Origin of the sequence: Synechococcus sp. CBW1006 (genome assembly GCF_015840525.1) — a bacterium.
GTDB lineage: Bacteria > Cyanobacteriota > Cyanobacteriia > PCC-6307 > Cyanobiaceae > CBW1002.
The window spans coordinates 1,858,588-1,973,930 of sequence record NZ_CP060396.1 but is presented as its reverse complement, the minus strand read 5'-3'; the positions used below and the strand labels follow the sequence as shown (position 1 = coordinate 1,973,930).

The 115,343-nt window shown below is 64.5% G+C and carries 93 protein-coding genes, 3 tRNA genes, 3 rRNA genes and 1 pseudogene (2 of these 100 only partly in view); 55 read left to right on the top strand and 45 right to left on the bottom strand.

All coding sequences use genetic code 11. The annotated features are described in order from the left end of the window. Positions 1 to 1,390, bottom strand: partial view of an AAA family ATPase gene (locus tag H8F26_RS09395; RefSeq protein ID WP_197153727.1) — the 5' portion only. The gene continues 812 nt to the left of window position 1, outside the view; the window shows 1,390 of its 2,202 coding nt (coding positions 1–1,390); the start codon lies at positions 1,388 to 1,390; its stop codon lies off the left edge, out of view. A gap of 188 nt (positions 1,391 to 1,578) precedes the next feature. Between H8F26_RS09395 and H8F26_RS09390 the strand changes: the two genes are divergently transcribed. Both H8F26_RS09390 and drmD read left to right on the top strand, forming a co-directional pair. Next, entirely contained in the window at positions 1,579 to 2,454 is an 876-nt protein-coding gene (locus H8F26_RS09390) for a hypothetical protein (RefSeq protein WP_197153726.1), read from the top strand. Between the two features lie 141 nt (positions 2,455 to 2,595). Then, entirely contained in the window at positions 2,596 to 5,862 is a 3,267-nt protein-coding gene (gene drmD, locus H8F26_RS09385; RefSeq protein ID WP_197153725.1) for a DISARM system SNF2-like helicase DrmD, read from the top strand. Here drmD and H8F26_RS09380 read toward each other — a convergent pair. Together H8F26_RS09380 and H8F26_RS09375 are read right to left on the bottom strand one after the other, a co-directional pair. Beyond that, on the bottom strand, positions 5,847 to 6,248 hold the full coding sequence (locus H8F26_RS09380) for a type II toxin-antitoxin system VapC family toxin (RefSeq protein ID WP_197153724.1): 402 nt from the start codon (positions 6,246 to 6,248) through the stop codon (positions 5,847 to 5,849). The two genes, drmD and H8F26_RS09380, sit on opposite strands and share 16 nt — an antisense overlap. After that, the gene (locus H8F26_RS09375; protein ID WP_197153723.1) at positions 6,245 to 6,490 is read right to left on the bottom strand and encodes a plasmid stability protein; all 246 of its coding nucleotides are present in this window, start codon (positions 6,488 to 6,490) and stop codon (positions 6,245 to 6,247) included. The genes H8F26_RS09380 and H8F26_RS09375 overlap by 4 nt, the downstream gene beginning before the upstream one ends. Positions 6,491 to 6,568: 78 nt before the next feature. On the opposite strand from H8F26_RS09375, the gene H8F26_RS09370 reads away from it, so the two are divergent. From H8F26_RS09370 to H8F26_RS09330, 9 genes are all read left to right on the top strand, one after another. Further along, positions 6,569 to 10,759 carry a DNA methyltransferase gene (locus tag H8F26_RS09370; RefSeq protein WP_197153722.1) on the top strand — a complete coding sequence of 1,397 codons (4,191 nt, stop codon included), beginning with the start codon at positions 6,569 to 6,571 and terminating at the stop codon, positions 10,757 to 10,759. After that, entirely contained in the window at positions 10,756 to 11,064 is a 309-nt protein-coding gene (locus H8F26_RS09365) for a nucleotidyltransferase family protein (protein WP_197153721.1), read from the top strand. The genes H8F26_RS09370 and H8F26_RS09365 overlap by 4 nt, the downstream gene beginning before the upstream one ends. Beyond that, the gene (locus H8F26_RS09360) at positions 11,061 to 11,291 is read left to right on the top strand and encodes a DUF86 domain-containing protein (RefSeq protein WP_197153720.1); all 231 of its coding nucleotides are present in this window, start codon (positions 11,061 to 11,063) and stop codon (positions 11,289 to 11,291) included. Before H8F26_RS09365 ends, H8F26_RS09360 begins: the two co-directional genes overlap by 4 nt. Before the next feature lie 112 nt (positions 11,292 to 11,403). Continuing rightward, complete coding sequence (locus H8F26_RS09355) at positions 11,404 to 12,063, top strand: hypothetical protein (RefSeq protein ID WP_197153719.1); 660 nt, start codon at positions 11,404 to 11,406, stop codon at positions 12,061 to 12,063. A gap of 6 nt (positions 12,064 to 12,069) precedes the next feature. Beyond that, positions 12,070 to 14,277: an Hsp70 family protein gene (locus tag H8F26_RS09350; RefSeq protein ID WP_197153718.1), complete on the top strand. Its 2,208-nt coding sequence runs from the start codon at positions 12,070 to 12,072 to the stop codon at positions 14,275 to 14,277. A 47-nt stretch (positions 14,278 to 14,324) separates the two neighbouring features. Next, positions 14,325 to 19,580 carry a DNA-directed RNA polymerase subunit alpha C-terminal domain-containing protein gene (locus H8F26_RS09345; RefSeq protein WP_197153717.1) on the top strand — a complete coding sequence of 1,752 codons (5,256 nt, stop codon included), beginning with the start codon at positions 14,325 to 14,327 and terminating at the stop codon, positions 19,578 to 19,580. Positions 19,581 to 19,717: 137 nt separating this feature from the next. Continuing rightward, positions 19,718 to 23,338 carry a DISARM system helicase DrmA gene (gene drmA / locus H8F26_RS09340; RefSeq protein WP_231597689.1) on the top strand — a complete coding sequence of 1,207 codons (3,621 nt, stop codon included), beginning with the start codon at positions 19,718 to 19,720 and terminating at the stop codon, positions 23,336 to 23,338. A 5-nt stretch (positions 23,339 to 23,343) separates the two neighbouring features. Further along, positions 23,344 to 25,296, top strand: a complete 1,953-nt coding sequence (drmB, locus tag H8F26_RS09335) for a DUF1998 domain-containing protein (protein ID WP_197153715.1) — start codon at positions 23,344 to 23,346, stop codon at positions 25,294 to 25,296. Then, on the top strand, positions 25,293 to 26,138 hold the full coding sequence (locus H8F26_RS09330) for a hypothetical protein (RefSeq protein WP_197153714.1): 846 nt from the start codon (positions 25,293 to 25,295) through the stop codon (positions 26,136 to 26,138). Before drmB ends, H8F26_RS09330 begins: the two co-directional genes overlap by 4 nt. A 15-nt stretch (positions 26,139 to 26,153) precedes the next feature. Here the strand turns inward: H8F26_RS09330 and H8F26_RS09325 are convergent, their stop codons facing one another. Beyond that, positions 26,154 to 27,494, bottom strand: coding sequence for a hypothetical protein (locus H8F26_RS09325; protein ID WP_197153713.1), 1,341 nt, complete (start codon positions 27,492 to 27,494; stop codon positions 26,154 to 26,156). 227 nt (positions 27,495 to 27,721) lie between these two features. Here H8F26_RS09325 and H8F26_RS09320 point away from each other — a divergent pair, with 227 nt between their 5' ends. The 4 genes from H8F26_RS09320 (at position 27,722) to H8F26_RS09305 (ending at position 30,459) form a co-directional block, all read left to right on the top strand. Further along, positions 27,722 to 27,934 carry a hypothetical protein gene (locus H8F26_RS09320; RefSeq protein ID WP_197153712.1) on the top strand — a complete coding sequence of 71 codons (213 nt, stop codon included), beginning with the start codon at positions 27,722 to 27,724 and terminating at the stop codon, positions 27,932 to 27,934. A gap of 199 nt (positions 27,935 to 28,133) precedes the next feature. Continuing rightward, positions 28,134 to 28,790, top strand: a complete 657-nt coding sequence (locus tag H8F26_RS09315; protein WP_197153711.1) for a sigma-70 family RNA polymerase sigma factor — start codon at positions 28,134 to 28,136, stop codon at positions 28,788 to 28,790. Between the two features lie 414 nt (positions 28,791 to 29,204). Next, a complete protein-coding gene (locus H8F26_RS09310; RefSeq protein WP_197153710.1) occupies positions 29,205 to 29,978 on the top strand; it encodes a hypothetical protein in 774 nt (257 codons plus the stop codon). A 130-nt stretch (positions 29,979 to 30,108) separates the two neighbouring features. Continuing rightward, complete coding sequence (locus tag H8F26_RS09305) at positions 30,109 to 30,459, top strand: hypothetical protein (RefSeq protein ID WP_197153709.1); 351 nt, start codon at positions 30,109 to 30,111, stop codon at positions 30,457 to 30,459. Positions 30,460 to 30,909: 450 nt separating this feature from the next. Here H8F26_RS09305 and H8F26_RS09300 read toward each other — a convergent pair whose 3' ends face one another. From H8F26_RS09300 to H8F26_RS09285, 4 genes are all read right to left on the bottom strand, one after another. Next, a complete protein-coding gene (locus H8F26_RS09300) occupies positions 30,910 to 31,137 on the bottom strand; it encodes a Nif11-like leader peptide family natural product precursor (RefSeq protein WP_197153708.1) in 228 nt (75 codons plus the stop codon). Between the two features lie 220 nt (positions 31,138 to 31,357). Then, positions 31,358 to 31,900, bottom strand: coding sequence for a hypothetical protein (locus H8F26_RS09295; RefSeq protein WP_197153707.1), 543 nt, complete (start codon positions 31,898 to 31,900; stop codon positions 31,358 to 31,360). 5 nt (positions 31,901 to 31,905) lie between these two features. After that, on the bottom strand, positions 31,906 to 32,355 hold the full coding sequence (locus H8F26_RS09290; protein WP_197153706.1) for a hypothetical protein: 450 nt from the start codon (positions 32,353 to 32,355) through the stop codon (positions 31,906 to 31,908). Between the two features lie 90 nt (positions 32,356 to 32,445). Then, positions 32,446 to 33,369, bottom strand: a complete 924-nt coding sequence (locus tag H8F26_RS09285; RefSeq protein WP_197153705.1) for a major capsid protein — start codon at positions 33,367 to 33,369, stop codon at positions 32,446 to 32,448. Positions 33,370 to 33,450: 81 nt separating this feature from the next. Between H8F26_RS09285 and H8F26_RS09280 the strand changes: the two genes are divergently transcribed. Next, positions 33,451 to 33,627 carry a hypothetical protein gene (locus H8F26_RS09280; RefSeq protein ID WP_197153704.1) on the top strand — a complete coding sequence of 59 codons (177 nt, stop codon included), beginning with the start codon at positions 33,451 to 33,453 and terminating at the stop codon, positions 33,625 to 33,627. 211 nt (positions 33,628 to 33,838) lie between these two features. Here the strand turns inward: H8F26_RS09280 and ltrA are convergent, their stop codons facing one another. Next, entirely contained in the window at positions 33,839 to 35,089 is a 1,251-nt protein-coding gene (ltrA, locus tag H8F26_RS09275; RefSeq protein WP_231597922.1) for a group II intron reverse transcriptase/maturase, read from the bottom strand. Between the two features lie 580 nt (positions 35,090 to 35,669). On the opposite strand from ltrA, the gene H8F26_RS09270 reads away from it, so the two are divergent. The 3 genes and pseudogenes from H8F26_RS09270 to H8F26_RS09260 all read left to right on the top strand — a co-directional run bounded on the left by H8F26_RS09270 (position 35,670) and on the right by H8F26_RS09260 (position 39,843). Continuing rightward, positions 35,670 to 36,881 carry an IS256 family transposase gene (locus H8F26_RS09270; protein ID WP_197158913.1) on the top strand — a complete coding sequence of 404 codons (1,212 nt, stop codon included), beginning with the start codon at positions 35,670 to 35,672 and terminating at the stop codon, positions 36,879 to 36,881. A 269-nt stretch (positions 36,882 to 37,150) separates the two neighbouring features. After that, positions 37,151 to 37,801 (top strand): annotated as a pseudogene (gene bchG, locus H8F26_RS09265) ((bacterio)chlorophyll synthase); the annotation flags it as partial. Further along, entirely contained in the window at positions 37,798 to 39,843 is a 2,046-nt protein-coding gene (locus tag H8F26_RS09260) for a transglycosylase domain-containing protein (RefSeq protein ID WP_197153703.1), read from the top strand. The pseudogene bchG and the gene H8F26_RS09260, both read left to right, overlap by 4 nt. On the opposite strand, the gene H8F26_RS09255 is transcribed toward H8F26_RS09260, so the two are convergent. Both H8F26_RS09255 and H8F26_RS09250 read right to left on the bottom strand, forming a co-directional pair. Continuing rightward, positions 39,821 to 41,209 (bottom strand): 16S rRNA (cytosine(967)-C(5))-methyltransferase, encoded by a 1,389-nt coding sequence (locus H8F26_RS09255; RefSeq protein WP_197153702.1) that lies wholly within the window; start codon positions 41,207 to 41,209, stop codon positions 39,821 to 39,823. The genes H8F26_RS09260 and H8F26_RS09255 overlap by 23 nt on opposite strands. Next, a complete protein-coding gene (locus tag H8F26_RS09250) occupies positions 41,202 to 41,591 on the bottom strand; it encodes an MGMT family protein (RefSeq protein WP_197153701.1) in 390 nt (129 codons plus the stop codon). Before H8F26_RS09250 ends, H8F26_RS09255 begins: the two co-directional genes overlap by 8 nt. 87 nt (positions 41,592 to 41,678) lie before the next feature. On the opposite strand from H8F26_RS09250, the gene H8F26_RS09245 reads away from it, so the two are divergent. From H8F26_RS09245 to H8F26_RS09230, 4 genes are all read left to right on the top strand, one after another. Further along, positions 41,679 to 42,740, top strand: a complete 1,062-nt coding sequence (locus H8F26_RS09245; RefSeq protein WP_197153700.1) for a hypothetical protein — start codon at positions 41,679 to 41,681, stop codon at positions 42,738 to 42,740. A gap of 99 nt (positions 42,741 to 42,839) precedes the next feature. Further along, positions 42,840 to 44,102, top strand: a complete 1,263-nt coding sequence (locus H8F26_RS20145; protein ID WP_370594686.1) for a TrmH family RNA methyltransferase — start codon at positions 42,840 to 42,842, stop codon at positions 44,100 to 44,102. A gap of 93 nt (positions 44,103 to 44,195) precedes the next feature. After that, the gene (locus H8F26_RS09235; protein ID WP_197158857.1) at positions 44,196 to 44,465 is read left to right on the top strand and encodes a helix-turn-helix domain-containing protein; all 270 of its coding nucleotides are present in this window, start codon (positions 44,196 to 44,198) and stop codon (positions 44,463 to 44,465) included. Beyond that, positions 44,465 to 45,808 (top strand): type II toxin-antitoxin system HipA family toxin, encoded by a 1,344-nt coding sequence (locus H8F26_RS09230; RefSeq protein ID WP_231597680.1) that lies wholly within the window; start codon positions 44,465 to 44,467, stop codon positions 45,806 to 45,808. The genes H8F26_RS09235 and H8F26_RS09230 overlap by 1 nt, the downstream gene beginning before the upstream one ends. 36 nt (positions 45,809 to 45,844) lie before the next feature. Here H8F26_RS09230 and H8F26_RS09225 read toward each other — a convergent pair whose 3' ends face one another. Then, positions 45,845 to 46,741, bottom strand: a complete 897-nt coding sequence (locus H8F26_RS09225; RefSeq protein ID WP_197158856.1) for a hypothetical protein — start codon at positions 46,739 to 46,741, stop codon at positions 45,845 to 45,847. 72 nt (positions 46,742 to 46,813) lie between these two features. Between H8F26_RS09225 and H8F26_RS09220 the strand changes: the two genes are divergently transcribed. Then, positions 46,814 to 48,328 carry an IS66 family transposase gene (locus H8F26_RS09220; protein ID WP_197154287.1) on the top strand — a complete coding sequence of 505 codons (1,515 nt, stop codon included), beginning with the start codon at positions 46,814 to 46,816 and terminating at the stop codon, positions 48,326 to 48,328. 48 nt (positions 48,329 to 48,376) lie between these two features. Here the strand turns inward: H8F26_RS09220 and H8F26_RS09215 are convergent, their stop codons facing one another. Further along, positions 48,377 to 48,802 (bottom strand): hypothetical protein, encoded by a 426-nt coding sequence (locus H8F26_RS09215; protein ID WP_197158855.1) that lies wholly within the window; start codon positions 48,800 to 48,802, stop codon positions 48,377 to 48,379. 429 nt (positions 48,803 to 49,231) lie between these two features. On the opposite strand from H8F26_RS09215, the gene H8F26_RS09210 reads away from it, so the two are divergent. Next, positions 49,232 to 49,711, top strand: a complete 480-nt coding sequence (locus H8F26_RS09210; protein ID WP_197158854.1) for a helix-turn-helix domain-containing protein — start codon at positions 49,232 to 49,234, stop codon at positions 49,709 to 49,711. Positions 49,712 to 49,844: 133 nt separating this feature from the next. On the opposite strand, the gene H8F26_RS09205 is transcribed toward H8F26_RS09210, so the two are convergent. Beyond that, positions 49,845 to 50,252, bottom strand: coding sequence for a type II toxin-antitoxin system VapC family toxin (locus tag H8F26_RS09205; protein WP_322757617.1), 408 nt, complete (start codon positions 50,250 to 50,252; stop codon positions 49,845 to 49,847). 10 nt (positions 50,253 to 50,262) lie between these two features. Next, positions 50,263 to 50,514 (bottom strand): type II toxin-antitoxin system Phd/YefM family antitoxin, encoded by a 252-nt coding sequence (locus H8F26_RS09200; RefSeq protein ID WP_231598032.1) that lies wholly within the window; start codon positions 50,512 to 50,514, stop codon positions 50,263 to 50,265. Positions 50,515 to 50,607: 93 nt separating this feature from the next. On the opposite strand from H8F26_RS09200, the gene H8F26_RS09195 reads away from it, so the two are divergent. Beyond that, positions 50,608 to 51,273 (top strand): hypothetical protein, encoded by a 666-nt coding sequence (locus H8F26_RS09195; RefSeq protein WP_197158853.1) that lies wholly within the window; start codon positions 50,608 to 50,610, stop codon positions 51,271 to 51,273. A 674-nt stretch (positions 51,274 to 51,947) separates the two neighbouring features. On the opposite strand, the gene H8F26_RS09190 is transcribed toward H8F26_RS09195, so the two are convergent. Beyond that, the gene (locus H8F26_RS09190; RefSeq protein ID WP_197154276.1) at positions 51,948 to 53,201 is read right to left on the bottom strand and encodes an IS256 family transposase; all 1,254 of its coding nucleotides are present in this window, start codon (positions 53,199 to 53,201) and stop codon (positions 51,948 to 51,950) included. 190 nt (positions 53,202 to 53,391) lie between these two features. On the opposite strand from H8F26_RS09190, the gene H8F26_RS09185 reads away from it, so the two are divergent. Further along, the gene (locus tag H8F26_RS09185) at positions 53,392 to 54,528 is read left to right on the top strand and encodes an IS5 family transposase (RefSeq protein ID WP_197153730.1); all 1,137 of its coding nucleotides are present in this window, start codon (positions 53,392 to 53,394) and stop codon (positions 54,526 to 54,528) included. Positions 54,529 to 55,593: 1,065 nt separating this feature from the next. Here H8F26_RS09185 and H8F26_RS09180 read toward each other — a convergent pair. Then, on the bottom strand, positions 55,594 to 56,259 hold the full coding sequence (locus H8F26_RS09180) for a GAP family protein (protein WP_197158852.1): 666 nt from the start codon (positions 56,257 to 56,259) through the stop codon (positions 55,594 to 55,596). Between the two features lie 59 nt (positions 56,260 to 56,318). On the opposite strand from H8F26_RS09180, the gene H8F26_RS09175 reads away from it, so the two are divergent. Continuing rightward, on the top strand, positions 56,319 to 57,308 hold the full coding sequence (locus tag H8F26_RS09175; RefSeq protein ID WP_197158851.1) for a formylglycine-generating enzyme family protein: 990 nt from the start codon (positions 56,319 to 56,321) through the stop codon (positions 57,306 to 57,308). Between the two features lie 91 nt (positions 57,309 to 57,399). On the opposite strand, the gene H8F26_RS09170 is transcribed toward H8F26_RS09175, so the two are convergent. Further along, positions 57,400 to 58,353 carry an IS1595 family transposase gene (locus H8F26_RS09170; protein WP_197158850.1) on the bottom strand — a complete coding sequence of 318 codons (954 nt, stop codon included), beginning with the start codon at positions 58,351 to 58,353 and terminating at the stop codon, positions 57,400 to 57,402. 72 nt (positions 58,354 to 58,425) lie between these two features. On the opposite strand from H8F26_RS09170, the gene H8F26_RS19390 reads away from it, so the two are divergent. The 5 genes from H8F26_RS19390 to H8F26_RS09155 all read left to right on the top strand — a co-directional run bounded on the left by H8F26_RS19390 (position 58,426) and on the right by H8F26_RS09155 (position 63,461). After that, positions 58,426 to 58,734 (top strand): HAD-IC family P-type ATPase, encoded by a 309-nt coding sequence (locus H8F26_RS19390; RefSeq protein WP_231605576.1) that lies wholly within the window; start codon positions 58,426 to 58,428, stop codon positions 58,732 to 58,734. A 20-nt stretch (positions 58,735 to 58,754) separates the two neighbouring features. Next, a complete protein-coding gene (locus H8F26_RS19385) occupies positions 58,755 to 59,111 on the top strand; it encodes a hypothetical protein (protein WP_231605574.1) in 357 nt (118 codons plus the stop codon). Then, positions 59,111 to 59,389, top strand: a complete 279-nt coding sequence (locus H8F26_RS19380) for a hypothetical protein (protein WP_231605572.1) — start codon at positions 59,111 to 59,113, stop codon at positions 59,387 to 59,389. Before H8F26_RS19385 ends, H8F26_RS19380 begins: the two co-directional genes overlap by 1 nt. Before the next feature lie 96 nt (positions 59,390 to 59,485). Next, positions 59,486 to 60,709: a DNA repair exonuclease gene (locus H8F26_RS09160; RefSeq protein WP_231605571.1), complete on the top strand. Its 1,224-nt coding sequence runs from the start codon at positions 59,486 to 59,488 to the stop codon at positions 60,707 to 60,709. A 31-nt stretch (positions 60,710 to 60,740) separates the two neighbouring features. Beyond that, complete coding sequence (locus tag H8F26_RS09155; protein ID WP_197158848.1) at positions 60,741 to 63,461, top strand: AAA family ATPase; 2,721 nt, start codon at positions 60,741 to 60,743, stop codon at positions 63,459 to 63,461. Here H8F26_RS09155 and H8F26_RS09150 read toward each other — a convergent pair. After that, entirely contained in the window at positions 63,442 to 64,770 is a 1,329-nt protein-coding gene (locus tag H8F26_RS09150; RefSeq protein ID WP_197158847.1) for a response regulator, read from the bottom strand. The genes H8F26_RS09155 and H8F26_RS09150 overlap by 20 nt on opposite strands. A gap of 619 nt (positions 64,771 to 65,389) precedes the next feature. Then, a complete protein-coding gene (locus tag H8F26_RS09145; RefSeq protein WP_197158846.1) occupies positions 65,390 to 65,839 on the bottom strand; it encodes a glycine zipper 2TM domain-containing protein in 450 nt (149 codons plus the stop codon). Between the two features lie 268 nt (positions 65,840 to 66,107). On the opposite strand from H8F26_RS09145, the gene H8F26_RS09140 reads away from it, so the two are divergent. Continuing rightward, positions 66,108 to 67,508 carry an aldehyde dehydrogenase family protein gene (locus tag H8F26_RS09140; RefSeq protein ID WP_370594700.1) on the top strand — a complete coding sequence of 467 codons (1,401 nt, stop codon included), beginning with the start codon at positions 66,108 to 66,110 and terminating at the stop codon, positions 67,506 to 67,508. 129 nt (positions 67,509 to 67,637) lie between these two features. Next, complete coding sequence (locus H8F26_RS09135) at positions 67,638 to 68,942, top strand: LysM peptidoglycan-binding domain-containing protein (RefSeq protein WP_197158845.1); 1,305 nt, start codon at positions 67,638 to 67,640, stop codon at positions 68,940 to 68,942. A 24-nt stretch (positions 68,943 to 68,966) separates the two neighbouring features. On the opposite strand, the gene H8F26_RS09130 is transcribed toward H8F26_RS09135, so the two are convergent. Continuing rightward, positions 68,967 to 70,550: an ATP-dependent DNA helicase RecQ gene (locus H8F26_RS09130; protein ID WP_197158844.1), complete on the bottom strand. Its 1,584-nt coding sequence runs from the start codon at positions 70,548 to 70,550 to the stop codon at positions 68,967 to 68,969. Between the two features lie 176 nt (positions 70,551 to 70,726). Between H8F26_RS09130 and glpK the strand changes: the two genes are divergently transcribed. Both glpK and H8F26_RS09120 read left to right on the top strand, forming a co-directional pair. Further along, on the top strand, positions 70,727 to 72,256 hold the full coding sequence (gene glpK / locus H8F26_RS09125) for a glycerol kinase GlpK (RefSeq protein WP_197158843.1): 1,530 nt from the start codon (positions 70,727 to 70,729) through the stop codon (positions 72,254 to 72,256). A 96-nt stretch (positions 72,257 to 72,352) separates the two neighbouring features. Further along, complete coding sequence (locus H8F26_RS09120; protein ID WP_197158842.1) at positions 72,353 to 73,948, top strand: glycerol-3-phosphate dehydrogenase/oxidase; 1,596 nt, start codon at positions 72,353 to 72,355, stop codon at positions 73,946 to 73,948. A gap of 22 nt (positions 73,949 to 73,970) precedes the next feature. Here H8F26_RS09120 and H8F26_RS09115 read toward each other — a convergent pair whose 3' ends face one another. The 7 genes from H8F26_RS09115 to H8F26_RS09085 all read right to left on the bottom strand — a co-directional run bounded on the left by H8F26_RS09115 (position 73,971) and on the right by H8F26_RS09085 (position 82,920). Beyond that, positions 73,971 to 75,590, bottom strand: a complete 1,620-nt coding sequence (locus tag H8F26_RS09115) for an alpha-amylase family protein (protein WP_231605608.1) — start codon at positions 75,588 to 75,590, stop codon at positions 73,971 to 73,973. Between the two features lie 138 nt (positions 75,591 to 75,728). After that, positions 75,729 to 76,712, bottom strand: coding sequence for an ABC transporter ATP-binding protein (locus H8F26_RS09110; RefSeq protein ID WP_197158840.1), 984 nt, complete (start codon positions 76,710 to 76,712; stop codon positions 75,729 to 75,731). Positions 76,713 to 76,774: 62 nt separating this feature from the next. After that, a complete protein-coding gene (locus H8F26_RS09105) occupies positions 76,775 to 77,536 on the bottom strand; it encodes a carbohydrate ABC transporter permease (RefSeq protein WP_370594699.1) in 762 nt (253 codons plus the stop codon). A 168-nt stretch (positions 77,537 to 77,704) separates the two neighbouring features. Next, on the bottom strand, positions 77,705 to 78,580 hold the full coding sequence (locus H8F26_RS09100) for a carbohydrate ABC transporter permease (protein ID WP_197158838.1): 876 nt from the start codon (positions 78,578 to 78,580) through the stop codon (positions 77,705 to 77,707). Beyond that, positions 78,577 to 79,836 (bottom strand): ABC transporter substrate-binding protein, encoded by a 1,260-nt coding sequence (locus tag H8F26_RS09095; protein ID WP_370594685.1) that lies wholly within the window; start codon positions 79,834 to 79,836, stop codon positions 78,577 to 78,579. Before H8F26_RS09095 ends, H8F26_RS09100 begins: the two co-directional genes overlap by 4 nt. Before the next feature lie 32 nt (positions 79,837 to 79,868). Beyond that, complete coding sequence (gene ggpS / locus H8F26_RS09090; RefSeq protein WP_197158837.1) at positions 79,869 to 81,434, bottom strand: glucosylglycerol-phosphate synthase; 1,566 nt, start codon at positions 81,432 to 81,434, stop codon at positions 79,869 to 79,871. 454 nt (positions 81,435 to 81,888) lie between these two features. Continuing rightward, positions 81,889 to 82,920 (bottom strand): hypothetical protein, encoded by a 1,032-nt coding sequence (locus tag H8F26_RS09085; protein WP_197158836.1) that lies wholly within the window; start codon positions 82,918 to 82,920, stop codon positions 81,889 to 81,891. 129 nt (positions 82,921 to 83,049) lie between these two features. On the opposite strand from H8F26_RS09085, the gene H8F26_RS09080 reads away from it, so the two are divergent. From H8F26_RS09080 to mtnC, 4 genes are all read left to right on the top strand, one after another. Next, entirely contained in the window at positions 83,050 to 83,259 is a 210-nt protein-coding gene (locus tag H8F26_RS09080) for a photosystem I reaction center subunit IV (RefSeq protein WP_197158835.1), read from the top strand. 324 nt (positions 83,260 to 83,583) lie between these two features. Next, positions 83,584 to 84,432, top strand: coding sequence for a DNA-formamidopyrimidine glycosylase (locus H8F26_RS09075; protein ID WP_197158834.1), 849 nt, complete (start codon positions 83,584 to 83,586; stop codon positions 84,430 to 84,432). Positions 84,433 to 84,516: 84 nt separating this feature from the next. Then, positions 84,517 to 85,197, top strand: coding sequence for a methylthioribulose 1-phosphate dehydratase (gene mtnB / locus H8F26_RS09070; RefSeq protein WP_231605570.1), 681 nt, complete (start codon positions 84,517 to 84,519; stop codon positions 85,195 to 85,197). Further along, positions 85,190 to 86,158 carry an acireductone synthase gene (gene mtnC / locus H8F26_RS09065; RefSeq protein WP_197158832.1) on the top strand — a complete coding sequence of 323 codons (969 nt, stop codon included), beginning with the start codon at positions 85,190 to 85,192 and terminating at the stop codon, positions 86,156 to 86,158. Before mtnB ends, mtnC begins: the two co-directional genes overlap by 8 nt. Positions 86,159 to 86,346: 188 nt before the next feature. Here the strand turns inward: mtnC and rrf are convergent. From rrf to H8F26_RS09040, 5 genes are all read right to left on the bottom strand, one after another. Continuing rightward, positions 86,347 to 86,463: ribosomal RNA gene (gene rrf, locus H8F26_RS09060) — 5S ribosomal RNA — on the bottom strand. 154 nt (positions 86,464 to 86,617) lie between these two features. Continuing rightward, positions 86,618 to 89,499, bottom strand: a 23S ribosomal RNA gene (locus H8F26_RS09055). Between the two features lie 467 nt (positions 89,500 to 89,966). Next, positions 89,967 to 90,039: transfer RNA gene (locus H8F26_RS09050), tRNA-Ala, on the bottom strand. A 9-nt stretch (positions 90,040 to 90,048) separates the two neighbouring features. Then, positions 90,049 to 90,122, bottom strand: a tRNA-Ile gene (locus tag H8F26_RS09045). Between the two features lie 262 nt (positions 90,123 to 90,384). Then, a 16S ribosomal RNA gene (locus tag H8F26_RS09040) occupies positions 90,385 to 91,870 on the bottom strand. The 16S, 23S and 5S rRNA genes sit together here with 2 tRNA genes alongside, the layout of an rRNA operon. A 1,344-nt stretch (positions 91,871 to 93,214) precedes the next feature. Between H8F26_RS09040 and H8F26_RS09035 the strand changes: the two genes are divergently transcribed. After that, on the top strand, positions 93,215 to 94,663 hold the full coding sequence (locus H8F26_RS09035; RefSeq protein ID WP_197158831.1) for a glycoside hydrolase 100 family protein: 1,449 nt from the start codon (positions 93,215 to 93,217) through the stop codon (positions 94,661 to 94,663). 134 nt (positions 94,664 to 94,797) lie between these two features. Here the strand turns inward: H8F26_RS09035 and petD are convergent, their stop codons facing one another. After that, complete coding sequence (gene petD / locus H8F26_RS09030) at positions 94,798 to 95,280, bottom strand: cytochrome b6-f complex subunit IV (protein ID WP_197158830.1); 483 nt, start codon at positions 95,278 to 95,280, stop codon at positions 94,798 to 94,800. A 162-nt stretch (positions 95,281 to 95,442) separates the two neighbouring features. Then, positions 95,443 to 96,117, bottom strand: coding sequence for a cytochrome b6 (gene petB / locus H8F26_RS09025; RefSeq protein WP_197158829.1), 675 nt, complete (start codon positions 96,115 to 96,117; stop codon positions 95,443 to 95,445). 50 nt (positions 96,118 to 96,167) lie between these two features. Here petB and ctpZ point away from each other — a divergent pair, with 50 nt between their 5' ends. Genes ctpZ through H8F26_RS09010 form a run of 3 tightly spaced genes read left to right on the top strand, consistent with a single transcriptional unit; the run spans position 96,168 to position 99,487 of the window. Further along, a complete protein-coding gene (gene ctpZ, locus H8F26_RS09020; RefSeq protein WP_370594684.1) occupies positions 96,168 to 97,463 on the top strand; it encodes a carboxyl-terminal processing protease CtpZ in 1,296 nt (431 codons plus the stop codon). Then, a complete protein-coding gene (locus H8F26_RS09015; protein ID WP_197159088.1) occupies positions 97,463 to 98,713 on the top strand; it encodes an HD domain-containing protein in 1,251 nt (416 codons plus the stop codon). The genes ctpZ and H8F26_RS09015 overlap by 1 nt, the downstream gene beginning before the upstream one ends. A gap of 27 nt (positions 98,714 to 98,740) precedes the next feature. Further along, on the top strand, positions 98,741 to 99,487 hold the full coding sequence (locus H8F26_RS09010) for a septum site-determining protein MinC (protein WP_197158827.1): 747 nt from the start codon (positions 98,741 to 98,743) through the stop codon (positions 99,485 to 99,487). On the opposite strand, the gene H8F26_RS09005 is transcribed toward H8F26_RS09010, so the two are convergent. The 3 genes from H8F26_RS09005 to H8F26_RS08995 are packed head-to-tail and all read right to left on the bottom strand — an operon-like array spanning position 99,477 to position 101,751. Continuing rightward, positions 99,477 to 100,106 (bottom strand): chromate transporter, encoded by a 630-nt coding sequence (locus tag H8F26_RS09005; RefSeq protein WP_197158826.1) that lies wholly within the window; start codon positions 100,104 to 100,106, stop codon positions 99,477 to 99,479. The genes H8F26_RS09010 and H8F26_RS09005 overlap by 11 nt on opposite strands. Continuing rightward, entirely contained in the window at positions 100,106 to 100,708 is a 603-nt protein-coding gene (locus tag H8F26_RS09000) for a chromate transporter (RefSeq protein ID WP_231598194.1), read from the bottom strand. The genes H8F26_RS09005 and H8F26_RS09000 overlap by 1 nt, the downstream gene beginning before the upstream one ends. A 20-nt stretch (positions 100,709 to 100,728) precedes the next feature. Beyond that, entirely contained in the window at positions 100,729 to 101,751 is a 1,023-nt protein-coding gene (locus H8F26_RS08995; RefSeq protein WP_231605569.1) for a phosphatidylserine/phosphatidylglycerophosphate/cardiolipin synthase family protein, read from the bottom strand. Positions 101,752 to 101,879: 128 nt separating this feature from the next. On the opposite strand from H8F26_RS08995, the gene minD reads away from it, so the two are divergent. From minD to H8F26_RS08975, 4 genes are all read left to right on the top strand, one after another. After that, on the top strand, positions 101,880 to 102,698 hold the full coding sequence (gene minD / locus H8F26_RS08990; RefSeq protein WP_197158825.1) for a septum site-determining protein MinD: 819 nt from the start codon (positions 101,880 to 101,882) through the stop codon (positions 102,696 to 102,698). Between the two features lie 4 nt (positions 102,699 to 102,702). Continuing rightward, on the top strand, positions 102,703 to 103,002 hold the full coding sequence (gene minE / locus H8F26_RS08985) for a cell division topological specificity factor MinE (protein WP_197158824.1): 300 nt from the start codon (positions 102,703 to 102,705) through the stop codon (positions 103,000 to 103,002). A 77-nt stretch (positions 103,003 to 103,079) separates the two neighbouring features. Beyond that, complete coding sequence (locus tag H8F26_RS08980) at positions 103,080 to 103,301, top strand: response regulator transcription factor (RefSeq protein ID WP_197158823.1); 222 nt, start codon at positions 103,080 to 103,082, stop codon at positions 103,299 to 103,301. Between the two features lie 30 nt (positions 103,302 to 103,331). Then, positions 103,332 to 103,403: transfer RNA gene (locus tag H8F26_RS08975), tRNA-Thr, on the top strand. A gap of 99 nt (positions 103,404 to 103,502) precedes the next feature. Here the strand turns inward: H8F26_RS08975 and H8F26_RS08970 are convergent. Then, positions 103,503 to 103,859: an STAS domain-containing protein gene (locus H8F26_RS08970; protein WP_197158822.1), complete on the bottom strand. Its 357-nt coding sequence runs from the start codon at positions 103,857 to 103,859 to the stop codon at positions 103,503 to 103,505. A gap of 191 nt (positions 103,860 to 104,050) precedes the next feature. Here H8F26_RS08970 and H8F26_RS08965 point away from each other — a divergent pair, with 191 nt between their 5' ends. The 4 genes from H8F26_RS08965 (at position 104,051) to H8F26_RS08950 (ending at position 108,187) form a co-directional block, all read left to right on the top strand. Then, positions 104,051 to 105,103: a CBS domain-containing protein gene (locus tag H8F26_RS08965; RefSeq protein WP_197158821.1), complete on the top strand. Its 1,053-nt coding sequence runs from the start codon at positions 104,051 to 104,053 to the stop codon at positions 105,101 to 105,103. Beyond that, a complete protein-coding gene (locus H8F26_RS08960) occupies positions 105,082 to 105,828 on the top strand; it encodes a bifunctional diguanylate cyclase/phosphodiesterase (protein ID WP_197159085.1) in 747 nt (248 codons plus the stop codon). Before H8F26_RS08965 ends, H8F26_RS08960 begins: the two co-directional genes overlap by 22 nt. Then, the gene (locus H8F26_RS08955) at positions 105,794 to 106,594 is read left to right on the top strand and encodes a hypothetical protein (protein ID WP_197158820.1); all 801 of its coding nucleotides are present in this window, start codon (positions 105,794 to 105,796) and stop codon (positions 106,592 to 106,594) included. The genes H8F26_RS08960 and H8F26_RS08955 overlap by 35 nt, the downstream gene beginning before the upstream one ends. 99 nt (positions 106,595 to 106,693) lie before the next feature. Further along, positions 106,694 to 108,187, top strand: a complete 1,494-nt coding sequence (locus H8F26_RS08950; protein WP_197158819.1) for an IS66 family transposase — start codon at positions 106,694 to 106,696, stop codon at positions 108,185 to 108,187. Here the strand turns inward: H8F26_RS08950 and H8F26_RS08945 are convergent. Then, positions 108,078 to 109,781: an IS5 family transposase gene (locus H8F26_RS08945; protein WP_197158818.1), complete on the bottom strand. Its 1,704-nt coding sequence runs from the start codon at positions 109,779 to 109,781 to the stop codon at positions 108,078 to 108,080. The two genes, H8F26_RS08950 and H8F26_RS08945, sit on opposite strands and share 110 nt — an antisense overlap. 208 nt (positions 109,782 to 109,989) lie before the next feature. On the opposite strand from H8F26_RS08945, the gene H8F26_RS08940 reads away from it, so the two are divergent. After that, complete coding sequence (locus H8F26_RS08940; protein WP_197158817.1) at positions 109,990 to 111,120, top strand: GGDEF domain-containing protein; 1,131 nt, start codon at positions 109,990 to 109,992, stop codon at positions 111,118 to 111,120. An 87-nt stretch (positions 111,121 to 111,207) separates the two neighbouring features. On the opposite strand, the gene H8F26_RS08935 is transcribed toward H8F26_RS08940, so the two are convergent. The 5 genes from H8F26_RS08935 to H8F26_RS08915 form a co-directional block, all read right to left on the bottom strand. Further along, positions 111,208 to 111,363: a hypothetical protein gene (locus H8F26_RS08935; protein ID WP_197158816.1), complete on the bottom strand. Its 156-nt coding sequence runs from the start codon at positions 111,361 to 111,363 to the stop codon at positions 111,208 to 111,210. A 4-nt stretch (positions 111,364 to 111,367) separates the two neighbouring features. Next, positions 111,368 to 111,955, bottom strand: coding sequence for an L-threonylcarbamoyladenylate synthase (locus H8F26_RS08930; RefSeq protein ID WP_197159084.1), 588 nt, complete (start codon positions 111,953 to 111,955; stop codon positions 111,368 to 111,370). Positions 111,956 to 111,992: 37 nt separating this feature from the next. Then, positions 111,993 to 112,898, bottom strand: coding sequence for a peptide chain release factor N(5)-glutamine methyltransferase (gene prmC, locus H8F26_RS08925; RefSeq protein ID WP_197158815.1), 906 nt, complete (start codon positions 112,896 to 112,898; stop codon positions 111,993 to 111,995). Positions 112,899 to 112,953: 55 nt separating this feature from the next. Next, positions 112,954 to 114,087, bottom strand: coding sequence for a DNA-processing protein DprA (locus H8F26_RS08920; protein ID WP_197158814.1), 1,134 nt, complete (start codon positions 114,085 to 114,087; stop codon positions 112,954 to 112,956). 224 nt (positions 114,088 to 114,311) lie between these two features. Continuing rightward, positions 114,312 to 114,803, bottom strand: coding sequence for an acyl-CoA thioesterase (locus H8F26_RS08915; RefSeq protein WP_197158813.1), 492 nt, complete (start codon positions 114,801 to 114,803; stop codon positions 114,312 to 114,314). 71 nt (positions 114,804 to 114,874) lie between these two features. Here H8F26_RS08915 and H8F26_RS08910 point away from each other — a divergent pair, with 71 nt between their 5' ends. Further along, positions 114,875 to 115,343: the 5' portion of a universal stress protein gene (locus H8F26_RS08910; RefSeq protein WP_197158812.1), read on the top strand. It continues 380 nt past the right edge of the window; 469 of the gene's 849 nt are visible here — the first part of the coding sequence; it begins with the start codon at positions 114,875 to 114,877; its stop codon lies off the right edge, out of view.

The window sequence follows — 115,343 nt, the reverse complement described above, 5'->3', positions numbered from 1 at the left end:
GCTCGGCCGCCAGGGAGTCGGGCCGCACCAGGGCGCTGCTCACGATCGAGCGGTTGGCGAACGCCCGCACCGGTGCCGTGCCGTCCACCGTGATTCCTCCCCAGGCGAGCCGCTGCTCCAGCTCCCGCAGCAGATCCTGGGCGGTGGGATCGGCAAGGCGCCCCGCGGCCTGGCTCACCACCCCATGGATCTCCCGCAGCCGGTGGGCCGACAGCAAGGCGGTGCCGATGGCATAGCCGTGGCGGACGTTGTCGTTGCGGGGCCGGAAGCCATAGGGGGTGAGCAGCTTCTCGAGGTCCTTGCGCAGGGTGGCCGCCTCGGAAGGGAGGTAGGCCCCGGGGATGGCCTCGGTGCGCTCGATCAGGTGCTCCGGCAACGCCACACCCTCGGCCTGATCAAAGGGCTGCTGCAGCAGATGGCGCAGCAGGGTGAACACCCGCACGAACACCGGCGCATCGCCAGTGGGTGGGTAGCCACCATGCACGCCACCCCGCCAGGGGGCTCCGGCGGGCGGCTGGGGTGGGGTTGGCGCCAGCTGGATCGGCGCCAGGGAGGGCTCGGCGCTGCAGAAGCCGTTGGCCTCCAGCCAGGCCAGATCGGAGCGGATGGCAGCTGGATCGCCGTAGCACTCGCCATGCAGCCGGCGCAGGTAGGCGGCGGCCTGATCCGCCAGGTCGCCCTCCGGCAGGGGCGACACGATCGCCTCCAGCTCGGCGCGGGTGGCGGGGTCCGCCGCGGAGAGTTCGGGGAAGGTGGTGAGCAGCCGCAGCAGATGCAGCAGCCGCTCCAGATCCAGGAGGCGCGAATAGCCGTGGAGCTGGAAGCGCTTCTCGCGGTTCCGGGCTGAGCGGATGCGGTGATCGAGGCGGGCCAGTTCTTCGCGCAGCAGGGCCTCCAGCTCGCGGCCGTGGGTGGGCACCACCGCCACCACTGCCGCGAAGCCCTCCGCCCGAGAGGGGCCAAAGGCCGGATCAGCCAGGGCGGCGGACATCTCGCGGATCACCGGCTCGGGCACGAGGCGCTTGCGGGTCTGGTTCCACTGCAGGCAGGTGGACAGCGGCGTGTAGAGCCACCAGCCAATCCACTCCACCGGAGCCGGCAGGCTCAGGGCCTGGGTGATCGCCAGGCGCCAGGGGCGGCGGGCATGGGTGGCATCGAGGATCACTGGGATGCCGGCGGCCACGGCATCCCGGAGGCGCTGGTGCAGCAGGGCCTCGATGTCGCGCCAGGGGCCTTGCACCGCGGCATCGCCAAAGAGCTCGTGGCGCACCACATCGGTGGAGAGCACCACGGCACCGGTGAGCTGGGCCAGCACGCCGGCCAGGGTGGTCTTGCCGCTGGCGGGCGGGCCGATCAGCAGGTGGCAGCGCAGGGGCGCTGTCGAGGGCATGGCAGAGAGTCAGGCATGGACCGCAGCCTGGCGGCAGCGGCATGCAACGGCAAGCCTCTCCATGCGAAAGAGCAGATAGAGATCGTTGCTATCACTGAGGTCTGCTGAGCGGCTTTGCTATTTCGCAGGGGAAAGCGCTCAAAAGTGGCCGGCGCTGCTGAGGCTGCTCCCAGCGCCGCATTCGCCCCATGGCTTCCCCGCGCCCCCCGTCGCTGGCCCAGGCCCCCCACTACCGCCTGCCGGAGTTGCTGCACGACATCCGCCTGCTCGATCTGTTGGAGCTCTGCGGCACCACCGTGCAGACCAGCCGGCTGCTGCAGCTCAGCCAGCCCACCATCAGCCGCCGCTACCGGATCCTCTCGGAGGACTTCGGCCTGGTGCGCGATCGCCGCCAGCTCTGGGGCTGCGGCTACGGCACTTCGGCCTCGATGCGACTGCTGCGGCTGGGCTGCCGCGCCCATCGCCTCGCCGCTGGCGTGGCTCGCATCGGCAGTGATCTTCTCCATCACCCGCTGCTGGCGGGCTGCCCCTGGCTGCTGCCCACCCCCCAGCGGTTCCGGGCGGCAGCCAACTGGCTGGAGCTGGTGCGTCAGGGCGTGCTCGATGGCGCCCTGCTCTCGGGTCTGGAGCTGGAGGAGGCACCAGGGATCAACCGCCAGGAGCTGGAGCTGCTGCCGCTGGGGGAGCTGCCCCTGGCCCTGGGGTTCTGCCCAGAGGCGCCAGTCCTGGTGGGTGCCGTGCCGGAGGTGCTGGTGCCAGATCGGGGCGTCGCGCCCGGCCTGCGGCGGCTTCTACGAGAGCTGGGGCTGACGCTGCGCAGCGGTGGCAACAGCCTTCAGACCCCAGACGACTGGATCTGCCGGATCCATGGCAGTGCCCTGGCGCTGGTGGTGGCGGATTGGGAGGCACACACCTGGGCTTCCTTGCGCCGCAGCCCCTTGACCACAAGGCCCCAGAGTCCGGTGTGGCTGGCGCTGCTGTCCGACTGGCAGGAGCACCCAGTGCTGCGCCACACCGCCCAGGAGCTGGGGCAGATGGGCAGGTTGCAACAGCTGGAGGGCTGAAAGTATGCGCCCCGTGCATAGATCCGAAACTCGCGGCTCCAACTGCTTCTGGTCTGCTGCCGCATTGCTTCCGCTAGCGGCAGACTGGCCGCAGCGTCCCCACACCCCCATGCCAGTCCCGCCGATGCAGGCGGTGAAACCATGAGATCGAGCTCCCCAAAAATTATCCCCAGTGAGGGCTGTGTGGTCCTCTGCCGCAGCCACCGCTGGCTGGTGGAGAAGGTGGAGCCGTCCGAGCACCCCGAGGGGGACACGGTGGTTGGTCTGGCCTGCCTGGATGACGACGCCAACGGCCAGCGGTTGGAGGTGTTCTGGGAGCGGGAAGTGGATGCCCTGGTGTTGGGTGAAACCACCTGGGACACGGTGGGGCAACGCGGCTTTGATCAGCCTCAGGTGTTCGGCAGCTACCTCAACACCCTGCGCTGGAACTGCGTCACCAGCACCGACCCCGGCCTGTTCCAGGCGCCGCTGCGGGCGGGGATCGACGTGAAGCCCTACCAGCTGGAGCCCTTGCGCAAGGCGCTGCGGATGCCGCGGGTGAGCCTGTTCATCGCTGATGACGTGGGTCTCGGCAAAACGATCGAGGCCGGGCTGATCATGCGCGAGCTGCTGCTGCGCCAGAAGGTGCACCGCGTGGTGGTGGTGGCGCCCCCTTCGGTGGTGCTGCAGTGGAAGGGGGAGATGGAGAGCCGCTTCGGCCTGGGCTTTGCGGTGATGGACCGCCAGTACATCGCCGAGATGCGCCGCCAGCGGGGCTGGGGCATCAACCCCTGGGCCACCCACACCCGGTTTGTGCTCAGCCAGGCGTTGGTGCGCGATGAGGCCTATGCCGGCCCGCTGCGCGACTGGCTCGGCGATGAAGGCAAACAGGCGCTGCTGATCCTCGATGAGGCCCACAACGCCGCACCGGCGAGTGGCTCCAAGTTCGCGATCGATTCCAAGCTCACCCGTGCCATGCGCGATCTGGCCGGGCGGTTCGAGCACAAGCTGTTTCTCTCCGCCACACCCCACAACGGCCACAGCAACAGCTTCTCCGCCCTGCTCGAGATCCTCGATCCCACCCGCTTCTGCCGCGGCGTGGCCGTGCGCAAGCAAGACCTGGAAGACGTGATGGTGCGCAGGCTCAAGGAAGACCTGCGGCAGATCGGTGTGGACCTGCCGCAGCGGCTGGTGACCCCCGAGGTGATCGATGGCCTGCCGAGCGACAACCCCGAACTTCAGCTGGCCGAGCTGCTCAGCCGCTACCGGGAGTTGCGCAACCAACGGCTCGCTGCCGCCGGCAAGCGCGAACGGGCGGCCGAAAATCTGGTGATCTCCAACCTGCAGAAACGCCTGCTCAGCTCGATTGCCGCCTTTGATCGCACCCTCAGCGTGCACATGCACACCTTGGAGAAACGCGCGGCCAAAGCGGAACAACGGCGCCAGGTGCGTCTGGATGCCCTCGATCTGCTGCAAGGCTCCATCGATGGCGACGACGAACGCGCCGACGGCAACGAAGAGGACCTGCTCAAGGAAGCCGACGCCCAGCACGAAGCCGCCCTGGCCTCGGCACTGGAGGCCAGCGAGGAGGAATGGGCCTTGCTGCGCCAGATGCAAGCGATCGCCCAGGAGGCGCGCTACGAGCCCGACAGCCGCGTGCACCGCCTCGAGCAGCTGATCCGCGACCACCTCTGCCCGCAGCTGGGGCAGCCGGGGGCCCCGTGGAGCAACGAACGCCTGCTGATCTTCACGGAATACGCCGACACCAAGGACTGGCTGGAGCGCCGGGTGCGCGAGCTGATCGCCGAAAGCGATCAGGCCGAAGCCCGCATCGCCACCTTCCATGGCGGCATCGGCGATGAACGGCGCGAAGCGATCAAGCGCAGCTTCAACAGCCCACCGGAAAGTGACCCCCTGCGGATCCTGATCGCCACCGATGCAGCGCGGGAGGGCGTGAACCTGCAGAACCACTGCAAACGGCTGGTGCATTTCGACGTGCCCTGGAACCCGGGGCGGATGGAGCAGCGCAACGGCCGGATTGATCGCACCCTGCAACGATCACCGCAGGTGTATTGCCACTACTTCGTGCTGCCCCAGCGCCCGGAAGACACAGTGCTCGACACGGTGGTGCGCAAGACCGATCAGATCCGCAGCGAACTGGGCTGCCTGCCGCCGGTGGTGATCCGCAAGCTCAACGACCTGCTGGCCAAGGGCATCAACCCCACCGCCCTGGCGCACACGATCGCCGAGATCAAGGGGCTGGATCAGGAGGATGACTTCCGGCTCACCCAGGTGCTCCTGGAGGAGGAACTGGAGGGCAGCCGCGAACGCAAGGAGGCCCTGGAGAAACAGGTGGGAACGCTGGAGCGCTACCTGGAGCGCTCTCGCAAGTGGCTGCATTTCTCTACAGAGCAGTTCCGCGACGCGCTCAACACCAGCCTGCAGATCACCGGTGAGCGCCACGGCCAGCAGACCCTGGCGCTGCAGCCGCGCGATCCCCAGCAGGCAGCGCAGGATCCCGAACGGGCCATCTGGGAGTTCCCCAGCGCCACCGAGCTTCCGGGCGGGGAAGCGGCCTGGGGCGATGTACTTGATGCCCTGCGACCGCCGCGCCAGCCGGGGCAGAAGCTCTGGCAATGGCGGCAGGACACCCAGCTGCAGCCGGTGGTGTTCCGCGATCCGCAGGAGGTGAATGCCGATCGCGTGCACCTGCATCTGGAGCATCCGCTGGTGATGCGCTTGCTCAACCGCTTCCTGATGCGCGGCTTCCAGAGCGATGCGCTCAGCCGCGCCGCAGTGGTGGGCACGGCCGATGACACCGCCAAGCTCGTGATCCTGGCTCGCCTGAGCCTCTACGGCCATGGCGCCTCCCGCCTGCACGATGAAGTGCTCGCGGTAGCGGCCGAGTGGGATCCCAGCGATCCCCAGCGCCGGCTGCGCAAACTCAGCAGCGAGAAAACCAGTCGCGCCCTGGAGGATCTGGAGACGTCGCTGCGGCAGCGCCTGGAGGCACCGGAAGGGATCAGCGCCGCTCTCCAGAACAACCTGAGCGTGGATGTGGCTCACTTGCGGGAAGCTCTGGATCAGAAGGTGGAGGAACGCCGCCAGGACGCGGCCGCCAAGCTGGCCAAACGCGCCGACGATGAGGTGGCCCGCTTCATCAAGGTGCTGGAGGAGCAACGCAAGCGGATCACCAGCACCCGCAGCCGCACCAACGAGAACCTCGATCAGCTGTTGCTCGATCTGGGTGGGATCAAGGAAGAACGCCGCCAGCTGGAGGACAACCGCAAGTACTGGGAGCAGCGCCTGCAGACCATCGACAGCGACCTCAGCCACGAACCCGAGCGCATCCGCCGCACCTTCGAGCTCCGCACCCACCGGGTGGAACCCGCCGGTGCGATCTACCTCTGGCCTCAGGAGGTGGCCTGATGCAGGGACATCGCAATGGCGGGGAAGGCGGCCTGCAGGGCACGGTCCTCCGTGATCAGATGCACGCCCAACTGCTCCGCAACGGCCACGAACTCACAGTCGTAGGCACTGCAGCTGCTCTGACTCACCAGATGCAACACATGCTCCGAGGCCACCGCTTGCTCCTCACTGGCGAGAAGCACCTCGGCCTTCTGCATCAGCGCCAGAGCCGCTGGCAGGCTCAGCAAGTCACGGCGAACATGCTGCGTAAGAACGTTGCGGAACTCGCTGCGCCAAAGCGGCGGTGTGGCCCAGTGCCGATCGTGCCGCCGCAAGGCTTCAGCCTGTTCGGTTTTGGGGCCAGGCAGCAGCAGGTAGGCCACCACGTTGGTATCCACAACGATCACGGCCGCCCTTCCCGCTTGAAGGCATCGATGGCCTCAGGGTTAAAGCTGTGGGGTCCCAGGCTCTCGCGCAGGGCTCGGATCTCCGCCAGCTCCTCCTCTACGGATGTGGGGGGTGCGGCCAGGCCCGCTTCCAGGCACACGATGGCCTCATTGTTGAGGCTGCGCCGATGCCGCTTAGCGGCGGCAGCCAGCCGGGCGTGGAGCGCATCGGGCAGGTTCTTGAGGGTGAGCGTTTTGGCCATGGCAACCAGCGATCCACCGGTGGTAGCACCAGTATGGAACCGTTTCGGTTGCGCGAACGATCTGGCGGGGGTGCGCTGATGGCTTACGGAACTCCCGGCATCCACACCCACGAGCAATGGCTCGGCCTGGTGCAACCGGTGGGCCTGGTGGTCGCCCCGGCGGTGCTCAACAAACTCGAGCTGTTCCCCAACCAGGGCACGGCCTATCTCTCGACGCGGCAACGCCAGCTGGAAGCCCTGCTGGAAGAGCGCGACACCGCGGCCGGTGAGCCGATCCAGGTGGTGCCGGGCTTTGGGCAACTGGCCACCGAACTGCTGGATTGGGGCGAGGCCGACCTGCTCAGCGCCGATCAGCTTCAGACCATCCCGGAGGTGGTGCTGAGCGAATACGGCGAAACCCTGCGCCCCACCCACGGGGTGCCGAAGTTTGAAGGCGAAGGCCTGCAGGCCCTGGTGCTCGACCTCACCGCCCTGGGCGAATGGGGCCGCGCCTTCGATCAACCCTGGAATCCCACCGGCAACGGCTGGGATGCCACGCCGCAACAGCGTTTCGAGCGGCTGCTGAAGGAAACCGAACATCCGATCGGCATCCTGTTCAACGGCGCTGATCTGCGCCTGGTCCACGCGCCGCGAGGTGAATCCAGCGGCTGGCTCACGATGCCCCTGGAGCCGATGGCCGAGGTGGCGGGCCGGCCGATGCTCGGCGCCCTGGAGCTGTTGCTGGGGGTCGATCGGCTATTCGGTGGCAACCCGGAGCAACGGCTGCCGGCGCTGCTCGCGGCCAGCCGCAAGAACCAGAGCGAAGTGAGCACCCGCCTGGCCGAGCAGGTGCTCGAAGCCCTGTGGGAACTGCTGCTGGGTTTTGACGACGCCGAACGGCTGGCGCAGGACGCCGGCCGCACGGTGCTCGGCGATCTGCCCCACAGCGATGAGGGCCAACAGCAGCTCTATGGCGGCCTGATCACGGTGTTGCTGCGGCTGGTGTTCCTGCTCTACGCGGAAGACGAAGCGCTGATGCCCGCCGATTCGCTCTACGGGCAGCACTACAGCGTCAGCGCCCTGGCTGATCGGTTGCGCCAGGAGCGGGTGGACCACCAAGGGGCGATGAGCGATCGGCGCGGCGGTTGGGCATCGCTGCTGAGCCTGTTCCGGCTGGTGTACGACGGCGGCGGCGCCGATCCGGCCTACCTGCCGGCGCGCCACGGCGAGCTGTTTGATCCCGATGCCTACCCCTTCCTGGAGGGCCGCGATCCCTACAGCAGCTATCAGGACGCGATCCTCAGCAACCTGCCCGCCATCAGCGACGACGTGGTGGAGAAGGTGCTCAGCAAATTGCTCTGGCTCGATGGCGAGCGGCTGAGCTATCGGGCTCTCGATGTGGAGCAGATCGGCTCGGTGTACGAGGGGATCATGGGCTTCCGCGTGGAGCAGGCCCACGGCCCCAGCGTGGGGATTACGTATCGGCCGCCGCGCCAGAAGATCACGATCACGGTGGTGGTGAATGCGGATCAGCTGCTCGCTCAGAGCGCGGGCAAACGCGAGAGCTGGCTCGATGAACAGGCCGGCGTGAAGCTCAAACTGCCGGCCAGTGTGAAAAGGGAGCTGAAAAGCGCCAGCAGCCTCGCCGAGCTCTGCCTGGCGCTCGACAAGAAACTCTCCCCCCACACCCCGCGCGGGCTGCAGCCGGGATCACTGATCCTGCAACCCACCGCGGAGCGGCGCCGCAGCGGCAGCCACTACACCCCGCGGGCGCTCACCGAACCGATCGTGGCCGAAGCGTTCCGCCCCTGGCTGCAGCGCTGCAACCACCAGCCCACGGCGGAGCAGATCCTCGATCTCAAGGTGTGCGATCCGGCGATGGGATCCGGTGCCTTCCTGGTGGCGGTGTGCCGCTATCTGGCCGGCTGGCTGGTGCAGGCCTGGGAACGCGATGGCTTCCCCGAGGGCTTCCGGCAGGACGCCGACAAAGACACCGTGGCCCGCCGGCTGGTGGCCCAGCAGTGCCTGTATGGGGTGGACAAGAACCCGTTTGCGGTGAACCTGGCACGCCTGAGCCTCTGGCTGGTGACGCTCAGCAAAGACATGCCCTTCACCTTTGTGGATCACGCCCTCAAGTGCGGCGATTCGCTGGTGGGGTATTCCGTGAAGGAGATCCAGGCGGCGATGCAGGAGGTGCAACTCGCTCTGTTCAATGAACAGAACCAGATCATCGCCCAGCTGGGAACCAGCCGGCAAAGCAGCTTTGCCGAAGACAGCCTCTCGGATGAGAGTTACGACCGCAAGAAGGCTCTGCTGCTGCAGCAGATCAAGGCCGCAGATGGCCTGCGTCAGGTTGGCGATCTGATGGTGGCCGCCTTCTTTGATGCCAAGAAGCCGAAAGAACGCGCCGATAAGCAGCAGGTGTATCTGGCAATGCTCAGTGGCGCCTTTGCGGACGATGGGCTACAGGATTCCGTTCAGGAGATCCGCGAGCGGTTGGCGGCGGGCGAGAAGGGGATCACGCCGTTTCACTGGCAGCTGGAGTTTCCGGAGGTGTTTCGCGAGGGGCGGGGTGGGTTTGATGTGTTCGTGGGCAACCCTCCCTTCGCGGGGAAGAACACCATTGCCGAAGGCAGCCCGGAAGGCATCCTCGACTGGTTCAAGCAGCTGCACCCCGAGAGCCATGGCAATGCCGATCTCGTGGCCCATTTCTTCCGCCGCTGTTTCGATCTGCTCCGACCCAGTGGATCACTGGGGCTGATCGCCACCAACACCATCGCCCAGGGCGACACGCGTAGCACCGGCCTGCGCTGGATCTGCCTCAACGGAGGCACGATCTATGCGGCCCGCAAGCGCTACAAGTGGCCGGGCGTGGCGGCCGTGGTGGTGAGCGTGGTGCACCTGCGCAAGGGCGCTTATTCCGGCGCCAAGCTGCTGGAGCGGCGGCCGGTGGAGCAGATCACGGCCTTCCTGTTTGCCAACGGCGGCCATGAAGATCCGAAGCAGCTAGTAGCCAATGCCGGCAAGAGCTTCGTGGGCAGCTACGTGCTGGGCATGGGCTTCACCTTCGACGACTCCAGCCCGGCCGACGACGACACGCCCGGCATCCCCTCGCCAATCACCACGATGGAGCGGTTGATCGGTGAGAACCCGAAGAACGCTGAGGTGATCTTGCCTTACATCGGCGGGGAGGAAGTGAACAGCAGCCCCACGCATGCGCATCACAGATATGTGATCAACTTCGGCGAGCGCAGTGAGGAGGAGTGCCGGCGGGAGTGGCCGGAGTTGATGCAGATTGTGGAAAGCAAGGTGAAGCCTGAACGCCTGAAGGTCAACGACAAAGGAGCGAAGCAGAAATGGTGGCTATTCATCAGGCCAAGGCCTGAGCTGAATGCAGCCGTCGAAGGCAAAGCAAAAGTAATCGTCACCGCGAGGCATCAGCCGAACTGGCAGCTTGCCTTCATGCCACCAACATCTGTCTTTTCGGAGGCCATGGTGGTCTTCGCATTGGAATCAGCGGCATGGATGTTGTTGTGTCAGTCCGATGTACATGAACTCTGGGCTCGATTTCTAGGTTCGTCCATGAAGGATGACCTACGCTACACACCTTCCGACTGCTTCGAAACCTTCCCCTTCCCCGCCGCCCTGCTCGACGCCAACGCTAACGATCCCACTCTCGAAGACACACGCCAGAGCCTCGAAACCAGCGGCGAGCACTACCACCAGTTCCGCGCCGAGCTAATGGTGTCCAATAACGAAGGCCTCACCAGCACCTACAACCGCTTCCACGATCCAGCCGAAACCAGCCCAGGCCTGCTGGAGCTGCGCCGCCTCCACGGCGAGATGGATCAGGCGGTGCTGCAGGCCTACGGCTGGAGCGATGTGCCCACCGGCTGCGGCTTCGGCCTCGACTACCTCGACACCGAAGAAGACGCCCAACTCCCCGACGAACTGCAGGAGTGCATCGACAGCGGCGAGTTGTTCTTCTCGGATGCTGGCGATGCCCTCGATTTCCAGGGCCAGCTGGAGGCCTACGGCGCTATCACCGGTCGCCGCAAGCTGCCCTGGCGTTACCGCTGGCCCGATGCCGTGCGCGACGACGTGCTCGCCCGCCTGCTGGCCCTCAATGCCGAGCGCTACGAGGAAGAGGTGGCCCAGGGATTGCATGGCGGTAGTCGTCGGGGAGGCAGTAGCTCCGGGGGCAGCGGCACGGGTCGGCGCCGCGGGCGGCCACCCCGCAATCCCCAGCCCGAGTCGGGCCAGACTGCCCAGATCGGCCTGGCGCTATGACCCACGCACCCGCCACCACGATTCGCCAGCGCCACAACGCCCTTCGGCCAGAGGTCCTTGCCGTGGCGCACCGCCATGGCGCCTCCAACCAGCGGATCTATGGCTCCATCGCCAAGGGGCAGGTGCACGCCGGCAGCGACCTTGATCTCCTGGTTGACCTGGCCTCCGACCAGTCTCTGCTAGGGCTGATCAGCCTGCGCCAGGACCTCGAAGACCTGTTGGACTGCCCGGTGGACGTCACCGAGGCAGAAACGCTGCATCCGCTGATTCGTAGCGAGATCCTCGATCAGGCCTTGGCACTGTGAGTAAGGATCAGCTCTACCTCGAAAGCATCCGCGACTGCCTGGAACGCATCGCTGAGTACACCGACCTTCGGGCTGCCAATCCCGAGATTCCCTGGCGGCAGATTGCCGGCATGAGAGACGCGCTCATCCATGACGATCTCAAGGTGAATCTTGCCCGTGTCTGGCGCACCGTCGCCACTGATCTGCCGCCCTTGCGGGCGGCCGTGCAGCGCCTGCTCAACCGATGACCCTCGTCGTTCTCGCCAGTTGTGGCGATAGCTCCTGATCTCGCTCGCCGATCAGGCTTCCTGCCCTCGTCCTGTCTGCAACCCAACCACCACACCACCCCCACGACAAGCCATGGCCAGAAAGTCGAAGTCAGCTCGGGGCCTCAATGCCCGTGGGGCCAAAGGGGCACCCCGCGAAAAGCTGGCCAAGGCTGCCGGCTTTCGCAGTGATGCCGAAATCGCCGAGCTCTTCCCCCAGAACCGCCTGAAGCAGGTGCGGCAGCTGCAGCAAAGCCTGGCCGACCTGGTGTCAACGCTCAATCTGGGGGATCAGGGCGCCTCTGCCGTAGCCAGCCACTACGGCGCACTGGTCCGAGCCCTGGCCAATCGTGAAGCCCCCGATGCGTCGAGCCCCCCAGAGCCTGCCAAGGGCGCTGACACCTCTGCTCGGGCCACGAAGCAGGCCTCGCTCGCCACGGATGCCTTGCGGCAGATGGTGCTCGAAGCAGTGCAGACCCCCCTGGCCCTGTTGCCATCGCTGCTCGCAGACGACAGCCTCAGCGATCAGCAGAAACTCCAACGTCTGGGTGTCTACACCGCAGCCCTGGAAGCGGTCTATGAGCCGCTCGACCTTGAACCCATCGGTGAACCCGGAGAGGCCACCCACTTCGATCCCCGCCATCACGACAGCGCTGCTGCGTTGAGTAAGGGAGATGCCTGCACCATCCGCCAGATCGGCTTTCTCCGTGGCGATGCCGTGGTGCGCAAGGCCGTTGTTGTGGGTGCGGAGTGATCAGCCATGCTTCAACACCTCGCCATTGACCTCGGCAACACCAACACCCTGATCGCCACCCGTGATCAGGAGGGCCGCGAAGCCCTGTTGCACCTGCCGCGCATCTCCCAGCTCGACACCCAGCTCTCCAGGAGCCCGGAAAAACCCTTCACCTTTGTGCCCTCGGAAGTGTTTCACTCCGACGACGGACCGGAAGTGGGTGCTCGGGCCTGGGCCAAGCTCTCGGAGGATGAGCGGCCCGACGCCTACCGGCGTTACGGGCGCAACTTCAAGCGTCAGCTGCTCGACTCCTTTGTGCAAGCGCGCCATGGCGAAGAGGGCCACCGCAGCCTGCTGGAAACCAGCACCGATTTCGTGCGCGTTCTCTGCCACGACCTCAAGCAGGAACTGGAGGTGGAGTTCGGCAGCAGCCACGTCCCCAGCCTGATCCTCACGGCGCCCGTGCAGGCTCCCTCCGAGTATCGCGCCTGGCTGCGGGAAGTGTTCAGCGCCAACCTGCAACCCGAAGCGATTCGCCTGATTGACGAGTCCACCGCCGCTGCGCTGTTTTACGGCGAAGAAGCCTTCGGCAGCCGTGTGCTGATCGTGGACATCGGCGGTTCCACCTCCGACATCACTCTCGCTGACATCGGTTTTGCCGGTGACGGCACACCAGAGGAAGCACGCCTGATCACCAAGACAGGCACCTTTGTGGGCGGCTCCACAATCGACGACCTGATCGCCGAGAAAGCCTTTGCACTCCAGGGCCTCAACCCGCCCTCCACCTTTAACCGCAAGACGTATCTGCGTGCCATTCGTGCTGGCGAGAAGGTGAAGAAGAAGCTGAGCTTCAGCAAGCGCGCCTTGGAGCCTTACGAAGACCTCCAAGCCGGCCTCACCATCAACATGGCGTTCCGCAATACCGACCTCGCGTCGATGATCACGGACTCGACCATTGCATCGTCCTTGAAGGACCTGGTCCAGGAGACCGCAACCGAGATCCAAAACCGAGGCATCGCGCAGAACTCCATCAGTGGCGCGATCCTCGTGGGTGGCTGCACCATCTGTCCCCCGATACGCACCGTTCTCAATGAGGCCTTTTCAGGCCTTGATCTTGAGCTCTCCGACTCCCCTACAGAGGAAGAGCGTTTTGCTGCTGTGGTCTTCGGTGCCCTGCGCAGCGTCGATGCGCCCGTATCGAACGACTATCTCCTCCACGACTATGCCATCCGGCTTCGGGCCGTCAATGGCAACTTCGTCTACCAGACACTGTTCCGCCAGGGAACGGTCTTCCCCTGTCTTTCCGACTTTGCGCTGAATTCGGGGCGTCAGACCAGAGAACAGGTTGGCATCCGCATCTCCGTGGGCGAGCTCTATCGGCAGCCCCGGCGGCTGGATGATAGTGCTAACGAAACGGAGACTCCTGGCCCTTTGGTGGCCAACGAGTTTCGCCCCCTAGGAACAGGCGGCCACCTGGTGGTGATCCCCGTGGATCCCAACGCCCCCGTTGGGGACAAGCGCTACCGCATCACCTTTGCGATTGATACGGAACGCCAGCTTCGCATTACGGTTGACGACACCGTGAACCAGATACGCCTGTTCGACAATCAGGTGATCGTGGATCTCAATGAGTCGGCCGCACCTGCCGTGATCCCAACAACGCCTCCCCCTGCGATCACCTACACGGGAACACAGAAAGTCATCGAGTTGAATCCGAATCCTGGCTACAACAACCTGGAGATCGAAGTGGCCAATGTCCTGCGAGACATGGCTATCGAAGGATACCTGATATCGAATATCATCCTCGGGCAGCATCTGCACGAAGTAGATCACCTATTGATTACTCCATCAGGAGAGGCGTATATCATGGAATGCAAAAACTACAGGGGCACATGGACGGGTGGCATCAACTCTCAGTGGATCTGCACCGCCCCTGACGGGAGTGAGCGCGTCATTGCGGCGCGCCCAGTAAACCCCATGCTTCAGTGTCGCCGCTACATCGGTGATGTATTGCGGCGGTTGGCGAGCGAATACCCCGATGTTCAGTTCAGCAAGGCCTGTCTCGTGATCGCCCCAGACCACGCCCATCTTGATGGCGTCAGTGGCTGTGGCACCAACTTAATGAATGTCTCAGCCCTGCCCGCATTCATCACCGCGATGGAAACCAGGCGTCAGGATCGCCCAAGGGTCGACCTGGATCCTGATCGGTTGCGCAAGGCATTCTATTTGGTTTGAGCATCAGGATGGAGGTTTTGGGTAGTGAGCCGGAGCAGCGTTAGTCCATGGGCCTGAGATCCTTCCTGAAGAACACAGCTCGTGCCCTTGGGCTGCTCAGGTCCTCGTCGAAGTCAGGGGCTTCACACGAGACGGATTACGCTATTGCCCTGGATCGCATCGAGCAGCAGATTGTTGAGGCAGTCACCTGCCGTGACAGCATCAAGTTGCTGGATATCTGGTATGAGCTGTCACTCTGGAAGGCACCTCCTCCGAAGACTGACGTACTGAAACAGCGCTTGGCTCAACTCTTCGAGGAGTATGAAGGCCAAGCCTTAAATCCCAATGCGTCCTCCAGCACTCTTCTAGTGCTGAAATCGCAGATCAGCACCAAGCAAAGAAGCGAGCGGCAGCAGGCGGATAAGGAGCGCCAGGCCAAGGCAGAAGCTGAACGCCTGGCCCGAGAAGCAGAAGCCCGGCGGGCGGCCGAAGCAGCCGAACGCCTCAGGCAGGAGCAAGAGCGCCAGGCCAGAGCAGAAGCTGAACGCCTGGCTCGAGAAGCAGAAGCCCAGCGGGCGGCCGAGGCAGCCGAACGCCTCAGGCAGGAGCAAGAGCACCAGGCCAGGGCAGAAGCTGAACGCCTGGCTCGAGAAGCAGAAGCCCAGCGGGCGGCCGAGGACGCCGAACGCCTCAGGCAGGAGCAGGAGCGACAGGCCAAGGCAGAAGCTGAACGCCTGGCCCGAGAAGCAGAAGCCCAGCGGGCGGCCGAGGCAGCCGAACGCCTCAGGCAGGAGCAAGAGCACCAGGCCAGGGCAGAAGCTGAACGCCTGGCCCGAGAAGCAGAAGCCCAGCGGGCGGCCGAGGCAGCCGAACGCCTCAGGCAGGAGCAAGAGCACCAGGCCAGAGCAGAAGCTGAACGCCTGGCTCGAGAAGCAGAAGCCCAGCGGGCGGCCGAGGCAGCCGAACGCCTCAGGCAGGAGCAAGAGCACCAGGCCAGGGCAGAGGCTGAACGCCTGGCTCGAGAAGCAGAAGCCCAGCGGGCGGCCGAGGCAGCCGAACGCCTCAGGCAGGAGCAAGAGCACCAGGCCAGGGCAGAGGCTGAACGCCTGGCTCGAGAAGCAGAAGCCCAGCGGGCGGCCGAGGACGCCGAACGCCTCAGGCAGGAGCAGGAGCGACAGGCCAGGGCAGAAGCTGAACGCCTGGCCCGAGAAGCAGAAGCCCAGCGGGCGGCCGAGGACGCCGAACAGATACGGGAGGAGCAAGAACAACAGGCCTCAGCAGTCGACAGCGATCAGGACATCCTTCCGATAGACCCAGATGAACTAGCGACAGAACGGCAGGAACTTCGGCGACGCATCGATGCGGTGCGGCAAACGCTGCAGGAGCGACAGACCCGGAGCGCAGCCGATGATGCGTGGGTTGAGGATTTTCCTCCTCAAGACCTTGCTGTCGGCGGAGTAAACCCACTCTCTGGTCCAGGTCTTGATCTAGAACCTTTGGCCGAGGACGTTGTTCCTCTACAGAGTGAACAAACAGGCCAGGCACCTTCCTCTGATCAGAGCCAGGAGAAACCAAGCTGGCCCAAGATAACCATCGGAGAGCTATCGCTCTCGATACGAGCCACCAATGCCTTGCATTACGGTGGCTTTCGCACGGTTGCCGACCTCGCCGAAAAACAACAAGACGATCTGCTTAACGTAAGAAACTTTGGGCAGAAGAGCCTTGATGAGTTAATCACAGGACTCGAGAAGAAGGGAATTCCATTCCCCGTTCTAGTCATAGCACAGCCTGATTGCCAACAAAAACAAGCAGCCACAAACAACCAGGACAGCACGACTAGCCTGTCATCAGTCACAACGGCGCTCCAAGATCTGGGAATCCCACAACCCGTCCTAGGACCGCTATTGCGTAGCGGGATGAAGACGCTTGAGGATTTAGCCGGCAAGACCGAATCTGATCTTTCTGCAATCCGAAACCTTGGTCCAATCGGGATTCAGAGGCTCCGTCGAGCCCTCGCCACCATTGGCCTCGGGCTTCCATTCCAGTTAACTGACTTGGATCTGCCTACGTCCCAACACAGCGAATCCCATCAAGATTTTCGGCCTGCTGGAGACAGTCGAAAGCAATGCAGGGAAACCGTCATAGCGTTAATCGGCAATACAGCCGCGAAGTGCTTAGCGGGAGACCCTGATAACCCAGAAGAGGCCATTGAGGAATTGCTCCAGAACAGCGATATCATTCATGGCCAGGCCTCACTGGATACAGAGCTGAGAATACTGAGGGAGTGCCTTGGAATTATCGAATCACTAATCGGCCCATCACTCCTCAACGATCATCTTCACAATCTTGCCTGGGAGGAATCAAAACGGCACTTGCTTGCGCGCTACGCGCAAGAACTTGGCGATGGCACGTCGAAGTCCTGGATCAATAGCCTTCAGAGAAGTATCAAGAGAGATGCGGATCGGGGCTGGTCTTCTTACATCAGAAGAGCTTGCGGCGCAACCTATCAAGCCATTGGCGACCAGCTTGCACCCCCAGTCACCCGAGAGCGTGTCAGGCAGCTGCTTAACAGGGTGGCCCTCGTCATTGGTGTTGCGCCAGATACTCTCTCCGCACGAATCCAAGGCAACGTTAGCGAGCATGCAAGAGCCAGGCAGCTTGCGAGTATTCGGTCCTGGCTCGACCGTTTCGGGCGTCTTGCATTCAAAGGCGATCAGCCACAGGGCGACGAGGATCTGGAATGCTGGGACGCGACCCTGGCAATGAACCCGAAACAGCGGCTGGACATCTATCAGAAACATGCCATCCCTGTTCCAGATAACGAGTGGGATCTGCATTACGAATGGATCTGCAACAGCAGCTTTTCCATGGGGAATTGCTACTGGAAAGATTTTGAGTGCTTAAGGCAGTTTCTCTTGCGGCATGCAGCGGCACTGGGGCATCCCACAGCGATGCCCAAACAGACATCGCTACCCCGTCGCGTGGGCCGAATTGTTCAGGACTTTGGTGGCCAGAGCAAAGTTGCGCGCACTCTAGGTCTCCGGTATCAGGGCCAACTCGTGGGTGAAAATGGTGGTCGAACTTATTGGACCGAGGACAAGCTTTCCAAGCTGTTGGATGACGTCAATCAGTTCCACAATCAAGACCTGTCACTGATGCCGTCCTATGCCCAGATCTACGAGTTCTTCAAAGAGCAGATCGACGAACCGTATGCTGGCAAGAATCCTGGCTCACCTATCGCCGGAATGACACGGCAGGGTCAGCTGCACTGGAGCGAAGTGGCCAGCCGTTTTGGCAAACAGTTCGTCGCAGGATCATCGACAGCCAACATTACACTGGCCTACATCAAGGCCTTTGTTCGTGATCTAGGGGAACATCTAGAAGCCCTCACCTCCTCTGAGCTCTATGTACTATTCCAGGCGCAGGGCATCAACCGGGGAGACAAAGAGAAGTTCAGCCGCACATTTGATTTGCTTGTCGATGCGGTCCAATCCGGCATGGTCAAACGCGAAGACCTTCAGGCCTGGGCTGACAATAATGACGTCGACTCCATCAATGGGCTCCTGGAATTCGGGTCCAGCTTGAAGGCCGAAACAAATCAGGCGGACAAAGAGGCTCTACTTCTGCAAAAGCGCTCGAAGCAGCTGCAGCGTGAATTCGCTGAGGAGAAGCACATTGCCCTGATCTCCAGCGATGATCTACCGCACGTCGATCCCGTTAAAACCCTTCTAGCGTTAGACAAAGCCGCGAGTGTGGTAGAAAGCACTGCTACAGATGCCGATCGCATCGAGTTCTTAAAAGCAAAAGCCACCGCAAAGCTCTGGGACGCCTGCTTCGCGGATGCAGACGCTTTGATTGACCGGCTTCAAGCCATGAATGTCGAGGCGGATACTTACAGTAGTGAAGTGCGGTCTTCCTTCCTTGAGGAGTACGAAGGGGCTCGCTCTCTAGAGATCCCACCCAGCTACAGATTCTGCGATCTGAAGGGTCGTCCACGGCAACCAAAGCTCATGCAGCGCCTCGTGGCATTTCGTCTGAAGCGAGATTACAGGCTGCTCAACCTCAGCGGGACAGGGACCGGCAAAACCCTCTCAGCTGTATTTGCGGCTCAAGTCTGTGGTTGTAGGCGGATTCTGATTTCTTGCCCAAATGGAGTGGTCTCTAACTGGCAACGCACATTCAGCTCTGCATACCCCGATGCAGTCATCCATATTAAGCCTGATGATTGGCAGCTGCCAGAGCTTGATGATAGAGCTCATGTGGTCATTGTGAATCATGAGAGATTCCAAAATCACTTCATGCAATCCCTGCTTGAATTCTGCCTTGGCTTTCGGGCTGACCTGATTGTTATCGATGAGATCCATCAGGCCAAGCAGCGAGATAGGGACAAAACCAGCCAGCGACGGCACTTAATGGATCAGTTCATATTTACGTCCGGCAATCTCAACAGTGAGCTGCGTGTCCTTGGTCTGTCGGCCACACCAGTTATCAACAACTTGCTTGAAGGGCGTTCTCTGATTGAGCTGGTGAGCCAAGAGGCTCTTGATGGCGTAGACGAGGAGATGGACCTCAATGCCTGCATGAATCTTTATCAGCATTTTATTGTGCACGGCATTCGCATGAACCCAGGGCAGCTGCCGCGCACGGAGCTTGTTCTTATGGATGTGGATGCCACACAGGTCCTGCCGCAGATCATTGGCGCCACCAGACGCGGGAGCTTCCACGATGTGGAGCAGTTGTTGGTGCAGCCAAAGCTCGCCGCCTTGGATGCTTGTCTTAAGCACGGCGAGAAGACAGTAATCTTCATCACATACATCAAGAACACGCTGGATCCGCTGTGCCAATGGCTGAAGCAACATGGCTTCAGCCATAGTGTCTACACCGGTGGTGATAAAGAAGCCCGTGAGTCGGGGTTTGATGATTCCTTAGATGAGTTCATCCGGGGATCAGCTGACGTCCTGGTGGCTTCCATTCAATGCGCTGGCACCGGTGTCGACGGCCTTCAGTCAGTTTGTAACCAGGCAATTTTTCTGCAGCTCCCGTGGACTTCAACGGATTTCGAACAGGCCATCGGACGATTGGATCGAGATGGCACAGAGTTTGATTCAGTGAAGATTTATCTTCCCATCACGGATATCTATCTTCCCAATGGCGACCGTTGGAGCTGGTGCCGATCGAAGTTGGATCGAATTCGCTCCAAGCGTGATATCGCCAAGGCAGCCGTGGATGGAGAAGTGCCTGATGAAGTCTCAATGATCAGCCCCAGCAAGGCCAGCGAGTATTGGCTTGGCTGGTTGACGCGTCTGGAGAGCGAGTGTCTGTGATGACAGGCTTTCAGCTGACTGGTGAGGCCGTCATTCCTCTGGGGGTCTTCTCGATTACGGCGTGGTCTTTCGCACGACGGCTGTAGTCATTTCGTCCCCGGTGTTGCAAGACTGCCCCCATGACCCGTACCTCTGTATTGCGCCCCCAATCCGAGCCTCCTCAAGGCTCTGCTGAGGTCAGAGATCAGCTCGTGACGGCCCTGGAGCTGGAGCTGATCGGCCCCACCCAGCGGGTGCTGCAGGCCCTCGGGCCGGAAGGTGAGGGATTGGACTCGGAAGCCCTCGATCGGCTGCCCAGCAGCTGGTACCCCACCGGCTTCCTGGTGCCCACCGAAACCGATCTGTCGCTGAAGTGCGACGACACAGCCGATGACGACTTCGCCGGGGTGGACGGGGTCGATCAGCGCAAACCCAAGAAGCCCAACACCGAGTACAAACCGGGATCGGGCGACGACGGCGGCAATAGCGAATCCGGGCCGGCCAGGCCCCAGCTGTTCGCCTCCTCGATCGGCGTGAGTGTGCTGCTGCCTCCCGGCGGGGAGCTGCAACTCATCGCCCGCTGGGGCGACTACGTCCGGCTCGCCGAGGCAGCCAATCCCGATGCCGCCGCCAGCATCGCCCGTGAGGAGCCTGGATCGCGCGAGGCATCTCGCGAGCAGCAGATCTGGCAGCGCACCTCCCACGAGGAGGCGTTGGCCCTCAACCACAGCGAGATCACCGCCACCAGAGGCCTCACCGGCCGGCCCTGGCCCAACAGCAACGGCCTGCACCTGCGCTGGCATTGCCGCCCGGCACCCGCCAGCCAGGGCTATGCCGCCGGCACCGTGGCCGTCACGCTCTTTCTCACCAATGAGCGCAAGAAGGCCATCACCCTCGTGGAGCGCGATCAGCAGTCGGCCTTCCAGGCCGAGCTGGAGCTGCGCTGTCCCCAGGGCTTCGTGGCACGGCTTGATCCACACGCGGGCCGTGCCAGCGGCGACTGGGATGAGGCCGTCAATGCCCTGCAGTTCCGCGATGCCCGCGAGTACGGCGTGGGCCACAACGTGGGCGTGGAGGTGGAGACCGCCCCGGATGGCGGCTGCACACGCCTGCGCACCACCTGGATCCCCCAGGCCACTGTGGAGAAGGTGGTGCCCCGCGCCGATGTGGGCTGCGAGCTGGCCATGGAGGAGCTCGACCGCCTGGCCAGTCAGGGCTTCGAGGCCATACGCGCGGCCCTGATGCCCCTGGTGGATCGCTACCAGGAGTGGATCGAGCAGCAGGCCGCCGTGGCCGGGCTCAATGCCCAGCAGCAGGCCACCGCCGAGCAACTGCTCGCCAATGCCCGCAGCCAATCCCAGCGCATCGCCCGCGGCATCGAGGCCCTCGCCGAGCCCGACATCCGCGACGCCTTCGCCATCGCCAATCGCACCATGGCGGCAGCCGCCCGCCAGCGCTATGGCGTGATGCAGGGCCTCAAGGCCGACGACCCATCACTCCGGCCACCGGCCTGGCGGCCCTTTCAGCTGGCTTTCCTGCTGATGAATCTGGTGGGCATTGCCCGGCCCAATGATCCGCAGGTCGATCCCCAGCGCGAGCGTGAGAACGTCGACCTGCTGTTCTTCCCCACCGGCGGCGGCAAGACGGAGGCCTACCTGGGGCTGGCCGCCTTCACGCTGGTGATGAGGCGCCTGCGCCATGGCGGATCCCTGCAGGCCGGTGGGCTGAGCGTGCTGATGCGCTACACCCTGCGCCTGCTCACCCTCGACCAGCTGGGCCGCGCCTCCACCCTGATCTGCGCCCTCGAACTCGAGCGCCAGAAGCAACCGGAAAAGCTCGGCAGCTGGCCATTTGAGATCGGTCTCTGGGTGGGCCAGGCCGGCACCCCCAACCGCATGGGCGGCAAGGGCAACAACAACGAATCCACCGCCCGCCTGCGGGTGCGCGCCTACAACGACGGCAAGACCCCGATCAAGCCGATCCCGATCGACACCTGCCCCTGGTGCGGCGTGGAGTTCGGCAAGCGCTCCCTGCTCGATCCCAGACCCTGCGGCACCGCCGGGGTGTTCAACCTCTTGCGCCAGGGCCGCCCCGATGGCGACAACCCCGAAGAGCTGCGTGTCGCCTGCCTGAACCGCGACTGCGCCTTCAAGGGCACCACCGGCCGCAACTATCTGCCGCTGGTGGCCGTCGACGACATGATCTATCGCCGCCTGCCGTCGTTTCTGATCGCCACCGTCGACAAATTCGCCTCACTCCCCTGGGAGGGCCGCAGCGGCAAGTTGTTCGGCAAGGCCACCCATGTGCTCGATGGCCAGGGCTTCTACGGCCCCGCCGATGGCGACGACGCCAGCAAGGGCGTGCGCCTCGCCGATCGGCTCGATCCGCCTGATCTGGTGATTCAGGACGAGCTGCACCTGATTTCCGGCCCACTCGGCTCCATGGCAGGGTTGTACGAGGCCGTGATCGATGAGCTCTGTAGCCGCGATGGTCTGCGGCCCAAGATCGTGGCCTCCACCGCCACCGTGCGCCGCGCCAGTGAGCAGATGCGGGCGCTGTTCGGCCGCAACGACTCCTCGATCTTTCCCGCCCCCGGCCCCGATCGCCGCGATTCCTTCTTCGCCGTCACGGTGCCGGCCGATCAGGTGCCTGGGCGGCTCTATGTGGGCCTGAGCGCCCCGGGCCGCAATGTGAAGGCTCTCTTGCTGCGCGCCTCACTGGCCCTGATGAGCGGCGCCCAGCTGGCCTGGAAGGCTGCCGAAAAGCAGCGCACCGCTCAGCGCAAACGCGGTGAGACACCCGGCCCGAACCCGGCCGATCCCTACATGACCCTGCTGGGCTACTTCAACACGATCAAGGAGCTGGGCATCAGTCGCCGCCTGATCGAAGAGGAACTCACCTCCCAGCTCGCCACCCATGGCGAGCGGGTTCGCCTGGGCGACAAGGCAGAGCGGAGTGCCAACCGCAAGATCGCCAACATTCCGCTGGAGCTCACCTCCCGCGTCTCCACCACTGAGGTGAGCACCACCAAGGATCGCCTGGCCCGCAGCTTCGACGACAAGGAGCGCGTGGATGTGGCCCTGGCCACCAACATGATCTCGGTGGGTCTCGACATCACCCGCCTCGGCCTGATGCTGATGCTCGGCCAACCCAAGACCACCGCCGAATACATCCAGGCCAGCAGCCGTGTGGGCCGGGATTCCGAGAAACCTGGTCTGGTGGTGGTGCTGCTCAACCCCAACCGGCCGCGCGATCGCTCCCACTACGAGCACTTCGCTTACAGCCACGACGTCTTCTACCGCGATGTGGAGGCCACCAGCGTCACCCCCTTCTCGGAGCGTGCTCTGGAGCGGGGCTTGCCCGCCATCACCGTGGCTCTGGCGCGGCACCTCAGTGATCAGCTCACCCCGTCCAGCCGTGCCGGTGATGTGGCGGCCCTGGCCGAGGTTCGTGAAGCCGTGGCGGAGGCGCTCAGGCGGCGGGTGGCCATCGGCCTGGTCCATGTCCCTGCGGATGCCGATGCCCAGGCCTCCTCCGTGGCGGAGCAGGTGCGTCACATCGTCGACGACTGGTGTGCGATTGCCCAGAAGCACGGACGGATGGAATACGGCCGGGAAGACGGTGTGTTGCCACCGTTGCTGCGCACCCCGCTCGATCCCCAGTTGCTGGAGCTCGACGACGAGCGAGAAAAGCAGTTCAAGGCCAATCGCAGCCTGCGCGATGTGGAACCGTCTGCGCTGCTGCTTAAGGACCGCCTGCAGACCACCACCCGAGGCTGACCGTCATGCCCGCACCCCAAGGCACCAGCAATCACCCGGTGGGCGAAGTGCGCCATGGCCAGCTGATCACCACCTATGGCCCCGGCGCCATGGTGGACCTGCCCGATCGTTCCGTGGTGATCGGTGGGCTCAATCTCTGGCATTACAGCCGCGACGACGACAGCTGTTACATCGATGAGCCCAGGCTGATCGCCAAGCTGCGCGGCCTATTGGGTGTGGGCACCCTGCTGCTCAAGCGCCCCCCCAGTGAAGACGACGACTTTGCGCAGAAATTCAAGAGCAGCAGCGGCATCCGCTCACCGCAATTTCCGCTCTGGTTCGTGGCGCAACCCAAGAAGGAGCCTTTCCCTCCATTCATTGACGAATCCGGCAAGCGTTACCGCACCCGGCCGCTGATCCACAAGGAGCGCCTGGTGAAAGACAAGCTGCCCTGGCGGGAACCCGGTGGAACGAAGCAAGATCTCGACGTGGTGCCCGTGCGCTTCGTGCAGTGCTGCGCCAACGGTCACCTCAGCGACATCGACTGGGATCGTTTCGCCCATGGCGGCGCCCGGAGCAACTGCCAGGAGGATCTCTGGCTCGATGAGGCGGGCGCCGGCAACGACTTCAATGAGATCTACGTGCGCTGCCCCAAATGCAAAAAACGTCAGGCCCTGGCCAGCACCAAGGGAGACAACGGCGCCTCGCTCCTGGGTCAGTGCCGTGGCCATCGCCCCTGGCTTGGCAACTTCAGCACCGATGCCGTGCCCTGCACCGATGAGAAGGGCAAACCCCGCTACAACCGGCTGCTGGTGCGATCGGCCAGCAATGCCTACTTCCCGGAGATGGTCGGAGCCATCTCAATTCCAGAAGCTGAGGATCCGCTGCGGCAGTTGATCATCAGTCACCTCAGCGATTTCGAGAAGATCACAACCGCCGAGAAACTCAGCCTGGCACTGGAAATGGACCTCATCAAGGAGCGGCTGGCAGCCCCCTTGCGCGAGCGTGATGCGCATGAGGTGATGGCGATCCTGGACGCCGTGCGCGGCAGCAGCACCGACACCCGCACCGAGAAGCAACCGGCGCTGAAGCTGCAGGAAATCAAGGCGCTCTATGCCCCGTCTGCATCGCTCGGATCTTCAGATCCAGCCAGCACCTTCCACGCCGAGATCCTGCCACTCACTGGCAAACCGACCTGGTTCACCGATCGCTTTGATCGGGTGCTCAAGGTGCATCGTCTGCGCGAGGTCATGGCGCTGATCGGTTTCACCCGGCTGGAGCCGATCGTCAAAGGCGTGGATGGCGATCCGATCGATCAGCACGACATCGGCGCCAAGCGCGCTGACATCAATAACAAGGAGCTCGATTGGGTACCCGCGATCGAGAACTTCGGCGAAGGTCTGTTTCTTGGCGTGAGCGAAGCAGCGCTGCAGGCCTGGCGCCAGGGCGATGGCGTGGTGCAGCACAGCTCCAAGCACCGTGAGGCTTGCAAGCTCTGGAACCGCGACCACGGCCTCAAGGCCAATGAATTCGACTGGCCTGGCGAGGCCTACCTGATGCTGCACAGCCTGGCCCACCTGCTGATCACCACAGCGGCGCTGGAATGCGGCTACGGCGCCTCGGCGATCAAGGAGCGGATCTACAGCTTCCCGGGCCAGGGATACGGGATCCTGCTGTACACCAGCGGCAGCGGATCAGAAGGCACCCTCGGCGGGCTGGTGTCGCTGGCTGATCGCTGTGACCAGCTGGTAGCCGCCGCCCTCGAGCGGGGCCGGCTGTGCTCCAACGATCCGTTCTGCTCCATGCACCAGCCCGAGAGCGATCTGGAGAAGCGCTACAGCCACGGCGCCGCTTGCCACGGCTGCCTGCTGATCGCTGAAACCAGCTGCGAGCAGCGCAACCAGTTCCTCGATCGCGCCTTCGTGGTGCCCACGCTCGATGTGGCTGACGCCGCCTTCTTGCCCGAGCAGCTGCCATGAGCCAGCCCCTGCTGGCCCTCTCCAGCGGCGAACTGCAGCGCCTGGCGGCCTGCCTCAGGTCACAGCCCGCCACCCCTGGCGAGGCAGCGCTCAGCCAGCACCAGATCGCCTCCGATCGACCTGAGCTGCGGCATGCCTTGCTCGCCTGGCTGGATCAATGGAGTCAGCGGGGGGGCAACAACTCGAGCCTGGAGCTCACCGTTGCGCTGCTGCTGGAGCAACGCCGGGGCCAGGGCAGTGGCCAGGCGGAGCTGGTGTGGTCAGGGCCTCAGGGGGGAGCGGGCGACATCACCCGCGATCAGGCAGTGCTGATCCGCGAGATGGTGGAGCGCTGCCAGCAGCGGCTGCTGATTACCACCTTCAATCTCTGGCGGGGCGGCTTCATCGCCGAGCTGCTCGATCGGGTGCAACAGCGGCTGGTTTCCAACCCGGAGCTGGAGGCCCGCATGGTGGTCAACATCCCTCGCCCGAGAGGCAGCACCGTGCTGGCCGATCAGCTGCGTCAGGCCTTCGTGCACGACACATGGCGACACCTCTGGGATCCCGACCGCCCCCGGCCGCGCGGCTATTTCGATCCGCGCGCTCTGGATCTGGCCCGCGAGCGTCCCAGCGTGTTTCACGTGAAGTGCTGCGTGGCCGACGACGAGCTGCTGGTCACCAGCGCCAACCTGAGCGACAGCGCCCAGCTCGACAACTGCGAGCTCGGCATCCACTTCCCCCCTGGCCAGAGCCTGCCTGGCAACAGCCGTGCCGACGCCGTGTGGCAGCACTTTGATCGCCTGATCCAGCGGCAGCCGCCTGCGCTCGTGCCGATCGAGCAGCCCCTGCCAGAGATCGGTTGACCAGAACTCAAGCGATCAGTGAGCCGCTGACTCCTCTCTGCCCACAAGATCAGCCACAGACACTGCCTCCATGGGATAGGTGATCCGATCCAGAATCACCTGGATGCGCTCCCCAAAGCGCTGCGCCTGCTCATCCACCAGCTGCGCCGCCAGATCGGTGTCACCGCCGCTGCGCAGGGTTTTCTGCAGGATCGTCTGCCGCGACAGCTCCACCAGCTGCTCCACCCGCACCACCTGCTGCCGCAGGGCCTGCACGATCAGCTCCCGGTAGATGATGCAGTGGTAGAAGCGAAAGTCTGGTTCCAGCTGGCCCATCTCCTGGGCAATGGCGAATCGCAGATCCTGGAGCTCCCGGTAGGCGGCCTGCACACTCGCCAGCGCTGTGGCCTCATCCACCGGAGTGTCCCCGCCGGTTTGACGCACAGCTTTGTTGGCCTGGGCCTGAAGTACCAGCAGCTCCCGCAGCTGGGCGCCGATGCCTTCGATGTCGTCGCCCAGCCGGTTGAGCACCGGCCCGATCGAGCCGCTCAGCTCTGCGAAGCGGTCCTGCAGGATCGCCAGCTCCTCCCGCATCTGCGAGAGCTCCTCAGCCTGCAGGGCAGCACCTGCTTCGGGGGCCGGGGGATGGATTTCAAGCCAACGCTCACCCAGGCCCGTGCGGTCGCCGGCCAGTTGCACGAAGGCCCGCTCCACATGGCCCAGCAGCGGTTGCGTTTCGATGCCACCCAGCACCTTGAGGGCCTGCTCCAGGCCGGCCTGCACTGGAGGTGGGATCGTGGCGGCCGACACCAGGATCATCTGCGCGCTGGCCTGCAGTTCCATCGGCATTTCTCCCAGGCGCAACACCGCCGCATGCCAGGAGAGGGAGTGAAAGGCCGTGTCGGCCTTGGAGTGGGAGGCGTGGTGACGGTCCTGCTGGAGCTTGATGCACAGCCCTCGGGTTTCCTGCAGCAATCCGGTGAAGCGGCGCAGCTCACCGGCACCCTCTGGCTTCAGCCGCACCTGCTCGGGCAGATGACGCCAGAGATCGTGAATCAGGCTGCCCGTGCGCCGCGTGCCGCGGTCGCTGCTCAGCAGCACCTCCCAGCGCTCGTAGAACTTGTAGGGCTCCGGCTGGATCTGGCTCAGCAGTGCCTCCAGCTCCTGGCGGGCCTGGTGCAGATCATCGGGTTCCTCCCGTTGATACGCCCTGATGTTGCGGCCTTCGCTCCTGAGGTCTTGCAACACCTGCACCTTCACCGGCACCGCCAGCTCGAGCAGCGCCAGCAGAAGCCTCCCGGCCAGAAGGGCAAGGCCGCGCTCCTTGTCCAGGGACACAGCTGCTTGAAGACTGCCGTAGTCCGTGGGCTCGGGCACCTGGCGGCCGCTGCCAATCGAGTCATTCTCTCCCAGCCGGATGCATTACAGATCGGATCCTCCAAGGGAGGAACCCAACGAGGAGGCGCCCATGGGCACTGGCGATCACGCCACCCGGCCTGCCCCGGCTTGCGCACCGCGCAAGGGCTGACGCGAGTCGCTACGCGCCCCTTGCGCGGTGCAGGCGGCGCCGGGGCTGAACGGCTGTGTCGTTCGCCAGCCCAGCCATGGCCGCCACTTCCCTCAGCCACTCCTGCCCGATCCGCATCATCTCGGTGCATCTCCTTGATGCCGCTGGCCGGCTACTGCGGGTGCTGTTCCTCGATCGCGAGGGGCACATCTGCGCCCAGCCGCACTACGTGCCCCGGGAAGATGCCCTGATCCTGGCCTCCAATCAGCAGAGGGTGCTCGGCTCTCAGGCCGAGGTGCGGGTGCTCTGAGCATCCCTGGCCGGAGGCGTTTGCCTCCGGCTTTCAGGCGCGGTCGCGGGGGGTCTGGCTGCTCCAGGACTCGACCTCTCCTGCAGCGGCAGGGGAGAGGTGGGATGGCCAGCAATCCGGCGCACACCCACCGGATCCCTCGGCCAGTCCTCCCGCCGCGTCAAGGATCAGGCCATGCGCCCTCCGGTGTCGGGCGTCCTTGTCTCGGCGCTGCGGCCAGCCGGTGGGGGTGGGGTTCTTCGCCGTCCTGCCGATGGCTTCCCCCGCTTCCTCCCTCAGCCGCTCGGCCCTCAAGGCCTGTGATGCCCTGGTGCTGGAGCACCTGCCTCTCGCTGATTCCATTGCCGCTGCCGCCGCCCGGCGCCTGTTCCCGCTGGTGGAGCGGGAGGATCTGATCCAGGTGGCCCGCGAGGCCCTGGTTCGCTCCGCTCCTCGTTGCAGAGCCGATGAGCCCGCTGCGCCCTATCTGCGCCGCTGCATCACCGGGGCCCTGCAGCATCACCTGCGCGATCGCGTGCGGCTGGTGCGTGTGCCGCGCCGCCTGCACGAGCAGGGTGAATGCCCGCTGCGGCACCTCAGCCTTGATGCCAGCGTTGATGGCGAGCCCTGCCTGCTCGATCAGCTGGCCGCTCCACAGCCCGAGCCGGCCATCAGCGAGGCCATCCATGGCCTGGCGCTGGAGCAGCTGGTCGATCAGCTGCCCGCCGCCCAGGCCACAGCCCTGAGGCTCACAGTCCTTGAGGGCCTGTCGCTGCGGGCTGCGGCGGAGCGGCTGGAGATCAGCGCCATGTCGGTGATGCGGGGCCAGAAGAAGGCCATCGCTGCCCTGCGGCAGCAGCTGGTCGGCGGGGGCTGAGGCCCTTCCTCTATTTCTGCCAGAGCCGTTCAGGCAGCGGCCGAGGCCGGCAGCGGATTGGCCGCACCAGCGGCTTGAGCATGAGCGGGATCTGCAGTTGCTGGTCGACCGAGTGGGCAGCGAGGGCTGCCAGGAGGCTGTCGCGGTCGCCTTGAATACGGAGCATGGCGGTGGCTGAAAGTGCTGCCCAACAGCCTGATCTGGCCGGCCCACTTCGCCAGCGCAGAAGGTGACAGGGCCGGGCAACCAATCGCACAACCGCGGCCATCGATCGCAGCAGCGCTGATGTGCCGCGGACGATCGGCTGCGCTTTGAGGTCGGTGCCGCAGGCCCTTCCATGCTCCGCGCCTTGGCAAGGGTTTCACCAGCCAGCAGGGCTGGACGTCGGGCTCCGCTGCGCTCCGCCATTCGCTGGTGGCTGGCCCTTGCCTATCGGCGCGGCTGCAGGGCGGGTCCTGCGTCACCCCTCCTGTGGCTGCTGCCGAGTCCCACCGTGCCTCCCTGTCCTTCCCATCGGACAACGGCAAAACCGGCCCGATCGCCGTCTCCAGCACCAGCCGTCACACTTGCCCCTCCAGCTGCCCCCTGGCTGGCGATCAGGGCTGCTACGCCGAGGCGGGCTTCCACACCCGGCTGCACTGGGATCGGCTCAGCCGCGGCGAGAGCGGCCTCCCGGCAGCAGCTTTCATCCTCCAGGTGATGGCACTGCCGGCCGGCATTCTCTTCCGCCACTGCGTCGCCGGTGATCAGTGGCCCGATCCGGCCGATCCGCTACGCATCGATCAGGCCCTGCTGCTCCAGCTCGCTCGCGCGACCAGGCATCTGCGGGCCGCCTGGTCGTTCACCCACTTCCCGGTGGGCCCAGCCAATCAGGCCACCATCCGGCTGGCAGCGGCCAAGGGGCTGGTGGTCAATGCCTCCACCGAGTCCCGCTCCAGGGCGGCGGCGTTGGTGCGGCAGGGCATCCCGGCGGTCTGCGTGGTGCCATCCGATGCGCCGGCGGTGTTCCGCCATGAGGGCGTGCGGTTCGTGGCCTGCCCCGCCAGTCGCAGCGGCCGCAAGGTGCAGTGCATCAGCTGCGGCGGTCGCTTTGGCCTGCCCCTCTGCGCCCAGGCCGAGCGGGGGTTCGTGATCACCTTCCCCGCCCATGGCGCCCGCGCTGCGGCGGCGGCGGCCCACTGCAGCTGAGCGGGCTTGCCCACCCCTATGGGCTGGCCCCCATGGGGTCTTGCGCCGGCCCTCTCCAGTCTGGGGCCTTCCTGCGTCAGGCCCCTGCTGGGATCGGTCCCGTCGCTGCGCCGCTCTCGGCGCCGATTCCATGGCCACGCTCACTGCTGCCGCCTCGCCGTTCTGCCGGATCGCACCGGAAGGTGCGTTCTGCAGCCCAGAAGAGGATCTGTTCCTGCTGCTCGAATCCAGCCTCAAGGCGATCGAGCGGATCCTGCAGCTGCGGCGGGGGCTGCCGCTGCGCCGCACCTGGATCGAGCAGCCCTATGGCGAGGAGGAGATCACGATCCTGGAAGAGGAGGTGATCCCCGCGATCCAGCAATGTCTGGCGCGGGTGGATGAGCTCGATGAGCGGCTGCTTGCCCAGCAGGAGCTGCTGCAGCGCTGCCAGCAGGAGGCCGATCGTGAGGCGCTTGGTGAGATGCGGCTGCAGATGGCCTGATGCCCAGGGCCTGCCAGGAGCCCTGATCCCGGCTTCTTCCCCTGCTGTGCCTCTCAGGCAGTGGTAAGGCGGTCCTTGGGTGGCGGTGGTCCACGGCGCAGGAGAGCACGTCCCCGATGGTCCGCCCCGCAGCCAGCAGCCACCAGCGGCGGCGGGCTGGCAGCGCCCCAGCGTCAAGGCCAAGACGAGCACCTGAGCGGTGGCCTTGACTCCGTGGCTTGGGGGCGTGGAGGGGGGCGTTTCTTCTCCAGCTCGCCATGGAAGCCACCACCACTTCCTGCCGGTCCCGCCAGCGCAAGCCACAGTGCCGTCATCCCGTGCAGATCGCCCGGCAGCTGGTGCTGTTCTCCCTGCCGGCTCCACAGCCGATCGGCTGCTGCTGGGATCTGATCTGCCCAGAGGCCGGCTGGGAGGAGCCGCTGCGCTGGAGCGTACGAAGCCAGCCCGCTCTCAGCGCCGTGCGCCAGTGGCGGGCTCGAGCTGGCTGAGCTCCTGGGCCTCAGCGTCCTGCAGGTGCTGCACCCAGGCCTGGCGCAGATCGTTTTGGGTCACCCGATAGCCCAGCCGGCGTGCGGTCTGCAGCAGCTCATTGCGGGAGCTGCAACGGCGCAGGACGCCCTGGAGTTGGGCATTGGCTTCTGCATCAACCACCAACCGCTCCAGATCCGACCAGCTCATCTCTCTGCGCTCTGGGGGCATTGGCACCATCGCTCAGGAGGCGAGGTTGGCCAGGTTCGGCAAGGCACGCTGGGCGAGATCCGTTGCGTTCAGCTGGGACGACCTCCTTGGGGGCTTGAACGCCGCAGGCTCAGATCCCCTTGCCCCACCGCCACCATCAACCTTGTGGGGCCAATGAGCAGCTGCAGGTGGCCCACTGCAGCTGAGGGGATCCAGCAGCTCAGCGCATCAGGTCATCCACCAGCGCATCCGGAAGGGGGGCGGCAGCGGCCAGGGCCTCGGCCTCTGTCACCAGGGCGGCCTTGGTCAGGCTGCTGTCCAGCAGCACCCCGTAGTCACGGGAGCAGTGCTCGATGATCTCGGCCTTGTTCATCGCCCCGAAGTCCGGCACGGCGGCAACGGGATCAGCGATGGCGTCTGGCCCTGGCTCCACCTCAGCGTTGTGCTCGGCGTCCGGCTCGCGGTCGAAGGCGGAATTGGAGTCGGAGTCGGAGTCGGGGTCGGTTTCAGCGGCATCAGCCGGCTGGTCCTCAAGCGGCAGCTCCGGGCTGGGAGCAAGCGGTTGCTCCGGCTCAGGCGCGATCGGCAGCTCCGGCTCCGGTTCAGGCGCCTGCACCGGCGCTGATCCCATGCTCCAGCCCAGCGCCTGCCAGCCGGCGGCATGCACCGCCCACACGTAGATCTCCTCCTCGCCCTTGTGCAGCAGCACCCAGCCCGTGCGCGGATCGATCGGGGTGGCGCTGCTGATGGTCGTGCTGGTCATGGCGATCAGGCAGGGATGGTTGCGGTCAGGCCCACGTGCAGATCCGCCGGCGTCGAGGGCGTCACCACAGCCTTGGCGAAACAGATGCACGGCCACTGCACCCGCGTCTGATCGGCGGCGGCGATGCTGATGTCACGCCCATTCAGATACGCCTCCACCCGGCCGCCTTCTGCCGGCAGCGACACCTTCACGGCGCTCACGAACGTGCCGGTGCCACCGTCGATGAGCAGCGGTGCCAGCTGCAGATCCACCGTCACCGCCGCGGTATGGCTGGAATGGCTGGCCACCAGCGTGAAGCGTGCCGCCGCATCGAGCTTGGTGCTCAACCGCACCACCTCACCGCTCACGAACTTTTTGGGGGCGGGGCGCAGGGCGCCGTGGGCGATCACACCCACCAGGGTGGTTTCAGCATCAATCAACGGGTTGCCGCGATGGGCCTGGGGAATCGAGGGCATGGAGAAGCTCCGGAACGTGCAATCAGGGGGCTGAGGGTCGGGATCGGGTCAGCGCAAAGCGATCAGGGTGTGGCGATCAAGGCGTTGCGATCAGGGCGTTGCGATCAGCGGTGGCGTGATCCCATGCAGCCGCCCCGCCGCGCGCGGATGCAGCACCGCAAAGCCCACGTACCAATCCACCCGCGTGCGGAACACCGGGGCATCCGGCACCTCCCCCAGATCCCGCACCGAGATCCCATAGCGCCCCTGGAACGGTCCCTGCAGGCCGGTCACCCCCTGATCGCCCAGCGCCAGGCAGTAGATCGAGCTGCTGCCGCCCGCCTCGCCATAGCCCAGCACCTCACGGCCCTGGGCGTCGCGATCGACCGTCAGGATCTCGCAGTCCTGGTAGCGATGCACCGTCATCCCCAGGGCGTTGGTTTCCGCCACGTAGGAGCAGCAGTTGCTGCTGCGCGCCAGGGCATTGAGCTGGCGACGCATCGCGCGGCCCATCAGCAGCACCTTGGGCCGGCCCATGCCGTCCACCGCATCGATCAGTTCATCGAGCAGGTCAAAGCCCAGCGGCTGGTTGCCGTTGTCGATCGCCATCCCATCGCCCGCCGGCAGCCGCCGGGCCAGGCCATCAAACGCCCGCGCATCGGCACTGGCATCGCCGTTCACGATCGTCGCCTCCAGGGTGAGGCGCATCGAGCGGATCTTCATTTCGATCTGGCTGGCCCGGGCCTCCGGACCCATCAGATCCACGATCGAGCGGTCCACATCCACATCCCCACCAAAGAGGTGCACCGCCTCAGCCCGCTGGTCGATCACGCCGTAGCTCTGGCTGTAGCCCTCGTTCACCGCCCGGAACCCCACCGAGGGCAGCTCCTGCTCGGCGACATAAAAAAGACCGCTGCCGTTGATGTTCAGAAAAGGCAGCCGTGCCAGCAGTTCACCCTCCGCAAAGGTCTTGAGCACAGCGAGGTGCTCCAGGCGGGTTTCGTACTTGGCCGCCTCGATCAGGGTGAGGCCCATGACAGGGAGAGGTGGGGCCCGGCCCCATGCAGGTCACCTGCTATTGCCGAGGCGGCAACAGCAGAGGACTGCCCAGCTGCCATGACCGCCACCGCCGCCTCTGCATCCCCGCCATCGCCTGCAGCCCAGGCGCCATTCAGCGCGGAGCGCTGGCGCCAGTTCTGGGACCACTGGCAGGCTCAGCCCCAGCAGCTGGACGGCATCGAGCAGCTGCGCCAGGCCGTCATTGCGGCGCTGGCGTCCCAAGGCTTGGTGTAAATCCCCCGGCACTCCCACCCCGGCGTAGCCGGGGTGGGCCGCGCACCTCAGGTGGCTGGCCCAGCGGCTGGCGTTGCAAGGGGTGGGCAGGCCCGTTTCCCTGGTTCGAGAACCACCTCAACCTGACGAACCATGTCGAGTCACCCCGGGGAACTTCCCCCCGAGGTGCTCACAGAACCGTACGTGACACTCTCGCGTCATACGGCTCCCATCATCCACATGCCACTTCACTGACTCGACGCCAGTGCGCGAACAGATCACGATGTCCAGACCTGATCCTGGCAAGTACTCGCCAGCTTTGGAGCCGACGACCCCGCAGCCTTTTGTACTTCTGCCGTAACCAGGCTGCAATTCTGTCATCCAGGTAGCGATACAACTTCCTGATCAGTTCTGTCCTATAGAAACGACCGTAGTACTGAATCCAGCCACGAATCACTGGATTCAGCACTTTAGCGATCTCCTCAAGCGACAGATACACGAGCGATGGAAGCCCTATCGACCTAATCCTCTCCCGCATACGCTGGAGAGCCTGCGGACTCACTGCCGGCAAAAAGCCTGTGTAGATGACTCCGCGAGAATTGCGAGACACACGTGGCCGAAACGCGAAACCAAGAAACGTGAACGTGACATCAGCAAACGGTGCCCGGCGGTTGCTATCCCTGCAGTAGACCACCTGGGTCTTCTGGGGATGAAGCTGGAGGCCACAGGACGCAAAGCGATCCTGCAATGCCTCCAGCAACCGCCGAGCTTCCTTCTCGCTGTGGCAATGACAGATCACATCATCTGCATAGCGCTCAAAGGCAATGGCCGGGTGGCTCCGGCGCATCCACACATCAAACGCATAGTGCAGGAACAGATTGGCCAGCAGTGGACTGATGACACCACCTTGCGGTGTGCCCCGGTCCCTGGGATGGAGCGTGCCATCCGGCAACAGAACCGGTGCCTGCAGCCATCGTTGCAGGTAGAGCACCACCCAGCGCTCGGAGGTATGGGCCTTGATCGCGCGCATCAACAGGTCGTGATCGATAGCATCGAAAAACCCCTTGATGTCGAGATCGAGAACCCAGTTGGACCTCCAGCAGCGCTGACGGCAGACCTCTACTGCCTGATGCGCTGACTTGCCCGGTCTGTAGCCGTAGGAATCCTGATCAAAGATCAGCTCCAGCTCTGGCTCCAGCACCTGCTTGACCACCATCTGTGCGATGCGATCAGCAACCGTCGGGATACCCAGCGGCCTGACGCCTCCACCGGATTTGGGAATCTCCACACGCCGAACTGGTGGCGGAAGATAACTTCCTGATGCCATCCGATTCCAGAGTTTGTAGAGATTATTCTCCAGATCCTTGTTGAAGTCGTCCAGGCTTTGGCCATCCACACCGGCCGCCTGTCCGTTCCGTTTCACCTGTTGATAGGCCTTCCAGACCATCACCTTGGTAATCGGTAGCGGCTTGTCTGTTGTCATCCCATTCCTCCTGCCGTAGGCAGTTGATGGGAGACTCCAAACGGGATGATGCAACCCCTTGGCTCCGAGTCCGTTACAGACCCATCATCGCTACTACGGGTTGCTCCGCCCCTGCCACAGACATCGGTATTGACCCTCATGGTGGTGACCACTTGGGATGTTCCCTTGGCATTCCATGGCAGGTTCTCACGTTCCGCATCAGGGCCTGCGATGAGCTCGTGCCGTCTATACGCCGGCTGCCGTGTGGTCCATAGACAGGCTCTGTCCACACTGATCCAGGAGATTTGGGCCGCCTCCCGTTTTGGCAGCGTCTGAAATAGATATCGGCGCGTCATCAACGGTTCGCTTGCGCTCACCTTCTCGTCGCACACCTGACGGATCCAGTCCGCCGTTTCCCCGTCGCTCACCACCACGTCTTTTGAACGCAGCAGCACGGGGTGGTTTGGTACCAGCCCCTGCAGGCCGATCCCGGGAGGCCACACTCCCATCCCCGATGCAGTTTCATCAGCCTTGGCTTTCACCTGCTGACTCGTGACACACGCCCAAGACTTACTGTGCCGCACCCGACCTCGCGCCGCTACTGGATGGCAGCACTGCCGGTGAGTTGATCCCCGAGCTGGCCCGTTACGGCCTGCAGCAGCTGATCGAGCTGGAGGTCGCTGCCGTGCTGGGTGCCGACCGCCACGAGCGCACCGAGGAGCGGCTCGGCTATCGCAACGGTTACCGGCCCCGCAGTCTGACCACCCAGGTAGGCGACATCGACCTGCTGATCCCCAAACTGCGGGCTGGCAGCTTCCTGCCCTCGATCCTCGAGCCCCGTCGCCGGGTGGAGCAGGCCCTCTACGGCGTGATCATGGAGGCCTACATCTGTGGGGTCTCCACCCGCAAGGTGGATGCCCTGGTCGCCGCCCTGGGATCCCAGAGCGGTATCTCCAAATCCCAGGTCAGTCGCATCTGCCAGGACATCGACGAGCAGGTTCAGGCGTTTCTGAACCGGCCCCTGCAGGAGTCCGGCTACGCCTACGTCTACCTGGATGCCACCTACCTCCACGGCCGGCTGGGCAAGGCCCTGCAGGTCTGCTCAAGGGCCGTCGTCGTCGCCATGGGGGTCAACGCCGATGGTCGCCGTGAGCTGCTGGGCCTCAAGGTGGGCGACAGCGAGAGCGAGGGCTTCTGGAGTGAGTTCCTCGCCTCGCTCAAAGAGCGCGGCCTGACTGGCGTCAAGCTGGTGATCTCCGACGCCCACGTGGGCCTCACCAAGGCCATCAGGCGCCAGCTGCAGGGCTGTGTGTGGCAGCGCTGCCGCGTCCACTTCGCCCGCAACCTTCTCCAGCGCGTCCCCAAAGCCCACCAGGGCATGGTCACCGCCGCCCTGCGCTCGGTGTTCGCTCAGGAGGATGCCGGAGAGATCCTCAGCCGCTGGGATGACCTGGCCGCCTCGCTGGCGGAGCGCTTCCCCAAGGCCACCGAGCTCATGAACGAGGCCAGAGAGGACGTGCTGGCCTTCCGTCACTTCCCGCAGCCTCACTGGAAGAAGGTCTGGAGCACCAACCTGCTGGAGCGGGTCAACGAGGAGATCAAGCGCCGCACCCGCGTCGTCGGCATCTTCCCCAACGACGCGTCGATCACCCGCCTGGTGGGCGCGGTGCTGCTGGAGCAGCACGAGCATTGGCAGCTGGAAGGCCGCCGCATGTTCTCCGCCGAAAGCATGGCTGCCATCCCGGAGCTGGAGGATCTGCCGGCCCTGCTCAGCGCCGCCGCCGCAGAGGTGCAAGACGCAGGCCCCAGGTGATTGAGGTGGCAGCGCCCCCACAGGGCGCAGCGGCCTCGATCGCCGCCCGGGGGCCGGCGCTGTAACCCCTGGGCTGCATAGAAGACTCCTGCCGCTCACAACACAGCCGCGATCAGACGAGAGACTTGACAAGTCAATCGTCTCGTTTCATCGTGGAAGAACGAGGTGCATCTGCACCTCAGGAATGACAGCCCGTCATTCCACCCTGTTCACCCTCTGAGTCAGGGCATTCGGGCCTCGGGTTTTACACCACGCAAAGGGACGCGGCCCTCGACCAGGTGAAGCTGCAGATCTGGGTGCTGCTGCTGGCGGGTCTGGCCGTGGCCTGGGGTCTCGATCTCTGGGCCGGCCACAGCACTCCGGTGGTGCTGCTGCTCGCCCTCGGCGGCTCCTTCGTGAGCTACATCTATTCGGCTCCTCCCTTGAAGCTGAAACAGAATGGCTGGCTCGGCAATTACGCCCTCGGAGCCAGTTACATCGCTTTGCCGTGGTGGGCCGGCCAGGCCCTGTTCGGCCAGCTCACCTGGGCCACCGCCATGCTCACCCTGGCCTACAGCCTGGCGGGGCTGGGCATCGCCGTGGTGAACGATTTCAAGAGTGTGGAGGGTGACAGGGCTCTGGGCCTGCAGTCGCTGCCGGTGGTGTTCGGCACGGAGCGCGCCAGCTGGATCAGCGCCGGGATGATCGATGGGTTCCAGTTGCTGATGGTTGCTGTTCTGATCGCAATCGGACAGCATTTTGCTGCCGTGCTGCTGGTGTTGTTGATCGTGCCTCAGATCACCTTTCAGGACATTTGGCTGCTGCGCGACCCCGTTGCTTTTGACGTGAAATATCAGGCCAGTGCCCAACCCTTTCTCGTGCTCGGCATGCTGGTGACCGCCCTGGCCGTGGGCCACAGCCCCCTGACGCAGGCGATGTGAAACGCCGTCGCCGTCACTGGGTGTTGGTCGGCGCGACTGCCGGCTTCATCGGCATCGGCGTGGCCCTGAGCCAGGCTGTGATCACCCAGGCCCTCGATGCCACCCTGCCCGATGCCCGCGGCATCGCCCGCTTCAATCGCCCCGGAACCCTCACCCTGCTCTCCAGTGATGGCCAGGTGATCCAGAAGCTGGGCCCTGCGACGCGGGAGAAGATCGCTCCGGGGCAGATGCCTGAGCTGGTGAAGCAGGCTTTCGTGGCTGCGGAAGATCGACGTTTCTTCGAGCACAAGGGCGTGGATCTCTGGGGCATCGGCCGGGCCGTGGTGACGAACCTGCGCCAGGGCTCCGTGCGTGAAGGCGCCAGCACGATCACCCAGCAGCTGGCCCGCATGGTGTTCCTGAGCCAGGACCGCACGATCACCCGGAAGCTGAAGGAAGCGACCCTGGCCTACAAACTCGAGCGCCAGCTCAGCAAGGAGCAGATCCTCGAGCAATACCTCAATTTCGTGTATCTGGGCTCGAGTGCCTATGGCGTCGCCGATGCCGCCTGGGTGTATTTCTCCAAGCAACCGGATCAGCTCACCCTGCCGGAGGCGGCCCTGATCGCCGGTTTACCGCCGGCGCCATCGGTGTATTCACCGCTGGTGAACCCCGATCTGGCCCTGGAGCGGCGCTCGATCGTGCTCGATCGCATGCAGCAGGCCGGCTTCATCACGGCCGGTGAAGCGGCGGCGGCGCGCCTGGCGCCACTCGATCTCAAACCGGCGACGCCGAAATACTTCAACAGCGCCGCCCCCTATTTCAGCAGCTGGGTGGCGCAGCAGCTGCCCACGCTCCTCACCCCCGAGCAGCTCGAGGTGGGCGGTCTGCAGATCCGCACCAGCCTCAACCTCGCCTGGCAGAACGAGGGCCGCCAGGTGGTGAAACAGTTCGCTCCCAATGGCACGGAGGGGGCGCTCGTGTCGATCGAACCGGGCACCGGTCTGGTGCGGGTGATGGTGGGAGGCAAGGATTTCAACACCAGCCAGTTCAACCGAGCCACCCAGGCGCTGCGCTCTCCAGGCTCCACCTTCAAGCTCTTCCCCTATGCCGCGGCGATCGAGGCCGGTGTCAAGCCGGAAGACATCTTCAACGATTCCCCCCGCTGCTGGGGTGGCTACTGCCCGAAGAACTTCGGCAGCAAATATTTCGGCCGGATCTCCCTGGCCGATGCCCTGAAGAACTCGCTCAACACCGTGGCGGTGCAGCTGCAGGAGAAGCTGGGCTTCGATCCGATCATCACGATGGCCAACAAGCTCGGGATCGGCACCACCCGGCCCTTAGGCAAGTTTTATCCGATGGCCATCGGCGCCTACGAACAGACGATTCTCGACATGGCGGCGGCCTACGCGGCGGTCGCCAACCGCGGGGTGTATGTGAAACCGGTGGCCTTCGAGGAGATCCGCGGCCCGGGGGGTGAGGTGATCTGGAGCCGCCGTGTGGATGGGGATCGCGGCCGCCGAGCGGTCGACAGCGATGTGGCTGATGCCATGAACTGGATGCTGCAACGGGTGGTGCAAGGCGGCACCGGCGCCGCCGCCAGGCTCGATGATCGCCCCGTGGCCGGCAAGACCGGCACCTCGGAAGGCGCCCGTGATCTGTGGTTCATCGGTTCGATTCCCCAGCTCACCACGGCCGTCTGGTTCGGCCATGACAACAACCGTGACACCAAGAGCAACAGCGGTGAAGCCGCCTGGGCCTGGGGCCGGTTCATGACCAAGATCAAGGGTCAGTTTCCGGTGCAGAACTTCCCACCCAAACCCGTTCTCAAACGCAGCTTCAAAAAGCCGGGTAGCAAGGCGCAACCACCGAAGCAGGCCCAGCAACCCCGGGAGGTGCCGTATCGGGGCTATGAGGTCGACCCGGACCCGAGTATCTGGGACCCGAAACCCGAAACGACCGCCCCCGAACCGGCGCCCCGGCAGGCACCGCCACCGCGCGACGTGGCCCCAGCAGGAGGCCCCCCGGTGGACGAGTACTTCAGGCCCCTGCCGGTGCAGTGATTCCCGGTGCGGTGATCACCGCCGCATAGAAGCCATCGCCACCATCGGGATCGGGCCAGCGCTGCTGCTCCGACACCAACGTCAGCTCGGGATGGGCGGCGAGCAAACCAGCGATCTGGTGCTGGTTCTCCGCCGGGTGGATCGTGCAGGTGGCATACACCAGCCGGCCACCGGGAGCGAGCAACGCCAGCATCGCCTCCAGCAAGCGCGCCTGCAGCGGCAGCAGTGCGGCGATCGAGTCGGGCGTGACACGCCAGCGGGCATCGGCATGGCGGGCCAGGGTGCCGAGACCGGAACAGGGCGCATCGAGCAGGATGCGTTGAAACGCACTGCGCCACTGGGGGCGCTGCCGCAGCAGCTCGCAGGCATCGGCCGCCAGCGCGTTCACAGACGCGCAACCGAGCCGGGCCGCATTCGCGGCCACTCGCTGCAGGCGACCGGCGGAACGATCCACCGCCCACACCTCGCCGCGATCACCGATCAACTCGGCCAGATGGGTGGCTTTGCCGCCGGGTGCGGCACAGGCATCGAGCAGCCGCTCGCCGGGCCGGGGCTCCAGCAGGGGCGCCACCCACTGGGCGGCCCGGTCCTGCACACACCAATGCCCCTCGGCATAGCCGGGCCACTGGCGCAGATCACCAGCGGATCCGAGCACCTGCAATCCATCGGGGCACCCCGCAATCGGCCGGATCTCGAGCCCGGCAGCGTCCAGGGCTGCCGACACAAGAGCCGGCGTGCTGCGCAGGCGGTTGACGCGCAGATCCAGGGGCGGCACCTGATTAGAGGCGGCAGCGATGCGCTCCACCGCGGGCATGGCGAGCGCCTGGCTCCACTCGCCGTCGGCCCAGGCCAGCAACTCCTGGCAGAACCACAGCGGCAGCGACTGCTGTAGCGACAGGCGCTCCGCCGCATCGGCGGGCAGCGCCAGGGTGTCGCCCGCCGCCTGGGCCCGCAGGGCAGCCCGCAGCAGACCATTCACCACCGGCGCCAGCCGCGCCAGACGATGCTGCTTGGCCAGCTCCACCGTGGTGTGCACCGCAGCGGCGGCCGGGATCCGCTCCATCCAGAAGAGCTGATAGAGGCCCACGTGCAGGAGCCAGCGCAGCCGGGGCGGCTGCTTGCGGGCGGGCACCTTGCCAAGCCGATCCAGCCAGGCGTCGAGCCAGAGGCGACGCCGGATCGCCCCATAGGCCAGCTCCGTGGCCAGACCACGATCCGTAGCAGAGAGACCGGCACCGCGCAGGGCCCGCTCCAGCGCCACATCGGCATAGGCGCCGGCCGCCACCGCTTCCAGCACCTCCCAGGCGACCCGGCGCGGCCCCAGCCCGGTGGCGGTGTCCACAGTGTCGGCAGCGGCGTCAGCCATGCGATTCAGCCATGCGATCGGGTGGACGGGGGAGCTCCAGAGCTAGCGCTCCGCGGATCGCCTGCGGCTCCGGCGTCCAGAGGAAGCGCTTCAGGGGCAGACGCCCCTCGTCGTCGACGGGAATGCCCTCGGCGATCAGCATCTGACGCTGCATCCAGTCGGATCCCTCACGGCTGAGGCTCATCGCCACCCGGCCCCGGGCATTCACCACCCGGTGCCAGGGGATCGGCGATGGAAGGGTGAGCCGCCGCAAGGCCCAGCCCACCTGGCGGGCGCAGCCATAGGCACCGATCCAGTCGGCCACCTGGCCGTAGGTCGCCAACCGTGCAGAAGGGATTGTGGCCACAACCGCATGAACACGGGAGTCAAACGCTGCCGTCATCACACTCCTCTTGCTTCCGAAGCGGTTTCGGAATCCAAGCATTCACAGATCATTCCTTGAAAAGAATCATAATCAGAGCGTGAGTTCATGAATGGAATGCTGAACACATTATTGGCCGGACTTGGTTCAAGCCTCACCTTACTGCCCCCTGCCATTCCATCTGAGACCAACAAAATCTTTGAACCATCGAAATCATCACCATCCCCAGCATTAATCAGCGGTCTAGGGCAAGGTTTTTGCTGGGCTCATATTCCTGCACCGAATGGACCGGTGACCAAACTCACCAACTTTTGCGGGGGCGGTGGAGAAGGCGCGAGTGATACCAGCTGTTCTCCATTCTTTTATCGACCATTCCAGTTCAATCTCGATCAAAATCCAGTCCTGAAACCAGTGTGCGGAGGCAGTCCCTATGAAGATATCGTGGCTGGAGCCCAATGGAACATGGGTGCTCGAACGTGGGCTAGCTTTCCGAAAAGCAATCGAAAAGACTATTGGGTCTTCCACAACTGCGACGGCGCGGGAATTCAACCCGATTGCTTTGGAGATATCAAATATATTGAGCGATTTGACGGGGGCAATACTCAACCAGGCTGCCTAAAAGGTCCCCATGGACGCAATCACTGCACCTTCACCCACCCCAACTCCAAGACAACCTTTGGACAGATGCGTTACTGGGCTGGCTGGTATGGATTGGGTGACGACGTACGCAGTGGGGCTATTTGCGGCGCTGGCCCAGGCAATGCTCGGCCCTGGTACCAACCTGTCTGCGACAAGATCATGGCCATTCACAAATCCGGCAATCCATATGACAACGTCAAAGGCAAGATCCATACCTTCAGCTTTGCCCTCTACCCATGGGTCTGCGAACAGGACTCCAGCATGCCGAACGCAAATTTCACATCGCCAAGCATGGATTCCTATGGGGTGAAATACGGCTGGAAATGCTATGCTGATAACGAGCCTGGGGTCAGCGGAAAAGGCTGGCCTCCTTTTGTTGAAATCTACTTCGCCGGACTCTTTCTAGAAAGCCCTAACAAATATGTTTTGCGACTCGACAAATGGATGATTGACAACAGCGACACTCCAAAGCTTATTGGAGAGGGCTACAAAATCTATCCCTGCAACTCCGGCGATGAATGCGAATGGTGAAATCACAAATTTAGACACTCAGAAACCTGCCAGCAAGATCCATTTCACGATGTGATCGGTAGGAATCCCCCCCTTCTTGAGGCCGCTGATCAGCCCATCATGCCATTGCTTCCCCGTCGATTCGAGCGCCTGAAGACGGTTTTGAACCAACGCATGTCTGATCTGACCGTGCTGGTGGAGCATGTGGAGAAGCCCCATAACCTGTCGGCCATTCTGCGCAGCTGCGATGCCGTGGGGGTGCTGGAGGCCCATGCGGTGAGCCTGAGTGGCCGGCCGCGCACGTTCAACAGCACCGCCCAGGGCAGCCAGCGCTGGGTGCCGCTGCATGACCACGCCGACATCGGCACCGCCGTGGAGCACCTGAAGGCGGGGGGCTTCAGGCTGTATGGCACCAACCTGGGTGTGGAGGCGCGCGACTACCGCGACTGCGATTTCACCGGCCCCTGCGCCTTCGTGCTCGGGGCGGAGAAATGGGGTCTGAGCGCTGCCGCCACCGCCCTGATGGATCAGGCGGTGTTCATCCCGATGCGGGGCATGGTGCAGTCGCTGAATGTGTCGGTGGCGACGGCCACGCTGCTGTTTGAGGCGCTGCTGGAGCGGGGTGGCGTCGATCGCTACACCATGGAGCAGCTTGCCCAGGGCCGTGGCGACCTGGATGGCTATCTGGAGCTGTTCGAGCCCTCCCAGCTCACCTGGCCCGACACCGCCGCCGAGGTGGCCGGCCATCTGCTCCGAGGCGGTCGGGCCGAGCAGGCCCTGACGGTGCTGGACCATGCCGCCAAGGCGAGCCAGATCATGGAGGCCGAGTCGTGGCACGCCACCCGCATTGCTGTGCTCGAGGCCTTGGGTCGCTGCGAGGAGGCGCAGCAGCACCGCTGGCAGGTCTTCTCCAAAACCCTCTCGATTCCAGTGCTGCGCGAGTACCTGCAGCGGCTGGATGACTTCGCCGATGTGGAGGCCGAGGAGCAGGCCCTGGCGGCGGCAGAGCAGCATCCCTTGCCGCTGGCGGCGCTGCAGTTCCTTGTCTTCTGGCCCAGCCTGCCCCGCGCGGCTCGCTACGTGATCGAGCACTGCCACGACTGGGATGGCGATGCCTATGAGATCGTCGAACCTGCAGCTGAGCGCCTCAGCGCCGACCATCCTGTGGCCGCCAGCCTGCTGCTGCGCTCCATGGTGGTGTTCGCCCTGTCGATGGGCCGCTCCAAGCGCTACCGCTACGCCGCCGAGAACCTGCGGCAGTGCGAGCGGCTGGAGGCCCGCATCGACGACTGGCAGGGTTTTGAGAGCCACAACAGCTTTGTGGGGCGATTGCGGGAGGCCTTCGCGCAGAAGTGGAGCTTCTGGCAGCTGCTGGAACGCTGAGCCCTCGCAGAAGCACCCTGTTCACTTGTTTTCCGACTGGATTGCGGTTACGCGGATTGCAAGTAGCCTGGGAATACTCAGAATCCAAGTGCTGTGTCCTCTGTCCAGGCCGCTGAGGAGGAGGTGGTCATCCGTGCCCCATCCCAGCTGGCGCAGCTGCTGATCGCCCTGCGCCGTCAGTGCGGTCTCAGTCAGTCGGTCCTGGCGCAGAAGGCCGGTGGCATCAGCCAGGCACGACTTTCGGCCCTGGAGCTCAATCCCGGCCGTTTCACCCTGGAGCGGTTGCTGCTCATCCTCGCCGCCCTGGATCTGGAGCTGGTGGTGCGGCCCCGCCGGCGCCGCACGGAACCGGCGGAGTGGTGATGGGCCGCCCCAGCCACACGCGGCAGCTGGCCGTCTGGATGAACGGCGAGCGGGTGGGGGAATGGCGCGTACCGGGACGGGGCCCGCAGGAGTTCCACTACGACGCCGCCTGGCTGGTCTCACCTCAGTTCCGGCCCCTCTCGCTCTCGCTGCCGGTTGGCCTCGGCACGCCTCCGCTGCGAGGGGAAATGGTGGAGCAATGGTTCGCCAACCTGCTCCCCGACAACGAGACCATCCTTCGGCGGCTGCAGCGGCGGTTCTCGCTGCGGGGCACCAGCGCCTTTGAGCTGCTGGAGGCTGTGGGGCGCGACTGCGCCGGAGCGGTGCAGCTCCTGCCCCCTGAGGAAGAACCCGCCGGCCTGGATCGCATCGAGGCCACCCCGCTCTCGGATGAAGCCATCGGCCGCCTGCTGCGGGGAGTGGTGGCAGAACCGCTGCCGGGAGACACGGCCGGCGCCGAAGGGGAACTGCGCCTCTCGATCGCCGGAGCCCAGGAGAAAACAGCCCTGCTCTGGCATCAAAACCGGTGGTGCCGTCCCCAGGGCAGCACCCCCACCACCCATCTGTTCAAGTTGCCGATGGGCCGGGTGGGCAGCGGCCAGATCGACTTCTCCTCTTCGGTGGAGAACGAGTGGCTCTGTGGCCGGATCCTGGCGGCCTACGGCCTGCCGATGGCTGCCAGCACGCTGGCCAGCTTTGACGGCCAGCGCTGTCTGATCGTGGAGCGCTTTGATCGGCGGCTGCATCCAGGCGGCAACCACTGGCTGCGTCTGCCGGTCGAGGACTTCTGCCAGGCCACCGGCACGCCGCCGGAGCAGAAATACGAAAACCAGGGCGGTCCGGGCATGGTGGCCATCGCCGAGCTGCTCGCCCAGTCCGCCCAGGCAGCAGAGGATCTGCGCTGCTTCTTTCAGGCCCAGGTGCTGTTCTGGATGCTGCGAGCGATCGACGGCCACGCCAAGAACTTCAGCCTCTTCCTGCTGCCGGGCGGCAGCTACCGACTCACCCCGCTGTACGACGTGCTCTCGGCCTGGCCGGTGATCGGCAAGGCAGCCGGCCAATGGCCCGAGCAGGAGCTGCGCCTGGCGATGGCCTGGCATGGGACCAAGAGCCGCACCAGCAAGCCCATGCAGGTGCAACTCCGTCATCTGATCAGCACCGCCAGCCGGATGGGGCTGGGCGCCGAGGCCGAGGCTTTGGTGGCCGACCTGGTGGCCCGAACCCCCGAGGTGGTCGCCACGGTGCAGCAGGAGCTTCCCAGCGGCTTTCCGGAGCCATTGGCCGGCGCGATCCTTGATGGACTGCAGGGCTCTGCCGAGCGTCTGGAGAAGCAGCTCAGTTAACCCTGAGCAGCTCAATCGCGAGCACCGCGAGGCACGTCATCCTGCGCGGAGGTCCTGCTCCATCCGCTGCGATGCCCGCTCGAATGCGGCATCCACCTCGTCATCTCCGATCCAGCGGCTGTAGGCGGCAAGGTGCGTCTCCAGGCTGTGCCCCATGGCCGCCGCGACGAATTTGGTGGGCAGCATCGGGCAGAGGGTATGGGCCCGATGTGCATAGGCATGGCGGCAGGAGTAGAGCACTAACTTCTCGCCCTGTTCTTCGTAGCGACGCCGCAGCTCGCGCCAGAGTGCACGGCGGCGCATGTAGAGGCCCATTGAATCGGCACCCAGGCCCGGTTTCATTGGGGGGAGGCGATCCGAGCGGAAGGTGGCCTCCAGATTCCAGGCAGCAGCCCACGGATCGCAGGGCAACAACCGCAGCGGCCGTGGCTCTGTCTTGCCCCGACTGGACACCTTGGAGTAGTTGCACCAAAGACGCCCGTTGCGGACTTCAAGGTGCTGCAGTTCCTCCGGGCGCAATCCATAGGCGGAGAGCAGCTGAAACGCGTAGCGCCACTTGGGATCAGGAATCGCCTCCACCAACGATTGAATTTCGTCCACCGTCAGTGGCGTTGTCACGGAGGTCGTCTCTCGCCGTCTGCCCACATAGGGAGTCAGATCAAGAGGGGGTGCCCAGGTTGCAGGGAGACGGCCCGTATCAACACCCCAGCGCAGGAGTGCAGCGGTCTGCTGCACCTGAAGCTGCCGTCCCCTGCACCCAGGCTGATTCGCCCAGGGAGCGGTGATGGCCTCGAGGAGCTGCACCGGTGTCTGGCAACGATCGACCGCAGCCAGGATCAATCGCATGCGGCGGACATACGTGTTGGTCCAGGTCGTTGGCTTGATCTCGCCACTGCCGATCTGTACCCGTTCAGGAGTCGGGACAGCTCGCAACGAACATCGGGCTTGCTGAACCCTTGACGGTGGCTTGATTCCTGGTTGCATCTCAGTAAGAGACTCCTTGCGATGACCACCCCACCGGCCGGGATTTCAGAAGCCGATTGGGCCGCCACCCCGGTGGGAGTGAAGGCTGGATTTCTTGAGCTGGTCAGTCAGTGCCAGAGGCAGCAACAGGAGATCGAGCAGCTCCGCATCCAGCTCACCGCCCTGGCGACCGAACTGGCCCATCTGCGCGAGCGGATCGGCCGCAGCTCCCGCAATTCTTCCAAGCCTCCCTCCAGTGATGGCCAGGGGTTTAGGCCGCCCGAACGACGCAAGGGCAGTGGCCGCAAGCGCGGCGGCCAGCCGGGCCATCCCGGATCTGGGCCGGAGCTGCTGCCGATCGAGCGGGTGGATGAGGTGGTCGAGCACCACCCCCAGGCCTGCCGCCGCTGCGGCACGTTGCTACAGGGTCAGGATCCCGAGCCCTTGAGGCACCAGGTGATCGAGATTCCACCGATCACGCCTCTGGTGATCGAGCACCGGCTGCACCGCCTGGTCTGCCCCTGCTGTTCCACCAGCACCTGTGCCTCGTTACCGGCGGAGGTGGAAGTAAGCCATTACGGTCCCCGGCTCAGTGCTCTGGTGGGTCTGCTGGGTAGTGCCTTCCCGTTGAGTTTCAGCAAGACCCAGGCGCTGCTGGATCAGCTGCTGGGGGTACAGATCAGCCGGGGAGCGATGGCCACTATCCGCCAGCGCTTGAGTGCAGCACTGGAGCAGCCCATGCAGGAGGCCCTTGCGTTTGCCCGTCAGCAGTCGGTGGTCTATGTCGATGAAACCGGTGCCCCCACCGGTAATGCCGATGGGGGCAACCCCGATGGCCGGCGCGGCTGGGAGTGGGTCATGGTGACCGCCATGGGGGTGACAGTGTTCTTGCAGAGCCTGAGCCGCTCGGCTGCCGCCGCGATCGACCTGCTCGGGAATGCCTTTGGCGGAATTGTGGTGAGCGATCGCTTCTCCGCCTACAACCATCTCCCGCTGGAGCAGCGCCAGCTGTGCTGGGCGCACGTGATCCGCGATCTCACTGCCATCGCTGACCGTCAGGGCGCCAGCGGTGAGATTGGAGCGGAGCTGCTGGGCCTGCAGCAGCAGCTGTTTGCCCAGTGGCACCGCTACAAAGACGGAACGATCGACTGGTCCACGTTGCAGCAGGGCTGTCGGCCGATCCGCCAGGCGTTTGTGGGCACGCTGCAGCGGGTTGTGGAGCTGGGCTGCCAGCGCGGCGAGCGAACGCCGTGGGCCAAGACGGTGCGTACCTGCCATCAGTTGCTGCAAGTGAGCGATGGCCTCTGGACCTTCCTGGAGATTGAAGGGATCGAGCCCACCAACAACGCAGCCGAGCGTGCCCTGCGCCATTCGGTGATTCAGCGCAAGATCAGCCATGGCGTCCAATCCCGCCAGGGTGCGATCTGCCGCAGCAGGCTGCTCACGGTCACCACCAGCCTGCGGCAACAGGGCCGTGATATCTGGCAGTTCCTGGAGCAGGCCTTGATCGCCCATCATCGCGGCGGTGAGATGCCATCGCTGTTGCCGAATCCCTGAGCCGGCCGTCATCGATCGTGGTGTCTGTGGTTGCTCGTTGATCAGCGATCAAGGGTGGAATGCTGCGCTGCTGCGTAACGGCCCCTGAACGGATACGCCGATCTTTCGCTCACGGAAGGCTTCCACCAACGCCGGCCAGTTGATCAGCCCGGCATCCACGCGGGAGGGATCCTGAGAGTCGTCATCGCTTTGGTCTGCGCAGAGACCCGCAATGACAGTCTCGATCGGCTTTCCGGCAACGAGGTTGCGATAAACGGCGAGGGCGGCATCCCGGATCGCGTCAACGTTCTCCGACGACCAGTCGATCGGCAGCGGCACCTGACGGCGGCGTCCGTTCCCCAGCGACTCAGCGATGTTGACGCGCGCCTTGCCCCGCTTCTCGTTGACCGTGATCCCAGAGCGGCATCCCTCCTGGGAGAGGCTGTGGGAGAGACCAGCCCTCAGAAGCGATACCCAGTCACCCGGACGAGGCATGGGAGAGATTTTGGGAGAGATTCCGCCCCACAGAGTGGCACGCTGCGGCATCGGGAGCCAAGCAGCGGCACCGTCAAACACAGTGGCAGACTGCTTTTTGGGGCGAGATCCCAGCACTGGCCTGGCGTTTGCAAATCAGCAACACGCGAGCTTTGGGAGCACTAGGTCGCAGGTTCGAATCCTGTCGCCCCGATTCCAGTTACACCAAGGGCTCTCGGGAAATCCGAGAGCCCTTTTTCATGCCCGGTTTTGGACCGTCGTGCGCATGATGTGCGCAAAATCCAGGCCTGTGCGCAGGCTGCGCACCAGCGGGAATGGCCGGACAGTGGCTGACAGGGGCGGGCCCGATAGCCTCCCGTGCACTCGGCCGGCGCCTCCTGGGTCCTCAGGTGCATCCCCAGCCCCTGCGGGCACACCTGCCATCAGCCGATGCATTCCTGTCATCCCGGCCTCTGGGCCACGGCCCGCGAGGCCCGTGAACACCTGGGCGTGAGCGAACGAACCCTGGCCCGCTGGCGCAACAGCGGCCTCTTTCGAGCAGGTCAGCACTGGCGGCGCAAGTTCCCCAGCCCGAACTCCCCGGTGTTGAATCACCTGGAGCACTGCCAGGTGGCGATGAGCAAGGCCACGGCCCGCCAGGCCGACTTGCTGGAAATCGGCCTGGCGCAGACGTCTGCGGGCAAGAGCTTCAGCAGGCCTCGACCAGCAGCGGATCCCAGCCGTGGTGCACCTCCAGGGCATCGTCGATACCGATCAGGGCCTCGGCCCGGCAGGACCGTCGTAACGACACTTTCACTGGGCCTGCTGCTGGAGGCTGCGACCCGGCTGGAGCATTTACAGCTCGCTGAGCAGATCCTGCTGGCCTGGCACGGCCTGGCTGTGACCGGGGGAGGCCGGAAGGGCCAGTGAGACCGATCGGGCCCGCTGCGGCCAGAGGCGGAGAAGGAGGCGTTGAAGGAGCAGCACAGGCACAGACGCGGGACCCCTGAGGGTTCCGGGCCGGCCTTGGCGGCTCATGCGGACATCGGGCGCGGGCTGCGGATCAACCCACGGTTTCCACAGGTGGTCCGTAGGCCGCCAGGGTGCGATCGGCACTGAACAACCGCAGGCCTTCCACCTGGGCCTGCACCACCAGGAGGCGGTCGAACGGATCGCGGTGAAGCCATGGAAGGTGCTGGACGGCCAGGGCGTGTTCGGCGCGCACAGGCAGCTCGCGGAATCCCTGGCCAAGCAGACCCAGGCGCAGGGCAGCAGCTTCCACCTGGAAATCGGCTCGCCCGAGTGACGACTTGATCGCCACTTCCCAGAGGCTCACCACGCTGAGGACCAATTGCTGGGCCGGATCAGCCAGAAGGCCGGCCACGGCTGCTGGCAGGCGCTTAGGTTCAATGGCCCACCAGAGCAGCAGCTGGGTGTCCAGGAGCAGGGGCAGAGGCTCGGTTCGGGTCACGATGGCCTGATCAGCCGAACAGATGGTCGATCTCGCTGGCGAAGTCAGCCTTCAGGTCGGCACGGGCCACGGCGGCACCCTGCAGGAACCCTCCTCGCCGGACCTCGGAGGGGTTGTGCACCGGCACCAGCCGCACCAGTGGACGGCCAGCCTTGGCAATCACCACCTCCTCCCCTTCAAGGGCCTGCGCCACGTAGCGGGAGAGGTGGGTCTTGGCGTCGTGGAGGTTCACCTGCATGGCCAGGGTCCGCAATGGAATCAACTTAGTCCAGGTACGGCTAAGTTTAATCAATCAAAAATGGAGCCGAGTCAACCGAAACGGAAGTGGAATGACGGTGGATCCTGTCCAGCCGCCGTGGCCAACGCAAATCCAGCTGCAGATGATGGCGGATACGACCCGGAAGCGATCAAGGCTGGGATCCTGGCTGAAGTTTCCGACCTGAAAGAGACGGCCCAGTCGTTCGGCTTCCAGGCCATCAAGGACGGCACCTGGTTCGCCAAGTTCATGCAGAGCTGCCTGAGCAGCTATGACCGTAAGGTGATGGAGAAGGGCGGGGCCGCCTACCTACGGGGCAAGTACCCCGGCCTGCCCACCGATGCGATCGCAGGCAAGCTCTGTGAACTGGCCGAAAAGTATGCGGCCGTTGCCGGTGATCTGTCGGGTGCCGAGGCCAGTGCTGAGGGAAGGGATGGGAATCAAGGCCTATGGGCCGAAAGTGGCGCGAGCTCAGCTGGTGCGCCTGATCCATGGCAATACCCCGGCAATCCAGGCAGCGGCAAGAACGGTGCTTGGTCCACGCATCGCCAAACAGATCACTCAGAAGGCGATCATCAAAACAGCGGTGCCGATCGTGGGCACCGCGATCTCAGCGGGCTGGAATTATGCCACCACCCGGATGATGGGTACACGGGCGCGGCATGGCGTTCGGGTGACAGCAGCCCTACGGGAAAGAGACTCAACACCTGCAAGGGCAGATCGGAAAGAATGAACAGGCGGAAGTGGCAGTGCTGGAAGAGCTGATGGCAAGGCCGCCAGGTGTGTCTCGACGCTGTGGCCCATGGCGGCGGCCACCATCGGCGGAAGTTCGCAGATCAGATGTGCACGGTGGGCATAGGCGTGTGGCATTAAGGCCAGCCGTCTCCATCACCACCGTGAACTTGACGGCAGCGCCCCAGCCGTCAGGGACCTTCTCGGATGCCGGCACCACTTCCCTCTGCAACCGCCAGGCCTTCCTCCATTTGTAGAGAGTGATCACGTGGATGCCCAGCTCTTCTACAATCCGGGGTCATGCTCTGCCTGTGCAGCGGGCTCATCCGCCTCCTCACTCACATCAGCCTTGTCGGCCTCGCTGTAACGACGCATTGCTCTGCTCCATCAAGCCCCCGGATTTAGGAGTTTGCTGAAAAACCCCGCCGCCTCTACGAAGGCCGCGTCCCTTTGCGTGGTGTAAAACCCGAGGCCCGAATGCCCTGACTCAGAGGGTGAACAGGGTGGAATGACGGGCTGTCATTCCTGAGGTGCAGATGCACCTCGTTCTTCCACGATGAAACGAGACGATTGACTTGTCAAGTCTCTCGTCTGATCGCGGCTGTGTTGTGAGCGGCAGGAGTCTTCTATGCAGCCCAGGGGTTACAGCGCCGGCCCCCGGGCGGCGATCGAGGCCGCTGCGCCCTGTGGGGGCGCTGCCACCTCAATCACCTGGGGCCTGCGTCTTGCACCTCTGCGGCGGCGGCGCTGAGCAGGGCCGGCAGATCCTCCAGCTCCGGGATGGCAGCCATGCTTTCGGCGGAGAACATGCGGCGGCCTTCCAGCTGCCAATGCTCGTGCTGCTCCAGCAGCACCGCGCCCACCAGGCGGGTGATCGACGCGTCGTTGGGGAAGATGCCGACGACGCGGGTGCGGCGCTTGATCTCCTCGTTGACCCGCTCCAGCAGGTTGGTGCTCCAGACCTTCTTCCAGTGAGGCTGCGGGAAGTGACGGAAGGCCAGCACGTCCTCTCTGGCCTCGTTCATGAGCTCGGTGGCCTTGGGGAAGCGCTCCGCCAGCGAGGCGGCCAGGTCATCCCAGCGGCTGAGGATCTCTCCGGCATCCTCCTGAGCGAACACCGAGCGCAGGGCGGCGGTGACCATGCCCTGGTGGGCTTTGGGGACGCGCTGGAGAAGGTTGCGGGCGAAGTGGACGCGGCAGCGCTGCCACACACAGCCCTGCAGCTGGCGCCTGATGGCCTTGGTGAGGCCCACGTGGGCGTCGGAGATCACCAGCTTGACGCCAGTCAGGCCGCGCTCTTTGAGCGAGGCGAGGAACTCACTCCAGAAGCCCTCGCTCTCGCTGTCGCCCACCTTGAGGCCCAGCAGCTCACGGCGACCATCGGCGTTGACCCCCATGGCGACGACGACGGCCCTTGAGCAGACCTGCAGGGCCTTGCCCAGCCGGCCGTGGAGGTAGGTGGCATCCAGGTAGACGTAGGCGTAGCCGGACTCCTGCAGGGGCCGGTTCAGAAACGCCTGAACCTGCTCGTCGATGTCCTGGCAGATGCGACTGACCTGGGATTTGGAGATACCGCTCTGGGATCCCAGGGCGGCGACCAGGGCATCCACCTTGCGGGTGGAGACCCCACAGATGTAGGCCTCCATGATCACGCCGTAGAGGGCCTGCTCCACCCGGCGACGGGGCTCGAGGATCGAGGGCAGGAAGCTGCCAGCCCGCAGTTTGGGGATCAGCAGGTCGATGTCGCCTACCTGGGTGGTCAGACTGCGGGGCCGGTAACCGTTGCGATAGCCGAGCCGCTCCTCGGTGCGCTCGTGGCGGTCGGCACCCAGCACGGCAGCGACCTCCAGCTCGATCAGCTGCTGCAGGCCGTAACGGGCCAGCTCGGGGATCAACTCACCGGCAGTGCTGCCATCCAGTAGCGGCGCGAGGTCGGGTGCGGCACAGTAAGTCTTGGGCATGGTTCGTCTGGTTGAGGTGGTTCTCGAACCAGGGAAACGGGCCTGCCCACCCCTTGCAACGCCAGCCGCTGGGCCAGCCACCTGAGGTGCGCGGCCCACCCCGGCTACGCCGGGGTGGGAGTGCCGGGGGATTTACACCAAGCCTTGGGACGCCAGCCTCTGCGAAAATAGGGCAACTGCCCCAGGTTTGATGCGAGGTCAGCAGGAGCGCAGCGGCTCCTTGTTCTCCTACGTCTCGATCGAGGAGCGGATCCCGACCAGCCATCCACTCAGGCGGATTCGCAAGCTGGCGGATCAGGCCCTCGATCGACTCAATCCCACCTTCTGCAGGTTGTATGCCTCAGAAGGGAGACCATCGGTGCCGCCAGAGCAGCTGCTGCTGGCCTCGTTGTTGCAGGCGTTCTACGGCATCCGCTCCGAGAGGCTGCTGCTGGAGCAGGTCCACTACAACCTGCTGTTCCGCTGGTTTGTGGGCTTGAGCCCTGACGATGCGATCTGGCATCCGACCACATTCACCAAGAATCGTGATCGGCTCCTCACTGACGACGTCATGGGGCTGTTCCTGGAGAAGCTGATGGGAGCACCCGAGGTCAAACCGCTGCTCAGTGACGAGCACTTTTCGGTGGACGGCACGTTGCTCCAGGCCTGGGCGTCACACGCTTCCTTGGAGCGGATCGATGGCCAGGAGGATCCTCCGCCTCCGCCCACAGGTCCTGGCGAAGGATTCGGTGCTCCCAAAGAGGGAAAGAAGCGCGCCAAAGGGGACTTTCGCGGCATCAAGCTCAGCAACGAGACCCACCGCTCCAGCACCGATCCTGAGGCACGGCTGGCCCGGAAATCGAATGCCCATCCAGCGCAGCTGAGCTATCGGGGCCATGTCCTCATGGACAACCGCCACGACCTGATCGTCGATTGCCGCGTCACCCAGGCCACGGGCACCGGTGAGCGGGATGCCGCCAAAGAGATGGCAGCAGACCTCACCGGTGCCCACCAGAAGACCGTCGGCGCCGACAAGAACTACGACACCAAAGGGTTTGTCGCTGAGATGCGGCGGATCGGTGTCACGCCCCACGTGGCCCAGAACACGGCCCGCAGCGGTGGCTCAGCCATTGATGGCCGCACCACCCGTCACGTGGGCTACTCCAAATCGATCAACGCCCGCCGGGGGATCGAAAAGGTGTTTGGTTGGATCAAGGCGTTCGGAGGGCTGCGCCAGTTCAAACTGCGCGGTACCGAGAAGGTCGGCGCCGTGTTTGGCCTGCATGTGATCGCCTACAACCTGATCCGCCTGGGCAACCTGCTCAAGCCCGCGATGGAGGCGGCATGAACAGCCCGTTGTCCAGAGGTGTGCCCAATAGGCCTCAACCAATGCCTTGCAGAGAGGCCAACGATGCCGAAATCGGGCTGTTTGCGGCTCTGATAGCCGCCGATCCGTCTTTTTGAGCCGGAAATCCACTGATGCCTGTGGAAAACTGGCTCGTGGGTTGGTTTTTCAGCAAACTCTTAGGGATGAGAGGGGTGACATCGTTCCTGAAACCGGGGGCCACTGCCTGCACGGAAAGCTGAGTGCATGGCCAGGAAATACACAAAAGTCCAGGCACTGGAACGCCAGCGTGAAGCGGCACAGATGATGGCGATCGGCATGACCCGCCGAGAGATCGTTCAGCATGCTGCGGAGAAATGGGGAGGGGTCGCGCCAGGCAGACGACTACATCGCCCGTGCCCATGATGGTCTTCACCAGGACTGGGACTACGAACGCCCGCAGATACTGGCAAAACGGCTCTCCCAGCTCGCCACGCTACAGCAGGAAGCCAGGAAGGCAGGGCAGCTGCAAATTGCACTTGGATGCATCAACACTGCCGCGAGACTGGCGAATTATGTTCCCGAGTTTAATTCAACGACATGCCGCATCTTCATGGATACATTGTTATTGCTTTCTCTGTCAGCCATTGCAGGCTGTGCTGAACCGCTCTACTGCATCAACCAAGCCGTCAGATCCGTAGCGATAAGTCATCCTCAGGCGGGGGCAAGATCGCCACCTTGGCAGCAGCTCTTTAGACCTTGGCTTTGTCTTACAATAAACTGGAGATTCCACAAAAGAGGCGACGTTGACCAAGTCAGACAGGCTGCTTGATCTAGCCAAGAATCAGAAGAGAAGCTGAGATTCGGACCGACGCATCTACCATAAGCCACTGGTCAATAGCGAAAAGGGCTAGTCCAACCACCGGATAAGATCGTGGCTGGGCACGATCTATCCTTGATCGCTGGGTCGTTGAGGGAGCCGTCCTCGGATCGGTGGATTGGTGTTATCTGTCTTGACAGCTTCCGGGCAAGGCATCCATCGAATCTCTCTCAACATTGAGTCTCCCGCACGGGTTGAGCTGGTCATCTTCAGAGCCTAAGAAGACCGCTGATGGCGAGGTAGATGCTGAACCCGAAGCAGAGAGCAGCATTGATCTGCCGCTGATGGCGTTCGCTCCAGCGACTGAGGGCCAGAAGACTACGCCGGCCTGATGAGCCCGCCAGCGCCAGGGCTAACGGCGGGCCCAGGGACGGGAGCAGCGTGATCAGACTGACCAGCGCCGCCATCAAGGCCCGCGTCATGGCTGAAACTCCAGATCGGGCCAAATCTTGAATCGCAGATAAGAACAACACCAAGCTGGTGAGATTGGCGGCCATGAGACCCATACCAAGCAGCAAAGAAGCGCGCAGAGGATGAGCAACGGGCGAGGATATGGCAGCCTTCTGATGTTCGGGCCGCTGCAGCATCTCAATGCCGAGAACCACCAGCACGATCGCCAGCACCAGGTGCAGGCAAGCTGAAACTGGGTCGGGGCCAAGGGTCCTGGCTGGAAGAGCTGCTCCTGTGGCCAGGCCCAGCACCGCCCAGACGGCCACAACCAGGGCCGAGCCCAGGGCAAAGCACCATCCCCGACGCAGGCCGGACCCTGGGCCAGTGAGGGTCAGCACCTGACCCACCAACAGCAGTGGGCTCACGGCTGCCCCCAAGGCCAGGGGCAGCACTTCAAGCGCGAGAGAGGTTGGCGAAGGAACCATGCGCAGAGGCTTTCCTCCATACTCTCAGGCTCTTGGATACACCCCCAAGCGGAGACTTCATGCCCTGGCGTCTGCTGGCCACGACCCTTCTCATCCTGGGTTTGCTGATTCAGCCGCTTGAGGCGAATGCCGTGCAGGCCCCTCCATCCTGCCAGGCGGGCATGGAATGGATCCCCGGCGGCACGTTCCGCATGGGGTCGGATGATCACTACCCCGATGAGCTCTCAGCCGATGCGGTGACGGTGGAGGGTTTCTGCATCGACCGCCATGAAGTCACCAATGCCGAGTTCGATGCATTCGTGAAGGCCACGGGCTATGTCACCGTCGCGGAACGGCCGATCCCCAAGGATCAGTACCCCGATCTGGCTGACGATCAACGTGCTCCCGGTGCCCTGGTCTTCGAAAGCCCAGCTCCTGGAAGTGAAGTCGCCTACCTGAGCTGGTGGCACTGGACTCCTGGGGCAAACTGGCGGCATCCGCAGGGCCCCGAAAGCGATCTGGAAGGCCTCGCCAACCATCCCGTCGTACAGGTCGCCTTCAGGGATGCCGAGGCCTATGCCGCCTGGGCCGGCAAGGAGCTTCCCACCGAAGCCCAGTGGGAATTCGCCGCCAGGGGCGGCCTCACCGATCAGATCTTCAGCTGGGGAAAAACCTATTCAGCGAAGAAGGCCAACACCTGGCAAGGGGAGTTCCCCATCCACAACAAGGAGAAGGATGGCTACTTCGGCACGGCCCCGGTGGGGAGCTTTCCGCCCAACGGCTACGGGCTCCAGGACATGACCGGCAACGTCTGGGAGTGGACGCAGGACTGGTATCGACCCGGCCACCAGGGCATGGCCGATCATGTGAATCCAGCTGTGACAGAGCAGGAACTGAGTTTCGATCCCCGCGAGCCAGGTATCGCCAAGCACGTGATCAAGGGTGGTTCCTTCCTCTGTGCGAAGAACTATTGCAGCCGTTACCGCCCGGCGGCCCGGGAGGCTCTCGAACCGGATACGAGCACGTCCCACATCGGCTTTCGACTGGTCACCAGCCCTACTGAGGGGTAGTCGTTGCGACTCAGCTGGGCACGCCTGCTCAATTCGGGCAAAAAAGTCAGCTTCTCGGCCTCGTCCCCGACCATTGCATGGAAATACTTGATTACCCATAAGCCTCCGCAAGCCTGAGATCCCGCTCCGTGCAAGGCATGCAGCAGCAGACTGCATTGGCGATGCGCTCGGTCATCTCAGCTATGGCAAAGCGCCGATTGAAGCGGAAGCAGAAGCCGCCCAGGTAGCGCTTGGCGTACTTGTCAAAGTTGAAGGCATGGAAGGTGCCGTTGAAGCTGGTCTTAAGGTTGCCCAGCAGGGTGTTGATCCAGCGGAACTGCGGCAGGTCGTTGGGGTGCTTGCCGGTGGTGACATTCGCCTTGTGGTGGCAGTTGGCCGTTGTCACGGCGCGGAAGCAGGCCAGGCCATCGGAGAGTACATCGCTACCGGGAGTCAGACTATTCAAGGACCAGTTAGCGATCGCCTCTGAACTGAAGCTATTCACCGGCGCGATCTTTGCGTGGATCGGATGGCCGGACTCGTTCAACGAGACGGCTGCCACGATCGGAATCTTGTTTTCTGATCCGCGACCCACCTTGCCGCCAGTGCGTTCTCCGCCGAGGTAGGCATCATCTATCTGAATCTTTCCCCGCAGCAGATACTCCTCCTCCCGTTCGCTCATCGCCCGCAGGATCTTGTTGTGAAGCAGCCAGGCGGTGTCGTAGTTGACGCCCAGGTGACGACTCAATTCCAGCGAGGAGATCCCGTTCTTGGCCTGGCCGATCAGATAAAAGGCCAGGAACCAGTTTGTCAGAGGGAGCTTGGTGGCCTGCAGGATCGTGCCGGCCGTGAGTGTTGTCTGATGGCCGCAGTTGCGGCATTGGTAGCGCTTGAGTCGTCGGCCGTAAACCAGGCCATGCTCATGCCCATTGCAGCGAGGGCACCGGAACCCATCCGGCCAGCGAGCCTTCTCCAGAGCAGCCTCACATTGCTCCTCTGTGCCGTAGAGCCGCTGGAACTCAGGCAGAGACAGGCCCTTCTGGAACTGGATGCCGTTGCGCGCCATGGCCAGAACAGTATCTGCGTACCACTCTAGTCGGGACAAATGGCCTGCACGGAGCGAGCTGGGTAATCAAGATTGCCGATCGCCCAGGAAACCGCCGAGAAACTGGGAATGGGCTCCATGATTCTCGATGCCAGTGGCTTCGGGACCAGCACGACCGATCAGTCGGAACGGTTGGCAGAGTCGATCGAGACAGCGGATGGATTCGCCCAGGTGTTCCCTGAGCATAAGTTTCAGATTGTCGATGTCCTCCAGCAGCACGGCCACATCGTCGGCATGACAGGCGATGGCGTCAACGATGCACCCGCGCTCAAAAAAGCCGACTGCGGCTCGCCGTTTCGAATGCAACAGACGCGGCGCGTGGCGCGGCCTCGATCGTGCTGATGAAGCCGGGACTGTCCGTGATGATCAAGGCCATCAAGGCAAGTCGCAATATCTTTCAGAGGATGATCAGCTACGCGATCTACCGCATCGCCGAAACGCTGCGTGTTCTGCTATTCATGACCGTCTCGATCCTGGTTTTCAACTTTTATCCCGTGACCGCAGTCATGATCGTGATGCTGGCCCTACTGAATGACGGCGCCATCTTGTCGATTGCCTACGACAACGTTCATGTCAGCAGCGATCCAGAACGATGGCATATGCGCACGGTCATGGGGATCGCGGCAGCCTTGGGCGCCATTGGGGTCGTTTCAGCGTTTGGCTTGTCTATCTCGCGGAGCGCGTCTTTCATCTTGACCGTGCCCATAGTCAGACCCTGATGTATCTGAAGCTCTCCGTGGCTGGACATCTGACCATCTTCCTCACACGCACGCGCTGGCCTTTCTGGTCCATACGACCGGCACGGGTTCTGCTGTTGGCCGTTTGCGGCACGCAACTGGTGGCAACGCTGATCGCGGTGTATGGATGGCTGATGACCCCGCTGGGGTGGGGTTGGGCCCTGGTGGTCTGGGGCTATGCCCTGGCTTGGTTCTTGGTTAACGATCGCCTGAAGTTGATGGCTGATTCGATCCTCAGCCCACAACTTCATGCCAATTGACCAGGAGGCAACGACGACGCCAATCCGAGCCGGCCATGCCGAGCTTGGAGCGGCCCTGGCCAGGATCGCCATAGCGTTTGTGCGGAGCTCGCCCCCTTGCCTCGCCTGCCCCTTGCGCCCCCAGTGCCCGTGATCCAGTTCCTCCACACCGCCGACTGGCAGCTCGGCAAGCCCTACGCCCGGGTCAGCGATCCCGACAAGCGGGCCCGCCTGCGCCAGGAGCGTCTGAGCGCCATCGGACGGCTGGGGCAGGTGGCGCAGGAGCAGGGGGCCGCCTTCATCGCAGTGGCGGGTGATCTGTTCGATTCCCATCAGCCCACCCGCTCCAACGTGTCGGCCGCCTGCAGCGCCATCGGGGCCCTGGAGCTGCCGGTGCTGGTGATTCCGGGCAACCACGACCACGGCGGCGCCGGCAGCCTCTGGCAGGAGTTCTATTTCAAGGAGGAGCGTCAACAACTGGCCCCCAACCTGCATGTACTGCTGGAGCGCCAGCCGTTGGAGCTGGCCAGCCTCGGCCTCGGCGCCGGGGTGGTGCTGCCCTGCCCATTGCTGCGCAAGGCCGAACCCGTCGATCCCACCGCCTGGTTGCGCCACCTGGACTTCAACGCCTGGGCAGACCAGCCCCGCATCGTGCTGGCCCATGGATCGATCCAGGGATTTGGCGCTGAAGACAGCAGCGACACCGACGACGAGAATCCGCCGGTGCCCACCAACCGCATCGATCTGGCCCGCCTACCGGCCGGGGAGATCGACTACATCGCCCTCGGCGACTGGCATGGCCTCAAGCAGGTGAGCCCGCGGGCCTGGTACGCCGGCTGTCACGAGATGGACCGCTTCCCCCGCAGCGCCGCGTACCGCTCCGGTCAGGTGCTGATGGTGAGCGTCTCGCGAGGTGGGCAGCCAGAAACCTTTCCGGTGCCCACCGGTGGCATCCGCTGGCATCAGATCGCCCACCGGTTCAACAGCGACGCCGACCTGGAGCGCCTGGAGCAACTGCTGCGGGATGCCATCGGCTCCCGCAGCAACGAAGACCTGCTGCTGCTGGAGCTTGAGGGCAGCCTCAGCCTGGCCGCTGCCGGCCGCCTGCAGGATCTGCTGCAGCGCCTCGAGGCCCGCCTGCTGCGCCTCAAGCGGCGCGACCACACCCGTGTCGCCCCGGATGCGGCCGAACTGCGTCAGCTCACCCGGCGCTCCGGCGATCCGTTGGTGGCCCGGGTGGCCCAGCGACTGCAGCAGCTGATCGAGAGCGGCCCGGAGGACACCGCGGAACTGGCCCGCATGGGCCTGCGCGAACTGCACCGCGCCTGCGAGAGCCACTGAAGCCCATCAAGCAACGAGGACACACCAACCCATGCGCCTGCTTTCGGCCCGCGTCCGCGATTACCGCCTGCACCGTGACCTGACGGTGGACTTTGATCCCCGCTTCACGGTGATCGCTGGACCGAACCAGTCGGGCAAGAGCACCCTCGCCGAAGCCCTGCACCGCGCCCTGTTTCTGCCGGTCAAGACCGGTGGTGCCGTGCTCGATGGCATGAAGACCGATCCCTTCTTGGCCGATCCCGAGGTGGTGCTGGCCTTCGCCGCCGGCGGCGACACCTGGACGCTGCGCAAACGCTTCGCGGGCAGCCGCGGCAGCATCGCCTTGCAGGACTCCGGCGGCCGCAGCCTCCAGGGCGATGCCGCCGAGGAACGGCTGGCTGAACTGATCGGCACCGCCGCCGTGGCCCGCAACCGTGCTGCCGCAGACCAGCTCAAAGAGCGGTGGGGCCATCTCTGGGTCTGGCAGGGGTCCGCCAGCGACAACCCCCTGGCGCTCAGCTCCAGCGCCTATGACCACGACCGGCTGGTGGAGCGTCTGCAGGCCGGTGCCGACCTGGGGGTGCAATCGCCCCTGGATCTGGCGGTGCTCGACGACATTCAGACCCGCTGGGCCACGGTCTTCACCCCAGGCAGCGCGACGCGTGCTCCCCAGCTGCGCCGGGGATCGGAGTTGCAGCGGGCCCGCGAGGCGATGCAGCAGGCCGAGGTTGAGCTGGCCGCCATCGGCGACACGTTGCAGCAGCAGGCGCAGGCCCAGCAGGCCTATGCAGCGGCGACTGAGCTTCAGGACCGCCTGGCCATCGAACTGCCGCAGCGCCGCAAGGAACGCCAGGCCCTCGAGGAACGCCTGGGGCGCAGCCGTGAGCTCCAGACCCTGATCGACCAGGAGGGCCCTCTGCTGGAAGGGCTGCGCAAGCAGCTGGACGAGCAGCGGCGCGACCAGCAGGAACTCCAGCAGCAGGGCCAACGGGTGGCCGCGCTGGAAGCCGCGCTGGCGCCAAAAGCCGCAGAGCACGGAGCCCTGTGCAGCAAACTCCCGGCGGCTGAGCAACAGCGGCAGGCGGCACGTACCCAGCTCGATACCCTGCGGCAGGCCAGCGCAACCGGCACGACCGCCGCTGAACAGATCGAGCAACGGCTCAGCCGTGTCCGCCTGCAGCTTCAGAAACAGGAACTGGCGCAGCAGCTCTCCAGGGTCGAGCAACTGCAGGCAGACCTGACAGGCCTGGAGAAGGATCTGCAGCGCCTGCCCGCGATCGATGCCAAGGCGGTGGAGGCCCTGCGCCGATTAGGGGAAACTGTCCAGACCAGCCGCGCCAGGGCGGAGGCCATGGCAACGGGCCTCGAGGTGATCCGAGCCGGCCAGTCCATCCGGGTGGATGGCGAGGACCTGACTGCCGGCACCACCCGGTTGCTGGCCGAACCGACCGTGCTGAGGGTGGGCAACGACGTGGAGTTGCGGCTGGTGCCCGGTGGTGGCACCACCGCCGCTGCGGCGCAGCAGAAGCTGCAGGACGCGGATGCGGCCCTCGGTAAGGCCCTGAGGCTCTGGCAGGTGAGCAGTGTGGAGGAAGCTGCCACCGCCGAGCGTCGGCGCAGTGACCTGCTGGCGGAACGGGAACGGCTGGCCGCTCAGCGTGGTGCCGAGGATCCGGCGAGCATTCGCCAACGCCTCACGGCCCTGGAGGCACAGCTCGCAGCACAGCCCGCCGATCCGATCGACGACACGGCGTCCGATCAGGACTCGACAGCCCGGCTCGCTTCCCTGGAGCTGGACCTGCAGAACGCCCGTGCCGTCCGAACCCAGGCTCTCGCCGCGGAGCAACAGCAGCAGCGCAGCCTGGAAGCCAGCGAAGCGGCGCTGGAGGCCCTCAAGGCCTCGATCGAGACCACCAGCCAGGCACTCCGCGATGGGGAGTCGCAGCTGCTGGAGGCCCGGACCCGCATCAATGCCGTGCTGCAGCGTTGCCGTTCCGCCGCCAACCTGGAGACGGTGATCACCGAGCTGGTCACGCGCCTGCAGCAGAGCGAAGCCAGGCTCGCCGCGCTGGTAGCCGAGCGGGCCGCCCTCGAGCCGGACCACCTGGATCTGCAGGCCAGGAGCCTCGATCGGGCCATCGCCACGCTGCAGCAGCAGGAGCGTGAGGCCCATGAAGCCCGCATCCGTGCCGAGAGCCGACTGCATGGCGATGGACGCATCGATCTGCAGGCTGAACTGGAGCAGAAACAGGCCGAACTGGAATCGCGGCGGGTGGAGCGGGAGCGCCTCGAACAGGAGGCCGGCACGCTCAACCTGCTGCGCCAGCTGCTGGAGGAGGAACAGAACGCCATGGCAAGCCAGTACGCCGCTCCGTTGACGAAGCGCATCGCCACCTACCTGGCCCATGTGTTCCCGGATGCGCCCCGCACGGCGCTCTCCTACGACGCCCGCCATGGCTTCCAGCAACTGCAATGGCGCCGCGGCGGTGAAGCCGCCTTTCCATTCGAGGTGCTCAGCACCGGCGCTCGGGAGCAGTTCGCCGCCGCCCTGCGGGTGGCGATGGCCGAAGTGCTGGCCGGGGCCTACGACGGCAGCCTGCCGCTGCTGTTCGACGATGCCTTCGCCCATTCCGACCGGGAGCGGCAGGCCGGGGTGGTGCGGATGCTGACCGAGGCCAGCGCCCAGGGTCTGCAGGTGGTGCTGCTCACCTGTGACCTGGAACGCAGCACGCTGATCGAAACCGCCACCCAGGTCAGGCTCGGGTCCGGCTGAGGCCGCCGAGGCCCCGCCTGAGCCGGAAACGCTGCAGCGCTGCAGCGAGATCCTCCAGGCGCACCGGCTTGGTGAGGAAGTCATTCATCCCGGCACCCTGGCATTCCTGGCGCTGCGTCTCGAACGCATAGGCCGTCAGGGCGATCACGTACAACCCCTGGAAACCGCGCCGGCGCAACTCACGCGTGGCTGAAACCCCATCCAATCGGGGCATCTGGATATCCATGAACACCAGATCAATCCCACCGGCCTCGATCCGCTCCACGGCGGCCTGACCGTCGGCAACAAAGTCAGCCTTGAGGCCCAACTTGGCCAACATCAACTCAATCATCCGCTGATTGACGCGACCATCTTCCGCCACCAGGATTCCGACACCTTGAAGGCCTTTCACCTGTGTTTCTGACAGCACCTCGGATTGCTTTTCCGAGGGCACCTCGGCCAGGGTTTCTGACAGCAGCTCGACTTGCGGTTTCGATGTCGCCGGCTTGTTTGCTTTCAGATCCACCGGATCAGCTGATTCAGGTTCCTTCACTGTGGAAAGCGCTGACCGCGCCGGGGCCAAGGCGAGGCTGAAGGGAATCGTGGCCGTGAAGCAACTCCCTTCACCGAGCCTGGAGACCACGGCAAGATCACCACCCATGAGCCTGCAGAGGCGGCGGGTGATGGCCAGACCAAGGCCGGAGCTGCGGCCATCCTGATCCCTCAGGGACTGACGGGTGAACTCTTCAAACAGGATGGCCTGAAAGTCGTCGGAGATGCCAAGGCCCGTATCCGTGACCTTGAAGCCAAGGTCAACACCATCCTCACCACGCGGCGAAGACTCGACAACGAGACTGACGCCACCGGCATCCGTATATTTACAAGCATTGCCGAGAAGATTGAAGAGGATCTGACGCAACTTGACCTCATCCCCAAGCAGCCATCTCGGCGCCTCTGGAGCCAGCGAAACCTCGAGCGTCAACGCCTTGGCATCAGCCGCCTGACGAAATAAAGTCTCACAATCCTTGATCAACAGGTGGAGATCGAATCGCCTTAACGCCAGCTTCAAGCGCCCGGCTTCAATGCAGGAAAGGTCGAGAATGTTGTTGATCAGGCCAAGCAGATGCTCACCGCTCCGCTGGATCGACTGGGTCAGCTCGCGCTGCTGCTCATCCTGATCGGTGTGCATCAGCAGCTCCGTCATGCCGATCACCACATTCATCGGCGTCCGAATCTCATGGCTCATGCTGGCCAGAAATCGGGTTTTCGCCTCATTGGCCGCCATCGCTTCATCCCTCGACGCCTTGAGCTCACGGGTGCGCAGCTCCACCTGCATCTCCAGATCATCCCTGGCTGCGATCAAGCGCTCCCGGGCTTGAACAATGGTGCTCTGATCCCGGAAGGTGAAGATCAAGGAACTCTGGCCCGGCAGGATCACCGTGGCCCAGGACACCTCGATGACACGGCGTGGCGGCGCTGTGGTCATCTCCCAGGTCACTGTTCCGTTGCTGTCCAACGTCCAGAACGGCAACAACGGCAACGGTTCAGCATCACCGAGTTGATAGCGGGCCGGCAACAGCTGGATCAGCGGGACGCCCAGGCACTGAAGCCGGAGCCGGTCGACGAAGCGCTCGAACGGAGCATTGGTCCATTCGACAACGCCCTGTGAGTCAGTGAAGACCAGACCCTCTTGCACCACACCGAGGGCCGCTTCCATCCGCCCCAGGGTGGAACGCAGCGTCGAGATCAGTCTCTGGGGATCCTCCAAAACGCTCAAGCGGGGGGACGCCGATCCCCGGAACGCGCTGATCGCCGGTCGATGATCGCGTTGATCACGCCTACCCGTTCGATCTCTCCGATCACCTTAGCCGTGGTGTGCGGGGAGGCCCCAGGCAGACAAAGCCATCCCTAACCGAAGGGATGGCGCGCGCAGATGTTGTCGAGCGGCTTCACCAGAGGGTGGGACCGCGACCGCTACCCACCTGGCAGCCCATCTGGGACCCCAGCAGTGCACCCAGGGGGACGGCCCAGGTACGGCCGTCGTCGCGCGAGGCTGCATAGCCGACGCCGCCGCCCACCAGGCCGCCCACCAGACGGCCCACATTGCAACGTTGATCCAGCTGGGCCTGCTCCACCACCGGATCAGGGCCATACACCTGGGCGGTCTCACCCCACCGCTGGCTGGGCTGGGGAACGGGAGGGAGCGGGGCGGGGCGGCCATAGCCCCAGTCCCAGGGAGCCGCGGTGGCCGCCAGTGGGCTGAACAGTGCCGTGGCCACAGCCGCCAGGCCAAGCCAGCGGAGAGACCGGGCACGGCGGAGCGCGGAGGCATTGCCGGTGGTGGAAGGAGCAGCGATGGATGCGCCGGTGATGGATGCGCTGGTGATGAATGTCGTCATGGTGAACATGTGAGGAGGACCTGGAGAAAGGCCGGCTCTGCCAGGCCTCCCTCCAGCACGCCCCTACGGAAGCAAGCCCGGATTGCAGGGCTGTGACCGCAACCCCAGGGGTTCTGACCAGATGCAACTGCCCTGCGCGGCTGCCCTGCGCGGCTGCCCTGCGCCGCTGTGCCTCACCGCAGGCCGATGAATGCATCGGCGTCAGCGATTTGCCAGCGTGGAAGCACGCCCGCGCGCCGGGCCGTTCCCGCCACTCCCCAGCGCCGCCATGACCAACCGCACCGCGGTCCCATCACCCCTGGCCGTGCCCGTGGCCTCGATGCGCGAACCGGTGGAGCGGGGTGACACCCGGCCCGCAACCTGGCGGCTGCAGCAGCTGGAACGGCTGGAACGGCTCCTCGCCACCCACGAAGAGGAGGTGCTGGACGCGCTGGCGGCCGATCTGGGCAAACCCGCCGTGGAGGGGTTCTTCGAACTGGTGGCCGTGCGGCAGGAACTGAAGCTGTGCAAGCGCCAGCTGCGGCGCTGGATGGCCCCCCATCGCGTAGCGACGCCCGTTTCGATCAAACCCGGGCGCGCCTGGTGGCAGGCCGAACCGCTGGGCTGTGTGTTGATCATCGGTCCCTGGAACTATCCATTCCAGCTCTGCCTGCATCCGCTGGTGAGCGCCCTGGCCGCCGGCAACAGTGGGGTGCTCAAGCCCTCCGAGCACGCTCCCCATACGGCGGCCCTGATCGCGACCCTGATCGAGCACACCTTTGATCCCACCGTGGTGCAGGTGGTACTCGGTGATGGCGCGGTGGCTGCGCGCCTGCTGCAGGAACGCTTTGATCACATCTTCTTCACCGGCGGCGAACGGGTGGGGCGGCTGGTGATGGGCGCCGCAGCCCAGCACCTCACGCCGGTGACCCTGGAGCTCGGCGGCAAGAGTCCGGCAATCGTGCTGGCCAACGCCGACCTGGCGATCACGGCCCGGCGGCTGGCCTGGGGCAAGGGACTCAACGCCGGCCAGACCTGCATCGCCCCTGACTACCTGCTGGTGCAGGCCCCCGTGCGAGAGGCCCTGCTGCAGGGCATCAGTGCGGCGATCACCCAGCTCTATGGCAGCGATCCACTGGCCAGCCCCGACCTCGGCCGGATCATCAATGCCACCCAGTTCGAGCGGCTGGAGGCGTTGCTGCAGGGTGCCCGCAGCCGCGGCCAGGTGCTGGTGGGGGGCCGCAGCGATGCTGGCAATCGCCGGATCGAGCCCACCCTGGTGGCCGTGAACGGACCGGACGATCCGCTGATGCAGGACGAGATCTTCGGCCCGATCCTGCCCGTGCTTTCGGTGGAGGATCTGGAGGAGGCTCTCACCCTGGTACGCCGACGTTCTCGCCCCCTTGCCCTCTACCTGTTCAGCAATGACTCCGCCAGCCAGGAGAAGATTCTGGCCTGCAGCAGCTCCGGCGGGGTGTGCTTCAACGATGTGGTGTTGCAGGCGGGCATCCCCGATCTCCCCTTTGGCGGCGTAGGGGCGAGCGGCATGGGCAGCTATCACGGCGAAAGCGGCTTCCTGACCTTTTCCCATCGCCGCAGCGTGCTGCGGCGTCCGTTCTGGCTGGATCTGCCCGCTCGCTACGCCCCCTACGGCGACAAGCTGGCCCGGCTACGCCGGCTGATGGGATAGGGCCTGATCGGCGCTGTGCAGGCAGACGCAGGCTGAGCCGCCAATCTCACGATCAGCAGACGTGATCAATCCTGGGACTGGGCGGAACCGGGTGGGACCCTTAAGGTGCCGCCAGTTTCTGGTGCAGCCATGCGGCGCCCCCTCGCTGCCCTGGTTCTCGCGCTGGCCCTGCCGATGCCGTCGCTCGCGGCTGAGGTGGTGGTCAAACCGGGCGAAACCCTGTCCGAAATCGCCAGCCGTCACGGCATCAGCCTCACGCGGCTGATGCAGATCAACGGTATCCGCAATGCCGATCAGGTGGAAGCTGGCCGGCGGCTGACCGTACCCAGCGCTCCATCGACAGGGCGGAGCACCGCCAGTGGCGGCAGCGTGACCGTGAAACCAGGAGAGAGCCTCTCGGAAATCGCAGATCGCCATGGCGTGAGCCTGAGCAGGTTGATGCAGATCAACGGCATCCGCAATGCCGACCATGTGGAAGCAGGTCGCCGGTTGGCCTTGTCGTCAACCACCAGCCGCAGCGGCTCCAGCAGCGCAGCGCCGCCTCCGGCTGGAAGCAGCATCAGCGTGCAGCCGGGTGAGACCCTCTCCGAAATCGCCGATCGCCACGGCACCTCCGTGAGCCGATTGCTGCAACTCAATCGCCTGGCCGATCCCGATCGGGTCGAGGCCGGCACCAGGCTGGTGTTGCCCGCCAAACCCGTCACCAAGGCCACCGCAAAACCCGCCGCTCCAGCTCGCACCTATGATCGCAAGGCCAGCGAACACGTGGTGCGCAGCGGCGAAAGCCTGTCGCAGATCGCCGATGGCTATGGCATCAGTCTGACCAACCTGGTGGCCATCAACCGGATCACCGATCCCAACCACGTGGAAGCAGGCAGCCGCCTGCGCCTCAAGGGCACGGCCGCTCCCGCTCCCAAACCGGCTGCGCCCCGACCAGCCGCCGCCCCCAGACCACCGGCCTCCCAGGCCAGCACCAGCCCACAGACGACCAGCGCCTCCACGGCCACCGCAAAACCGGTCTCGGCGTCACAACCTGTCGCTGCAGCACAACAGGCTCCTGCTGCACAGCCAGCACCCGCAGCCCAGGTCGCCACTGCCACTCCAGCAGTGAAACCAGTCCCGGCGAAGCCTGCCGCCGCCCAACCCATCCAGGCCAAGGCCACAACGGCAACCGCCGCCGCAAAGCCATCCCAACCGGACTGGCGCACCTACGGGCCGTTGCAGGTGGACTGGGCCAACTGGCAACCGATGGGCGGCAGTTTCGTGACCCCCAGCCTCAATGGCGAGGGACAGCCGCTCTACCTGGCCATCAACTGTTCGGCACGCCGGCTCAACGCCACCGGCCAGTCGGGGCAGTGGAAGAGCTGGGACCCACCCCAGAGCGAGTTCGAACAGCAGCTGATCACCGACCTTTGCAAGACCCGCACCAGCTGATCTGACCTGAACCGCCGATCCGCGTCAGCCGGCCCAGGGGAGGGGCCAGGGCTCCCGCAGGAAATGTTCGCCGCTGACCCGCAGCCACAGGCGCTGCGATCCGTCGTCACTTTCGTGGATCAGCTCCTCCTGCACCAGCCGCCGCACCAGCCAGGCCCACCGGTCCTCCGGCTCCCCATGGGCCTCGGCCAGGTCTTCCACCAGGCTGCGCAGATCCCGGCCCCGCCGTTCCTGCAGAGCCCCGAGCAGACGCACCGCCGGCTCCGACCAATCCTGCCGGGAGGGCTTCTCCAGGCAATTGTCACAGCGGCCGCAGGGATGGCTGATCTCTCCCACCGCCATCAGCAACGCCTGCTCGCGACAACCCTCCCCCTCCGCCACCGCCTCCATGCGGCGTAACTGCCGCTGGGCCAGCTCCGCCCGCTGATCCTCAGGCTCGCGGCCCGACCCTGACACCCCACCCCGGTCCTGCTGGGTGGAGGCCCGGATGGCCCAGCCGAGGCTGGTGCGATCGATCGGATCAAACAGCACCAGACAGCGGGCTGGCAGACCGTCGCGGCCGGCCCGGCCCGATTCCTGCAGGTAGCCCTCCGGACTGGCGGGCAGATCGAGATGGAGCACAAGGCCCACATCGGGCCGATCCACCCCCATGCCGAACGCCATCGTGGCCACCAGCACCGGCTGGGGGGAGCGCTGGAAATGCTCCAGCGCCAGCTGGCGACTCTCCGGATCCATGCCGGCGTGATACGCGATCGCTTCCACTCCCGCCAGCGTCAGCCGCTCGGCCCACTGCTCCACGGAGCGGCGGGTGCGGGCATAGATCAGCACCGCGCCACGGGCCTGCTGCACCGCCTCCAGCAGCAGCGGCAACGGATCGGCCGGGCGACGCTGCATGGCGTAGGCCAGGTTGTTGCGCCGGGCGGAACGCACCTGAATCAAGGGGCGCTGCAGCCGCAGCAGCCGGATGATGTCGGCCCGCACCTGGGGCGCCGCCGTGGCACTGAGGGCCACCAGGGGAACGCCGGGACAGAGCTGCCGCAACTGGCCCAGCCGGCGGTAATCGGGCCGGAAATCGTGGCCCCAGGCACTGATGCAGTGGGCCTCGTCCACCGCCAGGGCCACCACCCGGCCCGTGCCCATCACCTCATCGAGCAGCTGACGGCTGGCCTCCCCCTGCAGCCGTTCGGGGGCGAGATAGAGCAGCCGGAGCCTGTTGTCCCGCAAGCGCTGCAGCAGTGCCCGCCGCTCCGGCAGGGAGACTCCACCGTGCAGGCTGGCCGCCGCAATGCCGCGGCGCTGCAACTGGTCGACCTGGTCCTGCATCAGGGCCACCAGGGGGGAAATGACCAGCACCAGGCCACCTCGGACCAGGGCCGGCAGCTGAAAACAGAGCGACTTGCCGCCCCCGGTCGGCAACACCGCCAGGCAATCGCGTCCGGCCAGCAGGGCCTCCACCACAGGCCGTTGCCCGGGCCTGAAGCTGGACCAGCCGAAATGACGCGCCAGGGTGGCGGTGAGGGGGTCCGGGGCCGTTTCAGCAGTTGCGGCGGCGGTTGCAGCGATCGAACCTGCGGCGCCTGCGGCCGTCTCCGCCCGGATGGTGTCCATCGCCACCGCTCAGCCGTGACACAGGCTACCGCCGCCCTCCGGCAGGGGCCTGAACCAGGGCCTGAGCGAGGTGCCTGAGCGACCGTTGCAAAGCCCATCGATTCCTGATCGATTCCCTGCAGAACCCAGGGTCCCGCCGCTACCACGGTTCAAGGGACGCGAACGGTGACACCAGCATGGCCGAACCGCTCCTGCTCACCCTCGATCAGGGAACCACCAGCTCCCGGGCCACGCTCCACACCGCCAGCGGCCAGAGGCTGCTCAGCTGCAGCGCCCCCCTGACCTGTCGCTACCCCGCCGATGGCTGGGTGGAGCAGGACGGGGAGGAGATCTGGATCAGCCAGCTCACGGCCCTGCAGCAAATGGAGCAGGCCCTCACCCCGGAACAGCGGCGGGCGGTCGTGGCGGCCGGCATCGCCAATCAGCGCGAAACCACCCTCCTGTGGGAGCGCCAGAGCGGCGCCTTGCTGGGGCCGGCGATCGTGTGGCAGGACGGGCGCACCGCCGGGATCTGCAGCCACTGGAGGCAGGAGGGGCTGGAGACACTGCTGAGGCAGCGCACCGGGCTGCTGGTGGACCCCTACTTCAGTGCCAGCAAGATCGTCTGGCTGCTGCAGCACCAGGCCGCCGCCGCCTCGGCCGCCGCCAACGGCAACCTCTGCTTCGGCACGGTGGACAGCTGGCTGCTCTGGCGCCTCAGCGGCGGCCACTGTCATGCCACCGACCGCAGCAACGCCAGCCGCACCCTGCTGATGGACCTGGAACGGGGCTGCTGGGATCCAGAGCTGTGCGCAGTGCTGGGAATTCCGCCAGAGGCCCTGCCGGAGCTGCACCACAGCGGCGACGCCTTCACCACGATCGCGGCCGGGTTGCCCTTCGCGGGGGTTCCGGTCCAGGCGGTGCTGGGAGACCAGCAGGCGGCAACCCTGGGCCAGGGCTGCCTGCAGCCCGGCGCCGCCAAGTGCACCTACGGCACCGGCGCCTTCCTGGTGAGCAACACCGGCCCTGAGATCCGCCGCTCCAGCCAGGGCCTGCTCAGCACCTGGGGCTGGAGCATGCCCGGGAGCAGTCCCACCTACTGCCTCGAGGGCAGCCTGCTCAACGCCGGCACCGTGATCCAGTGGCTGCGGGATGGCCTCGGCCTGATTCAGCAGACCGAGGAGGTGAATGCCCTGGCGGCCTCCGTGCCGGACAGTGGCGGCCTCATGCTGGTGCCCGCCTTCACAGGCTGGGGCACACCCCACTGGGATCCCTACGCCCGCGGCCTGATGATCGGCCTGGCTCGCGACACCAGCCGCGGCCATGTGGCCCGGGCGGCACTGGAGGGCATTGCCCTGGCGGTCGCCACCCTGGTGGAACTGGCCGGCGACGCCCTGAACGCCCCCCTGCAGCACCTGGTGACCGATGGCGGTGCCGCGGCCTCCGATCCGCTGCTGCAGGCCCAGGCCGACAGCACCGGCCTGAAGGTGTATCGCCGCTCAGACCTGGAGAGCACCAGCCGCGGTGTGGCCTTGCTCGCGGGGGTGATGGCCGGGGTGGTGCCTGGACTGGAGGCCTGGAATCAGGTGCCCGGCGAGCCCCCCCCACGGTGCTTCCAGCCGCAGCTGACGCCGGAGCAGCGCCACCATTGGCGGCAGCGCTGGCGCGAGGCGGTGCGCCGCAGCCTGGGCTGGGCAGATCAAGACCATGAACACGATCAGAGCTGAGCGAAGCAAGCCACCGAACGGCTCTGGCCAGCGCAGCCCCCTCACCACGGCCACGCAGCCGCGCTGTCTCCCGACATCCCGTCCTTCCCCATCCCCATGCCGAGCGACCGTCCGCCCATCGATCCAGACGCGAGTTCGCTGACCGGTCCCTACGACCTGCTCGTGATCGGGGCCGGCGCCACCGGAGCCACCCTCGCCCTGGAGGCCGTGCGCCGCGGCCTGTCCGTGGCCCTCGTGGATGCCCGCGACATCGCCAGCGGCACCAGCAGCCGCAGCACCAAGTTGCTGCACGGCGGTGTGCGCTACCTGGAGCTGGCCTTCCGCACCCTGGATCGGCGTCAGCTGCGGCTGGTGCGCGAAGCCCTGGCGGAACGGGGCCACTGGCTCAAGGCCGTGCCCTTCCTGGCCCATCGGCTGGAGCTGCTGCTGCCCACCCGTCAACCACTGGCACAGGCCTATTACGCCATCGGTCTGGGGCTTTACGACCTCCTGGCAGGCCGGGAATCGATCGGTGGCAGCCGCTGCGCCCAGGCGAAGGAGGTGCAGCGGCTGCTGCCGGATCTGGCACCTGACCACAGCGGCGTGCTCTACAGCGACGGGCAGTTCGACGATGCGCGGCTGAATCTGCTGATCGCCCGAACCGCCGCACGCCACGGGGCCCTGGTGCGACCCCACACGCCGGTGGTGGAGCTGCTGCAGAAGAACGGCCGACTCTGCGGCGCGGTGCTGGAGGCAACCGACGGCCAGCGCAGCCAGGTGGAGGCTCGGGTGGTGGTCAATGCCGCCGGCATCGGCGCCGACGCCGTGCGGCGCCTGGCGGCGCCGGATCTGCCATCACGGCTGCAGGTGAGCCGCGGCATGCACCTGGTCCTGGAGCAGGCCCTGTGTCCCGCCGGCACCGGCCTGCTGGTGCCTTCCACCGACGACGGCCGGGTGCTGTTCATGCTGCCGTTCTTCGGGCGCACGCTGGTGGGCACCACCGACACCGCCTGCCCCGCCGCCGCTGCCGAGCAGCCCAGCCCAGAAGGAGAGGCCTATCTGCTCGACTATGTGCGCCGCTGGTTCCCATCGGTTCAGAGCCCGCAGGTGAGCAGCCGCTGGGCCGGCGGACGGCCGCTGCTGCTGCCGGATGAGGCCGCCACCAGCACCGCCGGCGTGGTGCGGGAGCACAGCGTCGAGCGCCTGCCCTGCGGACTGGTCAGCGTGCTGGGGGGGAAGTGGACCACCTGCCGCACGATGGCGCTGGAGGCGCTCGCCGCCGTGACCGCCGAACTGGGTCAGACCCTGCCGGCCCCCAAGGCCGCGCCGATCGTCGGCAGCGCCGCCGATGCCGCCCAGACCACAACCGGGCTCGCCGCCCTGCGGCTGAGGCTCACGGAGACCCTTGAGGAGCAGCTCGGCCCAGCCGGGGCCGCCGGCTTGAGCGCCCATCTGCTGGCCAGCCACGGGCTGGAGGCGGAGGCCGTACTGGCCTGCGCCTCCCATGCCGCGGAACGGGAACCGCTCAGCAGCGTGATTCCGCTCACAGCCGCGGAGGTGCGCCACATGGCCCGCCACGAATGGGTGCGCGACCCTGAGGACGTGCTGGCGCGGCGCTGCCGCCTCGCCTTCGTGGACACCGCCGAAGCGGAACGGCTGAAGGAGCCGGTGCGACAGCTGCTGGACGAGGAGGGTGTGCACGCAGGGTCATAGGGCTGGGGACCAGCCGCCTGCCTCACTCCCCCACCAGCCACCAGAAGAAGCCATAGGCAGGCAGATACACGAACCAGGCGTCGCTGGCCGCCGGGAATTCGCAGCCCCAGAGGGTGTCGCGCATGCGGCTGCCCTGCCAGCGCCCCAGTTCCAGCTGGGTGGACGCACCGGCAGACGACACGTTCGCCGCCACCACCACGGTCATCGACGGCTGGGGGGCGTCCCCGTCCTGGCACTCGGGGCAATGGCGGGCATAACAAAGAACGCCGGGATGGCCGCTCTCAAGCCACACCACGTCGCCATGGCGCAGGGCCGGCAGCAGCCGCCGGCTGGTGAGCATGCGGTGATGCCAGTTGAGCAGGGAGCCGGAGAGCTGTTGCTGCACCTCCACGTTCACCATGCGGTAGTCGAAGCCCGGCGCCGTGATCGGCGGCAGCACCAGCAACGGGTCGGGAGCCGTCGAAAAGCCACCGTTGGGGGCACTGGTCCAGGCCATCGGCGTGCGGTTGGCGTCGCGGTCCCGCAACCCCGGCCAGTCGCCCATGCCCAGTTCGTCGCCGTAGTAGAGGCAGGGCAGGCCGGGCAGGCTGTAGAGCAGGCCATGCAGCAGGGTGTTGGGCCGGGGATCGCCATTCAGCAGGGGGGCGAGCCGACGGTTGATGCCCCAGTTGAGCCAGTGGTCGCGCCCTTCCGGGAAGCCGTTGAGGATCGCCTCGATCACGCTCTGCTCCACGAGATGACCATCACCGAGCCAGAGCTCGTCGTGATTGCGCAGCGGCAACGCCCAGCGGCAGCCGGGCACCATCTCCTGGGCATGGCTGAGGCAGTGGAGTAAGTCGTCGCAGCGGCCATGGGCCACGGCGGCAAACAGATGGGCCGTGAGGGCGAAATCGAAGGCGGCATGGAGTTCGTCATCCGCCAGGTAGGGCGCCGATTCGCGCACCGGCTGGATCGCCTCCGCCAGCAGCAGCACATCCCGGCCGCAGGCGTCCACCCGGGAGCGCAGGCGCCGCAGGAAGGCATGGGTTTCGGGCAGGCCCTCACAGCGGCTGTGCTCGGCTTCGAACAGAAAGGGAACCGCATCGAGGCGGAAGCCATCCACCCCCTGTTCCAGCCAGAAGTCGACCACCTGCAGCATGGCCTCCTCCACGGCGGGGTTGGCGTAGTTGAGATCGGGCTGGTGACGCAGGAAGCGATGCAGGTAGTACTGGCCCGCCATCGGGTCCCATTCCCAGTTCGACGACTCGAAATGGCGGAACAGCACCGGGGCGTCGGCGTAGCCGCGATCGTCGTCGCGCCACACGAAGAACTCCCGCTCGGGGGTGCCGGGGGCCGCCCAGCGGGCCCGCTGAAACCAGGGGTGCAGCACGCTGGTGTGATTGAGCACCAGATCGAGGATCAGGCGAATACCGCAGGCATGGGCCCGATCCAGCAGCAGCCGGAAGTCGTCCAGGTTGCCCAGGTCCGGATGGATGGCCGTGAAATCGGTGATGTCGTAGCCCCCATCCCGCAAGGGAGACGGATAGGGGGGTGTCAGCCAGATGGCATCAATACCGAGCCACTCGAGGTACGGCAACTTGTCGATGATGCCGGCCAGATCACCGATGCCATCGCCGTTCGCGTCGGCGAAGCTGCGCGGCATCAGCTGATAGATCACGCAGCCTTCCCACCAGTGGGGCACGCGGCCCAGCGGCCTGGGCGGAACCTTGCGACTGCGGCGGGAGGAGGGGGGCGACATCGTGGGGCAGGAACGGGAACGATCAGGCCACCGCGGCCCTCATCAGTCCGGCAGACGCAGGCCGGAGCGGCCATCGAAGCGATGGACCCGCCGGGGCTCCCAGCCCAGGCGCAGCTCAGCCTCCACCGGCTGATCCCCGTTGCACACCCAGCGCAACGGTCCGTAGGACGTGGACAACAGCAGCTGCTGGCTGGCGCCATGCCATTCGCGGCTGAGCAGACGGGCCGCAATCCCCCCCTCCGCAACGGGATGAAGATGCTCCGGGCGCACCCCCAGCAGAGATCCATCGGGCTGGGGAAGCAGATTGATCTCCGGCCGCCCGATGAAGCGGGCCACAAAGGCGTTGGCGGGCTGCTCGTAGAGCTGCTGAGGGGTGCCGCACTGCTGCAGGCGGCCGTCCCGCAGCACGGCGATCCGATCGGCGATGCCCATGGCCTCCTGCTGGTCATGGGTCACGTACACCACCGGGGCACTGCCGCCACAGAGGATCGTGCGCAGCTGGGGCCGCAGTTCCTCGCGCAGCTGGGCATCGAGATTGCTCATCGGCTCGTCCAGCAGGAAGACCTGCGGCCTGCGCAGCAGAGCCCGGGCCAAGGCGACCCGCTGCCGCTGCCCGCCCGACAGATCGGCCGGCCGCCGGCCACGCAGCTCGTCGAGCTGCAGCAGCGCCAACACCCGATCCAGCTCGCGCTCGATCGTGGCCCGGGCCACCCCGCGCATCTCCATCCCGAGAGACAGATTCCGCGCCACGCTCAGATGCGGATAGAGGGCATAGCTCTGGAACACCATGCCCACCTGACGCCGCACCGGCGGCAGGGTCGTGATGTCGCGGCCCGCCAGCAGGATCCGCCCCGCATCGGGCCAGTCCAGGCCGGCGATCAATCGCAGAATGCTGCTCTTGCCGCAACCACTGGGGCCCAGCAGCGCCAGGCAATCGCCGCCTGCGACGGTGAGATCGAGATGATCGACGATCGTGCGCGTCCCGATCCGCCGCAGCAGCTGCTCAAGCCGCAGGCTGCCAGCCATGGCCGGACTGGCTGTCGCTGCAGTCACCGTGACTGACGCAGGCGTGGCCGGAGTAGGTGTCGTCATCCCTTGATCGCCCCCTGGGTGAGCCCCGCCACGATCGGCCGCTGGAACACCAGTAGCAGCACCAGCAGCGGCACGCTGCCCAGCACCGTGGCGGCGGCAAAGGCTCCGTAGGGCACGGTGTACACCGAGGAGCCGGCGATGCGGGCCATGGCCGGCGCCAGGGTGAGCAGCTCGCTGCGGCTCAGCCAGGTGAGGGCGATGGGGAACTCATTCCAGCTGAACAGGAACACCAGCAGTGCCGTGCTGAACACCGCCGGACCGAGCAGCGGCAGCAGGATCCAGCGCAGGCGCTGCAACAGGCTGAGCCCCTCCAGCACAGCGCTTTCCTCCAGTTCCGGGGGCAGCTCAGCAAAAGCCGCCTGCAACAACAGCACTGCCAGGGGCAGGGACAACCCCGCATAGGGCAGGCAGAGCGCCAGCAGGTTGTTGGCGAGCCCGAAGTGACGGGCCACCTCCAGCAGGGCCAGGAACAGCAACACGTAAGGGAACACCGCCGTGGCCAGCAGAGTGCCCCCCATCACCAGCCGCAGCGCCCCGGAACGCCGTGCCAGGCCATAGGCGCAGGGGATGGCCAGCAGCAGGGTGAGCAGCGTACTGACACCGCCCACCAAGGTGCTGTTGAGCAGATAGCGCCAGAAGGGAGGATCTCCCGTGAGGATCTGGGTGTAATTCGCCAGCGTCCAGCCGCGGGCCAATCCAGCCCAGCCCGCCAGCAGGGCTTCGGGAGTGCGCAGCGACGTGTAGAGCTGCCAGACCATCGGCCCGAGGCTCCAGAACAGCAGCAGCCCCACCGCCAGGACTCGGCCGAAAAGGGCTGAGGCGGGAATCGAACCGGCACCACTGGCCACGGGGCTTCTGGCCATGGGGCCTCCAGGCATGGGATCCGAGGAACGAGAGGGAGACGTCATGGCGGAGATCAGCGGCGTTCAGGCCTCGGCGGCTCGCCGCCACAGCAACAGCAGAAGGGCAGAAAGCAGCAACAGCAGGAACATGCCCAGCATCACGGTGGCGCTGTAGCCGAAATCGAGGAAACGCATGGCATTGAGATAGGCGTACACCGCCAGGCTCTCGGTGCTGCCCGCTGGCCCACCGCCGGTGAGCACCGCGATCAGATCAAACACGCCCAGGGCCTGGGCGAGTCGAAACAGCAGCACCAGAAAGATGTAGGGCCGCAGCAACGGCAGGGTGATGCGCCGCAAGGCCTGCCAACTGGTACCACCCTCAAGCGCCAGAGCTTCGTAGAGATCGGCGGGGATCATCTGCAACCCCGCCAGCAACACCAGAGCCACGAACGGGGTCGTCTTCCAGACGTCCGCCACCACCGCCGCGATCCAGGCGAGCTGGGGAGACGCCAGAAAGGGCAGCGTGGCCAGCCCGACGCTCTGGAGCAAGCCGTTGATCGTCCCGTTGGGATCGTTGAAGATCCAGCGCCAGCCCAGGGCCATCACCGTGGTGGGCAGGGCCCAGGGCAGCAGGGTGAGGCTTCTGACCACCCCCCGTGCCGGCCAGCGCTGATGCAGCACCAGGGCAATGGCCAGGCCAAGCAGCAGCTCCAGTCCCACGGAAACGCCGGAGAAGCGCAATGTCTGACCGGCGTCCTGCCAGAAGCGGCCGTCCCCGAGCAGCCGCTGCCAGTTGGCCAGGCCCACCGGCACGGGCTCCAGGCCCGTGAACACCGACTGGGCCTGCAGACTCAGCCAGCCGTAGTAGCCCATCGGCCAGACGAACACCGCCAGCAGCAACAGCAGCGCCGGGGCGATCAACGCCAGGGTGACGAGATTGGCGCGCAACGTTCGGCTCATGCCCCCTTCGCCTCTCCACCGGTGGACTCCAGCAACAGGGTGCTGGCCTGGCCCGCCCGCCCCATGGCCTGAGCGGCCGGCAGTCCGCCGGTGATCACATCGCTCAGCTGCCGCTGCAGGATGTCGCTCAACTGAGCGTAGGCCGGCGTGATCGGCCGCAGAACGGCGTATTCAAGGGCCCGCAGCTGCTCCGGCAGGGTTGGGGAGGCGGCCAGCAGCTCCGGATCCTCAAACAGGGCCGTCAGGGTGGGGGTGTTGCCCCAGTCCTTCACCAACCGGCGCTGGCTGTCGGCTCCAGTCAGGGCCTGCAGCACCTCCACCGCCTGATCAGGATGGGAGCTGCCGCGCAGCACCGACAGGCCCCAGCTGCCCTGGGTCGCGGCGGGGGACTGGCCAGGCTCCGCCACCATGGTGGTGACCCCCACCTTGCCGGCCACGCGGCTGCCCGGCTTCTGCAGCTCGCTCCAGGCATAGGGCCAGTTGCGCATGAAGGCGACGTCGCCGGTCTCAAACGCCTGCAGGGTCTCCGGTTCAGCGAAATTGGCCACCGCCGCCGGGCTGATGCCGTCGACGAGCAGCTGCCGCAACCAGCCCGCCGCTGCCGCCGCCTCGGGTTGCTCCAGCCCCAGGCCCGGCGTCAGATCCGGCTCCCAGCGACCGCCAAAGCCGTGCAGCACCTCCAGAAAATCACAGATCAGGCCCTCGTACTGGCGCCCCTGCCAGACAAAGCCCCAACGCACCCGACCCTGCTGCTGCAGCTGCTGAGACACGGCCACAAGTTCGGCGGGCGTCCGGGGTGGGCGCTCCATCAGATCGGTGCGCCAGTAGAGCAGCCCCATCGAGGCCACCATCGGCACCCGCCAGAGATGGCCATCGATCACGTTGCCCTGCCGCGCGCCGGACACCACACCGGCCAGGGGATCGGGACCGAGCCGATCGTCGAGGGGCAACAACCAGCCGGCAGCGGCGTACTTGGCCGTCCAGCTCACATCCATCAGCAGCAGATCGTAGGGGCTGTCGCCCAGCAGCAGGCTGCTGATCGCCAGATCCGAGACGGATTCGGTCTCGAAGGGACCACGGGTCACGGCGATGGTCAGCCGCGGATGGCTGCGGTTGAAGGCCTCCACCGTGGCGGCGGTGGCATCGACGAAGGGCGCCGGCATCAGCACCCGGATCGTGACCGCGGGCCGGGCCACGGCGATGGACACCGGCAGCAACAGCGCCACCACCAGGGCCGCCAACAGCGCCAGCGCCAAGCGCCGAGCCCAGAGCTCGCGAGACGGCCGGGTCACAAGGCCCGCAGAACGCCCAGCTGCTCCTCAGCCCAGTGCTGCACGGTGAACGTCTCCACGGCGCCGGTCATGCCGTCCATGCGGCGGCGCTGCTCCTCGAGCGGCATCACCAGAGCCGCCGCGATCGCCTCATCCATGCTGCGGTGCGAATACGGGTTGGTGAGCAGGGCGTCCTGCAGCTCCACCGAAGCACCACTGAATTCCGAGAGCACCAGCACCCCTGCCTGGCCGCGGCGAGCCGCCACATATTCCTTGGCCACCAGGTTGAGGCCGTCCCGCAGCGGGGTGATCCAGCAGATGTCGGCCTGTCCGAACCAGGCCACCAACTCTTCGTAGGGCGTCCGCACCGTCGACAAACGCACCGGTGTCCAATCGATCCGGCCGAAGCGGCCATTGATGCGACCCACCACTTCCTCCACCGAGCGCTGGATCTCGTCATAGATGCGCATGCCACTGGCAGCAGCCACGCAGGCCAGGAACAGCTCGACACGGCCATGCCAGTCGGGCTGGTTTTCGAGCAGGCGCTCGTAGGTGAGCAGCATCTCCTCGTTGCCCTTGGTGTAGTCCACCCGCGAGGCCGAGAGGATCAGGGTGCGGCCCTCGTGCTGTTCGGCGATCGTGCGCGCTGTGGCCTGCACCGCCGGCTTGTCGGCCAGGGCCCGGATCAGGTCGGGGGAGGTTCCAACCGGTGAGGACACCAGACGCACCTGCCGGCCCTGATGCTCCAGCCAGGGGATGGCCATCGGTTCAGCGAGGGCACTGCCGGTCCGCCGGAACTTGTCCTCCACCGCCACGGCTGCCCCAGCCGTGGCGCCGCGCAGGGAAATGGCCGCATGGGCGAAGTTATTGGCATAGCGCGGGATGTGGAAGCCCACGAGATCGCAGCAGAGCAGGCTGTCGACGATGGCGTCGCGCCAGGGAAGGATGCTGAACACATCACACGAGGGAAAAGGCGTGTGATGGAAGAAAGCGATGCGCACATCCGGCCGCTGACGCCGAATGAAGGCCGGTGCGAGCCAGAGGTTGTAGTCATGCACCCAGATGGTGGCCCCCGGAGCCGCCTCTTCGCAGGCCGCCCTGGCGAACGAAGCATTCACCTGCTCAAAAATCTGCCAATCGGAATTATCAACGCTGAAATAACCAGGGAAGGAATGCAGGATCGGCCAGAACGACTCCTTCGATGTCACATGATAGAAGCTTGAGATCTGCGCCTCGGTCAGCGGCAGCCGCCGCAAGGTGATATTCACCGATGCGCGGATCTGCAGACGCTCATCCGAAACGACGACCCCCTCGTCCGCCTCCTTGCGCCAGGCGATCCAGGTTCCCCGCGGCTGCTCACGGAACAGATTCCGCAGGGTGGGAATGATGCCGTTCGGACTGGTCTGATCCACCCAGTGGCGGGTGCCGTCGACGTCGATCTGCTCGTCGTAGGGCGAGCGATGATACACCAGCACGAAGTCGCTCTGGCCGTTGATGCCTCCACTTGCGTAGGTGCTGCCACTTGGGCTGCTGCCTTCGCTGGCGGGATTCGCCGGATGGCGAGCTGAATCGAGAACAGTCATGCTGAAAAAAGACAATAGAATCGAAACTGGTCCAACAACTGAACAGCAGGGTTCAGGCAGACTGGTCTGAAGGCGCTGGAAGGCTGGATAGACAGAGCCTGAGATCGGCATCCCTTAGAGCCCCAGGTGCTGTCGAAGTCCTGGTGGCCTCGCGATGTGACGACACACGGGGATCCCAAGCTGACGTCGACAGGGGTGCGAGCAGAGCAGGGCCCACCTCCCGACTGTGCTCGCTCGAACTCGCAACCTGGGGAATCCAAGCGATGGGGGGCAGCGCCTGAGGTCGCGTCGCACAGCAGCCGCGTGGACCGGATGGCACGACCAGATCGCACCACGGATCTGGCCTAACAGGCTGGACGCGATGGCGGAACCGGGTGGATTCGAGGCACAACAACGACACCATCTCTTCGTTCCACCAGAACACACGTTCCTGCGGCTGTCAAATCGTGTCGGCTCAGGGCAACGGCGGGGGCTGCAATTGATCGTGGGCTTCCTCGACCAGCTGCAGCCGCAGCCGCTTCCCGCCGGCCAGCTCGCCGAGGGACACCCGCAGGGTGCTGCCGCTGAGGGTCTGCAACGCATTCAGCAGCTCACGCAGGTGGGGCGTGCTGCTGCCGCTTTCCACCCAGAGGCGCTCGTACAACCCTCCCAGCCGACGCCAGCTGGTGTGGAGCTTGAGCACCGCCGCCTCCAGTTGCTGGGCCTGCCCCACCGCATCAGCCAGCAGGCCGAGGGCATCGAGGCGCTGCGCCTCCTGCATGGCCTTTTCCAGATCGAGATGGTCGTGCTGAAACGCACGGACCGCCAATCCGGCTTCGGCAGCCTTGCGCAGCCAGCGGGCTGTGAGGGTCACATCCTTGACCCGATCCAGCTCAGGCTCATCCTGCAGCACGCGCCGCAGATCCTGCTGCTGCTCCTCGGGCAGCTGGGCCAGCTCCTTGACCAACGGAGCCACCACCCGGGGCGCCAGCAGGTTTTCGGCGGTGCGCTGGCGGATCTCCTCAGGCAGCAAGGGGCTGGTGGCGGCCGTGAATTCGTCGGCGAGACGCTTCACCTGCTTGCGGGTGATCTGCTGGCCCTCATTGGCGGCCTCACTCACCATCTGCTGCACCTCCGGCTCCGCCTGGGCCGTTTCGAGGAAGGCGCGCTTGGAGAAGAGGTTGACGCTGGCTTCCTCCAGCAGGCCGCCACCCACCAGTCCATCGGCAGACTCGGCCAGCTGGATGAGGGTGTAGGCCCGGGTCTTGCTGATCTCCTGCTCCCGCAACCACTGCAGGAAGCCGGTGCCGCGGCCCTCACCGCCACGCTTCTCACGGTCACGCACCGCCCGCAGGATCCTGCCTCGCCAGATCTCGGTCTGCAGATCGAAGCGATCACACACCTGCCAGGCCGCCTCGAGGCGGGCCAGAAACTCCATCGTGCTGATCGCATCGGAGTCCGGATCCGGAAGCTCGAGGCTGAGCGCGGGAGCCTCGATCGGATCCATGGCACGAACACGGTGGCGAGAGGCGATCGTGCCACGGCCCCAGGACGGCGACGAATCGTGACGCGCTTCCGCCAGCACCACGGCCCACGGGTAACGTCCCGTTGACAGCCACCCACTTCACGCGCAGCGATGGCCATCTCCCGCGGCGACAAGGTGCGCATCAAGCGCCCTGAGTCCTACTGGTTCAACGACGTCGGCACCGTGGCGTCGATCGACACCTCCGGGATCCGTTATCCCGTGATTGTGCGCTTCGAGAAAGTCAACTACAACGGTTACAGCGGCTCCGAAGGCGGCATCAACACCAACAACTTCGCCGAGTACGAACTCGAGAAGGCCTGAGTGCCAGGGCGATGCCTTTGCTGCATGGCGTCCTCAATGCGCTGATCCGTCTTCAGGGCAGGTCAGCCCAGCAAAGCCGTTCCGCTTGACCCCGGAGCGGGAGGCGGCACGAGCGCCGGGCATTCAGCCTGAATCACCTCCAAACCCCTCAATCACAACCGAAGCAAGGTCAGCCTGTCTGGGATTCCAGGCAGGCTTTTTTGGTATGACGCGGCCAGGAGACAGGCAGACCCATCCACCGAACGAGCGCGCCAGCAGACCGCTGGGTGGCACGATGAGGCCATCCCCTGCGTCGCAGCGCAGTCCGACCAGATCCAAGAACCCGTGCCGGAGCTGCCCGAGGTCGAAACCGTCCGCCGCGGCCTGGAGCAGCAGACCCACGGCATGACGGTGGCCACCGTTGAGGTGCGCCTTGCGCGCACCATCGCCAACCCGCAACCTGCCGAGCTCTTCTGTGCAGCGCTGCAGGGCTGCCGCCTGGAGCATTGGCAACGGCGCGGCAAGTACCTGCTAGCGGCCCTGGCCGACAGCGCCGGCATCAGCGCCGGGACCTGGGGGGTGCACCTGCGCATGACCGGCCAGTTCCTCTGGCTTCCAGAACCAGCAGATCCCTGCCGCCACACACGGGTGCGGATCTTTGATCCGCACGGCCATGAACTCCGCTTCGTCGACACCCGCAGCTTCGGGCAGATGTGGTGGGTGCCCCCTGATCAGGCTCCTGCCGAAGTGATCACCGGACTGCAGCGACTCGGGCCTGAACCGTTCAGCCCTGAGTTCACAGCCAGCCATCTGCAACAGGCCCTGCAGGGTTCGTCACGGCCCATCAAGAACGCCCTGCTCGATCAACGGCTGGTGGCCGGAGTGGGCAACATCTATGCCGATGAATCGCTGTTCGAAGCCGGCATCAGACCCCACACTCCAGCTGGCGAGCTGAAGCGTCCTCAGCTGGAACGCCTGCATGGGGCCCTGCTGAGGATTTTGCGGGCCAGCATCGGCGCCGGCGGCACCACCTTCAGCGACTTCCGTGATCTCACAGGCACCAATGGGAACTATGGCGGTGTGGCCTGGGTCTATCGACGCGGCGGCGAACCCTGCCGCCGCTGCGGCACCGTGCTGCGCCGCGACAAGCTGGCCGGGCGCAGCAGCCACTGGTGCCCGCTCTGCCAGCAGTGAACCCGGGCGCCGCGACGCGCTTGGATGGATGGAGTTTCCGAACGATCCGGTTTGGAGTCCCTGGCGACCCAACTCACTGAGGCCATGGTTGCCATCCACCAGCGCGGTTGGTGCGATGGCACGGGAGGCAATTTCAGTTGTGTCAGGCAGCAGGAGCCCCTGCAGCTGTTGATGGCACCCAGCGGCGTGGACAAGGGCTCGGTAGAGCCCGAACAGTTGATCCTCGTCGATGGGAACGCACGCGTGATCAGCGGACACGGCAAAGCCAGTGCCGAAACCCTGCTGCATCTGGCGATCGTCGCCGAGGCTGGCGCCGGGGCCGTGCTGCACACCCACTCCCAGGCGGCCACCCTGCTTTCATCCTGGGCTCTGGGCCAGGAGGAGAGGGCGGAATCAGGCTGCGCTGCATTGGCGATCAGCGGCCTGGAGATGCTCAAAGGCCTGCAAGGCGTCAGCACCCACGCCACCACCATTCACATCCCCGTGCTTCCCAACGATCAGGACCTGCAGTCCCTCAGCTCAGCCGCTCGGCCACACCTGGCCCAGGCACCGCATGGGCTGTTGATCGGAGGTCACGGGCTCTACGCCTGGGGCAGGGATCTGGGCGAGGCCCAGCGCCATCTTGAGATCCTCGAATTTCTTCTCGAACAGCGGTGGCGACGCCTGCTGCTGCAGAGCCTGATGCCCCCCATGCCCGGCCGTGAGCATTCCGACGCAGCCATCACACAGCGACACGACGTTCAGAAGGAGACAAACCATGCCTGAACCCAATCGCGCCACCAACAACCAAGCCAGCGGAGCCCCTGGCGTGCTTTTGCCCGACACGACGACACACATCCTGCTGGACATTGAAGGGACCACCTGCCCGGTGAGCTTTGTCAGCGAAGTGCTGTTTCCCTATGCCAGGTCCAACCTCGCATCTTTTCTGAAAAGCCAAGGTCAACAGCCAGCCGTCATAGAGCTGGTACAGGAGTTGCAGCAAGCCTGGGACCTGGAGAGTGACCCCGAAGCAGTGCAACTGCGCAGGAAGTCATCAGGCAAGGATCCAGAGCCTGGAACGGGAATAGCAACAGAACCTGCTATTGCTAACAATGGCAATCGCAATAGCAGTGTTACTGCCAGCCCTGGCTCTGCCCCTAGTGAGATTGTCAACAATCAGACATCCGGAAGCGCTTTCACCGGTGAATTCAATTCTTCAAGCCTCAACGCAACAAGAATCCATGCGCTCGTACCCTATCTGGAATGGCTGATTCATCAGGATCGCAAACTCACCCCTCTCAAGGAGCTTCAAGGACTGATCTGGGAGCACGGCTATGCCAACGGGAGTTTACAGGGGCCCATTTACGCCGATGTTCCACCAGCCCTGCGTGACTGGAAGAATCAGGGACTACAAATCGCAGTGTATTCTTCCGGCTCTGTCCGTGCACAGCAACTCATCTACCAATACAGCTGCTTTGGAGATTTGCGCCCTTGGTTTTCGGCCTGGTTCGACACTCGCATAGGTGCGAAACAAAGAGCAGAGAGCTATCGATCCATTTGCACCGAACTTCAGACGGATCCCAGCAGGATCCTTTTCATCAGCGATGTCACCTTCGAACTGGATGCCGCAGCAGAGGCTGGGTATGCAGTGCTGATTAGCGAACGTGAGGGAAATCCGCCGCAACCCTGCCATCCGTACACAAGCATCAAGCGTTTTGACGCTATCCGATCAATCATGATGCCCTAACAGTTCCGAATCCCTGAAGGCAAAGCCATCTGAGTCAGCAGACTCTCTCTAGGGAAGGCTGCTGCTTGGGGAGGCTGCTCTTGGGGAGGCCGTCAAGCGGGGAGGCCATCGATCCCCAGGCACACGAAAACGCCCCCGATCGCAGCCATCAGGCTGCCATCGGGGGCGTCGTCGTGGAGCAAAGTTTGACCTGGCATCGAGCTATTTTCGCAGGAGGCTACCCTCCAACTATCGTTGCCGCTGCTGCGTTTCACAACCGAGTTCGAGATGGATCGGAGTGGGTCCACAGCGCCATGAACACCAGGAAAGCAAACGGCCTCTTCAGGCCCCTTGCCGGTCTTTGCCCCCAGGTTGAACCCTGAGAACTGCATAGGAGCGGTTGACAAGCAACCGGTCTGGGATCCAAAAGCTTTGAGCGCGTGATCCCTGTGTCATCCGGTCAGGATGGCAAGGGATGGAATGGTCAAGCCCTCGGTCTATTAGTACTCCTCCGCTTCACCGGTTACCCGGCTTCCACGTAGAGCCTATCAACGGGTGTTCTTCCCGTGACCTTACTGGCTTATGCCATGGGAACACTCATCTTGAGGTGGGCTTCCCACTTAGATGCTTTCAGCGGTTATCCACTCCGCACATGGCTACCCAGCGTTTACCGTTGGCACAATAACTGGCACACCAGAGGTGCGTTCCTCCCGGTCCTCTCGTACTAGGGAGAAATCCTCTCAATGTTCCTGCGCGTGCACCGGATATGGACCGAACTGTCTCACGACGTTCTGAACCCAGCTCGCGTACCGCTTTAATGGGCGAACAGCCCAACCCTTGGGACCGACTTCAGCCCCAGGTTGCGATGAGCCGACATCGAGGTGCCAAACCTCCCCGTCGATGTGAACTCTTGGGGGAGATCAGCCTGTTATCCCTAGAGTAACTTTTATCCGTTGAGCGACGGCCCTTCCACTCAGAACCGTCGGATCACTAAAGCCGACTTTCGTCCCTGTTCGACTTGTAGGTCTCACAGTCAAGCTTGCTTCTGCTTTTGCACTCGTCGGCTGATTTCCAACCAGCCTGAGCAAACCTTTGCGCGCCTCCGTTACCTTTTAGGAGGCGACCGCCCCAGTCAAACTGCCCACCTGATACTGTCCGGTCCCCGGATGACGGGTGACCGTTAGAACCCTAGCTCTGAAAGAGTGGTATCTCACCGTTGGCTCACCATGACCCGCAAGCCATGGATCAAAGCCTCCCACCTATCCTGCGCATTCAGAGCCCGGGCACAATACCAAGCTACAGTAAAGCTTCATAGGGTCTTTCTGTCCGGGTGCACGTAGTCCGCATCTTCACAGACAATTCTATTTCGCCGAGCCTCTCTCCGAGACAGCGCCCAGATCGTTACGCCTTTCGTGCGGGTCGGAACTTACCCGACAAGGAATTTCGCTACCTTAGGACCGTTATAGTTACGGCCGCCGTTCACCGGGGCTTCAGTCGCCAGCTTCGCTTGCGCTGACCAGCTTCCTTAACCTTCCGGCACTGGGCAGGCGTCAGCCCCCATACATCGTCTTGCGACTTAGCGGAGACCTGTGTTTTTGGTAAACAGTCGCCTGGGCCTCTTCACTGCGACCACCTTGCGGTGGCACCCCTTCTCCCGAAGTTACGGGGCCATTTTGCCGAGTTCCTTAGAGAGAGTTACCTCGCGCCCCTCGGTATTCTCTACCACCCCACCTGTGTCGGTTTCGGGTACAGGCCATCATGCCTTAACGGGTATAGGGCTTTTCTTGGAAGCTTGACGTCACCCACTTCGCGGCCGTAGCCGCTCGCACTCACGCCTCAGCTCAAGCTGTTTTCGCCAGCTCTCAACGCCTCGAACGCTTGGACCAGTAACCAACTTCTGGCTGGGCTAGCCTTCTCCGTCCCCCTTCCCAAAACATGACAGGTACAGGAATGTTGACCTGTTGTCCATCGACTACGCCTTTCGGCCTCGCCTTAGGTCCTGACTAACCCTCCGCGGACGAGCCTGCCGGAGGAACCCTTAGGGTTTCGGGGCATGGGATTCTCACCCATGTTTTCGCTACTCAAGCCGACATTCTCACTTCCATGCAGTCCACGCCCGCTTACGCTAACGCTTCACCCCACATGGAACGCTCCCCTACCATCGGAATCTTACGATTCAAATCCGCAGCTTCGGTACAATGCTTAGCCCCGTTCATTTTCGGCGCAGGATCGCTCGACCAGTGAGCTATTACGCACTCCTTTGAGGATGGCTGCTTCTAGGCAAACCTCCTGGTTGTCTGGGCAATCCCACCTCCTTTATCACTCAGCATTGATTTGGGGACCTTAGCTGGCGGTCTGGGCTGTTTCCCTTTCGACCATGGAGCTTATCCCCCACAGTCTGACTGCCTAGTTACACACAGGGTATTCAGAGTTCGTCTCGATTTGGTACCGCTCTCGCAGCCCGCACCGAAACGGTGGCTTTACCCCCCTGCTGGAGCACTAGACGCTACGCCTCAACGTATTTCGGGGAGAACCAGCTAGCTCCGGGTTCGATTGGCATTTCACCCCTAACCACAGCTCATCCGCTGATTTTTCAACATCAGTCGGTTCGGACCTCCACTTGGTATCACCCAAGCTTCATCCTGGCCATGGTTAGATCACCCGGGTTCGGGTCTATAAACACTGACGATCGCCCTATTCAGACTCGCTTTCGCTATGGCTCCACCATTCCCGGTTTAACCTGCCAGTGCCTATAAGTCGCCGGCTCATTCTTCAACAGGCACACGGTCATCCTATGAGTAGGACTCCCATTGCTTGTAAGCTCACGGTTTCATGTTCTATTTCACTCCCCTCCCGGGGTTCTTTTCACCTTTCCCTCGCGGTACTGTTGCGCTATCGGTCACACAGGAGTACTTAGCCTTACGAGGTGGTCCTCGCGGATTCACACGGAATTTCACGTGCTCCGTGCTACTCGGGATACAGCTAGGCCAGTTTCGCTTTCGAGTACGGGGCTTTCACCCTCTCTGGCGCGCCATTCAAACGCTTCCTCTAACGTCCCTGGTCCACGTTGCTGTCCCACAACCCCGATGGGCGAACCCATCGGTTTAGGCTCTTCCCCGTTCGCTCGCCGCTACTGAGGGAGTCGTTTTTACTTTCCTTTCCTCCAGCTACTAAGATGTTTCAGTTCGCTGGGTTGGCTCGCGCCGCCCTATGGATTCAGGCGGCCGTTCTAGGGGTTGCCCCATTCGGAAATTCCCGGATCAAAGCGTGTTTCCAGCTCCCCGAGACTTATCGCAGGTAACCACGTCCTTCATCGCCTCTGTGTGCCAAGGTATCCACCGTGAGCCCTTTGTAGCTTGACCATAATCACAACTCGCGTTTAGCTTGTTGAAGGCTATTCTTCTAGTGTCTAAGCTCTCAATCAAGAGATCTCAGACAGCCAGAATCAAACTCCTGCTTGGTGGCTTGTGGCCATGCCAGACAGAAGACACGAGCTGTACTCGGCTCTAACTCAAGAATCACTGGCTTTCCTGTTTCTCTCATATTGAGGCTTGCACCTCAATCTTCCCTTCGCTTTCGCTGGGATGCCGCAGCCGAGGCCACGACCAGAGAGAACCGGAAAGTCAGCGTCTATGAGATGCTTTCTTTTCCAGACTTTTCCTATGCAGTTGTCAAGGTTCTTGCTGAATGCCCATCCTTGCGGACAGGGAATCCAGCATGCTTTCAACCACTCAGGGAATGAAAACAGGCTGGAATCGTCACCAAGACGTCAGGATCACACCAAAGAAATCTCTCCTTTGCTTCCGTGAGGGCGCTCGTCAGTGTGGAATGGAGGTTAGCGGACTCGAACCGCTGACATCCTGCTTGCAAAGCAGGCGCTCTACCAACTGAGCTAAACCCCCAAACACGAATGGGCCATCCTGGACTTGAACCAGGGACCTCACCCTTATCAGGGGTGCGCTCTAACCACCTGAGCTAATGGCCCAGGAGTTCGACCTCGCGATCGCGTCAAAGTTGTGTCTCACCTGATTGATGATTCAGTATCGCTACCATTTCATCTCTCAAGTTTCAACACCGCCTCAACAAAAATCGTTGGGGTGTGACCTAGACAAAGTTTAGGAACTGAACCTGCTTGGACGGACATGTTGCCATTCCGCTTCCACAGTTGAGGTACCGATCGACCTAGAGTGACAGGATCATGGCCTGAAAATAAAGTATTCAGACATCACAATCAGTTTGTCTCCCTGTTAGGAGGTGATCCAGCCGCACCTTCCGGTACGGCTACCTTGTTACGACTTCACCCCAGTCATCAGCCCCACCTTCGGCATCCTCCTCCCTTACGGGTTGGAGTAACGACTTCGGGCGTGGCCAACTTCCATGGTGTGACGGGCGGTGTGTACAAGGCCCGGGAACGTATTCACCGCAGTATGCTGACCTGCGATTACTAGCGATTCCTCCTTCACGTAGGCGAGTTGCAGCCTACGATCTGAACTGAGCCACGGTTTATGGGATTTGCTAGCTCTCGCGAGTTTGCTGCCCTTTGTCCGTAGCATTGTAGTACGTGTGTAGCCCAGGATGTAAGGGGCATGATGACTTGACGTCATCCACACCTTCCTCCGGTTTATCACCGGCGGTCTCTCTAGAGTGCCCAACTCAATGCTGGCAACTAAAGACGTGGGTTGCGCTCGTTGCGGGACTTAACCCAACATCTCACGACACGAGCTGACGACAGCCATGCACCACCTGTCACTGCGCTCCCGAAGGCACTCCCTCGTTTCCAAGGGATTCGCAGGATGTCAAACCCTGGTAAGGTTCTTCGCGTTGCATCGAATTAAACCACATACTCCACCGCTTGTGCGGGCCCCCGTCAATTCCTTTGAGTTTCACACTTGCGTGCGTACTCCCCAGGCGGAACACTTAACGCGTTGGCTACGACACCGAGGGGGTCGATTCCCCCGACACCTAGTGTTCATCGTTTACGGCCAGGACTACAGGGGTATCTAATCCCTTTCGCTCCCCTGGCTTTCGTCCATGAGCGTCAGTTATGGCCCAGCAGAGCGCCTTCGCCACTGGTGTTCTTCCCGATATCTACGCATTTCACCGCTACACCGGGAATTCCCTCTGCCCCTACCACACTCTAGCCTTGTAGTTTCCACTGCTGAAATGGAGTTAAGCTCCACGCTTTAACAGCAGACTTTCAAGGCCGCCTGCGGACGCTTTACGCCCAATAATTCCGGATAACGCTTGCCACTCCCGTATTACCGCGGCTGCTGGCACGGAATTAGCCGTGGCTTATTCCTCAAGTACCGTCAGATCTTCTTCCTTGAGAAAAGAGGTTTACAGCCCAGAGGCCTTCATCCCTCACGCGGCGTTGCTCCGTCAGGCTTTCGCCCATTGCGGAAAATTCCCCACTGCTGCCTCCCGTAGGAGTCTGGGCCGTGTCTCAGTCCCAGTGTGGCTGATCATCCTCTCAGACCAGCTACTGATCGAAGCCTTGGTAGGCTCTTACCCCACCAACTAGCTAATCAGACGCGAGCTCATCCTCAGGCGAAATTCATTTCACCTCTCGGCATATGGGGTATTAGCGGCCGTTTCCAGCCGTTATCCCCCTCCTGAGGGCAGATTCTCACGCGTTACTCACCCGTCCGCCACTAACCCGAAGGTTCGTTCGACTTGCATGTGTTAAGCACGCCGCCAGCGTTCATCCTGAGCCAGGATCAAACTCTCCGTAGTAGTCTTCCCCCTTTAAACGTCAGCTCTAAACTTTCGCTTGAGCTTTCATCGCAGAGAAGTTTGTCGCTCACCCAAATCCTGCACTGGCGCACAGTCTTCAGTTGGGACCACCTTTCGACTGACCGAAAGGGTTCGAGAGTGCACACAACTGTTTCGCTTGCCGTCTAGACCTCTCTATCTGGATCTCTCCGAACAGATTCTTCCTGATGGTTCACGTCACAATCCCGTGACTTTCCCAGATCTCAGATCCGGTTCGCTTCAGTCACCCACAGCTGGTTTTCACCCAGTTCTGACCCAAGGCGTGAGACCTCAAGGCAGCACCACATCACTGCAGGTTCCCGTCGCTTAAAATGTTTGACGGGACCTCACACCTCTACCGCTCGTTTCGTCATCCTCGACACCGCATCCAACGGGCTTTGACTCCACACTGGCGCCAGCACAAGGCTGGTCCACTGCAAACTCAGAACCGTTCGATCCGATCAGAATGACGCGGTAGAAGCGTCAGTTCCTAAACTTTTCAATTGTCCAGGTGCTGCCTCCACTCCCTTGGCCTCTCGGCTCCGGGTCGTCTCGGCGCGTCGCCTCTCAGCGACTCAGGAAACCTACAACACCGGTGGCTCGCGCCTCCTTCGTCGTAAGCACGCACCCTTCACCCTTCCAGGCAAACGGCACTCGCCCTCAGTGCCTCGCAGCACCGAAGACTCTGCGTTTCCACCGGTGCTCTCGCTCCCGGTGTGCTGCGCAGTCCAAAACCATACCCCATACACCTTCAATCGGGCAAGCCGCCCACTGATGGGGCCTTTCACCGCTTGCCTGGCAGTCCCGACCTCTGAAAGCCAGCTCAGCCGGACCGGCGCCGGCCGAAGCATCTTCATTGGAAGGCACAGGGGCCTGGAGCAGCGACGAATCAAGCGCCAGAGGGGAACAGGCAGGAAACAGAGAAAGGGGAAGGCAGGGATGGTCGGACAAAACCCGGAACCCCTGAGCACCCTGATCTGGTCGACAGGCTGGGCGGACCTCCGCTCAGACTCAGACGCGAGCGGGGCAGGGACGTCTGAACCTTTGTTGCATGCCAAGACAGCTGCAGTCGCAGACACAACCCAAGTCCAAGCTCCCGATCCAGGCCTGGACCACATCGCCAGCTACGGATCCAGCCCTGGCCCTGAGGTCTCCTTCTTGGACCTGAGACCTCCTTCTTAAACCTTGCAGGGCTGCGCCGAAGCAGCTGTGCGCATGGAAAGCTCTGCTGCAGCGATCAGGCCCCATGCATTCCTGAATTGTTCCAGCCGTGGTTCATGGCCGGTACAACGTTTCTACCGTTGGCCCAAGCTCCCATGGAGGCCCGTGTCCCGACCGTTCAGCCAACAGCACCAAAGGGTTCGGCCCAGCTCCAAAGAAGACGCCGTGGTGATCCGCGCCCAGGAGCACTTCGAGCGCACCCTGGTGAGGGTCAAGGGTGAACTGGTGGGATCGGTGGCCGCGCTCGACCATCCGCGCCGCTCCGGAGAGGCCAATTACGGCGAGGTGTTCCTGCGGGACAACGTGCCGGTGATGATTTACCTGCTGCTGCAGGGCCGTTTTGAGGTGGTGCGCAACTTCCTCTCTGTCTCGCTGGAACTGCAGAGCAACGACATCAAGACCCGCGGTGTGTTTCCCACCAGCTTTGTGGAGCAGGACGGGGTCGTGCTGGCCGACTACGGCCAGCGATCGATCGGACGGATCACCTCAGTCGACGCCAGCCTGTGGTGGCCCATCCTCTGCTGGCTGTATGTGAAGCGCAGCCGTGACATGGAATTCGGTGCCAGTCAGCAGGTGCAACGCGGCGTGCAGTTGCTGCTGGACCTGGTGCTGCATCCCACCTTTGAGGGCACGCCCGTGCTGTTCGTGCCGGACTGTGCCTTCATGATTGATCGTCCGATGGATGTCTGGGGCAACCCGCTGGAGGTGGAGGTGCTCCTCTACGGCTGCCTGCGCAGCTGCTGCCACCTGATGGAACTGGCCCAGCGTGACCGCATGAGCCGACTGCTGCATCAGCGGATCGAACTCACCCAGGAGTGGATGCATGATCTGCGATCCTTCCTGCTGAAGCACTACTGGGTGACCAGCAAAACGGTACAGGTTCTGCGGCGCCGGCCCACCGAGCAGTACGGCGACCACCAGCACGAGAACGAGTTCAATGTGCAGCCTCAGGTGATCCCCCCTTGGCTGCAGGACTGGCTCGAGAACCGGGGCGGCTACCTGATCGGCAATATGCGCACCGGCCGGCCGGACTTCCGCTTCTACAGCCTCGGCAACTCCCTCGCCTGTCTGTTCGGCCTGATCACGGCACCCCAGCAGCGGGCCCTGTTCCGGCTGGTGCTGCACAACCGCGAACATCTGATGGCGCAGATGCCGATGCGCATCTGCCATCCCCCCATGGAGGCCGACGAATGGATGAATAAAACGGGATCAGACCCAAAGAACTGGCCCTGGAGTTATCACAACGGCGGGCACTGGCCCAGTCTGCTCTGGTATCTGGCCGGTGCTGTGCTTCTGCATGAGCAGCGCCACCCCGAGGCGGACGTGCTGCTGATGGGTCAGATGCGGGCCATGATGGAAGAGTGCTACTGGGCCCAGCTCAACCAGCTGCCGCGTCAGCAATGGGCCGAGTACTTCGACGGACCCACCGGCACCTGGGTGGGTCAGCAGGCACGTACCTACCAGACCTGGACGATCGTGGGCTTTCTGCTGCTGCACCACATGCTGCGAGTCAACCCCAGCCAGGTGAGCCTGATTGATATTGAGACCCCTTGAAGAAAGAGCAGCGCAACCCAGCCTGGTCAGATAGCGAGCGATGCACGTGCAACAAATTCGCTGCATGAAAAAACCCCGGAATCTACCGGGGCTTCATTAGTAGCAGACTGTTTGCTCGTCGTTATAGCAGCTGATCAGAACAGGCCGAGGGTCAGAGATTTGTCGATCGGCAAAGCGGCTCCAATGCCGAGATAAATCGTGAAGACGGTGCCGAACAGAAACGCTGCCATGGCGACCGGGCGACGGAAGGGATTCTGGAACTTGTTGAAGCTCTCGATGAAGGGAATCAGCATCAAGCCGAGGGGAACCATCGTTTGCAGAGCAATGCCCAGCAGCTTGTTGGGCACAACCCTCAGGATCTGGAAAACCGGGTACAGGTACCACTCCGGCAGAATTTCGAGAGGAGTGGCAAAGGGATCAGCCTTATCCGCCAGCATGGCGGGATCAAGCACGGCGAGCCCAACCACACAGGCGATGGTGCCCAGGATCACCACCGGGAAGATGTAGAGGAGATCGTTGGGCCAGGCTGGTTCACCGTAATAGTTGTGGCCCATGCCCTTGGCCAGCTTGGCCCTCAGCTTGGGATCGGTGAGGTCAGGCTTCTTGAGGATGTGCATGACGGAGGCCGTGAAAGGGGAGCCGGCAAGCCGGCGTGAACCTGGAGTTGAAAGCTAGGAAGGAGACAGGCTCGAGGGAGGCAGCAAGCCAGACCAGTCCTGCTGGATTGCAACACTTCGCAAACCGGAGCCCAGGCCAAGGGTGGCCTGGACCGGCCTGGATCACAAGGGACCAGAGATTCCTTGCTTGCGAATCATCAGGAAGTGCATGAGCATGAAGACAGCCAGCAGCCAGGGCATCACAAAGGTGTGCAGGCTGTAGAAGCGGGTCAGCGTGGCCTGGCCGACACTTTCACCACCCCGCAGCAGTTCGACCATGAAGTCGCCCACCACAGGAACGGCTGCCGGAACGCCACTGACGATCTTCACGGCCCAATAGCCCACCTGATCCCAGGGGAGCGAGTAGCCGGTGACACCGAACGACACGGTGATCACGGCCATGGTGACGCCAGTGATCCAGGTGAGCTCACGGGGACGTTTGAAACCACCGGTGAGATAGACGCGGAACACATGAAGAATCAGCATCAGCACCATCATCGAGGCGCTCCAACGGTGGACCGAACGGATCAGCCAGCCAAAACTGACATCCGTCATCAGGTACTGAACCGAGGAGTAGGCCTCAGCGACCGTGGGCTTGTAATAGAAGGTCATCGCAAACCCAGTGGCGAACTGGATCAGGAAGCAGACCAGGGTGATGCCGCCAAGGCAATAAAAAATATTGACGTGCGGCGGCACGTACTTGGCGGAGATGTCGTCGGCGATCGCCTGAATTTCCAGGCGCTCCTGGAACCAGTCGTATACAGGTGACGACTTTGCGGCAGGAGAGGAATTCGCCATGCAGCGGGCGGCTTGGGTTGCGAGAGTCTACCGACCGCCCGAAACCCTCCGTGAGCGCGCAACGGCAGCCCCCCCCGCCGAACCGAATCCCGCCCCAGAGCCTGCAACGCCTTCTGCGGCGCGGGCTGGGGCTCACCCTGGTGCTGAGCCTGCTGCTGACGCCCTGGACAACTTCGGCGGCACTGGCCCTGAACGACGCCCAGCAACTGGTGGTGGAAGCGTGGCGGCTGGTGAACCAGAGCTACGTGGACCCCGGTCGCTTCGTGCCGATTCACTGGCGACGGCTGCGCCAGAAGGCCCTGGAACAGCCGATCAGCAGCTCGGCGGACGCCTACGCGGCGATCGAAACGATGCTGACCCCCCTCGACGACCCCTACACCCGGCTGCTGCGACCCGCCGAATTCAGCACCCTGCAATCCGCCACGCAACAGGGCACCGTGACCGGCGTGGGCCTGCAGCTTGGCCTGCGTGCCGCCGACGAGCAGATCGTCGTGATCGCCCCGCTGGACGGCTCTCCGGCCGCCGATGCCCACATCGCCAGCGGTACGGAAGTGCTGGCCGTGGATGGCATCGACACCGCTGAACTGGGACTCGATCTGACCGCAACCCGGCTGCGGGGCCCCTCCGGCAGCACCGTTCTGGTGCAGCTGCGGGACCCGCAGGGTCAGGAGCGGGAGGTGGAACTGGAGCGGCGCCAGGTGGACCTGCGGCCCGTGCGCAGCAAACGGCTGCGCCAGGGCAACCTCACCCTCGGCTACCTGCGCATCACCCAGTTCAGTGAACCGGTGCCGGAACTGGTGCAGCAGGCGATCGCCGACCTGACAGGCAAGGACATCGAAGGCCTGATCCTCGATCTGCGCAACAACTCCGGCGGCCTTGTGAGCGCCGGGCTCGCCGTGGCCGACGACCTGCTCAATGGGTCGGTGATCGTGGAGACCGAAGACCGCGGCGGCATCGGGGACCGGCAGCAGGCCCATCTCGGCGTGCTCTACGACGGGCCCATGCTCACCCTGGTGAACGGCGGTACGGCCAGTGCCAGCGAGATCCTGGCCGGCGCCCTGCAGGACCAGGAGCGCAGCCGGCTGGTGGGCAGCCGCACCTTCGGCAAGGGCCTGATCCAGACCCTGATTCCCCTGGGAGACGGCAGTGGTCTGGCGGTGACGGTGGCCCGCTACCTCACACCGGATGGTCGCGACATCCAGAACCAGGGCATTCGGCCTGATCTGGAGCTAGGGGCGCCGGAACCGCTCGATCCGGGGGGTGAGGACGACACCTGGCTGGAAGAGGCCCAGCGGCTGCTGACCCACCAGATCCAGCAGGCACAAGCGCCGACCCAGACCCAGTGATCGGCCAGCGCACCTATCACGATCCCCTGCATGGGGCCATCCAGCTCGATCGGCAGGATCCGGCCGAAGCCCTGGCGATCGACCTGATCGACACCGCACCGTTCCAGCGGCTGCGCCGGATCCGCCAGCTTGGGCCGGCGTTCCTCACCTTTCACGGCGCCGAATCCAGCCGCTTCACCCACTCCCTCGGAGTGCTGCATCTGGCCCGCCTGGCCCTGCAGCGGCTGATCCGCCACGATCCCTCCCTGGAGGAGCACAAGCCCGTGCTCTTTGCCGCGGCCCTGCTCCACGACCTGGGGCACGCCCCCTTGAGCCACACCGGCGAGGACATGTTCGGGCTGCGCCACGAGCGCTGGTCTGCACGGCTGGTGCGGAATCACCCGGATCTGCGGAAGCGCCTCGATGCGGAGGGCGCCGACACCGCGGATGCGGTGGCGGATCTGCTGGAGCACGGCCGCTATCCCCGCCAGGCGATCCGGGCCCTGGTGAGCAGCCAGCTCGACTGCGATCGCCTCGACTACCTGGTGCGGGACAGCTACAGCGCCGGCATCCGCTACGGCCAGCTCGATCTCGAGCGCATCCTGGCGGCCCTGACGCTCGCGCCCGACGGCAACCTCGCCCTTCATCCCAAGGGGCTGATGGCTGTGGAGCACTACCTGGTGGTGCGCCAGCTGATGTATCGCAGCGTCTACAACCACCGTCTCAACGTGGTGTGCAACTGGCTGCTCAGCCAGGTGATCGCCGTGGCGCGGCGGCTGGGTCCAGGGCAGGTGTTCAGCGACATGGTGATGGGCCGCTGGCTGTGGCACAGCGACGCGCTGGACCTGGAGACCTACCTGGCCAACGACGACCTGCGCAGCGGCTATCACCTGCTGCGATGGCGGGAAGAGGGGCCCGAGGAACTGAGGGAGCCCTGTGCCCGCCTGCTGGATCGGCGCCTGCTCAAGGCCACCGACGTGAGCGATCTGGCCAGCACCCAGCGGCTGGAGCTGCTGGCCGAGGTGCAGGGGATGGCCCGGCGGCAGCAGCTGGTCGCGGAGCGCTGCTGCGGTCTGCAGCAGAGCCAGAACCGGGGCTATCACCCCTACAAAGGGGGGCTGCGGCTCTGGGATGGCGAACGGCTTGAGGCGCTTGAAACCCGATCGCCCCTGGTGCGAAGCCTGATCCAACCGGTGGAGCAGGCCTGGCTGATCCATCCTGCGGAGGTGCGCGAGCCCCTGCAGCAGCGCCTGGCGGAACTGCACACCTAGCCTTCGCGGCAATCGAATCCGGAACGGATGGCAGCGGTGTTCCTGGCGGAGGCTCCGGGCCAGCCCCACCGGCTGGTGCTGAACACCACGCCCGATGGGGCCGACGGAGTCGAAGAGGTGCGCTATGCCCTCGGGGCCTCACCCCCACCGGGCTGGGTGGAACTGGAAGCCCTCGATCTCAACCTCAACCTGCCGCAGCTGCGGGCCATCCAGGAGCTGCTGGACACGGCCGGACATGGCCTGCTGCGGGTCATCAGCCGCAGCGACGACACCCTGGTGGCCGCGGCCGCCCTCGGCGTCGAGAGCGGTTGGCCACCGCCACTGCGGAACGCTGAGCCCGGAGCCGGTCCAGGCGAGAGCCCTGCCTCAGCCGCGGCTTCCACAACCGGCCCGGAGCTCGAATTCCTGATCCATCGGGGCACCCTGCGCTCCGGGGATCATCTGCAGGCCCCCGGCTCGGTGCTGCTGCTGGGGGACGTGAACCCCGGAGCCCGGATCAGTGCCGCCGGCGACGTGCTGGTCTGGGGCCGGCTGCGGGGCGTGGCCCATGCCGGCTGCCAGGGCGATGACCGGGCCCGGATCGTGGCCCTGCAGCTGCGCCCCCTGCAATTGCGCATCGCCGCGGCCGTGGCCCGTGGCCCAGCGGAGCCGCCACCGCCTGGCCTGGCGGAGGAAGCCCGGTTGATGGACGGAACGATCCGGATCGATCCCGCCGGCCCCCAGCTGCTGCGGCCCCGGGGGAGACTGAGCGCAGCCGAGCGGTTCAGCGGTTGATCAGCCCGAAGCCGCCCAGCACCCCGGCCACCGCCATGAACCACAGGGGGGAGATCCGGGTGCGCAGCATCAGCACACACACCACCACAGACACCACAACCCCGGGGGGGTTGTTATCGGCGGTGTGGAGGATCTTCAGGCCCACCGCGAACAGGATGCCGAGGGTGATCGGCCCCAGACCCCGCTCAAAGGACACCCGCCAGGGGGAGTCGCGGAAGCGCTGCCAACCCAGGCAGGCCAGCACCATCAGCAGGGTGGAGGGCAGCAGGATGGCGCATTCGGCTCCGTAGGCCGAAAGCAACGCCCAGAAGGGACCCTCACGCTGAGCCGCCCCCAGGCCAAGCAGGCCCACGATCATGGAGCTGGGTCCAGGAGCCGCCTCGGCCAGGGCGTAGAGATCGGCGAACTGGGCATTGGTGAGCCAGCAGAACTGCTCGACGCTGAGATGGTGGTATTCAGCCAGCAGCGTGTTGCCGCCCCCCAGGGAAAACAGCGACAACGACAGAAACTCACCGATCACGCGCAGCAGGCTGCCCAGATCCGAAAGGGACGCCGGAGTGCAGGCCTGAGCCGCGCCCAGAAGCCGGGTCGATGGGGACAGCCAGATCTGAGGCGGCATCAGGAAGGGCCCGATGGGGTTGCGCCTGGGCGGGGCCAGTACCAGGCCATCGCCAGCGGACCCAGCACCAGCACCACCGGCACGAGGCGCAGATGCCCCAGGGTCAGGGCCAGGAAGGTGACGGCCGCCAGCAGCAGGGCCATGCGGTCGCCCAGATAGGTGTGCAGGATCTTGAACCCCATCGACAGGGCCATGCCGGCGGCGGCGGCCACCACGCCGGCAAGCACCCGATCCACCGCCGGCAGCCCATGCAGCTGGAAATAGGCCAGCCCCACCAGCATCAGCAGGCTGAAGGGCACCAGCAGCATGCCGGCCAGGGCCACCAGAGCGCCGGGCAGGCCGCGAAACCTGGTGCCGATGTAGATGGCCATGTTGATCTGATTCGGCCCCGGAAACAGACGGGCCACCGTGAGCCCGGTGATGAAGGCCTCGTTGCTCATCCAGCGGCGCTGTTCCACCACGATCCGCTGGCTCCAGGCCGACAGGCCACCGCCGAAGGAGGAGAGGGCGACCTGGAGCATGCCGCTGAACAGGGCCCGAAGCCCGGGAGGCGGGGCCAGGGAGAGATCCTCGTCAGCGGGATCCTGAGCAGGGAGGGGCACACCCTCAGGGGGGACACCCATCAGTCGTGCACGAAGTGGGGGTCGGGCGGCAGCTCACCCGCCTCATGCAGGCTCGGATCCAGCGGGTCTGGAGCGTCGTATTTACAGGCCTGCTCCCAGTCGGCCTCAAAGGTGGCCTTGAGGCGCTTCACCACCGCGGGGGCATCGCTCTCGATGCCGAGTTCACGCCGCAGATCAAAGGCGCTGCGGTCGATATTCATCGAGCCGGTCTGGGCAAAGGCCCCATCCACCAGGATCAGCTTGGCGTGCAGCTTGAGGTGCCTCTGCCGGCGCACCTTCACCCCGAAGCGCCGCATCACCCGCAAGGAGGAGAAGGTGTCGTAGATATCCCAGTCGCTGATGCCGTGCTTGCCGCCGCACAGCACCCGCACCTTCACACCCCGCTCCCGCGCCGACAGGATGCGCTCCAGGATCACCGCATCCACGAACTTGGGATGCTGGATCCAGAGGGTGCGACGGGCCGCGTCAACGATGCGGGCCATCTGACCTCGGCTGTGCATGCTGCTCCACACCAGGCCCACGGAGAGATCGGGCTGGAAGAAGGTGCGGTTCCAGTCGGCCTCGAAACCAGCGATCACCTGCTCGATCACTGGGGCCGCGTAGGTGACCACGCCATAGTCGCGGGTCTGGGTGAAATATTTATCCGACAGGTTGAAGGTGGCGATCAGGGCACAGTCGCGATCCACCACCAGCGACTTCTCATGGGTCACCGGAAAGGCCTCACTGGTCCAGGCCACGGCAATCCCCCAGCTCTGAAGGCGGGCATAGGTCTCATCGTTCCAGCGGTCGCCGCCGGAGGTGTGGGGGTTGAGCATCACCCGCACCTGGACGCCCCGCTGGTGCGCCCGCAACAGGGCCTGCTCCACCGCCTCGGACTGGAGCTTGAACTGCTTGAGACGCAGCTCCGAACGGGCCTGGTCGATCAGCGCCACCACCGCATCGGCCCCGTCGTCCGGCATCACGATCAGGTGCTGATGGCTGCGGATCGTCACCGGCGGCGATGCGGCTATCGATTCGGCCACGCGTCTATCCCGGGCAAGGGGAACGGAAGGAACCCCGTTCTATCGGGGTCCGGCTCCGCCGGCCCGCATCAGCCAGCACCACCAGCGCCTGGCGGTGGCCTTAAACTGATCCAACGCCAGCCAGTGCCGTGACCGCCGCCCCGACGCGCATCATCCTGATCTGCTCTGGAAAAGGCGGAGTGGGCAAGACGACCCTCACCGCCAACCTGGGCATCGCCCTGGCCCGCCAGGGCTCCCGCACCGCTGTGCTCGACGCCGATTTCGGCCTGCGCAACCTCGATCTCCTGCTGGGGCTTGAGAACCGGATCGTCTACACAGCCCAGGAGGTGCTCGCCGAGACCTGCCGCCTGGAGCAGGCGCTGGTGAAGCACAAGCAGGAACCCAACCTGGCTCTTTTGCCGGCGGGCAACCCGCGGATGCTGGAGTGGCTCACCCCGGAGGACATGCAGCGGATCGTCGCCCTGCTGGCCGAGCGCTTCGACATCGTGCTGATCGACTGCCCCGCCGGCATCGAAGATGGCTTCCGCAATGCCGCCGCCGCGGCCCGCGAGGCGATTGTGGTGACCACCCCGGAGGTGTCCGCTGTGCGGGATGCCGACCGGGTGATCGGGCTGCTCAACACCCAGGGGATTGAGCCGATCCAGCTGGTGCTCAACCGGGTGCGGCCCAAGATGATGCTCAACCAGGAGATGCTGGCGGTGAGCGATGTCACCGACATCCTGGCCCTGCCGCTGCTGGGGCTGGTTCTGGAGGACGAGCAGGTGATCGTCTCCACCAACCGGGGCGAGCCGCTCACCCTGAACGGCAACGGCTCACCGGCCGCCAAGGCTTACCACAACATCGCCCGGCGGCTGCGGGGCGAGACCGTCCCCCTGATCGATCCGGCCAAGGAGGGACAAGGCCTGCGGGCCAAGCTCGGCCGACTCATGCAGACCCGGATTTTCTGAACCGATGACCCTGCGCGATTTCATCAACCGACTGCTGGGTCGTCAGCCCGCCAGCGCCACCATGGCCAAGCAGCGGCTGCAGCTGGTGCTCGCCCACGACCGCAGCGACCTCAACCCGGAGCTGCTCGAGAAGATGCGGAGCGAAATTCTTGAAGTGGTGTCCCGCTACGTGGAGATCGACGTGGAAGGGGGGGATGTCAGCCTTGAAACGGAGGACCGCGTCACAGCCCTGGTGGCCAACCTGCCGATCAAGCGGGCCCGTTCCATCCCCCTGGCCGCCGTTGCTGAGCCGGCGGAAGGCTGACCCGGCGCATTGCTGAGCCGCCACAACGCTGAACCTGTCCGCGCTGGGGAATCCTGCAGACAGCTCGACCAGGCTCGATGGATCTCTGCACCAACACCGCTCCATTCCCCCTGTTTCCGCTCACTCCAGCGGAACAGCGGGTGCTGCAACAGCTGCGCAGTGGCTGCAGCAACAAGGGCATCGCCGCTGTACTGGTGGTGAGTCCGCGCACTGTCGAGAGCCACATCTCGAACCTGCTGGCCAAGACCGGTTGCCGCAACCGCACCCAACTGCTCCTGTGGGCGCTGGGGGAGCGATAAAGTCTGCCCGGGCCAGATGGCCCGGCCCTTGCCGGCTTAGCTCAGCGGTAGAGCAGCGCTTTTGTAAAGCGAAGGCCATCGGTTCAAATCCGTTAGCCGGCTTCCTCACTCCCAGAACAGGTCCGGTGCAGGAGTCACTGTTCAAGCACCGACTGTGGCGGCCCGAGGAACGATCTGACCCAATCGCTCGGGTCAGGGCCCTCAACTGGCAGGCGACGACCGCTCGCCATCCACCTGGTTCTGCTGCTCGAGATAAAGCAGGCAGTCAGCACTGCTGGGAAAGATCCGGAACACCTGGATGGTGCCGGTGGTCTCCAGAATCACCCGCAACTGGCTGTTGAGGCTGCAGAGGAACAGCTCCCGCCCCTGCCGGCGCAGCCTCTTGAGTGCGGTGATCAGGCAGGAGAAGCCGCTGCTGTCCATGAAGGTGATGGCGCCGCAGTCGATCAGCACAGAGCGGGGATCGCCCACTGTGAGGCTGTGAATACGATCGCGTAGATCGGCGCCGGTATCGGCGTTGATGAAGCCCTTCGGCCGAAGGATGTGCAGTTCAGCCATGGGTCTTCGGCGCCCGGTGCGGACAGTCAAGGACCAGGGGCCGCCAGCACCTGGGGAGCGGCATGCCAGAAGAACAGCCAGTGGCGCCCACCATCGTCGCAGCCGGCCTCAGCTCACACCCCTGGGCCCAATGAAAAGCCAGGATGATCACAGACCTTTCTGGACCCACTGTCCTGGTACCCACCGGTTCGATGGCCAACGACCAAGAGCTGCCTCCTCCGGTGCTGCCTGAGCATGAGGGCGCGATTCTGCCGGTTCCCCCCACCCTGCCCACCACGGCGAGTCTGGAGGCGGCCCTGGAAGCGATGCGTTCCAGCCTTCGAGAGGTCAGCGACCCCTCAACAGAAGAGGAACAACTCACCGGCAACTGCGTACTGGTGCTGGAAGGGGAGCAACTGGTCGGGATCCTCACCGAACGGGATGCGGTGCGGTGGGCGTTGAGCGACCTGCCCCCCCACCAGATTCTGTTGGGGGCGGTGATGACCCATCCGGTGATCAGCAGGCAGCGGCATGAATGCCTCGACATCCTGGCGACCATGAGCCTGCTGCGCCGGCACCGGATCCGCCACCTGCCGATCGTCGACGAGCGGAACCAACCGGCAGGCATCGTCACCATCAGTAGCCTGAATCGTGTTCTGAAGGAAACCTTTTTCCTGCGTTTTCGACAGGCTGTTGAGGTGATGAGCACCGCCGTTGTGACGGTGCGTGCCCAAGACACGCTGCGCCATGCCATTCAGACGATGGCGCTGCGGGGCATCAGCTGCGTTGTAGTGACGGAACCGATCACTGGTCGACGTGGCCCCAGCCGTGAACGTCCGATCGGCATTCTCACCGAACGCGACATCCTCCAGATGCGCCGGCTTGACCTCGCCCTCGGCACGACTCGGGTGGAGGAGGTGATGAGCACGCCTCTGTCCTGTATTCACCCCGCCGACGACCTGGCCGCCGTGCGGGATCGGATGCAGAAACTTCGCATCAGGCGAATGGTGGTGGCCAATGATGCCGGCGAACTGGTGGGACTGATCACCGAGAGCAATCTGATGCAGAGCATCGATCCCGTGGATCTCTATGGCGTCTACGAGATTCTGCAGCGGCAGGTGAACATCCTCCGTGAGGGGCAGTTCCAGCTGCTGAGTCGACAACGCTTCGACCTCTCCCGTGCGCTGGCCAACAGAGAGTTCAAGCTGGTGTATCAGCCGCTGCTGAATCTGAGCCAGGGAAGATCCAATCAGCCGAGGCCCTGATCCGCTGGACATCACCCCAGCACGGCACAGTTCCCCCCTGCGATTTCATCCCCCTGGCGGAGCATTCGGGCTTCATCGTGGAGCTGGGTGACTGGATTCTCGAAACCGCCTGTCAACAGATCCACCAGTGGCTGATGGAAGGCGGACAGCCGATCCAGATCGCCGTGAACGTGACGGCCCACCAACTTCTGGAACCTCAGTTCGTAGCCAAGCTGCTGGGCATCGTGGAGCGTGCTGGCATCCCCCCGGCCCTGTTGAAGCTGGAACTCACCGAAAGCGTGCTGGTGGAGAACACCATGGCAACGGCCCACTGCTTCCAGGAACTCCAGAAGCAAGGCATCCAGATCGCGATCGACGACTTCGGCACCGGCTACGCTTCACTCTCCTATTTACAGCACTTCAGCTTCGATACGTTGAAGGTGGATCAGAGTTTCGTGCGCGGTATTCAAAGCAACCCGAAGGCCCAGGTGATTGTGCATTCCGTGCTCGACATGGCAGAAAAGATGGGGTTTAAAACCGTTGCCGAGGGCGTGGAATATCCTGAGGAGCTGCAGTGGCTGCGTGATGCCGGTTGTCAGGTGATTCAGGGCTATCTGATCGGCAAACCCTTGCCACCCGAACAGTGGGAGCCCGAGTGGCTGTCTGGTGCTGTCCTGCCTCTGATCGGCGCCGCGACCGCATCAGATGGTCGTGGGGATCGTCAAGTACCCGCGCCAGGCCGATGACCTTAAGCTCCGTTGGCAGGGAGGGGTGCGAGAAGGCTTGCACAGAGAGATTTTGAAGCTGGGCTGGCCAATATCCTCGAAGCCGAATGTTTTGCGTTCTGCGCCACCCCTGCGGCTTCTGCGGGAATTCCTGCCGATCGCAGCCCTGCTGAGCGGGCTTGTCAGCCTGGCGATCTGGCCATTAGTGCGTTCGATCGAACAAGGAGAGGTTGCCACCTTGACAGCAGAAGCCAGGGGGGCGTTGCAGGAATCCAGGAGCGATATCGAGTGGCGTTTCTTCGAAACACTGGCCGACATTCGCGTGATCAGCCAGCTGCCCCGGGTACGGGAGGCCGTGAACAGCCCTACGCCAGAACATCTCCGTCCCTTGAACGGGATCTTCCGAACCTTCATGGAGTCCTATGGGCGCTACAGCTCCTTCACCCTGGTCAACCGGCAGGGCAGATCGTTGGTGCATGAGGGGCCAGCAGACCTAACGCCAGGTCTTGAAGAGTCCACGACGTGCGCCAACCTGACTCAGGGCCACGAGGCCTTGCTGGCCAAGGCCTGGGCCTTGGATCCGGGCCAGTTTGTCGTCAGCCCCGTGCACTGGTACCAGGGGACTCCTGAAAAAGATTCTCGGCCCATCGGCGCCGGATTCGTCCGTTTGCTTCGCGTTAATCAGGCTGGCAAGCGCGGTGACATCAAGTCGGCCAGATCTCAAAAGCATGGCTTGCAGATGCCCTCAGGCGCTCTGATCGCTGACCAGGCCATAAAAAAGCTGTAAGCATTCAGGGGTCGGGACAGCACGCGGCGAACATCGTCTCTGCTGAACCCTTGACGGCGTCCTGATTCCCGTTTGCATCTCAGGCAGAGACTGCTTGAGATGGGCGCCCCTCCTGCTGGCATTTCCGAGGTGGACTGGTTGTCGTGGCCAGCTGGTGCCAGGGAGTTCATCCTGGCTCAACAGGAGGAGATGGTGCAGCTCCGCGTCCAGCTCACCGCCCTGGCGACCGAACTGGCCCATCTGCGCGAGCGGATCGGCCGCAGCTCCCGCAATTCTTCCAAGCCTCCCTCCAGTGATGGCCAGGGGTTTAAGCCGCCCGAACGACGCAAGGGCAGTGGCCGCAAGCGCGGCGGCCAGCCGGGCCATCCCGGATCTGGGCCGGAGCTGCTGCCGATCGAGCGGGTGGATGAGGTGGTCGAGCACCACCCCCAGGCCTGCCGCCGCTGCGGCACGTTGCTACAGGGTCAGGATCCCGAGCCCTTGAGGCACCAGGTGATCGAGATTCCACCGATCACGCCTCTGGTGATCGAGCACCGGCTGCACCGCCTGGTCTGCCCCTGCTGTTCCACCAGCACCTGTGCCTCGTTACCGGCGGAGGTGGAAGTAAGCCATTACGGTCCCCGGCTCAGTGCTCTGGTGGGTCTGCTGGGTAGTGCCTTCCCGTTGAGTTTCAGCAAGACCCAGGCGCTGCTGGATCAGCTGCTGGGGGTACAGATCAGCCGGGGAGCGATGGCCACTATCCGCCAGCGCTTGAGTGCAGCACTGGAGCAGCCCATGCAGGAGGCCCTTGCGTTTGCCCGTCAGCAGTCGGTGGTCTACGTCGATGAAACCGGTGCCCCCACCGGTAATGCTGACGGTGGCAACCCCGATGGCCGGCGCGGCTGGGAGTGGGTCATGGTGACCGCCATGGGGGTGACAGTGTTCTTGCAGAGCCTGAGCCGCTCGGCTGCCGCCGCGATCGACCTGCTCGGGAATGCCTTTGGCGGAATTGTGGTGAGCGATCGCTTCTCCGCCTACAACCATCTCCCGCTGGAGCAGCGCCAGCTGTGCTGGGCGCACGTGATCCGCGATCTCACCGCCATCGCTGACCGTCAGGGCGCCAGCGGTGAGATTGGAGCGGAGCTGCTGGGCCTGCAGCAGCAGCTGTTTGCCCAGTGGCACCGCTACAAAGACGGAACGATCGACTGGTCCACGTTGCAGCAGGGCTGTCGGCCGATCCGCCAGGCGTTTGTGGGCACGCTGCATCGGGTTGTGGAGCTGGGCTGCCAGCGCGGCGAGCGAACGCCGTGGGCCAAGACGGTGCGTACCTGCCATCAGTTGCTGCAAGTGAGCGATGGCCTCTGGACCTTCCTGGAGATTGAAGGGATCGAGCCCACCAACAACGCAGCCGAGCGTGCCCTGCGCCATTCGGTGATTCAGCGCAAGATCAGCCATGGCGTCCAATCCCGCCAGGGTGCAATCTGCCGCAGCAGGTTGCTCACGGTCACCACCAGCCTGCGGCAACAGGGCCGTGATATCTGGCAGTTCCTGGAGCAGGCCTTGATCGCCCATCATCGCGGCGGTGAGATGCCATCGCTGTTGCCGAATCCCTGAGCCGGCCGTCATCGATCGTGGTGTCTGTGGTCGCTTGGTGATCAGCGATCAAGGGCGGTGAATGCTGCGCGGCTGCGTCACGGCCCCTGAACGGATACAAAAAGCTGTAGATCCACCCAAAAAGAAGGACAAAAAAGAGGCGCAGCAGCCTCAAGACCTTTTCCGCGCACATCACGACAAAGGCCATCGAGATGGAGGATTCGGCACCAGCTGGTAGACGAGCCATGATCAGATCCAGGGAATACTTGCGCTTTCCAGAGCCAAAGACGCCTTCCACTTCATTGCGTCGAGCTTGATCAGATCGGAGCTGGTGCTTGTGTGCAGTGGTGACATCAGGATCCTTGGGCGGGCGACCCAATCGCTTGCCGGAGAGGCGAATACCGTTCCTCGTGCAGAAATGCCTATTCTTGGCCGTGATATAAATCCGGTCGGCGCAGATTCGCTCTGGGTAAGATCCTGTATCCAGCTTGTATTTTTCCGCCTGAGCGATAAGGTCTTCTCCTTCGTTGTAGGGGTTCCAGCTTATGCGGTGCAAGAACGGAAAGCCGTTTTGAACCGAAACACTGATTTTGGCTCCAAACTCCACCGCAGCACGTGCTTTGCCTCGCACCATTGGGCGGATATGGGTCTGCACAAGATTCACCAGGCGGTCTGGAATGCTGTTGGTCTGAGAGGCGAGCAGAAGGCCCTGTTGCCGCTCCAACTCGCTGCAGGCCAACAACTTCTGCCACCAATGCCTCTTAAGCTCGGAAAGCCTTGCCCCGCAGCCGATCAGAGCATCAATGGCCTTGAGATTCTGCCGCACATAGCCAAGCTGATGTTTAATGGCAGCCTTCACTTTGCGGCGACGTGGTCGTTTTTGCTTCGCCACTCTCAGGAAATGAGCACGAGCAAGGCCACGGTCGTAGCGAGGTCGATGTCTCCTGAATCCCGATGACTGACTGCACAGATCATCAATGACTCGCTCGGTCGTTGTGCGAGCCTCGTTGAGGAGCTTGAGGTCTCTGGGATAGGTGATGTCGGCTGGAGTGCAACTGGCATCAATCGTGAGAGTGCCCCAATTCTTTCCTTCTGGCCAGTCAGCAGGCTTGATCAACGCATCAAGTTCTAGCTGAGCGCCTCCTCCACTGGAATCACGATCATCATGGTCGTCATCGTCTGCTGCCTGAGCAAGTGCTTCCAGAAGGATCTCTTTGCCGCGCTGCACCACCAGCTCGTTGATACGGCGCAGATCCTCGTCAGAAAAACGCTTGCGAAAGTGCACCATCATCGAGGCATCAAACGGTGCCTTAGCTGTGTAGCCCGCAAAGCCGAGAAAGAACTGAATATAGGCGTTCTCTCTGATCTGATGGACTGTCTCTTCGTCGGTGAGCCCTAACTTCTGTTTGATGTAGAGAGCACCAAAGGCCATTCTCACTGATTTGGCTGGAGCGCCAATTGTGGCGCTGAATTGAGGGGCATAGGTTTCTTCCAGCTCATCCCATGGGATCAGCCCCTCCAGTTGAACCCAGCGATTCTCGGGATCAAGTGTGCCGCCAAATGGCAGGTGGAACTCCTTGATTGAGATCTGACCGTTATTGTGCCTCCGGTACATATTGAGCGATCAGGAGTAAAGGCAATCACGGATTGCCTGATTCACGGCTACTTTAGCGGTTTCTCATGCTTGAGACCAGCTGCGGCGCAATGGATCTGGATTTTTCAGGAGACCCTACCAGGGCCAGGCGACCAAGCCAGCCTGCCAACCACTGATGGAGCTGGCCGTGCCAATGGGTAGCTCACCTGGGAAGGTTGAGTTTGTCCTGTTGGTTCACATTCTGCTCAACCCTTTGCTGCAGGAGCAGCAACGGATCCTGCAGCTGCACAACATCTCGGTGTTGTCGGCCATTCTGGATCCCCAGGGCCGCCCCATCAACAGCAACACCACAGCATCCGGTCACATCGGAGGCTCCGAGGCCTGGACTGCAAGACCGGATCCTGAAGCTTGGCTCGCGATCCGGCGCATCTTGTTCGAACAGAACATTTTCCCAGCCTCCCTGCGGACGGACAGGCAAGGCTTGTTCATCTTTTCCCAGGTGAACCCACTCAATACCAGGCGAGTCCCTGGCCAGCAACTGGAGGATGGCACGACCCGGCCGAGCCGGCAGATTCTGGCCATGGAGGCCAAAGACTGGCCCTGGGTCTTGCTCATCCAGATCCCGAACAAGACCCTCCAGACCCACGAGTACCTGGGGACAAGCAAGGGATGGACGCTGCTCGTGGCTCTGTACCTGAGCGCAGCGCTTGTGGCCCTGAGCCTGGCCTATGCCCGTTTGCTGAGGAGACTCAGTCAGGAGGATCTACTCCGTCACAGCGCCGAGCTCGAACTGCTTGCCCGCACAGACAGCCTCACCGGCCTGCCCAACCGCCGCAGCCTCGAAGAGCTGGTCAATTACGAACTGGCGCGGTGGCAGCGCCATCAAATCCCTCTGGCCGTGTTGATGCTCGATCTGGATCACTTCAAGACTGTCAATGACCAGAACGGGCACGCGGTGGGTGATGCCGTGCTGGTGGCCTTCAGCCGCACCTGTCAGGCTGAACTGCGGAACACCGACACCCTCGCCCGCTGGGGTGGCGAGGAATTCCTGGCCCTTCTCCCCAACACCGACCATTGCCAGGCCGAAACCCTGGCGGAACGACTCCGCCAGGCCGTTGCAGCCCTGTCGATCCCCGTGCTGGAGACTGCCGACCCAGCGGAAGCCCCATCGCGATCCGCCGCGACGTTGCGCATCACCACCTCGATTGGGATCGCATCGTGCCATGACGATTCCGGCAACTTCGACACCCTGTTGCGGGAAGCGGATGAAGCCCTCTATGCCGCCAAGGAAGCCGGTCGCAACTGCATCCGCTACGTACAGACTGGCCTGCAGACAGCCTCGGAGTGGTGTCCCAAGTGAAGGACCAGCCACATCTGTTCGGGGCTGGCAGCTCAGGAATAGAAGTTGGGAAACGGCAGAAGGCGCGAGCTGATTCCTGATGGCTGGTCAGCGTTCGCCTGCAAACAGCCAGACAGCGGCTGCCAGCACCAACCAACCCAGGGGGGCCAGGTTGAACAGCTCGGTGCCAATTCCCATCAGCGGGGTCAGAAACCAGTGCACCACGGCCATGGTCAGCACCACCACCAAGGCCAGAATCGCCATCGTGTCAGGGGTGCCGCAGCTCTGAGGGCAGTAGAGCACCTTGCCGCAGAACCTTCCAGCCTCCTGGTTCGCTCCAGGCCACCACGGTGCTGGCCTGCCCCGATGCCGCCGGCCAAGGCAGGGGAGCCAGCAGGGGCAAATCCGGAAACTGATCAGCCGCCTCGTCTGCTGTGGTGGCCGCCGGTTCCCCTGAGCGATTGGCGCTGGTGGTGGCCAGCGGGCCGCTCAAGCGCAGCAGGGAGCGGGTGGCCGCACAGTCGGGCACCCGCAGCCCGAGGCTGTGGCCGCCGGGATGGAGCGCCTCCACCAGGGCGCCGCGGCAGGGCAGCACCAGGGTGAGGGCCCCCGGCCAGCCCTGCTTGGCCAGGGCGAGCCACTCCTCCTGCCAGACCAGAGGCAGGCTGCGGCGGAACTGATCCAGATCCGCCGCCATCAGGATCAGCGGCTTGTCCGGGGGCCGGTGCTTGAGACGCCAGATCTGGCCGGCGTGCTCAGGTCGTGCCGCCAGGGCAGGCAGGGTATCGGTAGGGAGGAGGGCCGCGCCCCCCTGCTGCAATCGCGCCGCCAGGGCAGGGGCATCGAACAGGGGCATGGCGGGATGGCGGACGGAAACCGCGACGGCCAAGGGTCTAGCGGGCAGCTGGCGGCTGTGGGGCACGCCGGGCCAGCGCGAAACGGAGATTCCCCTCCAGATCCGCCGCTGCCTCCACATCCTGCAGAGCGGCTGCGACGAGCAGGGCCAGCACGGCGGCACTCTGATCATGGTGATGCTCCAGCAGCAGCAGGCCACCGGGTGCCAGGGCCTCAGCAGCGTTGGCGGCAATGCAGCGCAGGGCCGCCAGACCATCAACACCGCCATCAAGAGCCAGGCGGGGCTCGTGATCGCGCACCACCGGATCGAGCGTGTCGACAACCGCGCTCGGGATGTAGGGGGGATTGGCCACCACCAGATCGAGGCGACCCCACCAGGGCCGCAGCGGCTCCCACCAGTGGCCCTGCAGGGGGGTGATCTGCTCTTGGACGCCACCAAGCTGCCAGTTGCTGCGAGCGATCGCCAGGGCCTCAGCGCTCAGGTCCACCGCCAGACCAAGGCTGGCGGGCCAGGCACGCGCCAGGGCCAGGGCCAGGCAGCCCGAGCCGGTGCCGAGATCAGCCCAGAGCAAGGAGGAGTCAGTTGGCGGGCTCAGCGCCAGGGCCAGCTCCACCAGCAACTCGGTCTCCTGGCGGGGGATCAGCACCCCTGGCGCGACCTGGAGCTGCAGATCGCGCCAGGGGCAAAGGCCCACCAGGTATTGCAGGGGCACGGCCGTGGCGAGGTGCTGGTTCCAGAGCCCGGCGAGATCCTCAAGCGAAAGGCGCAGGGTCAGCTGCCGGTCTGGGTGAAGCCGCAGGGCCTGCAGTTCAGACCAGGCCACCCCTCCGGCCAGATCGAGCAACCAGTCGAGGTCGGCCGCATGGCCTCCCTGCCCCAGGCAGCGGCGGCGCCACTCCAGCAAGGCCGTGGCACTGACGCGCAAGGGGTTGGACGGAGCCACGCAACGGCAAGCGGCGACGCGGCCGGCCTCGACTGATTCCAGGATGCTGCGCCCCTCAGCTGGGTCGCCAGCAGAGGCCCGGTTCAGCCTGCAGCACCCCCGCCAGTTCGAGCTGCAGCAGGGCGGTGACCAGCTGATCAGCCGGGCGGTCGAGGCGCTGGCAAAGCTGCTCCAGCGAGGCACCGGCCCCCACCGCCTCCAGCAGGGCCTTGGCCGGTTCCGAGCAGATGACTGCCGAAGCCCCGCTGCCGATCGCTGTGGGGAGCCCGGCGCCTTTGCGGGCTAGGGGGCCGGGCCCCAGCTGGCGAATCAGATCGCCGGGCTCCAGCAGCGGCGTCGCGCCGCGGGCCAGCAACCGGTTACTGCCGGCGGCAGACGCCTTGCCCGTATCGGCCGGCACCACCCAGAGCGGCAGTCCCTCCCGCCAGGCCCGTTCGGCCGAATGCAGGGCACCACTGCGCTCGGGGCACTCCACCACCACCACAGCGGCGGCCAGGGCAACCTGCAGGCGGTTGCGTTCGGCGAAATGGCCCGGACGCACCGCCGCACCGGGAAGCTGTTCGGTGACCAGCAGGCCCCGCTCGCCCACCTGATGCTGGAGCCGGTCGTGATGGCGCGGATAGACCCGGTCCAGCGGTGTTCCCAGCACCGCCACCGGCGCTCCTGAGCCGCGCAGGCAACCGTCATGCACCGCTCCATCGATGCCTTCAGCCAGGCCGCTCACCACTGGCCAGCCCGCTCCCGCCAGGGCCTCCCCCAGCTGCCGCGCCATGCTGAGGCCATGCAGGGACGGCCGCCGGGTGCCCACCACCGCCACCGCCTGTCGACGCCGCAGCGGCGCCCAGAGACTGCCCCTCCCGCGCCAGTGCAGGGCCAGGGGCGGACGCTCCAGCCAACGCACGGCCGGCGGCAGGGATGGATCGCCAGGCAGCAGCAGGCGGCGATCCTCGCGGCGGTGCAAAGCCGGATGCAGAAGGGGATCGTCTCCCCAGGAGAGCCGAAAGGCCACCACCTGCTCGGCGAGCCGAGCACCCCAGCCGGGTAGAGCCTCCAACTGGCGGCGGGGCGCCCGCCAGGCCTCCTCCAGGGACCCGCAGCCCTGCTCAAGAGCCTGCAATCGCTGCCAGCCCAGGCCTGGGCAGCGGCACCAGAGCCGCCACCAGAGCCGCCGCCGCGCCGGCCAACCCATCAGTCGCTCGCCCGAGGCGAACGACTGGGGCGAGGCCTGCTCTGCGGGAGAAAGAGGCTCTGAGGAAGGCTGCTCAGAAGGCAGAGGCCGAGGACGTACAACGGCCGGGACCTCCGCTTGAGTCACCTCCGCCACCCCTGACGCTCGGGGCGGCTTGCCAGGGCCACCAAACACAACGGTCACCAACTTCCCCAACGAACCGCTCGCCGCTGAGAACAAACGTACTACCGACCGACCTGGTTCGGGCCCATCTCCAGGCGCTCGATCGCCTTGTGCAGGTCATCCGGGAGGCGACGCAGCAGCCGGCGACGTTCCGGGCCTGCCGAGAGATCGACCAGCACAAGCTCGACCCGCGCCTCGGCGGCAAGTCCTCCCGCCGGACCCAGAAAACGGCTGTGCCAGGGAAGTCTCACGCCACTGCGGGGCAACACCTCACTCCAGAGCTCCACCGTGTCGCCATGCAACAGGGCCTGGCGGTAGTCGATCGTCAACGAGACCACCGGCAGCTCCAGCCCCCGCGCCGCCAGATCCCGGTACGCCAGGCCTGCCGCCGCCAGCGCCTCCACCCTCGCCTCCTCAAGCCAGGCCAGATAGGCGCCATGCCACATCACGCCAGCGTGATCGGTGTGCTGGGGCAGAACCCGACGGCGCAGACACCATCCGCGATGGGGGGCGGTGCCGGTCTCGATCCCGGAGGCGGGGATTTGTCTCTGCATCACGGTCTGCACCAGGGGGCCCTGTCTGCCCATCCATCGGCCATAGGCTGCCGCAGAGCTGGACCTGTCCTGTGTTCCGCAATCTTCTGATCGCCGATTCCGGCAAGGGTCATGTGGAGGAGATGGTGCGCATGCTGCGCGACATCCCCCCCTGCCGACAAGCCCGGATCAACCTGCTGCATGTGGTGCCCGAGCAGGCCGGCGAAGACTTCCAGGAGCACTGGCAGAAAGCTGCGGGGATCGTGGCCGAAGCGGTGCAGCGGCTTGGACTCAACCCCGGCGATGTGAACACGATCATCCGCCAGGGGGACACCAAGCAGACCGTGCTGAAGGTGGCCGATGAGCTCAATGCCGATCTGATCGTGATGGGCTCCCGCGGCCTGGGACGTCTGCAGTCGATCCTGAGCAACAGCGCCAGCCAGTACGTCTTCCAGCTCTCCACCCGCCCGATGCTGCTGGTGCGGGACGACCTCTATGTGCGCCACGTCAACCGCGTTCTGGTGACCGTGGACGGAACCGGCGTCGGCGATGACGCCCTGC

Coding starts and splice junctions, on each gene's coding strand:
- H8F26_RS09390 (WP_197153726.1), top strand. CDS start 1,579: ATGGCTTCCCCGCGCCCCCCGTCGCTGGCCCAGGCCCCCCACTACCGC.
- drmD (WP_197153725.1), top strand. CDS start 2,596: ATGAGATCGAGCTCCCCAAAAATTATCCCCAGTGAGGGCTGTGTGGTC.
- H8F26_RS09375 (WP_197153723.1), bottom strand. CDS start 6,490: ATGGCCAAAACGCTCACCCTCAAGAACCTGCCCGATGCGCTCCACGCC.
- H8F26_RS09370 (WP_197153722.1), top strand. CDS start 6,569: ATGGCTTACGGAACTCCCGGCATCCACACCCACGAGCAATGGCTCGGC.
- H8F26_RS09365 (WP_197153721.1), top strand. CDS start 10,756: ATGACCCACGCACCCGCCACCACGATTCGCCAGCGCCACAACGCCCTT.
- H8F26_RS09355 (WP_197153719.1), top strand. CDS start 11,404: ATGGCCAGAAAGTCGAAGTCAGCTCGGGGCCTCAATGCCCGTGGGGCC.
- H8F26_RS09350 (WP_197153718.1), top strand. CDS start 12,070: ATGCTTCAACACCTCGCCATTGACCTCGGCAACACCAACACCCTGATC.
- H8F26_RS09345 (WP_197153717.1), top strand. CDS start 14,325: ATGGGCCTGAGATCCTTCCTGAAGAACACAGCTCGTGCCCTTGGGCTG.
- drmB (WP_197153715.1), top strand. CDS start 23,344: ATGCCCGCACCCCAAGGCACCAGCAATCACCCGGTGGGCGAAGTGCGC.
- H8F26_RS09330 (WP_197153714.1), top strand. CDS start 25,293: ATGAGCCAGCCCCTGCTGGCCCTCTCCAGCGGCGAACTGCAGCGCCTG.
- H8F26_RS09320 (WP_197153712.1), top strand. CDS start 27,722: ATGGCCGCCACTTCCCTCAGCCACTCCTGCCCGATCCGCATCATCTCG.
- H8F26_RS09305 (WP_197153709.1), top strand. CDS start 30,109: ATGGCCACGCTCACTGCTGCCGCCTCGCCGTTCTGCCGGATCGCACCG.
- H8F26_RS09300 (WP_197153708.1), bottom strand. CDS start 31,137: ATGAGCTGGTCGGATCTGGAGCGGTTGGTGGTTGATGCAGAAGCCAAT.
- H8F26_RS09295 (WP_197153707.1), bottom strand. CDS start 31,900: ATGACCAGCACGACCATCAGCAGCGCCACCCCGATCGATCCGCGCACG.
- H8F26_RS09290 (WP_197153706.1), bottom strand. CDS start 32,355: ATGCCCTCGATTCCCCAGGCCCATCGCGGCAACCCGTTGATTGATGCT.
- H8F26_RS09285 (WP_197153705.1), bottom strand. CDS start 33,369: ATGGGCCTCACCCTGATCGAGGCGGCCAAGTACGAAACCCGCCTGGAG.
- H8F26_RS09280 (WP_197153704.1), top strand. CDS start 33,451: ATGACCGCCACCGCCGCCTCTGCATCCCCGCCATCGCCTGCAGCCCAG.
- ltrA (WP_231597922.1), bottom strand. CDS start 35,089: ATGACAACAGACAAGCCGCTACCGATTACCAAGGTGATGGTCTGGAAG.
- H8F26_RS09255 (WP_197153702.1), bottom strand. CDS start 41,209: ATGGCTGACGCCGCTGCCGACACTGTGGACACCGCCACCGGGCTGGGG.
- H8F26_RS09250 (WP_197153701.1), bottom strand. CDS start 41,591: ATGACGGCAGCGTTTGACTCCCGTGTTCATGCGGTTGTGGCCACAATC.
- H8F26_RS09245 (WP_197153700.1), top strand. CDS start 41,679: ATGAATGGAATGCTGAACACATTATTGGCCGGACTTGGTTCAAGCCTC.
- H8F26_RS20145 (WP_370594686.1), top strand. CDS start 42,840: ATGCCATTGCTTCCCCGTCGATTCGAGCGCCTGAAGACGGTTTTGAAC.
- H8F26_RS09230 (WP_231597680.1), top strand. CDS start 44,465: ATGGGCCGCCCCAGCCACACGCGGCAGCTGGCCGTCTGGATGAACGGC.
- H8F26_RS09220 (WP_197154287.1), top strand. CDS start 46,814: ATGACCACCCCACCGGCCGGGATTTCAGAAGCCGATTGGGCCGCCACC.
- H8F26_RS09215 (WP_197158855.1), bottom strand. CDS start 48,802: ATGCCTCGTCCGGGTGACTGGGTATCGCTTCTGAGGGCTGGTCTCTCC.
- H8F26_RS09210 (WP_197158854.1), top strand. CDS start 49,232: ATGCATTCCTGTCATCCCGGCCTCTGGGCCACGGCCCGCGAGGCCCGT.
- H8F26_RS09190 (WP_197154276.1), bottom strand. CDS start 53,201: ATGCCCAAGACTTACTGTGCCGCACCCGACCTCGCGCCGCTACTGGAT.
- H8F26_RS09185 (WP_197153730.1), top strand. CDS start 53,392: ATGCGAGGTCAGCAGGAGCGCAGCGGCTCCTTGTTCTCCTACGTCTCG.
- H8F26_RS09180 (WP_197158852.1), bottom strand. CDS start 56,259: ATGGTTCCTTCGCCAACCTCTCTCGCGCTTGAAGTGCTGCCCCTGGCC.
- H8F26_RS09175 (WP_197158851.1), top strand. CDS start 56,319: ATGCCCTGGCGTCTGCTGGCCACGACCCTTCTCATCCTGGGTTTGCTG.
- H8F26_RS09170 (WP_197158850.1), bottom strand. CDS start 58,353: ATGGCGCGCAACGGCATCCAGTTCCAGAAGGGCCTGTCTCTGCCTGAG.
- H8F26_RS19385 (WP_231605574.1), top strand. CDS start 58,755: ATGATCAAGGCCATCAAGGCAAGTCGCAATATCTTTCAGAGGATGATC.
- H8F26_RS19380 (WP_231605572.1), top strand. CDS start 59,111: ATGTATCTGAAGCTCTCCGTGGCTGGACATCTGACCATCTTCCTCACA.
- H8F26_RS09155 (WP_197158848.1), top strand. CDS start 60,741: ATGCGCCTGCTTTCGGCCCGCGTCCGCGATTACCGCCTGCACCGTGAC.
- H8F26_RS09145 (WP_197158846.1), bottom strand. CDS start 65,839: ATGACGACATTCATCACCAGCGCATCCATCACCGGCGCATCCATCGCT.
- H8F26_RS09140 (WP_370594700.1), top strand. CDS start 66,108: ATGACCAACCGCACCGCGGTCCCATCACCCCTGGCCGTGCCCGTGGCC.
- H8F26_RS09135 (WP_197158845.1), top strand. CDS start 67,638: ATGCGGCGCCCCCTCGCTGCCCTGGTTCTCGCGCTGGCCCTGCCGATG.
- H8F26_RS09130 (WP_197158844.1), bottom strand. CDS start 70,550: ATGGACACCATCCGGGCGGAGACGGCCGCAGGCGCCGCAGGTTCGATC.
- glpK (WP_197158843.1), top strand. CDS start 70,727: ATGGCCGAACCGCTCCTGCTCACCCTCGATCAGGGAACCACCAGCTCC.
- H8F26_RS09120 (WP_197158842.1), top strand. CDS start 72,353: ATGCCGAGCGACCGTCCGCCCATCGATCCAGACGCGAGTTCGCTGACC.
- H8F26_RS09115 (WP_231605608.1), bottom strand. CDS start 75,590: ATGCCGCGCAGCTTCGCCGACGCGAACGGCGATGGCATCGGTGATCTG.
- H8F26_RS09110 (WP_197158840.1), bottom strand. CDS start 76,712: ATGGCTGGCAGCCTGCGGCTTGAGCAGCTGCTGCGGCGGATCGGGACG.
- H8F26_RS09105 (WP_370594699.1), bottom strand. CDS start 77,536: ATGGTCTGGCAGCTCTACACGTCGCTGCGCACTCCCGAAGCCCTGCTG.
- H8F26_RS09100 (WP_197158838.1), bottom strand. CDS start 78,580: ATGAGCCGAACGTTGCGCGCCAATCTCGTCACCCTGGCGTTGATCGCC.
- ggpS (WP_197158837.1), bottom strand. CDS start 81,434: ATGACTGTTCTCGATTCAGCTCGCCATCCGGCGAATCCCGCCAGCGAA.
- H8F26_RS09085 (WP_197158836.1), bottom strand. CDS start 82,920: ATGGATCCGATCGAGGCTCCCGCGCTCAGCCTCGAGCTTCCGGATCCG.
- H8F26_RS09080 (WP_197158835.1), top strand. CDS start 83,050: ATGGCCATCTCCCGCGGCGACAAGGTGCGCATCAAGCGCCCTGAGTCC.
- mtnB (WP_231605570.1), top strand. CDS start 84,517: ATGGTTGCCATCCACCAGCGCGGTTGGTGCGATGGCACGGGAGGCAAT.
- mtnC (WP_197158832.1), top strand. CDS start 85,190: ATGCCTGAACCCAATCGCGCCACCAACAACCAAGCCAGCGGAGCCCCT.
- petD (WP_197158830.1), bottom strand. CDS start 95,280: ATGCACATCCTCAAGAAGCCTGACCTCACCGATCCCAAGCTGAGGGCC.
- petB (WP_197158829.1), bottom strand. CDS start 96,117: ATGGCGAATTCCTCTCCTGCCGCAAAGTCGTCACCTGTATACGACTGG.
- H8F26_RS09010 (WP_197158827.1), top strand. CDS start 98,741: ATGGCAGCGGTGTTCCTGGCGGAGGCTCCGGGCCAGCCCCACCGGCTG.
- H8F26_RS09005 (WP_197158826.1), bottom strand. CDS start 100,106: ATGCCGCCTCAGATCTGGCTGTCCCCATCGACCCGGCTTCTGGGCGCG.
- minE (WP_197158824.1), top strand. CDS start 102,703: ATGACCCTGCGCGATTTCATCAACCGACTGCTGGGTCGTCAGCCCGCC.
- H8F26_RS08980 (WP_197158823.1), top strand. CDS start 103,080: ATGGATCTCTGCACCAACACCGCTCCATTCCCCCTGTTTCCGCTCACT.
- H8F26_RS08970 (WP_197158822.1), bottom strand. CDS start 103,859: ATGGCTGAACTGCACATCCTTCGGCCGAAGGGCTTCATCAACGCCGAT.
- H8F26_RS08965 (WP_197158821.1), top strand. CDS start 104,051: ATGGCCAACGACCAAGAGCTGCCTCCTCCGGTGCTGCCTGAGCATGAG.
- H8F26_RS08950 (WP_197158819.1), top strand. CDS start 106,694: ATGGGCGCCCCTCCTGCTGGCATTTCCGAGGTGGACTGGTTGTCGTGG.
- H8F26_RS08945 (WP_197158818.1), bottom strand. CDS start 109,781: ATGTACCGGAGGCACAATAACGGTCAGATCTCAATCAAGGAGTTCCAC.
- H8F26_RS08935 (WP_197158816.1), bottom strand. CDS start 111,363: ATGGCGATTCTGGCCTTGGTGGTGGTGCTGACCATGGCCGTGGTGCAC.
- H8F26_RS08930 (WP_197159084.1), bottom strand. CDS start 111,955: ATGCCCCTGTTCGATGCCCCTGCCCTGGCGGCGCGATTGCAGCAGGGG.
- H8F26_RS08920 (WP_197158814.1), bottom strand. CDS start 114,087: ATGGGTTGGCCGGCGCGGCGGCGGCTCTGGTGGCGGCTCTGGTGCCGC.
- H8F26_RS08915 (WP_197158813.1), bottom strand. CDS start 114,803: ATGCAGAGACAAATCCCCGCCTCCGGGATCGAGACCGGCACCGCCCCC.